Source organism: Flavobacterium sp. 1, from assembly GCF_002797935.1.
Classification (GTDB): Bacteria; Bacteroidota; Bacteroidia; order Flavobacteriales; family Flavobacteriaceae; genus Flavobacterium.
Map to the genome: position 1 here is coordinate 3,171,923 of NZ_PGER01000001.1, position 115,343 is coordinate 3,287,265.

Sequence of the window (115,343 nt, forward strand, 5' to 3'; positions counted from 1 at the left end):
GATGCCATTTTGCTCCTTTCACACCAACCAACTCACCTTTGTCGCTTGATCTGCCACAGCTAATCAACACTGTTAAAATTGCCGTAAATGCAATGAAATTCTTCATAAAAATTGGGGTTATCTATTCATTATTATCAGACTGTAAACCTATTTATTTTTTTTTAAAAAAACAATTCTTTTTAGAGCCTTAAATTATTTGGTCAAATGTATGTTAAAAATTCTTAAAAAAAAATATTTTATCGCCGAAGAGCTAAATAAGAACGACAAAAAACATACTTTTGAAAAAAATGTAAGTATTGCTCATTTAATTAAAATATTCACATAAAATTAACGCTTTTGCTAAAAAACTATTAATTATAAACTATCAAAAAAATCACACAACGTTTTTTCTTTGTGCCTTCCACCATCTTTCCGGCATTTCTTGATTACAGGCAGCCAAATACTCTTCATATGAACACGGTAATAACGTGTTTTTTTTCAATTTATTGTTTGAGCTCAAAACATACGGAATCTCAATCCACCACCTGTCTGTTTTATCGCTTTTATAAAAAACTAAATCCTCTTCTTCAAGTGGCACAATATATTTCAAATAATTCTCTCTGCTTCCAAAAGGATATTCATTTGACCTATAATGATAGCCCTCGATAAAATACCAGCATATCTGAGCAATAATAACTGCCTCTTGCTTGGAACTATTATGATTAAAAACACCAAATGATGTCACTTTATCGCTTATCCCTGCATATCTTGACAAAGAACATATTTCCTTACCATTAAAACCATTCGGATTAAAATTCACAAAATTCCCCGAAGAGGAAGATTTTACTGCATTCAAATCGATACTTACTAAATCAGCATCTCTAAAAACTGGTTCCGAAATTGAAATATTGTTTGAAACTTCCCCTAATCGATAAGCATCAAAAAACAGTTTCTCAACCAAGTCAATCTCTTCTTGAGAATTATAATAAGTTTGATATCCAATATTACAAAAATTAAACAGATTATTAGGCTCATCAACAATAATTTTTGTTAAAAAAGAATCACAGCTTATTGCTTCATTTTCTTTCCCAAAATCAAACTTACTATCTATAGTCACCAAGTTCACCATTTGCTCCAAATCATCATAAGCTCTATAAAGTGAATAGGTTATATCTTGTGATCCGCCTATAACTATTGGAATGATTTTTCTTTTTATTAATCCTGATGTAATTTTTTTTACCGCAAAGTAAGTATCCTCTTTTGAATTCCCAGCAAGGACGTCTCCTAAATCGGCTATGCTTGCCTTCCAATTACCGGGAAACATACTATATAATTCTTTTCGGATTGCATTTAAATCAACATCAACTTTAGCATTTCTATCGCCTCTGTTATCAAGAACACCGATTATCGCAATATTAATTTTATCTAAATCAGGAACCGAATCATTAGTATGCAATACAATCTTGCTGCCCAAATGCTGAGCAGACAATTCTTGTATATGCTTTAGAATTTCACTGTCTAATGGTACTAAAAAATCAAACTCCATTTTTTTATTTCTTTATCGTCTTAATTCCTGTACTTCTTGAAATAAAATCAAGATTTACTGAATCAAATTCTCTATTTCTTCTTGGTCACAGCTTTTTTGGCAACAGGTTTCTTTACTGCTGTTGTTTTTTTAGCTGCTACTTTTTTGGCCGGCGTCTTTTTGGCAATCATTTCCTGAACCTCTGCTAATGTCAATTTTGCCGCATCAACATCTTTGCTCAGCTCAATTTTTATTTTACCTTTTGTTATAACCGAACGTCCCCAGCGTGCTTTTTCTACCAATATTCCTTCGTCCTCCCAATTATGAAGCACTTTATCAATATTCTTTTGTAATTTATCTTCAATCAAAGCTTCTACATCTGATTGAGAAAGATTATCAAAATTGTATTTCTTGCTTACATTTATAAAGATTCCATTCCATTTGATAAATGGCCCAAAACGGCCAGTTCCTTTTTGAACACCTTCGCCTTTATAGACAGCGATTGGTGCATCAGCAATAGCTTTTTCATCAATCAATTCCTGAGCTCTAACCATCGATACATCCAATGGATCTTCACCCCTTGGCAAAGAAATAAAAACACTTCCGTGCCGCACATAAGGACCATAACGGCCATTACTTACTTCCACTTCTTCTCCTTTATATAGACCTAAGTTTTTTGGAAGCAAAAACAAGTTCAACGCTTCTTCCAAAGTAATATTACCAATATTTTGTTCGTGTCTAAGACTAGCAAACTTTTTATCTTCGTCTTCGGCATCTCCAATTTGAGCCATTGGTCCAAATTTCCCTAAACGAACCGAAACTGGCTTACCCGATGCTGGATCGATACCTAATATTCTTTCTCCGCTTTCTCTATCTGCATTGGCCTCAACGTCTTTCACTGTTGGGTGAAATGTATTGTAAAACTCTTGCATCATAGCAGTCCATTCAATATTTCCTTCGGCTATTTCGTCAAAATCATGCTCTACTTTGGCAGTAAAATTATAATCCAAAATATTGCCAAAATTCTTAACTAGGAAATCAGTAACAATCGTACCTATATCTGTAGGAACAAGTTTCCCTTTATCAGAACCTGTATTTTCTTTGAGTAACTTCTCTCCTAATTTACCAGACTGCAAAGTCAGTTGCGTATAATTTCGCTCTAAACCTTCAAGATTTCCTTTTTCTACATAATTTCTGTTGATAATGGTAGAAATTGTTGGCGCATAAGTAGAAGGACGGCCAATTCCTAATTCTTCCAATTTTTTTACCAAAGAAGCTTCGGTATATCTTGCCGCTGCTCTGGAATATCTTTCGGTTGCAGTAATATAATTATTTTGCAGTTTCTCATTAACTTTCATTGCTGGCAACATACCTTCCTGCTCTTCTTCATCGTCATCATGACCTTCAAGATATACTTTCAAAAATCCTTCAAAAAGTAAAACCTCACCTGAAGCAGTAAAGATTTCATCATGATTATTCGCTTCAATTTTAACGTTCGTGCGTTCCAGCTTAGCATCACTCATTTGAGAAGCCAAAGTTCTCTTCCAAATCAAATCATACAAACGTGCTTGATCCCTATCAATATTAACGGTATGGCGAGACATATCAGTAGGGCGAATAGCTTCGTGAGCTTCTTGCGCTCCTTTGCTTTTATTTACGAAAGTACGCGGGTTCGAAAACTCTTTACCATAAGACTTGATAATTTCTGCCTGAGCGGCATCCATAGCTTCTTTAGATAAATTCACACTATCCGTTCTCATATATGTTATAAGTCCAGCTTCATACAAACGCTGTGCTAACTGCATAGTGATTCCAACAGGCAAATATAATTTTCTAGCTGCTTCCTGCTGTAAAGTTGAAGTTGTAAAAGGAGCTGTTGGTGATTTTTTGGTAGGTTTCGTCTCTAAATCTGCTACCTTATATATAGAACCGATATTTTGCTTTAAGAAATCTTCGGCCTCTTTTTTAGTATTGAAATTTTTTGGAAGTTTTGCTTTGAAAGATTTCCCTGCTTCATTAACAAATTCAGCTACAATTGAATAAGATGCTATAGCCGTAAAATTTTGAATTTCACGTTCCCTTTCAACAATCAATCGAACGGAAACAGACTGAACACGACCTGCAGACAAACCGCCTTTAACTTTTCTCCAAAGTACTGGTGACAACTCATATCCAACTAAACGGTCCAAAACTCTACGAGCTTGTTGTGCATTAACTAAATTATAATCAATTTCACGCGGTTTTTCAATAGCTTTAAGAATTGCCGATTTGGTAATCTCATGAAAAACAATACGTTTAGTTTTCTCTTTTTTAAGTTTTAACTCTTCCGCTAAATGCCAAGAAATAGCTTCTCCCTCGCGGTCCTCATCGCTTGCTAGCCATACCATATCGGCATTTTTAGCTAAAGCTTTTAATTTGGACACCAATGCTTTTTTATCCGAGGAAACTTCATATTTGGGTTTAAATCCGTTTTCGACATCAACCCCAATTTCTTTAGAGGGCAAATCAGCTATGTGTCCATAACTTGACTCTACCTGAAAATCACTTCCTAGAAATTTTTCGATTGTTTTTGCCTTTGCAGGGGACTCAACTATCACTAAATTCTTTGCCATTTTGCTTTTATTTGAATCGCAAAAGTAATTTTTTTTTTTAAATATCAACCTTTCAATGATTTTAAAAACACATTAAATCGGCAAATGAGCTAATCAGACCATACAAAGCACCTCAATTTTCATTCGTTTATAATAATTCCATTCTAGTTCCAGCCTTAAAATAATAAAACCATTAAACACAAGAAATACCTTTAAAACAACAAAATATACAATTACATTTCGCCTTTATATAATATATAGGTATAAAAAAATAAAACCGAATTTAAATTTTCAAAAAGGAAATATTTTTAATTAATTAGTTAGATTTACTACAAAAGACCAAATCTAAACCACAGAACTACCTAATGAACCGATTCGAACAGCTAGAAAAACTCAAACAAGTCCAAAATTGGGATATCATCATTATCGGCGGTGGTGCCAATGGCCTTGGCGTTGCAGTTGATGCGGCAAGCAGGGGATTTAAAACGATACTATTAGAAGCGGTGGATTTTGCAAAAGGCACTTCAAGCCGAAGTACCAAATTGGTTCACGGCGGAGTTCGTTATTTGGAACAAGGTAATATTTCCCTGGTTATTGAAGCTCTAAAAGAAAGAGGCTTAATGGAAAAAAACGCAGGGCATTTGGTAAAAAATGAATCTTTCATTATACCAAATTACAATTGGTGGGCTGGCTATTTTTATACCTTTGGCTTAAAATTATACGATTTATTAGCCGGTAAATTAAGCCTTGGAAGTTCTAAATATTTATCCAGAGAAAAGACACTAGAATTAATCCCATCCATTGAACCAAATGGATTACAAAGTGGCGTATTGTATCATGATGGGCAATTTGATGACTCACGATTAGCCATTAATCTAGCTCAAACCGCAACAGAGAAAGGAGCTTGCGTACTCAATCATTTTAAAGTCATTCAATTAATAAAGGATAACAAAAACCAAATTACAGGCATTGTAGCTGTTGACCAAGAATCTGGAGAGGAATACACGATACAAGGCAAAGCAGTAATTAATGCAACGGGAGTATTTACCAATGCCATTATGAAAATGAACGATACGGTTTATAAAAAATATATCGTTCCAAGTCAGGGGATTCATTTGGTATTTGATAAATCGTTTTTACTAGGCAACCATGCACTAATGATTCCGAAGACGAGTGACGGAAGAGTACTTTTTGCAGTTCCTTGGCACGATAAAATTGTGGTGGGCACAACCGATACATTAGTCAAAAAATCAGATATTGAACCAATAGCCTTGGAAGAAGAAATAAAATTTGTACTGGAAACAGCGCAAAGATATTTGACAAAAAAACCAACACGAGCCGATGTTCTTTCGGTTTTTGCAGGACTAAGACCTTTGGCTGCACCGGAAAAAAAAGGACAAAGCACTAAAGAAGTTTCCAGAAGCCATAAAATAATTGTTTCCGAAACTGGGTTAATCACCATTACTGGCGGAAAATGGACGACCTACCGAAAAATTGCTGAAGACATTGTAGATAAAGCCATCGCAACACATCAGTTGCCAAACAAAAAATGCGTGACCGAGTATTTGGCTATTCACGGAAATAAGAAAAATAGTGATATCGATTTTGAAAATCACTTATTTATTTACGGAACAGACAGCACCGCTATATTGCAACTACAGGAAAACGAACCCGAATTAAAAGAAAAACTACACCCAAATTACAATTACACTTTGGCTGAAGTTGTCTGGGCTATTCGACATGAAATGGCTACGACTGTTGAAGATGTTTTAGCAAGACGTGTCCGGTTGTTGTTTTTGGACGCACGAGTTGCAATTTCTTGTGCTGACAAAGTAGCTCGTTTACTGGCAAAAGAATTAGGACATGACGAAAACTGGATTCAAAATCAATTGGCAGAATTTAAAACTGTTGCCAATGGTTTTCTTTTGAAAGAATTTCGGGTTTTATAAAAACAGATTAAACTTATTCTTTAAGATAAAAACGATTCTGAAAACCGAACCCCTAGCCCCGAGTGGAGTGAAAAGCCAAGAGTCTCGTTGACTTAAATTTTTTGTGTTTCCAAAGCGACTGAAAGAAGCTCTTGCAGACACTTAAAAATTTTGTCAACGAGACGAGGACTTGTAACGGAAAGCGGGAATTAGCTCCTTATAAACCACACTGAATTGTCAAAATTTGAGAAGACATAAAAAGTTGTTAATTCTTCGGCTGACATCTTGTCATAATCACTGTATTTGCCTTATCTTTGCGCTTTGAAAATGCCCTATGGAAAAGATAATTGAAGAAAGCAAACAAGGAAACAGCCTTGTTCTAGAACATAAACCAGAGAATACCAAGAAACTTTTTATAGAAAGCTATGGCTGTGCGATGAATTTTTCGGACAGTGAGATTGTAGCGTCTATATTGTCCGGAAACGGATACAATACGACCCAAGTGCTGGAAGAAGCCGATTTGGTTTTGGTAAATACCTGTTCGATTCGGGACAAAGCGGAACAAACAATACGCAAGCGTCTGGAAAAATACAATGCGGTGAAACGCATTAATCCGAAGATGAAAGTGGGAGTTCTAGGCTGTATGGCCGAACGTTTGAAAAGTCAGTTCCTCGAAGAAGAAAAAATTGTTGACCTTGTAGTGGGACCTGATGCCTATAAAGATTTACCGAATTTATTAAGCGAAGTTGAAGAAGGTCGCGATGCAATAAACGTGATTTTGTCCAAAGAGGAAACTTATGGCGATATTTCGCCAGTTCGATTGATGAGCAACGGAATTACAGCATTTGTCTCGATAACAAGAGGTTGCGACAATATGTGTACGTTTTGCGTGGTGCCTTTTACTCGCGGGCGTGAGCGCAGCCGTGAACCGCAAAGCATTATGAACGAAATTCAGGATTTATGGGGCAGAGGATTTAAGGAAATCACGCTCTTAGGTCAGAATGTGGACAGTTATTTATGGTACGGCGGTGGATTGAAAAAGGATTTTGTCAGTGCGACCGAAATGCAAAAAGCGACAGCGGTGGATTTTGACCAATTATTGGAAATGACTGCGGTTGCTTTCCCAAAAATGCGTATTCGTTTTTCAACTTCAAATCCACAGGATATGCACGAAAGCATTTTGCACGTTATTGCCAAATATCCTAACATCTGCAAACACATTCACTTGCCGGTTCAATCGGGAAGCAACCGCATTTTGAAAGAAATGAATCGTCTGCACACGAGAGAGGAATATATGGCATTGATTGATAAAATTCGTTCTATTATTCCTGACGGAGCCATCACTCAGGATATGATTTCGGGTTTCCCGACAGAAACGGAACAAGACCATCAAGATACTTTAAGTTTAATGGAGTATGTGAAATATAATTTTGGCTATATGTACAGCTACTCTGAACGCCCTGGAACTTTGGCTGGAAGAAAAATGGAAGATGATGTTCCTGAAGAAACCAAACTTCGCAGGCTACAGGAAATTGTCGATTTACAGCAAAAACACGCCTTGATTCGTTCACAGGAATTCATCGGAAAAACGGTTGAAGTATTGGTTGAGAAAGTTTCGAAAAAATCGACTGAGGAGTTTTCAGGAAGAAATTCACAAAGCATTACGGTGGTTTTCCCTAAAGAGAATTATAAAATAGGTGATTTTGTAAATGTAAAAATTAATTCTTGCACCTCCGGAACTTTAAAAGGTGAAGCGATTGGATTGAGTGATATGAATTAAGATTTTTGGCCACAGATTAAAAAGATTTTCACAGATTTTTTTGAAATCTTTTTAATCTGTGGCTAAAAAACAAAATAATATGAACGGTTACAGAGAAGAAGAAACTTATAAAATCATTGGGATATGCATGGAGGTCCATAGAACACTGGGGCCTGGTTTACTAGAAATCATTTACAAAGATGCTTTAGAAATAGAATTCAAAGAAAATAACATTCCTTTTGAAAGGGAGAAAGAATTTGCGATTAAATATAAAGGCAAAATTTTACCTCACAAATTTTATGCTGACTTTATTGTAAATAAAGACATAATTTTAGAAGTAAAAGCTGTGAAAGAATTCTCTAATGAACATATTGCGCAAATTTTAAATTATTTAAAATTAGCTAATTCAGAAATAGGATTAATGGTAAATTTTCAAACCAAATCATTAGAATACAAAAGATATGCCTTATAAGATCATAAAGAATCTATGAAAATCTTTTTAATCTGTGGCAAATAAAAAAACTAAAATCATTTATATGACCAAAAAACATATACTTATCGCTTTAATAACTTTCATTATTGGATTTGGAACAACATTCTATGTTATTAGAAACTATTTTCCAAAGCACAAAGTTGAAAAAACGGCTATCCAAAAAGATACGCTAACAAAACCCCAATAGTAAAAAATACGAGTTGAACAGTTATTCAAACAAATACTAATTTGTGTAATTAGAGACAATAAACACTAAATGGATACAGTACAATCAATAAAACAGCGCTTTGAGATTATTGGGAATGACCCAAAGCTTAATCGCGCTATAGAAAAAGCCATTCAGGTTGCCCCTACCGATATTTCGGTTTTGGTGGCTGGAGAAAGCGGAGTAGGAAAAGAAAGCATACCAAAGATTATCCATTCCCTATCACACCGAAAACACGGAAAATATATTGCAGTAAACTGTGGTGCAATCCCGGAAGGAACGATTGACAGTGAACTTTTTGGACATGAAAAAGGGGCTTTTACTGGCGCAACCAGCACTCGTGAAGGCTATTTTGAAGTAGCTAACGGAGGGACTATTTTCCTTGACGAAGTTGGAGAATTGCCATTGACCACTCAAGTACGTTTATTACGTGTTCTAGAAAATGGAGAATTCATAAAAGTAGGTTCGTCCCAAGTTCAAAAAACGAATGTGCGAATCGTAGCAGCAACCAACGTCAATTTATTCAAGGCTATTGAAAAAGGAAAATTCCGTGAAGATTTATATTACCGTTTAAGCACGGTTGACATACACTTGCCTCCACTTCGAGAACGTAAAGAAGACATTCATTTATTGTTTAGAAAATTTGTTGCTGATTTTGCAAACAAATACAAGATGCCTCCTTTAAAACTGGATGATGGCGCTATTTTATTGCTACAAAAATTTCGCTGGAGCGGTAATATTCGACAATTGCGAAATGTTGCTGAACAGATTTCGGTATTAGAAACCAACAGAGACATTACGGCAGCGACTTTACAAACTTATCTGCCAAGCGAAGACAGTAATTTACCATCGGTAATTAAAGACAAAAAAAACGACAGCGATTTTAATACCGAAAGAGAAATTTTATACAAAGTCCTTTTTGACATGAAAAGTGATTTGCATGATCTAAAAAAACTGACATTGGAATTGATGCAAAACGGAAGTTCTAAAGTACAGGAGACTAACAAATCGCTTATCAAAAAAATATATGGTACCGAAGAAGAAGACAGCGAAATAGATTTTGAAGAGCAACCAAGAACTTCGTATCTGTCCAATCAAAGCATACAACAGGATTACGAAGAACAGGAATCTAACAATTATCTTTTGGCCGAAACTATTGAAGAAGAAGAAATATTAAGGCTGGAACAAAAAGAAATCGAAATGATTAAAAAATCATTAGAAAAAAACAAAGGAAAACGAAAAGCCGCAGCAGATGAATTAGGCATTTCGGAACGTACTTTATATCGAAAAATCAAACAATTTGATTTATAACACAAGTAAAGAATCAAAAAAAAACAAATTTCAAATCACAAATTCGATTTTTGTACATTTGGAATTTGAACCAAAATAGAATTTGGACTCGAGCGATAGCGAACAGGCGTAGCAATTTACATATTTATGAAAAAAACACATTATCTCTTATTAATAATCAGTTCATTCATCCTAAACAGCTGTTCGGTTTATAACTTTACCGGAACTGGCAAAATTGATGCTAAAACCTACCAGGTAAACTTTTTTCCAAACACTTCAGATTTGATTGAGCCTGGTATAGACAGAACTTTTACCTTAACTTTGCAGGATCTTATTCAAAATCAGACGAATCTGCACTTAGTGAAAAACAATGGTGATTTAACGTATGAAGGTGAAATTACAGATTACCGCATTAGTCCAATGACTGCAACTGCCGATCAAAAAGCCGCACAAAACCGATTAAAAATTAGAGTACAAGTTAGGTTTACCAATAAAAATAAAGAAGCAGACGACTTCGATAAATCTTTTGAGTTTTACTACGATTATCCAGCAGCACAACAATTAACAGGAGCAACAAAAGATGCTGCGATCAAAGAAATTTTCGAAAGAATTACGCAGGACATTTTTAATGAATCATTAGCTAAATGGTAAATTTAAAAGAGTAATCAGTCAGCAATTTTCAGTCAGCAGAAAACAATTGACTGTATAAAATTAAATCATTAACATTGAAAACTAAATTCTAAAATATAGAATACTCAAACAAATGAACGTTAGCAGCTATAATTATTTATTAAACCAACCTGAGGAAATCGACGAAACTCAAACTGTGGCTTTAGAAAAAGTATTGGATGAATTTCCTTTTTTTCAAAGTGCGAGAGCGTTGCGTCTGAAGGGGCTTTACAATCAAAATAGCTACAAATACAATTTTGCTTTGAAAATAGTTGCCGCTCATACTACGGATCGAAGTGTTTTATTTGATTTTATAACTTCGGAATCATTTACAGCTATCCAGAAAAAAACCTACGAGAAAAAAATAGAAGAATTACTCAATATAAATGTAGTAGACAGTCAGATTATCCAAAAAGAAGAACACCAGATAATCAAGACAACTCCTTTAGAACACTCGATTCTCACTTCTATAAAAGAAGCAAATTCTAATACTCCTCCAAACAATTCTCTTTTTATTGATAAAATAGACATCGATAAAAATATAGAACAGTCAATTCTTGACTCTATTGAGGGGGCTGGAGTAACAAAAATTGAGGAAGAAACAACAGAAACAGAAAAAAATTAGACATTGGGAAACCAATAGATTTTTCAAAATCAGAAACACACTCGTTTCATCAATGGCTTCAAATTTCGAGAATACAGCCTATAATTCGGGAAATTCCAAAAGAAATTACCCGCAAGCCAATAGAACCGGAACCTATCATTGATGAAAGTAAAAAGAAAAAAGCAGAATTAATAGATAAGTTCATAGAAACCAGCCCAAAGATTCCGCCAATAAAATCTGGAGTCGTATTTACTCCAAACCTGGATCTCAACAAAGAAGATAATTCTTATTTAATGACTGAGACTTTAGCTAAAGTTTATTTGGAACAAAAAAAATATCAAAAAGCGATACAAGCTTATGAGATATTAATTTTGAAATATCCAGAAAAAAGTAGTTTCTTTGCAGACCGTATAAAAGATATTAGGATAATACAACAAAATAACAATTAACAATAAATAGTATGTTTTCAATTTTTTTAGTTTTAATTACAATAGTATGTTTTCTATTGATCGTAGTAATCATGGTTCAAAACCCTAAAGGCGGCGGACTTTCTTCTACAATAAGCGGTTCTCAAATGTTAGGTGGTGTACAGAAAACTACTGATTTTTTAGACAAAAGCACTTGGACATTGGCAACTATATTAATTGCATTAATCTTACTTTCCGGCTTGAGTTTCACAGGAACTTTAAGCGATTCAGATTCAAAAATTATTGACAACACTGAAACTGCAGCTCCAAAAACTAATGCTCCAGTTCAGAATGCACCTGCAGGAAACACACCTGCACCTGCAAGTCCAGCAAAATAATTTGTTTAAATAAATACACAAAATGCCAGCCTGTCAAAGCTGGCATTTTTTTATAAGAAAAAATGTCAGTTTACCTGCAATGGCATAATTTCTGAAAAGAAAAAAACAGTAAATTTTAATATAAACATAAAAAATCATGACATTAAACATTAAACCACTTTCAGACAGAGTTCTTATCGAGCCAGTAGCAGCTGAAACGAAAACGGCGTCAGGAATTTTTATTCCAGATACAGCCAAAGAGAAACCGCAAAAAGGAACAGTAGTAGCAGTAGGAAACGGGACTAAGGATCATACTATGACTGTAAAAATCGGAGACACTGTCCTTTATGGAAAATATGCAGGAACTGAATTAAAATTAGAAGGAAAAGATTATCTGATTATGCGTGAGGACGATATCCTTGCAATAATCTAAAATCCACTCCGACCTCCCCAAAGGGGGAGATTGGAATAACTAAAACATTCATTAACAATACCCATCTCTGCTCCCTCTCTTTGGTGAGGGGTGGGGTGAGGAAAAAACAAAACAAAATGGCAAAAGATATAAAATTTGATATTGAAGCACGTGACGGTTTAAAACGCGGTGTTGACGCATTAGCAAATGCAGTAAAAGTAACTCTAGGACCAAAAGGCCGTAACGTAATTATCGGAAAATCTTTCGGTGGACCAAACGTCACCAAAGATGGTGTTACAGTTGCAAAAGAAATCGAATTGAAAGATCCATTGGAAAATATGGGTGCTCAAATGGTAAAGGAAGTAGCTTCAAAAACCAATGATTTAGCAGGAGATGGAACTACAACTGCAACAGTATTAGCACAAGCCATCGTAAAAGAAGGATTGAAAAACGTTGCTGCAGGAGCAAATCCTATGGATTTAAAACGCGGTATCGACAAAGCTGTTGAAGCTATCGTTGCCGATCTTGCTAAACAAGCAAAAGTAGTAGGAAGCGATTCTGAAAAAATCAAACAAATTGCTTCTATTTCAGCTAACAATGACGAAGTAATTGGTGAATTAATCGCTAATGCTTTCGCAAAAGTTGGAAAAGAAGGTGTAATCACTGTTGAAGAAGCTAAAGGAACTGATACTTATGTAGATGTTGTAGAGGGAATGCAGTTTGACAGAGGATACCTTTCTCCTTATTTTGTGACCAATCCAGAAAAAATGGAAGCGGAACTAGAAAGCCCATACATCCTTTTGTATGACAAAAAAGTTTCTTCTTTAAAAGAATTATTGCCAGTTCTTGAGCCAGTTGCTCAATCAGGAAAACCATTATTAATTATTGCCGAAGATGTTGACGGAGAAGCGTTATCTACATTGGTAGTAAACAAATTACGCGGTGCATTAAAAATTGCAGCTGTAAAAGCTCCAGGTTTTGGTGACAGAAGAAAAGCAATGTTGGAAGATATCGCTATCTTAACTGGTGGAACTGTAATCTCTGAAGAAAGAGGATATACTCTAGAGAACACAACTATCGAAATGTTGGGAACTGCAAAAAGAGTAACTATCGACAAAGACAACACAACTATTGTTAGCGGTGCTGGAGAAGCTGATATGATTAAAAATCGTGTCAACCAAATCAAAGGCCAAATGGAAACTACGACTTCTGATTATGACAAAGAGAAACTGCAAGAGCGTTTGGCTAAATTAGCTGGAGGTGTTGCTGTTCTTTATGTTGGTGCTGCTTCTGAAGTAGAAATGAAAGAGAAAAAAGACAGAGTTGACGATGCGCTTCATGCTACTCGTGCAGCTGTCGAAGAAGGAATTGTTGCTGGCGGCGGCGTTGCTTTATTAAGAGCAAAACAATCCCTTGATGCCTTGAAAGCAGACAATGCTGATGAAGCTACAGGAATTAAAATTATTTCTCGTGCTATAGAAGCTCCTTTAAGAACAATTGTTGAAAACGCTGGACTTGAAGGTTCTGTTGTTGTAGCAAAAGTATCTGAAGGAACAGGTGATTATGGATACAATGCCAAAACTGACGAATATGTAGATATGTTAAAAGCAGGTATTATCGATCCTAAAAAAGTAACTCGTGTAGCTTTAGAAAATGCTGCTTCAGTTTCTGGTATGATATTGACTACTGAATGTGCATTGATCGATATTAAAGAAGAAAATGCAGGCGGAGGCCACATGGGCGGCGGTATGCCAGGCATGATGTAATCTTAAAATTGCAAATTCGGTTTGAAATAAAATCCGTCTTGAATTCGTTCTTGACGGATTTTTTTATGCCTTTTTGCAATCATCTAAAAACATTTACACCTTTTTACATAAAAAAAACCGCCTTGTTTTTTACAGCAAGACGGTTCGTTTTATTTCCTAAAACTTTATTGATGAATAACTTTTTTCTTAATCAGCTTTAAAAAAACTGGCAGTGTTGATACTAAAATGATTCCTATCACTATTTTTTCGATATGTTCTTTTAAGTCAATTCCCCACTGATCTATACAAAAACCATACAAATAATGACCTGAAAATATCAATATAAAAGACCATAAAACCGAACTCACTATATTAAAAAACATAAATTTTTTCTTGTCCATACTTCCAATACCAGCTACTATAGGAGCAAATGTTCTTACGATTGGCAAAAATCTTGCATAAATAATAGCTTTCCCTCCGTGTTTTTCAAAAAACTCTTTGGACTGGAGCAAATATTTTTTCTTGAACAAAAACGTATCTTCCCTGTTGTATAAATAATACCCGCTTTTGGCACCAAACCAATAGCCTACCATGTTTCCGAAAACGCCCGAAAGAGCGACCAATGAAGAAAGTATCACAAGATTTATAAAGTCGCTTTCTATAAAAAGAATATTCTGAATTAAATCACGGCTATAAATTCCGGCAAGGAAAAGAAGACTATCGCCTGGAAGAAAAAAACCGGCAAAAAGACCAGTTTCGGCAAAAACAATAAATAAAACAATATACAAACCCAGTTGAATGCCACCAATTGTAAAAGTTATATAAAATTCGGGATTTACTAATTGGGTCCATTCAAAATTACTCATAAATTCTTGTATTTTATTTAGGCAGTGAAAGTAATAATAATTTAGGTGAACCACAATACAATACCTTATTTTAAAGTTTTATTAACGAATAAAAAACAATAAAAAACACCAAATTGGATTCCCTTTTTGATGCCTTTTTTATAATCTGCCAAAGTTTTAAAAATTAATTTAAAAAAAACTTTTAGTAAAAAAATGAATTACAGCCTTTCATACTGACAGCATGAATGAAGCTTACCATAATCCTCTTTGGATGATTTTACAGAATCCGTATCATGTCCAACTTTGGCGACAGCCTTTTTTACATCTATCAGGGAACATTTCTCTTCGTTGATAATCACACTCAACTGATGTGTTTCAACACTCCATGAAGCTGATTTTACCCCAGAAACCGAATAAGCCGCTTTTTGAATTCTCTTTTGGCATTGCTCACAGTTACCGTTTATTTCGGTAGTATATTTGGCATTTTTATTTTTATTTTTACTTTCTTGGCCTTGAGCTGAAAATGCAAAGACAGTCATTAATAAAACTAAAAAAATGTTCTTAATGCCATCATTTCTAAATTCTTGAATATTTGTTTTCATTATTTATTTTATATTAAAATTTGTTATTGATATTGATATTGATTTTTGATATTGTCATTGCCACTATCTAATTTTAAACCTCAAGCCTGCATAATACATTTGCCCAAATACTGGCGCATATAAAATAGTCGCATCAAAATTGGAACCAAAAGGGTTTTGCGAATCCACTATAGCTTGACTTTGAGTATAATTTCCAATATTTTCCCCTCCCACATACACTTCAAAAGTATCAGAAAAAGTTCTAGTAATTTGGGCATTCATCAAAGAATAAGCAGGAGACTGATTTGAGAGTTGATAAGCAACAGGATTTGAAGCCGTATATGGCAATTGCTGTTCTCCAATCCAATTGTAGGTAAAATCAAATTTCCATTGTTGCCCTTTGTCAAGAAGATCAGTTTTATAACCTAAATTTTCAAAAAAACGATGCGCTGCCTGCAATGGTCTTTGAAACTTACCCGACAAATAATCCGTTTTGATATCATAGTATTTGTACGCTGAACGCAGTTCCAAATGCTTGGCTAATTCGTAATTAAACTCCAATTGAAAACTATTTGCATACGAATCCCCATCCAGATTATGAAAAACAACCTGCTGCGGACTTTGCATAATATCCACTACTATTTGATTTTGAAAATTGGTTCTATAAAAATCAGCTGTCACATCTCCATTTCTGTTAAACAATTTGAATCCCTGCATAAAGCTTAAGCCGTAATTCCAAGCAATCTCCGGATCCAAACCATACAATTTACCTCCAGCGTTTACAACATCAAAAGTTCTGGAGCTGGCAAATAGATTTTGATTTTCAGCAAATATATTAGCGGGACGTTTTCCCCTGCCGACCGAAGCTCTCAGGACACCCTTCTCCCAAGGATTATATTTCATGTGCAGTCTTGGCGTGGCAAAAACTCCCAAACGATTTCCATAATCAACCCTCCCGCCAAGAATCAGACTAAAATTGTCTTGGTTATCAAAAGTATATTCGAAGAAAGCGCCAACAGTATTATCAATTCTGCTATAATCTGTTGCATTCACAAACTCAGAATAATTATCATAAGTGAAATTCAAGCCCGTAGCAAACTTGTTTTTTTCATTGTTAATAATTGAATTAAAAATCAGGTTCGAATAAAAACTGTTTTGCCTGATATTGTAACCATTCAGCCCAAAATAAGAATTCTGATTATAGCTTGAAAAAGCATTTTGAAAACCAATACTTTGAAATGGCATATCCTTAAAGACATAGCCTGTTTTTGTGGAAATATCGATCTTTTTAGTATCGATTTCAGACCTCCAATGATTAGTTGTTCCTTTATCAGTATCAGGATTAAAATCCAGCTGCCCCATTAGCTTAGCATCATCCATAAATTGGAAATTAATAAAACTAACCCAGCCCGTTTCTGCATTATAATATTGATAGCGATTAAGCAGATTGATTTGTTTCTGCAACGGATTATCCAAGAAACCATCCTCGTTTTTATCCATTTTAGAATCTCGAATATTGCCATGCAGCAATAAGCTAGTTGCCCATTTATCAGATAATTTCGCATTAAGATTGGCATTTAGCTCAAACCGGGAATCTGTAGAACCGTAAACGTTTAACAAAACAGGAACTTCGGTTAATGGTTTTACCAATTCAGTATTAATTTGCCCCGAAATACTTTCGAAGCCGTTCACCACGCTTCCAGCCCCTTTGGTAATTTGGATACTCTCGATCCAAGGTCCAGGCGTAAAAGAAAGCCCGTACGCTTGTGAAGCTCCTCTAACGGAAGGAACATTTTCTTGAGTCATCAACAAATAAGGGCTTGTCAAACCTAACATTTTGATTTGCTTTGTACCAGTTAAAGCATCCGAAAAATTAACATCTATCGAAGGGTTTGTCTCAAAACTTTCGGCCAGATTACAACAGGCAGCTTTGAGCAGTTCATTTTTGGTAATCAGTGTTGTATTACCGGTAAGAGTATATGATTTTTGAAGGCTCTTGCGTTTAGATTGTACTTTAATTTCCCTCAAAGTATCTTGCGAGTAGGAACTAAAGGCCGTAAACAAGAGCAACAAAACTATTGCTATATTTATTTTCATGATTAAAATTATAATGATTAAACTGTCAAACCCAAAATAGGATTCAACTCCAATTAAACATTATAACTTATCGTAAAGGAGGTATTGGCTGTACAGCTTATAAAGCGGCGGTGCATTGGCATCACAGTAATAAGCAGAAGAAAGATTATTTTTAAAACTTGGAACAGCATTAAAAACAGCAGGATGATATACTGGAACTAAGAAAACATAATCAAATTGAAAAGAAAAAGACTTTACAATTTTATCATCTGCTTTTCCCTTTAAAACAATTTTCCTGTCTTTACAGCAGCTATCCTTTTTAACTGCTTTTTTCGAACAGCAGTCTTTATCATTTTGCAAGGACGATACCTTAGGCAGACTCAAATAAACAGAAGCAATCTTACTGCCGCAATAATGCACATTAAAAGCTAATCCAACATTGGAACCCAATATTAAAAATGCTAAAAGTACACTTATATGTTTCTTAATTCTCACGAGGCAAAATTAGCAATATTATTTTGGTAAAAAAAATCAAACTCTCGTTAAACTTTTTTTAAAAACACAGATTGGCTATAATTCAAAGACCTGCCCCATCAATGGAACCATACATTCAAAATCATATTTTTCTTGTATTTTCACTCTAAGTTCATCGGCAGGTTCATTTTCTCCGTGTACCAAAAAGATTTTTTTGGGTTTTTCTTCTAAATCTGAAAGCCAATTAATCAAATCTTTTTGATCTCCATGAGCCGATAACCCTTCTATTCCCACAATTTTGGCCTTTACTTCAAAATATCTTCCGCGTATTTTTATATCCGTTGCTCCTTCTAACATCTTTCTTCCCCGAGTTCCTTCGCCTTGGTAACCAATAATAATTACTGTCGTTTCGGGCAATTGAATGTAATGCTCCAAATAACTCAAAACCCTACCGCCAGTAACCATACCACTCGCTGCAATTACTACTTTTGGCTGTTTATTATAAATCGTATCAACTGTTTCTTGATAATCTGAAATTATGGTAAACATTTTACACATCTCAGTAAATTCTTTTTCATTTAACCGATGCCATTTTCTATGATTCACAAAAAGTTCCAACATGCTAATTCCCATTGGAGTATCAATAATATAAGGAATATCAGGAATCCTGTCTTCTTCTTTCAATTGCCAGAGCAAATACATTACGCTTTGGGCACGTTCTACTGCAAAACTCGGAATTATGATAGTCCCTCCATTATGTACGGCAGTATTAATATACATTTCCAACTCCTCTTTGGGATTAATATCTGGATGAAGCCGGTTACCGTAGGTGCATTCAAGAAAAATATAATCTGCCTTTTTGGGCTTTGTTGGCGGAAACATCAATACATCATTGTCCCGACCAATATCTCCCGAAAAAACGACCACTTTTTTTTCTAGCTGAAGTTCAATTGTACACGCTCCTAGAATGTGTCCTGCGGTAGTAAAAACAGCCTCAATTTCGGCATCCAAAGCAATACTCACGTTGGGCTGAATTATTCTAAAATGAGGAAAAACTTTTTCGGCTTGAACCACTGTGTATAATGGTTCGGCTATTTCATGCTTAGAAAACTTTCCTTCATTTGCCATCTTAGCATCTTCTTCTTGAATTTTGGCACTATCCAAAAGAATCAATTTAGCAACTGCGGCAGTGGGGCTGGTACAATATATTTTACCAGTAAATCCTTGATTTACCAATCGAGGCAACCAGCCGCAATGATCTAAATGTCCGTGGGTTAACAAAACAAAATCTATAGTAGAGGGTAAAATAGGCAACGGTTCCCAATTAAGCTCCCGCAAAGATTTTAATCCTTGAAATTGTCCGCAGTCTATCAAAATTCTAACACCATTACTCTCTACCAACGTTTTGGATCCTGTTACCGTGCCTACACCGCCAATACATGTGATTTTCATTTTAATACCATTTTAAATTAATTTCGATTCTTGAAATTACATAAGCCTACACAACTCTAAAGCTTCTTTCATTACATTTTTAATACGATTTGGACTCAAACCTATTCTTTCCAAATCGTTGCTATTATTGACAATCTCGCGAACTAAAATAATATCCAAGATCAATAATTTTTCTTTTTCCGAAAGAGTTAATGTCGTTAAACAAGTTATGGGATACAACTGACGATTGCTGATTTTAGTTTTTAAATTATCGGTTTTCGGATAGTCCCAGCTCAGCAAATTGAGACCTGAACATTTGGCAAAATCAACAGCATCTGAGGTAAAACGGTTATTGGTAACAATCCAACATTTAGAAATAGTATCACTTCTGGAAAATATCTCATGCTTTGCCTCTTTTAAATCATTAAAACGAGACAAAATATACATAGGCACTTTCACATCGGTAGCAACATCCTTTCCTACATGAAATTTACACTCGACCATGGCAATACCATTATTATTCTTAACCAAAACATCTATTTCATGCGAAACACATTTGCCCCGCAAAATCAAATTAACTTTAGTTTCATAATGTTCCGAAGTAAAGAGTCTGGCAATGAATTTTTCGAAAAAAAAACCTGAAGGACCCAATAATCGAATAGCTTCTCTTAAATTATATCGAGCTGCATTCGAATTGGAAGTTTTTTTAAGAAGTCTAAAAGCCGTTTTAAAAATATGCTTTGTAGAAATTCCATCATGAATATCTTTTTCAATAAGCTGCAAAATATCGTCAACTACTGCAGATGCCGCTCCAGATTTTAGCAGAGACTGTTTTAATTTTGCACGATTAAAATCAACAATAGCACCAGAATGTTTTACAATTTTCATTTCTAAATAATTCTTTTCATAAGTCTTTTAAAGATAAGAAAAAAAGAATTATTTTTTCAGTTTCTGAAAATAAAATGCTGGAATAAAAACAATTACAAACAAAGGCTGAATCAAAAAGCGCCTCACGTAAAAAAGGATTAAATTTTGATCACTTTTAAAAAAGTAAATAATAGAAAAGAAAGCAACTATTAGAATCACAAAAAGCAAAACATACAAAACAGCAGCAAATGAAATCATTTCTCTATCCTTAAATAGCAAATAAAGTATCCCTAACGAAAAAACAGTATTTATAGAAAACCGAAACAATAATCCTAAAAACAGCAATCCTGAATTAAACTCAGGCAAAGGCAATTTCAAATAATCTCCATTAAAATAGACCAAAAAGGGGTCATAAAATAATTCACTTTCAAAAGCTCTTACAAGCATCAGCAAAGACACTAATACAAGTGTAAAAAAAATACTGGTTTTATTTTGAAGCACTTTATTTAGCATATTTCGAAAATTTATTAACCCAAATTACCCATAAAATAAAGACCGTTCCATAAATTATCGCTGGAAATAAAACACCATGAAGTAAATGCTTTATTTCAGGAAAATAATACATCAAAACTATCAAGAGGGCAATACGCAATACATTTAGAATATAAATCAATACTGTTCCGCCCAAAATAAAAAGCAAAGTATTCTTTAAACTTCCTGAGAAAGCAGCAATAAAAGAAATAAATAAAATAATAACACTTATTCCATTACAGCCTTCCACTATACGAACAATATATTCATTTTGAAAATACATCCTAACAAAAGGTTCGTTAACAACACTTTCAGCTTGAATACGCATAAAAAACCATGAAATCACTTTTTCAGAATTTTGAGCAACTACTTGTGTTATTGTATCTACCGTATTATCTCCGAAACCATTCAAAAAAAACTGATAGAGGAACGTTAGCAAAATATAGCAACCAAAAAAACTAGCTAAAAAAACTAAAAAAGGTTTATATTCAATGAAGTACTTTTTCAAAATTATTTTTTTGCCAAATTTATGCAATTAAAGAATTAGCTTTAAATACTTTTGCATAAAAAATAACAAAAGATGACTTTTCAAGAATTACAGCCGAAAGTAACTGAAATAACAGCAAACACAACACTTAGCAGAGACGAAAAGCTTTTGTCCATCTGTCAGCTCTTGAGTGATTCCATTTCTTACTACAACTGGGTAGGCTTTTATTTTGCCAATCACGAGACCAAAACACTGCATCTTGGTCCTTATGTAGGTGCCGAAACCGATCATACCGTTATTCCATTCGGAAAAGGAATCTGCGGACAAGTAGCTGTTTCCAACAATAATTTTGTCGTTCCGGATGTAAGTGCACAAGATAACTATATTGCCTGCAGTTTTACAGTAAAATCCGAAATTGTAGTGCCGCTTTTTGTAAATGGAGAAAATATTGGTCAAATTGACATTGACAGCCACGTTATCGATCCTTTTACAGAAGAAGATGAACGTTTCTTGGAATTTGTAAACGAAGAGATTGCAAAGCTGTTTTAAGAATATAAAATTTTAAAGAGTCAAAGATTTAAAAAAAAACATTTATAAGACCTCAAAATCATTTAATCATTAAATTTTTGAATATTTCAATATTTTGCATTACTTTTGCACCCGTCTTACAATAGCTGTACGACATACATAAAAATCATTAAATAATATTCGAATGTATTTAACTAAAGAGATTAAAGAAGAAATCTTCGCTAAACACGGAGGAAAAGCAGAAAACACTGGATCTGCAGAAGGTCAAATCGCGTTATTCACTTACAGAATCAGCCACCTTACTGAACACTTGAAAAAAAATCGTCATGATTTCAACACTGAGCGTTCATTAGTACTGTTAGTAGGTAAAAGAAGAGCTTTGTTGGATTACTTGAAGAAAACAGAGATCAACAGATATCGTGAGATTATCAAAGTATTGGGTATTAGAAAATAATCAATATACAAAAGAGGTGCGAAAGTGCCTCTTTTTTTTATTTCTTTTTAGATTTAAAAAAATATTTTAAATCTAAAAATTGCTGTCAATTATCTTTCAAAATTGACGTTTCATTAAAAAAAGTTTGGTTTTTCATTGGGTTTTAGGCATTAACTACGCAACAACTACAACTAACAACACAACTAAAACCCATTGTATAACCAATTAAGGAAAAATTTATGATTCCACAATTATTTGTAGAAAAAATCGATTTAGGTGATGGCAGAAGCATCACAATCGAGACAGGACGTCTAGCCAAACAAGCTGATGGTTCTGTAGTAGTAAGAATTGGTAAAACTGTTATTTTAGGAACAGTAGTATCGTCAAGAAAAGCAAGTCCAGGTATTGATTTTCTACCATTAACGGTAGATTATCGTGAAAAATTTGCAGCAGCAGGCCGTTTCCCAGGAGGTTTCTTCAAAAGAGAAGCACGACCTAGCGACAGCGAAGTATTAACAATGAGATTAGTTGACCGTGTTTTGCGTCCGCTTTTTCCAAGTGATTATCATGCAGAAGTTCAGGTTATGATTCAGTTAATGTCTCATGATGAAGAAGTTATGCCGGATGCATTAGCAGGATTAGCAGCTTCGGCAGCTCTTGCATTGTCTGATATTCCTTTTGAAACTTTAATTTCAGAAGCAAGAGTAGGAAGAATTGACGGTAAATTCATTATCAATCCATCTCGTGCACAATTAGAATTGTCTGATATCGACATGATGATTGGAGCTTCAACTGATTCTATCGCAATGGTAGAAGGAGAAATGAAAGAAATCTCAGAAGCTGAAATGTTAGAAGCAATTAAATTTGCTCACGAACATATTAAAGTACAAATTGCTGCACAGGAAAGATTGGCAGATGCTTTTGGAAAAAAAGAAGTTCGTACTTATGAAACTGAAAAGACTGACGATGCTATTTACGCTAAAGTAAAAGCAGCAGCTTATGATAAAATTTACGCTATTGCAAGTAAAGGTTCAGCTAAACACGAACGTTCTGCTGCATTTGATGCTGTAAAAGAAGAAGTAAAAGCATTATTTACTGAAGAAGAATTGGCAGAAAACGGAGATTTAGTTTCTAAATATTTCTACAAAACCAATAAAGAAGCAGTTCGTAATGTAACTTTAGATTTAGGAACCCGTCTTGACGGAAGAAAAACTACTGAAATCAGACCAATCTGGTGCGAAGTAGATTATTTACCATCTGTTCACGGTTCTGCATTGTTTACACGTGGAGAAACTCAAGCTTTGGCAACAGCAACTTTAGGAACTTCCAGAGAAGCAAACCAAATTGATTCACCATCTGAACAAGGAGAAGAAAAATTCTATTTACACTATAATTTCCCACCATTTTCTACAGGAGAGGCTCGTCCGTTAAGAGGAACTTCAAGAAGAGAAGTTGGTCACGGAAACTTAGCACAAAGAGCATTAAAAAACATGATTCCTGCTGAAAACCCATATACTATAAGAGTTGTTTCTGAAGTATTGGAATCAAATGGTTCGTCTTCTATGGCTACCGTTTGTGCTGGAACATTGGCTTTAATGGATGCCGGTATTCAAATGATTCGTCCAGTTTCTGGAATTGCAATGGGATTGATTACTGATGGTGATCGTTTTGCGGTTTTATCTGATATCTTGGGTGATGAAGATCATTTAGGAGATATGGATTTCAAGGTAACAGGAACTTCAGAAGGTATTACAGCTTGTCAAATGGACATCAAAATTGATGGATTGAAATATGAAATCATGGAGCAGGCTTTAGCTCAAGCTCGTGATGGACGTTTGCATATTTTAGGAAAATTACTTGAAACTCTTGCAAAACCAAACGCAGATGTTAAAGCACATTCCCCAAAAATCATTACTAGAACTATTCCTGGAAACTTTATTGGAGCATTAATCGGACCTGGTGGAAAAGTGATTCAAGAATTGCAAAAAGCTACAGGAACTACAATCGTTATCAACGAAGTGGATGAGCAAGGCGTAATCGAGATATTAGGTACAGATCCTGCAGGAATTGAAGCTGTATTAGCTAAAATCCAATCTATTACTTTCAAACCTCAAATGGGCGAAGCTTATGAAGTGAAAGTAATCAAAATGCTTGATTTTGGTGCCGTTGTAGAATACACATCTGCTCCAGGAAATGAAGTATTGCTTCACGTATCTGAACTAGCTTGGGAACGCACAGAAAACGTTGCTGATGTAGTTAATATGGGTGATGTTTTCCAAGTGAAATACTTAGGAGTTGATCCAAAAACAAGAAAAGAGAAAGTGTCCAGAAAAGCACTTTTACAAAGACCTCCGCGTGAGGAGAAAAAAGAGTAATCCAATCTTAGTTTACTAAAGGTTTATTTTATAGGAAACCCCGTTTTACAATTGTGAAACGGGGTTTTTCGGTTTTTAAACCTCAAATTATAAATTAATGTCTGCTGAAAAACTCTTTTGTCTGTTTAGAGAAGGAGTTTTTTATTTTCTCTAGATTGTGACAAGTCTTAAAACTTACAGACAACATTTGAAGTCAAAAGCAATTAAAATACTGCTCTTAACTAATAAATAATACATCTCCTTGAGTCATTAAAAGCATTTACTACATTTTTAACAGAATAAATCAACAGTATCTTAAAAAATAATAAATTATTTACACAATATTCAAAGAAAAAAAATATCTTTAAGCCAAAATTTATTAAACAATTAACCTAAAACAAAAAAACTATGTGCAATTCTACAAAAGAACTATCCTTTACACCTTACCCAACCATCCAAACTACCAAAATCAACACTGAAGTATTCACTTTCCTACAGCCAGACCAAGTTGAATATCCTGTTGCACCATTAGTATCTGCAAAATTCTACACTCCTGAAGGCGGACCATTAACACTAAAAGTAAGAGCTACATTATACATGAACTCCGAGATTCCTGATGCGCCTTTTGTAGAACCACCTACTGAAAAGGATGGCGTTTTGACCATCAATTACGATTATGATTTCTCTATGGATACCCCAGAAACGTGTGATGTATGGTACGTTGAACTAGATTACACTTCAGAAACTGTTGGAAATATAAAAACAGTTATGTCCTATATGGTAAACTTAGATCCTGAGACTTCTAGAGGGACTGAGACAGGTGTAAATGGCTAGTAAAATAATTTTCATTAGAAACATCGTTTAATCAACACTCTTTATGATAAAATTAAACGATGTTTCCTAATAAGAACAATGAGAATTTCACAAAAATGCAAACACTTAAACTACTAATATCGCTATTATTTTTTTATAATTCTTTATTTCTTTTTTCTCAAATAAAAAGTACTGACAACATGGGCGAGGTATTTAATAAAAAAACAAAAGAATTTAATACAGAAGTAAACTTTAAAAAGGCGCAATATTTTTTTATAAAAAAAAATTGGGACTCTACTTTAGTATATTCTATGAAACAATTGAGTTTAAGTAAAAACAAAGAATTAGCTGATTATTGTCACTATTTTAGAGGGTATAGTTTTCGAGAATTAAAACTATTAAAAGAAGCAAAGTACGAATTAAATTTAATTTCAAAAAAGTTCATATTATATCAATTAGTAAACTATAAATTAGGCGCAATTTCTTTAGAACTGAAAGAATTCGAAAAAGCTATCCTTTTTTTTCAAAAAACAGAGTCCGTTTACATAAATGAAGATAAAGAATGTAAACTAAGTTCAATTTATGCAAATTTAGGGACTTGTTATTTACATTTAAATAAATTTAAAATAGCTGAATTTTATCTATTCAAAAGTATTAAAATACAAAAAACAGAAAGTGATACATTACCATTAATAAATTCTTATTTTAATATTGCAAATTTATATTATGTGCAATATAAAGACCAAAAAGCCATGCCTTATTTTGAAAAAGCGTATTCATTATCAAAAAAAATAAAAGATTTTGATAAAAAAAGACAAGCTTCCAAAAACATGTCCGTTGTCGAAGAAAACAGAGGTAACTTCAAACAAGCTTTAGTCTATAGAAAAGAATCAGAGCAATGGAAAGATTCACTCAACAACCAAAACAAAGTCTGGGCACTCGCAGACTACGAAAAAAAATATGCGGTAGCGCAAAAACAAAAACAAATCTTGGTACTCAAAGTTGAGAACAAACTAAAAGAGACGCAGCGTAAAACTATGTTTTTTTCAACACTAGGCTTATTATTGCTTTTATCAGGAGGTATCTATGCTTATGCTCAGAAAGTAAAAAATGCCAAAATCATTTTTACCCAAAAAGTAAAACTAGACCAGCTCAACGCTACCAAGGATCAATTGTTCTCCATTGTTAGCCATGATTTGCGTTCCTCGGTAAATGCACTAAAAACCAGCAACACCAAATTAACTACTTCACTGGAGACCAAAAACTACGATCAGCTCGACCAGCTCCTCCATCAAAACAGCGCGATTGCAAACGGTGCCTATAACTTACTGGACAACCTGCTGCATTGGGCCTTGCTGCAAACCAAGCAATTGTATTTTCATAAAGATTCTGTTCATTTATTTTCTATTGTACAACAAATAGAATACAACTACAAACCTTTATTGCTTGATAAATCCATCACTTTTGAGAACACCATTTCAAAAAATAGTTTTATCTTCGTAGATCTCGATTCGCTAAAAATTGTACTGCGTAACTTACTCGATAATGCCATAAAATTCTCCCCGGAGAACAGCAAAATCAGTTTTTATACTATAGAAACAAATACCAATTTTTGCCAGCTCGTGATTCAGGACTGCGGTTTAGGAATGACACAAAACACGATTAATGAGTTACTCCAAGACAGTGAATTATTAGCGAAGAAAAAAAACTCGGAAATTATTGGAACTGGACTCGGAATGCAATTGTGCAAGCAGATGATCAAGAAAAATAGCGGTTCATTAACCATAGAAAGTGAATTGAACAAAGGTACCAAGATGATACTTTCGTTCCCAAAAACTGAACAAAATGGATAGCATCAATGTACTTATTATTGAAGACACACCAGAGCAAAGCGATGCCCTGAGCTTAGTTTTACAAAACAACAATTATAATATTGTGGGCGTAGCCAGAAATTATACCGATGCCCTTACTTTATTTTATAAAAATACTGTTGATATCATTGTCATCGATGTTTTCTTGGACGGAAAACCAGATGGAATTACTTTTGCCGAAACGATAAACATTGTTCCGAATGCCTGTAAACCCTTTGTTTTTTTGACCAGCTCACAAGACCGTCAAATTTTTGAAAGAGCCAAACTCACCAAGCCCTTTAGCTTTTTAATGAAACCTTTTAATGAATTAGAAATTATATATGCCCTTGAAATGGCTGTTGAAAAATTCTACTCGCAAGCGAATGTTTTTTTGAGTGAAGACCAAGACACTGTAATCGGCAATGATTATATGTTCATCAAAAAGAAAAATACGCTTAAAAAAGTGTCGTTAAAGGACATTATTTACATCGAAGTCGAGGATCGCTACTGCAACATCATTACCGAAAAAGAAAAATTTGTTATCCTCATTTCATTAACCAAAATCAGCGAGCTGCTCGACAAAAACAAATTCATTCGAACACATAGAAACTACATCGTAAACTCCGATACTATAGAAGAAATAATCCTTGCAGACAATCTTGTCATTCTGAAAGGAAACCGCAAAATTAATCTTAGCGACAATTATAAAGATTTTATCAAAAAAATAAAAATACTGTCATAACAATTTGTTTTTCAGACCAAAATAACAAATCTTCTCTATAACAAAGAAGATTTTTTTATATCTATAAAGCAGCCAACAAGAAAAGTAAAACTGATGCATGCTTAAGAACATTTCATGACAACAAAATCCAACCTCATAACATCAGTACAAAAAAAAGGGACTTTTCGTTATATATTTACTCATATAAATAATACAACAAAATCATGAGCCTAGAACTTAATAACCACATAAATATGCAAGTAAAAAATTTTTTAAGCAAAATAAATCCTTGGATAGGACTTTTAGTATCATTATGCGTTTTGATACCTAGTTTGTATAATATTCTTGACACCCCTTTAGCAATTACAAAAGATCACTTTATCTTTGCTGGTGGCTTATTCTTTTTTGTTATATTTTTAAAAGAAATATTCGACAGAATTGTCAATTTAGAAGGTATGGATTAAATCCTATCATTTGTTTTAGAAGCAAAAATATTTGACATTTTTACGACACCATTTTTTACCAATCAATAAATGAATTAATTAGAATTCCCTGTTTCAGCATTTTGAGACAGGGAATTTATTTTATAAAAAACTTATTTTTTATGCAAATTATATTTTTAACATGAATAAATCCTTATATTTCAAAAATCAAAACCTAACCTATGGCCTTTTTTATTTTTGTTTTATTCATTTGCATCGTTGTTCTATTCAACAATTTTTTTAATCTGAAAAAAAGCAACGATTATCTAGAATCTTTACTCCAATCCTATCAGGAAGACAACGGCAGGCTTCGAAAAGAAATATCAGAAATCAAAAAAGCTATTGAAGGCAAAACAATTACTGTCGAAAATGGTCCATCAATAATTGAAGAAACAAAACCTCAAGAAATTGAATCTATTGAAGACAACATTATAGAAAGCATTAAAGAAAATACAAACTTTCCTCCTATTATTGAAACTATTGTCTCAAAAGAAGAAAACATTGATAGTAATGAAGCCATTTCAACGAACAAAATTGAAGAAGAAATATTCACTTATGAAAGCAAAACTTCCCCAAGATTAGAAAATAAAACTCCAATAGAAGAAAAGATATATGAAGAAAGTGCTTTTTCTAAATTTCTAAAAAATGCCGAAAAACAATTTGCCGACAATTGGACTGGAATTTTGGGAACCGCAATTATGGTACTTGGAATTGGTTATTTAAGCATTTATACTGCCTTAACAGTAGCACCATTATTCCGTATTTTAATTATCTGGCTGTATGCTTCTTTATTAGCAGGTTCTTTCTACATTTTAAAGAAAAAGGAAAAATGGGTTAAAACAGGATTGTGGCTTCGGAGTGCAGCCGCCAGTTTATTTTTATTTGGAACATTTGGCGCTTCACAAATACCTCCGCTTACCTTTATTACCAATACCGCTGCTGGATATTCCTTGATTGCTATAGGAATTGCAGTTAATTTATACATTGGCTACATCATAAAAAAACAGACATTCTTATCGCTCCACGTAATTTTGAGCATACTGATATTATGTGTTATCCCCGAAAAACTGTTAATTACATTTATCTTAGCCTCTATAACATGTACTATAGGAATTATACTTTCGTACAAAGAAAAGTGGGAATATCACTTACTGATCGTCATTACAGCCTTTATCATTTTCGACATTTGGTTTAATGCTCAAGGCACAAAATTGACCGCTTCAGAAAACATTATTGCTATCCTCGGAATCATTACAGTTGCTGGAAGCTGTATGTTCATGCAATACCGCGGCGTTTATGAAAACACCCATTTTGACAAGCCTGCTTTTATAACTCATTTAACCAACTGGGTCTTATTTGCAACTGGATTACTGCTGCATTCTATGGGAAGTAAATTCAAAACTTTTGTATTATTCTTTGGCGCAATAATCTGTTTGGTAATTGCATTGCGTGCCCGCAAAAAGAAAGTGTATTGGCTATATCATTTAGACGGAATGGTGTCTTTTATTCTTTTGGCTCTTAGCATTATTATGTTGAACGATTTGAAAGTTGGTATTGATATCATTGCTTGTATTTTATATGTTTTAATACTTGTCTGCCTATTTGTTGTGTATAAAGAAAAGGAGACTCTGCTTCACAAAATTTTTCTAACTATCAATCATTTATTTGGAGCGAGTTTAATCATTTTTTGCGTACTGCTTATTAACAACACTTTGGATGCAGCAAAAATCACAAACGCTTTTACGGCAATAATTCTACTGTCAATAATTGCGCTTTCAATTCCTATAATATCTTCGATAAAAAAAGAATTCACAGAAGTTGACACTTTTTATGGTGAAAAAAACTTGAGCCTGAACGGTATTCTTGCAATAGTATTTTCGGTATTTGTAATTTTAAAATCCAATGCTGTTTTAGCGGACAATTCATTCTATTATATTGTAATTGGGATTGCTGTAATTTGGACTTTCCTGAAGAAAAAATTTAAAATTGTAACCTTTGATATTGGACGATTTGTGTTTTATGCTTTGGCATTATTTATCGGTTTATTTATTATACACTCTCAAGAAAAATCATACTCAGATTGGATTTTTACATTGTGTTTCTTATCAATAGTTTCATTCAATTGGTTTGTGAAATATTTTTACAAAAATGAGTTCATCATTAGATTTATCGGAATTGTTAGTGTGAATGCACTTTTATTGATTTTGAGCTGCAAATATTTGCAAAGCCATCCAGTTGCCCAAATCTTTAGCTTGTTTGGAATTGCTGTACTCAACCACGAGTTCTTATGGTTAAATTTCAAAAAAAACAATTTAACACCAGACAATCAAAGAGTATTATACTTATTCTATTATTTGTTTACAATTGTTGGAAGTTTACTGCTTCTATACCGCTCAGGCAATTTAACAAACACTGAAAATGGATTAACCTGTCTGGGAATTTCCATTATCGAAATCTACGTTTTATTTGCAAAAAAAATCAGAAACAAGTCAGAAGAAACCATCAATGAATGGACTAATTACAATTTATTAAATTCAGAATTACTGCTCTTTACTATTACACTATTTGGGTTTTCCTGCATTCAAATGGAATATGTATCTATCTATTTTATCGGTTTTGCAATTCTGTTATTCCTTGCATTCCAAAAATTTGAAGAGTTCAAACGATATTCCAATTATTCTTTTCTTTTATTAACAGGAAGCATCATTCTGACTCTTTTCGTTGCTGTTGACAACATTGACTTAAAAGAAAAAACGATCATTTATTCTGTACAAACAGCAAGTGTTTTATTATCAATTGGGTATTCCTATTTACAATTCAAAAGCAAAAATGATGATGAAAAGCGTTTTATTACTATTTTGCCATACATTCAAAATTTATGGATTATCACATTACTGCTCATACAGGTAGAAATAAATTATTTACCGCTGCTGTTCATGATTTTATCATTAATTAACTTCTATTTGATTTACAGCAAAAAAATCCAAATCAAATTTCATTTTGTTTTATTAATTGCAATGCTGGCCATTTTGGTTTCAGCTTCCTACAGTATTAACAAACTGAATAATTTCAACCTGATAGACTGGATTTTACAGCTTTCAAGTATCGCTTTAGGATTAGCTCTTACACTGCTTTTAAACAAAAAGGAAGCCATTACCACAATGAAAACCAATTATCAGATTACACTAAATATTTGGCTTTCAATCATCATGTTTACTCAATTAGAGCATAAATGGCTGCCGGTTTATTGGGTCGTCGCCGCTATTTTGAATCTCTATTTTTATCACAAAAAAATAAGCCAGGAAAAAAACATCAGTATCGTTTATTATCTGCTGGCAAATTTACATTTAGGCTTTTTGAGCTTTAATTTTTATCAATCTAAATTTTTAGCCGTTTACCTATTGATATTTGTGCTTTTAGGAGTTTATATTTATTTAGCATCCAAATGGATGGAAACTTTCAAACTCAAAAACAGTCTGTTGATTTACCCAGCAACATTAAGCATTGGATGCTTTTTATATTTATCTTTTGACAAAGGAATCCTAACTTTTTTCTGGATTTTGGAAGCGCTTGGTTTATTAATTTTAGGAATTATGCTGAAAGAAAAATACTTTCGATACGTTTCCCTGTCACTAGTTGGAATTTGCGTTATCCGATTGATGTTCTTTGACTTATCAAATTCCAATTTCTTAATTCGGGCATTGGTTCTGCTTGGCGTTGGGATTGTATTATTGGTAATGAACAGCTTGTTTAAAAAATATAAAGACCGTTTTGATTAAAAAAATAAACTTTTTGTAACTTTTTACAAACTCCATACGTATAACCACTTGTACACTTAAAAAATTGAGGAGACAAAAACATGAGACAACTTAAAATCACCAAGCAGGTTACTAATCGTGAAACCGCTTCATTAGACAAATATTTACAAGAAATTGGAAAAGTTGACCTTATTACCGCTGACGAAGAAGTAGAATTAGCTCAAAGAATTAAAGCCGGGGATCAAAGAGCCCTAGAGAAATTAACAAAAGCCAATTTACGTTTCGTAGTTTCGGTAGCCAAACAATACCAAAACCAAGGATTAACACTTCCTGATTTAATTAATGAAGGAAATTTAGGATTGATAAAAGCAGCACAGCGTTTTGACGAAACTCGTGGTTTCAAGTTCATTTCTTATGCTGTATGGTGGATTCGCCAATCGATTCTTCAAGCTTTGGCAGAACAATCCCGTATCGTTCGTTTACCATTAAATAAAATTGGTTCTATCAATAAAATCAACAAGATGTATGCGTTATTAGAGCAGTCTAACGAGCGTCCGCCATCTGCTGAGGAAATTGCAAAAGAACTGGACATGACTGTAAATGACGTTAAAGAGTCCATGAAAAACTCTGGCCGTCACTTATCTATGGATGCGCCTCTTGTAGAAGGAGAAGATTCTAATCTATATGATGTATTGCGTTCTGGAGAATCTCCAAATCCTGACAGAGAATTAATCCACGAATCATTGCGTACCGAAATTGAGCGTTCACTAGAAACATTAACTCCAAGAGAGGCCGATGTAGTGCGTTTGTACTTTGGTCTTGGTGATCAACACCCAATGACATTAGAAGAAATAGGTGAAACTTTTGATCTAACCCGCGAGCGTGTTCGCCAAATTAAAGAAAAAGCAATCCGCAGATTAAAACACACTTCTAGAAGTAAAATTTTAAAAACGTATTTAGGTTAATATAAAATATCCCCAAATTAAAATTTTGAAAATACATTAATTTTTAAATATTTTAATACAACGTGAACAACAGTCTGATTAACTGTTCGTTTTTTGATTGATGATTGAAACTCCGGCTGATTACCGGAGTTTTATTTTTTATATTACCTTTGCAAAAAAACAAATATTAAAGATGCGCTGCAGTGCATCTCAACGTAAAAGTAAAGATGCACTGCAGTGTATCTCAACACCATGAAGAATACAATTATTGCTCCATCAGTTTTGGCTGCTGATTTCGCCAATTTACAGCGTGATATCGAAATGATCAACAATAGTCAGGCAGACTGGTTTCACATTGACATCATGGATGGCGTTTTTGTTCCAAACATTTCTTTTGGAATGCCCGTTCTTGAAGCCATTACAAGACATACAAAAAAAACAGTTGACGTACATTTGATGATTGTCAACCCAGACCAATACATTAAAACATTTAAAGATTTAGGTGCTGATATTTTAACTGTACATTACGAAGCCTGCACTCATTTACACAGAACACTTCAAGCTATCAAAGCGCAAGGAATGAAAGCAGGAGTTGCTCTTAACCCTCATACCAATATTGATTTACTGGAAGATGTAATCAATGATATTGACATGGTTTGTATAATGAGCGTGAATCCGGGCTTTGGAGGACAGTCTTTTATAGAGAACACTTATGTGAAAGTAAAAAAACTAAAAGATCTGATTACTAGAAAAAGAGCGTCAACACTTATAGAAATTGACGGTGGCGTTACCAATAAAAATGCCGTACAATTAGTAGAGGCTGGTGCCGATGTGCTTGTTGCAGGAAGTTTTGTCTTTAGAGCAGAAGACCCTATTCAGACCGTAGCAGATTTAAAGCATTTACTATCCGTTTAAAAAACCAAAAGTCCCAATAAGCCAAACAAGCTTCATTGGGACTTTCTTCTTTAGTAAACACTTAATTTTTAATTATACTGATTAATTAAATACTTTATCAAATCAGTTGTCGTTATTATCCCAACCAATACATGATCTTCACATACGGGTAAAGCATGAAATTCTTTTTTTGCTAATATCTCAGCCGCTTCTTTAATAGTGGTCTCTGGCGTAATAGTCACTAGCTTTTTGGCCATTACCTGCTCTACCGTAAACATATTGTAAACGGTGGTATCTACAATCTCTTCATCGTCATCAATTGCATCTGCAAAAGAGATTCGCAACAAATCTGTGTAACTCAGCATTCCAATTATAGTAGCTCCGTTTACTACAGGAATATGCCTGATTTTGTAATGCTTAAAAAGAGATTCAGCCTTCGTTAAATCATCCTTGATCGTTAGTTTAACCAAATCTTTGGTCATAATAGTTGATACTGGAACATGCTGTCTCATAACATTTTCTCTTTAAAATTATATTCAAATTTATAAATGAAAATTTGCAGAAAATATGATGATTATCAGGTGTTAATCAAAACTTTTTCGATAGATTACTATTCGATAATTCATAACTCTTAAGAATAAAATTAAAAACAGTTAACTGTAAACTGGAAAGAATAACTTAAAGAGCAAAAATCTTTCCCTTTAGCCCCGATTACAGTGAAAATCCTTGCGAGCCGGGGTTCGGCTCACAAGATTGTAACGGAAAGCGGGACGATACTTGCTGAAAATGCCTGATCTTTCTGCTTCAAAAATTAATAATTGAGTTCTGGTTAAAAAAGCATGAACTGATCATTTATTCAGATATCACAAAATATAATTGTAATTTATACACTTATGTTTTAAATTTGGAAACAAGTCTAATCTGAAACATACTATAATGCAAAAATATTTTATTACAAGCCGTCTGTTAGCAACTGTCTTTTTGATGGTAAGTTCAATAATTTATGCACAATTTGATATCACCAGATTACAGACAGACTATCAGGTAACACCGCTGGGTATGGATGTTCAAAAACCTGTTTTCAGCTGGCAGATGAAAGCAAATTCAAACTTGCGTGCATTGTCACAAAAGGCCTATCAAATAAAAGTCACAAACGAAACTGGTGCAATTGTTTGGGATTCGAAAAGAATTGAAAGTAATATTTCGGTAGGTATTGTATATAATGGTGAAGATCTAAAATCCACTACACGTTACAATTGGAAAGTATCAGTTTGGAATCAAGACGGCAAAGAATCTAGCGCTGCATCATGGTTTGAAACCGGACTTATGAATCCTGATCCGAAATTATCCGGATGGAATGGAGCAAACTGGATTGGCGGTACTGATAAGGATATGGTACTTTACTCTCACTATCTTACCGTTTTCCGACTTAGTTATACTATTCAGCTCGATCAAAAATCAAAATCAGATAAGGCTGGCTTTATTTTTGGAGCAAATGACGAACGTCTTATGGACAGAAACATGAACATTCTGGATGTTGAAAACAAAAAAGATTCTTCTTACGTAAAAGTAGAATTGAATATTACAGATATCAACAGCAAACAAAACGGTAGAGCAAAATTAAATATTTACCGTGTGGGTTATACTAAAAATGACAATCCCGCAATACTTTTTAAAACATTTGAAATACCGCTGAGCATTATCAATCAAAACAATAAATACAGTAAACATGAAATTTTTGCAACTTCAGTTTTTGGTGTATTAAATTTTTATGTAGATGGAAATGATAGTTCACACAACATAACTGCCGACAATTCGGGTCATACTGGTGTAAACATAAACCCATTGGGACGAGGTGCAGATTATATTGCATATCCAATCGTGGGTGATATTGGCTTTGCTTTAAATAAAGGACAAAAAGCCTATTTCTCGAACGTTAAGATTATGAATTTCAGAGCGCCCTCAAATACTCTGTTCAGCGAAGATCTTTCGGCTGTTTCCTATAACGGAATTTTTTCATCAGTAAATAAAAAAACATTCTCTGCTGCAAATGGGCAATACACCATAGATGCTACATCAGAAGAAGCTCTTATCATTGCAAACCCAACTCAAAATGCATCACCAATATTGCGAACAGAATTTAAAACAGAAGGCAAAACAATTAAAAAAGCCCGACTGTACGCCACAGCCCGAGGTATATATGAACTATACTTAAACGGAGATCGAATTGGCAACGAATATTTTAGCCCGGGATTAACACAATACAATAAAACACAGCTTTACCAGACTTATGATGTAACACCAATGGTTTTAGAAAATGGAGCCAATGCCTTTGGAGCCATTTTAAGTGAAGGATGGTGGAGTGGCAACATCACTTATACGGGTGAAAACTGGAACTTTTTTGGCGACCGCCAATCTCTTTTGGCCAAACTGGTTATTACCTATACTGATGGAAGCGAACAAATTGTAACCACAAATCCAGAGACATGGAAATACTGCAACGATGGTCCTATACGATATGGCAGTTTTTTTCAGGGTGAGATTTATGATGCCAGCAAAGAATCAACAATTACAGATTGGTCAAAGGCTAACTTTAATGATTCTAAGTGGACAAAAACACAAGTCATAGAATTAAAAGACAAAAACAACAATAAGGCTACTGTCAATTCAAATCTTGATTTTTCGGCAATGGAATTGAGAGGAATACCCGGAGTTACTGCCACTATTACAAAAACATTAAAACCTGTCAGCGCAGAAGAAGTGCGTCCAGGAGTATTTGTATATGATATGGGGCAAAATATGGTAGGATTCCCTAAAATTGAATTAGAGAATACTGCTAAAGGCGATACTATAATGATACGCTATGCCGAAGTAAAATATCCTGACATTGCCGAATACGGCACTAATAAAGGGATGATTATGCTTGAAAACTTTAGAGCTGCAATGGTTCGTGATATTTATTACTGCAAAGGCACTAATGACATAATACAGCCACGGTTTACTTTCCATGGTTTTCGTTTTATAGAAATTACTGGCATAAAAAAGGCGCTACCGTTAGATAAAATTACCGGAATGGTGTTAAGTTCCATTGATTCAATTACTGCTGATTATCAAACATCAAATCCATTGGTTAATAAACTTTGGAAAAACATAGAATGGTCTACCCGCTCTAATTTTTTATACATTCCCACAGATACTCCTGCACGCAATGAACGCATGGGATGGAGTGGCGATATAAGTGTATTTTCTAAAACCGCAACTTACCTTGCCAATGCCGGCCCATTTTTAAGACGACACATGCTTGCCATGAGGGATCTACAGGAAAAAGACGGAAGATTTACCGACACTGCACCAGTTACAGATGCTTTTGGCGGTATCCTCTGGGGAAGTGCCGGAATTATTGTAGCATGGGAGTCATACCTGCAATATGGTGATGTCTCACTGCTTGCAGAACATTATGATGCCATGAAGCGCTATATTCATTTTCTTAAAAAACATCTCAACCCAATAACTGGTGTACAATCTGAATCTCTCCTTGGCGACTGGCTGAGTCCTGAGGGCTATAAAAATGACGATACAATTTTGTGGGATGCTTACTATGCCTACGACCTTGAAATTATGCAAAAAACCGCAGCTCTTCTTGGAAAAACTGATGATGCAATGCATTTTGAGCAGGAATACACAGCCCGTAAAGATCATTTTAATAAAACCCACATAGATGCCATAACAGGTAAAACAGTACATTCTGGGCATCGATTTCCTTGGGGGTACAGGGTATCTGAAGATCAGCTTCCAAAAAAAGGAAGTTTTAGTGATACACAAGCCTCATACGCTATTCCGCTGTCTTTTAATTTATTTGACAAAAACACCCAAGATAAAGCTGCAAATAATCTTGTAGCAACGCTGGAGCGTAAAAACAAAGACGAGTTAGGAATAATGCGTCCTGAATATTCTCTAATGACAGGTTTTATTGGAACAGCTGCAATTAGTGATGCGCTTTCAAAAAACGGCAGGGATAAAGAAGCGTACCAATTATTACAGCAAACCTCCTACCCTTCTTGGCTATACTCAGTAGAAAATGGCGCAACCACTATTTGGGAAAGGCTGAATTCATATACAAAAGAAAATGGTTTTGGCGGTAATAACAACATGAACTCCTTTAACCATTATTCCTTTGGTTCGGTTGGTGCATGGATGATAAACAATTCTATAGGTATTGCCCGTGATGAGCCAGGTTTTAAAAAATTCATACTGCAGCCTACACCAGACCCTACCGGTAAAATAACTTTTGCAAAAGGTCATTATGATTCTATGTATGGGAAAATTACAAGTGAATGGGAAATCATTGAAGGACAGACAATTTATACGATGGAGATTCCAGCAAATACAACTGCCTCTCTATTTATAAAAGCATCCAGCATAAACAAAGTGACCGAAAGCGGTAAAAAAATCAAACAGGTAAAAGGCATAACATTCATCGGTCAAAAGGGAGACAAATTGGCGTTCACATTACAGTCTGGCACCTATAAAATTACAGTAGAAAAATAATAGCCAAAAAAAATCAGCTATATAGCAGCTAACAGTTCCATTACTGTTTTTTCTTTTTCAGATATTGTTTTTAAAATATCTGATGCCTGCTCTATGTATTTAAAGTCTTTCGTTTGACTTACTTTTTCAAATAGTTCGGAAACTGCAACCCATAGTGATGCAATTGCTGCAAACGCTTCATATCCTGTTTTTAGTTTCTCCAGTTTCAAAACTTCATAGCTTTCCAACAAAAAATCTCTATACAAATTTCTAAATAATGCACCGCCTGTTCCTGCTTTTTCCATAAGCATTGCACACGTTTTGAATTCATTTTCAATGTCTTTACTTGTCTTAAACCACTTAACTATTTCAGTACTTGATTTTAAAATTCCTTTATAGCCAATATTGGTAATTGGCGGATTTATGTATTCCGCAGCGTTGTTTCTAATTGCAGTTACAATGGCCGTTTTTATGTCCGTCATTTTGTTTGGCTTACGCAAAGTGTAATACAGATTCTTAGATGACATTGGTCCTTTTTCAGCTCTTGCCAATGCTAAACTCTCCAGACTTGTTTTGACTAATCCTCCCTGCTGTCTTGTGTCTGCCAAAAAAACATTTTCATCATCATAGCCATAAAGCGCAACATAATGTCCTCAAAATGAAATGGTTTTGAGAAATACTGCAAATGAAAACAATCCAGTTTTAAGCCGACTGCCTGTCCGTTATCGATAAGTTCTTTAACATCTTTCCAAGCCTTTTGCACCGATGCCGTTTCTTTTACAGTTAATTCAAGATTTAAATTTCTTGCAATATTTTTAGTTAATTCATCTGGTTTTACCCGCCCTCCAATAAAAGGGAAATCCATTGATTTCATATTCCAAAAAATAAAACCCAGCCCCTCGCCCAAACCAAAAAGCATTGGCTCTGAAAGTTCAATGCCAAGCTGGCGCAGCAATGTTCCTGTTGCTGTTGTTTCGCAATGCTGTCCGTCAAATGGTTTTAAATTCTCTAATTTCATTTGTTATTCTACTATTGTTTTAGCTGACCGCAAATATTCTGTACCCACAAATATTTTTGAAGCAAGTTAACATTTATCTTTGGCGTAAGTATTATTGCAAATGTTAATTAGTATAAATACTCGAATATTGGTTATAATGCCAATGCTTATACTAATTTGACTTTAATTATTATAAACTATTAATTAGTACATTTATATTCCAATTACCATCCTTTTTAACCCTCATTGAAGACAGAAAAACATTATCTTATAAAATGACAGAACTCCTTAAACAAAATTTAGCGGCACATATTTCACTTTCAGCTATTGAAATGGAGGAATTCTGCAGTTTGTTTCAACAAAAATCAATCCCAAAAAAAAGTTTTTTGCTGCGTGAAGGCGAAGTTTGCAGGTTTGAAGGTTTTGTCACCAAAGGGCTTTTTCGGGTTTATCATATTGATAAAAACGGTTTTGAACAAGTACTCTATTTTGCAATTGAAAATTGGTGGATTACCGATATTGACAGTTTTACTACCGAAACGCCATCACAGCTTTTTATAGAAGCCATTGAAGATAGTGAAGTACTTTTAATTTCTAAAAAAGATAAGGAATATGCTTATGCCAATTTGCCTAAAATTGAAAAGCTGTTTCGGGTAATGACTCAAAAAACTCATGTTGCACTTCAGCGCAGAATGATTGATAATCTGAGTAAAACTGCAGAATCCCGTTATATCGAATTTGCAGAAAAATATCCTCAGCTTATTCAGCGTCTTTCCAACATTCAGGTGGCTGCCTATTTGGGTATTACGAATGTTTTTTTGAGTAATATTCGAAAGAAAATTGCTGTCAAAAAATAAGAATTCCCTTTTAATTTTTTAAACTAGTTTAATGTTTTGAGATAGCATACCGTCTCATCTTTGCAGTGTTAATTTAAAACAGCGCAAAAATGAAGAACAGTATCTCAACAGTATTTTTAACAATTTTAATTTTATTTAATATGGAAACACAAGCACAAAGTTTCAAAACTATCGAAACTAAAGATTTAAAACTTCAAGTTTACAATGCATCAGAAAACAGTTTTGGTGTAGCATCGGTAATCGTATCGGGGAAAACAGATGCGGTTTTGATTGACGCACAATTTACTTTGGCGGATGCCGAAAAAGTAGCACAGGAAATTAAAGCAAGCGGCAAAAAACTAACTGCTATTTTTGTTTCTCACGGTGATCCAGATTTTTACTTCGGACTGGAAGTATTCAAAAAATATTTCCCTGAAGTTACTGCTTATGCTTCACCTGCAACAGTAGAACATATTAAGGCTACTGCTCAAAAGAAATTAGAAGTTTGGGGCGAAAGATTGGGTAAAAACATTACGTCAAACGTTATTTTACCTCAGGTTTTAAAAGGAAACAGTATTGAATTGGAAGGTCAGAAATTAGAAATAATTGGTTTGGAAGAGTTCCCGAATAAAACTTTTGTATGGATTCCTTCTATAAAAGCAGCTGTTGGCGGAATCAATGTTTTTGGAACTACTTTTCATCTTTGGATGGCAGATGCACAAACTGCTGATGCCCGCAAAAGCTGGATTTCAGTTTTAGATAAAATTACAGCTTTGAAACCTGAAATTGTAATTCCTGCCCACGCCAATTCAAATTCTCCATTTGATATAACTTCAATAAATCAGACCAAAAGTTACATTCAATTCTATGAAGAAGCTTTGAAAACCAATAAAACTTCGGAAACTTTAATTTCAGCTTTGAAAACAAAATACCCAACGCTTACTTTTGAAACTGCCTTAATGATAGGCGCAAAAGTAAATACTGGAGAAATGAAATGGTAAAATTAATAATTTACAGCCTGACGATACTTTTGGTATTATCAGGCTGTTCTTTAAATAAAAAGAGAATGACAAATCTTGAAATTATAAAAAGTACTTACGAAGGAAAAACTTCGGAAGAAAACGGTAAAAATTTAGCTAAATATGTAGCTGATAACATTTCCTGGACAGAAGCAAAAGGTTTTCCGTATGCAGGAACTTATATAGGTTTGGATAACGTAACCAAAAATGTTTTTAGCCGATTAGGAAGCGAATGGATTGATTATAAATTTACCCCCGAAGATTATGTTGCCAGCGATGATAAAGTCGTTGCTTACGGAACATATACCGGCACTTATAAAATCACTGGCAAATCATTTACAGCCAGAGTAGCTCACGTTTGGAAATTAAAAGACAGCAAAATTATTAGTTTCGAGCAGTTTGTAGACAGTCAGCCTGTAAATGATGCCACAAAATAAAAGATTGAAAATAAATCAATTACAATCTATAATATAAAAAAACAGAACCAACAAAAAAAATATTTTTGTTGGTTCTGTTTTAAAAATTAAATTAGTAAAATAAAAAACGGTGTCTGCTTTTTAATAAATACTGGTAGCCGCTTCCTTCCCTTTTTCTTTTTGATCTGCCAAAATTGATTTCAAAATTTCAGGATTCTTTATAGCTTCAGGATTAAATGAGGCACTGTTCATATAATTTAGTATCGAAATCAGCATCTGTTTGGCAACAGAACGTTTATCCAAATCGTTGCATAAATCGAAAGACGCTATAACCAATTTTCCCGACCCTACGCTTCCTTCAAAAAGCGAAGCTAATTTACGGTTATTGGCAAAGTTGTCAACCATTTCAACAATAGGATTTCCTCCTACTATACCGTCCGTAATAATCGTTGTTGAGTTTACGTTTAAATCCCACCACTGCCAATCTGTATTCATATCTGTTGGAAAATCGGCCAAAGCCTTATGCGATGGATTACACAACACTCCCATCGTTCCTGCCTGTTTAGGGAAATGAACAGGACTCCAGAATACAGGAACAAATTTTCCTTCGATACCCTTGATTTTCTTCCAATCGGGATTTAACAATACTTTTTTACCGGCACTAAGCAATTTGTAGGCTTCATCCAGACTACGGGTGTAAACTACTTTTCCGTAATCAATAGTTTGCTTTTGCGGATAAACCCAAATATTCCATTGGTTTCTATAACTTGTTCCTTTCAGATTTACTTTGATTGTTAGTTTCGATGCTTTTGTTATTTTCTGAAGGCTTTCATTCAAATCTAATATTTTATGATTGTATCCAATTGCAATTGTTGCTTTAGTGCTGCCTGAAGCTATCACTGAATTATCATCAGAAATACTCCATTCTATTTCCTGATTATTTAAACTGATATCGGAATAATTACTTACATCTAAAGAAGCCGTAAAAGATTCATTGTTTGTATATGTTGCTTTAGAAAAACGCATAAGCGGAACAACCGGAGCTGAAAACTGCCTGAATTCTTCTGCTGAAATCAACCCTTTACTATCCCAAAAAGCATCCAGTAAACCTACTAAAGCTGTTCCCTGACCTGGAAAATCATGCAGATCCAATAATTGAAAACCACTGATTCCTGCTGTTTTCAAAGCTCGTTCTATTTCTTCTTTATAAAGTATTACAGCCAATTTTCCTGAAGCCTTAGTATAATCGGCTGCTTTGCTGATTAATCCTTTTCGTTCTAAATCTTCTTTAACCGATTTAAAATTGATGGGATCTAAAACTCCTGTGTACTTAGAAATCTCATCTATTTTCGGGTAAACAGCATACTGCCCTATTTCATGCGTAATCAAAGGCACAGTCATTCCTTCTACAGAAGCGACATAATCTTTATTGAATGTTGGTGATTCGCTGTTAAAAACGCCTTGACCGCGAACCCAGCCTTTTTTAGTCCATTGCGTAATAAAGAAATCATCTTCGGTCTCGGGCCAAACGCCATGTTCTTTTTCGAAAGTAAAAGAAGTTGTAGTGTACAAATGTCTGCTATCTTTAGCTTTTAGACTATTCATCAATTTGGTCAAAACCGTCATATCTCCTTGTAACTCATTCCCCATAGACCACATACAAAAGGAAGGATGATTGCCATATTCATCTATCATACGCTGGGCTTCTGCATATAAGAAGTCAGTTGTTTTTTGATCTTCTCCTATTTTTAGCGTCCAAACCGGCAATTCCACTTGAAGATAAAATCCCATTTCATCTGCTACTTCGAATGCAGCTTCCGGAGGACACCACGAGTGAAAACGCAGGTGGTTTAATCCCCAGTTTTTAGCAGTTCCAAATACTTTTCTCCAGCCTTCTTTGTCCATTGGCGCATGCCCAGTAAGCGGGAAAATATCACATTCCAGCGTTCCTCTTAAAAACACAGGCTGATCATTAATCGTCAAAACTGATCCTTTTTTAGAAAAACTGCGCATTCCAAAATCGGCAGAAATCTGAGATTGATTTTTTTCCGCCTTTAGTTCCGCTTTTAATTCATATAACTCAGGAGAAAACTCACTCCAAAGTTTTACATCTTTGCCCATATCATAATCAACAGCAACAACAGATTCTCCTGCTTTGATTTGAATCTCTTTTTGAAACGCTTCAACTGCAATTTTGCTTTTTTTATTTACAGCAGTAATCGTTAAAACTCCTTTTGCTGATTTTGTTGTATTGTTATTAAGCCTAAATTCCAATTTTGCTTTTCCTGCACTGACATCCGGTTTTACCTGTAGATTGGCAATACGAATAGCATCAAAAGCTTCGATTTCCATCTTGCCAATAATTCCGTTCCAAATAATCTGCGTTTCATTGGTATAAGCATGCGCCATATTATCTACGCTGATATCAAATTGTTTCCGATTGTCCAAACGAATCGTTATGCGGTGCGTTTTTCCGGCTGTTAGATATTTCGAAAGATCAAAATAATGAGGAGCGATAAGGCTGTTTTGTTCTGTTTCGACTTCTTTTCCATCAATCCAAACCTTTGTTTGCCAAATTACACGCTCCAGCTTCAATATAAATTCTTTTCCTTTCCAATTATCAGGCACCGTTATCTCACGAGTGTACCAAGCAGCACCCAGATAACTGTTTTTTCGGGTCAAATGACTCATTTGAAGTTTCTCTAAACTTGGCTTTAACTTATTAGCCACTCCAAGACCTGCATCATCTGTAGTCCCAGGTAATTTCATTAGCTGTTTAAAAGCCATATTCTGCCAACCATTTTTAAGTCCAATATCAGTGCTGTCTAACTGAACGGTCCAGTCGCCGGCTATATTCATTACCAGTTTATCTCCAGAATTCCATGAAGAGAGGAGAACTAATAACAAAACAGCTGTTATGATATGTTTGATTTTCATTTGATTAAATTTTATAATTAAACATTTTGTTTGATTATCAAGATGATATTATAGTAAAAACTGTTAATTGTATATAGATAATCTTATTTAAACACATAGAAACATAGTTTTTGTAAGCTCAAAAATAGGCGTTTCACTTATATCTAAAAGACACATAGTTCTAGCTATGTGGAAGAAATGTATTTCTTTTTTATATACTTTTTCAATAAATAAAAATCTATGTTTCTATGTGTTTAATCATTACAACTAACCAGTTGAGGGAACTTTCTATTTACGAAAGGTCTGTTTATTACTATCTAATTGTTTTACTTTTTGATAATATATCTCAGATTCAAATTCATTTCCTAGTCCGCTGTGTCCTAAAGCCATCACATAATAGCAATGCACCTGATTACGAATATTTAAATCATCATCCCAAATGGCCAAATCCGGAAGTGAAACTGCAAAATAATCGATTCTGGACTTTTCGAACAAATATTTTTCACCATGTGCCAGCAATTTATTGAAACGGCTTCGGGCTTTATCATCATCTCCCAATTCGCGCCAAGCCAATCCCTGATAAAAAATCTTATCCGGCTGCTGATCGTTATAGAAAAATGCCTGAACAGGTTCGGAAGAGCCAAGCGTTGCCTGAATAAAATTGGCATTAGCATTTTCTAAATCACCAAGACCTTTATAGGCCAATCCTTTATAATAAAACACTTCGTTTTCTTCGGCATTTTTCAATTTGCCTTCACCTAAATTATGCGGATAAAATTCGGTTTCTTTCAGCAATTGCACTGCCTCTGCAAAACGGTTTTCTGAAATTGCAATTTTTGCCAGTTCTACTCTGCACAACGTATATTGCCCAGTTACTTTTCCTTCTCCGCCTTCCCACGGATGGAATTTTCGTTTCGAAATTAACTCTTTTGCAATAGAATATTTCCCTGTTTGATTGTAAAGCGTGATACGTTCGATACATAAATCATCGCGTTCTTCGACTAAATTTGGATATTGATTTAAAACTTCTAATCTGAATTCCGGAGATTTACCAATTTTCTTGTAAAGCTGGTCCAGCTCCATAAAGATCCTTGAATCTGTTGTGTCTAAAGCAAATGCTTTTTCCAACATTTCCTGAGCCTTAATTTTATCATTTGTCTTATTGAAATAAGCAAGTGCTAGATTTCTCAACAATGTTGGAAATTTATCATCTATGCTATGTGACAATTCCCAGCATTTTACAGCATCCTCATATTGACGGAATGCATACCAGAAATTCCCTAAATAATAAGGTGCTTTGGCGTCTTTTGGATTTAATTTAATGGCATCTTGCAAAATAGTTACTTCTTCAATTCGATTTGGAAAACACTTTTCTGGCGATTGTAAAGATGCTTTTTTATACCACTCAATTGCCTCATTTGTGTTTCCTTCCATCGAAGCAAAATAACCTAAAGCATAATATACCATCGGGTAAACCTCATCACTATCTTGTATAGATTCCTGCAATAACTGACTTGCTTCCTCAAACAATCCTGCACCTGCAAAATCCAGTGCATATTCTATATATCCATGTGGCCATTGGCGCATTATGGTATTCATTTCATCTAATACCGACTGCTCATTTGTAATCAAATATTTTTCAAAACGGCATCCCATATTGAAACGGTCGATTTTGATCGAATCCTCAATCCACGATAAAGCTTCCTGATTTCTGTTTAATTTTCTTAAAATAGAAGCTTTCAATTGGCGGGCTTTATGATTGTGCCAATTGCGGATAAGTGACGATTCTACTCGCTCTAAAGCTTCGGTCCATTCTCCTTTTATACTGTCAATTTGTGCCAAAGCATAAAAACCAGCATCCTGCCACGCTGCATTCCAAGTCGATTTAAAAAGAGAATTATAAGCATCATCGAATTTCCCTTGTAATTTCAAGCAATAACCCAGATTGTATAAAGGTTCACCGTCAATCGGATTTGGATTTCTCTCTGTCAAGACCTCAACTGCGGTTTTAAAATAGGCTTCGGCTTTTTCAAACTGTCCTCTTCTCAACATCAAAAGACCAACAGCATTATTACATCTTACATCTCTAGAATCTCTGCTCAAGGCTTCCAAATAATAATCAAGCGGATTGTAAGTTGCGTGTCTGTATTGCTCTAAATGTAATCCAGTTAAATACAATTGCTCCATAGACGCAATATCTTTTGGATCCAGCGCTGCTTTTGCAGGATCTGGAACAGGCTTTATTTCGGCTTTTTCTTCCTGATATTGAACCAAAATTTTTCCGTTAGAAGTATAAACTGTAAAAACTAAATTTTCTGATTTGATATCTCCAATTAAAACTCTCTTTTTATACGGATTTACAGGAGATATGGTGATTTCATCCTGAAACAAAACAGTATTTTCTTTGTTTTTTAGTTCTATTTTTAAGTTCTCATAAAGACTTGTTGTGTACAAAACCAGATCAGCATCGTTCCCTTCTACTTCAATGTTTATGATCGCATCTTTTGTGGCATTTTTTACATAACCCACTTCGGCATACGGCATAAAATACTGCACCCAAGACTTCTCTTCATAGGCTTGAAGCCAAGAAAAATCAGGCTGGTTGTCTGTAAAAACTCCCGTCATTAATTCGATATACGGACCGTCTTTGTCTGTTAGATTTCTATCCCAAGCAAGACCAAAATCGCCGTTACCCCAAGTCCATTGTTTTTTACCCGGAGAAACATGATGATTGGCAACATGCAGTAATCCTGCCTGTACATTATCTTCATAACCTCCCACAAAATTATATTTGGACTGCACTGCCATATAAGATGTTGGCACCGGAATATTTTTATATTTCGAAATATCGACACCAGCGGAATAATCTTGTTTATAATATTCGCCAGTTGCTATCGGAAATTTAGATACATCTCTTTTTCCGTGGTCAAAAACGGCGTTTACATCCGGCGGAAATACTGATTTGTAACCATCGTTTACTACAACCGCAGGATTTGCCCACCAAAGGAATGTTTGTGGAAACGCTGTACGATTGTATATTTTTACTTTAATCTCAATATAAGCCTTATCAGGATGAAGCGTAAATCCCTGCATTCCTTTGGTTCTAAACATTCTTTCCACTTCATTGCACCAAATGGTTTTGCTTCCGTCTTCGTTTTCTTCGATGCTGTAATCTGTTGGCAAAAAGGTGCTTGGGCGGTGATGCTGAGGCCAGTTGAACTCTATTCCGCCAGAAATCCAAGGCCCTGTAAGCCCTACAAGAGCAGGTTTAATTACTTGATTGTAATACACAAAATGACGCTGTTTTACTTTATCATACGCCATGTGAACACGACCTCCTAATTCCGGCAGAATCATTATTTTTATGTATTTGTTTTCTAAAAATAAAGCGTGATAGGACTTATCAAACTTTTCATCAGATAATTTTTCAACCACAGGATAGGGATATACTGCTCCAGAACTTCCCTGATACACTCGTTTTTCAAGAAATATTGGATTCTTTTCTTCCTCGCCAATTTGGTACGTAGGCAGTAAAACATCTTCTTCCCAAACGCGTACCACGCCGTCTTCGTTGACGGTTGATTGTATCAAATAAGCCGTGATTTTTTCGTCCTGCACGTTTTCATTTATTGATTGTCCCGAAAGTAAATCTTCATTAATTATATTGGATTGATTTACATCTAAAATTATATTCTTCATCTTGTTTTACTATATTATTTTGTCAATTCATTTTCAATTTCCTCTAGTGATTTTCCTTTCGTTTCAGGCAGATAGGCACGAAGGAAAAGATACCCAAGTAAGCATACAAATCCGTAAAGCCAGAATGTACCATAAGATCCCAGACTGCTGTTTAATAATGGAAAAGTATAAGTTAGAATAAAGCAAGCTGTCCAAAGTGAGAAAGTGGATACCGCCATTGCCATTGCACGTATTTTTGTCGGGAATATTTCAGAAAGAACCACCCAGGTAATAGGTGCCAATGTCATTGCATAACATGAAATTGCGGCTATTACAAGGCTTAAAACTGCAATACCTGTTACTTCAAAATAATAACAAGCGCCTAATAAAGCATATATAGAAGCCAACCCAATTGATCCGAAAAGCATTAATGTTCTTCTTCCTAATCTATCTACAAAATACATCCCTACGAATGTGAAGATTACATTCGTCAAACCCGTAATAACGATATTGAATAAAATATCCGAAACGCCATAACCTGCAGCTGAAAATATTTCTTGGGCATAATTAAAAATCACGTTAATACCGCACCATTGCTGAAAGGCAGCGATAACAATTCCCAATAAAAGAATTTTAGGCATTTTACCATCGAAAAGCATTTTATAATTCACTTTTTCTTTGACAACACCAACTCTTGATTTTAGCTGTTCTATTTGTTCTAATGCAAAGGCACTTCCCCCAATTTTTGAAAAGATAGATGCTGCTTTATCATATTTATATTGACTGGCAAGCCATCTCGGGCTTTCGGGTATAACTAATATCAAGGCAAAAAATGCAACAGACGGCACAGCACCAGCCCAAAACATGTATCTCCAGCCCCATTGTCCGTTCCAAGAATTTAAAATATCCTGACCTCCTACAATTGGGTCTGCAATTAACCAATTTACGATCTGAGCCGCCAGTATCCCTATAACAACTGTTAATTGATTGATAGAAACAAATTTCCCTCTGGATTCAGCAGGCGCAATCTCGGCTATATACATGGGTGAAAGATTGGATGCAATACCAATACCAACACCGCCAACAACTCTCCACACAATAAACCACTCAATAGTATCGACCATTCCTGTGCCTGTTGCAGCCAGCGTAAAAAAGAGGGAAGCAACAATCATTAAAGGTTTTCTTCCGTATTTATCAGACAAACTTCCCGAAATCATTACTCCCAACAAACATCCCAAAATGGCGCTACCCATTACCCATCCCTGCATCGAAGGAGAATTGGTAATATTAAAAAAAACTTCATAAAAAGGTTTTGCACCCCCAATTACGACCCAGTCATATCCAAACAGCAATCCGCCCATCGCTGAAACTAATGCAATAAAAAGCAGATAGGAAGAATTATACTTACTCATATTTTTAATTTTTAAATTAATTTAACATTACAAATATCGTTACTCCATTTGGGTGCAAAAATGTAATATTTATGCAAAACATGTATAAAATAACTATTTAGAAGAAATCAATGTTATACTAAAAATAATAAAACATCTTTTTTATGATAAATGTATTTTTTTTGGATTATAATAAACATAAACTGCCTCAAGAATAAAGACAATATCTGACTAAAGCAATCAATTCTGGTCAACATTAAACTATACAATTACAGAATATGTAAATTCTCACGGTTGAGATAAATTTATAGTTAATCGTATTATTTCTTAAATTTGATTTTTAATACTTCTAAAATGATTTCATTTTTGACTAATTTATAATTTGACATGGATCATATAGCTGATGGTTTTAAAGGTGAAAGAGCAATCGTCGTACCTTATAGCATACGTAATTTTCAATCGGGGAATGAATTGACAAAAAATGCATTCATTACTCATATTGGTTATTATCCTAATGCAAAATATCATTTTAGAAAAAGGTCAAAAGGCGCACTTGAAAATATCCTTATTTACTGTGAAAACGGAAAAGGATTTATAACTCTTGAAAATGAGCAGTTTTCGCTTACTAAAGATCAGGCTTTTATCATTCCTGCACACAAAGCGCATAGTTACGAAGCAGAAATATCAAAGCCTTGGAGCATCTATTGGTTACATTTTAAAGGAACTTCAAACTCTTTACACGCTTCTGTTTCCGGAAAAATTTTAAATCTAAACGACAGCAGATCAGCCGACAGATTAAACCTGTTCGAGGAAATTTATCAAAATCTGGAAATGGGTTTTAATCCTGACAATCTGGAGTATTCGAGTATTTGTTTACAGCATTTTTTAGCAAGCCTAAAATATACTGATCAATTTTTAAAAATAAAAACGGCAGACGCAGAGGTTTTAGATGTTATACCACTGAGTATTATTTATATGAAAAATAATTTGACAGCAAAAATCACACTTCATGATATTGCACAGTATGTTGGTTATTCGAGTTCCTATTTTGGGGCTTTGTTTTTAGAGAAAACATCTTTTACTCCCATGGATTATTATAACCAATTAAAAATCCAGAAATCCTGTTCGCTTTTGCAGTTCAGCACCATGAAAATAAAAGAAATTGCTTATCATTTAGGGTATTATGATCCATTCCACTTCTCAAAATCTTTTAGACTGGTAATGGAAATATCACCTAGAGAATACCGACTTAGATACAAAAATCAAGTGTAATCAGCTTTATCGTGCATTAATCAACTATCAACCATACAAATCACAAAAGTGGTTTTTTCGTCATCGTTCCTGTATGCCAAATAACCGCCATGAGCTTCCGCAATGTTTTTGGATAAGGTCAGCCCAATTCCGGCACCTTCTTTTCGGGTGGTAAAAAATGGCAGGAATATTTTGCTTTCAATTTCTTTTTCTATGCCTTTTCCATTATCAGTAATCATGACAAAAACTCTCTTTTCTTTGACTTCTGCCGAAATAATAATCTGTTTATTCAGCATTTCTTTCAAAGTATAAATACAATTCGTTAAAAGATTAATCAATACCTGCTCCATTTGCTGCGGATCAATATTTAGCCTGCGGTCGAAAGCAATCTTGTTTATAACTTCTATTTGCTCTTTTTTAAACAAAGGAGCCATAATCTGCAGACTGTTTTCAATCCATTTTGACAGTTCTACAATTTCTTTTTTTGGCGAAGGCAGCATGGCTAGTTTGCGGTAACTTTCTACAAACTGCTGTAAATGATCGCTTCGCCTAAGCATCGTGGCAACACTGCTTTTCATATCGTCCAAATCTTCTGCCGAAATGGTTTCCTGCTGTACTAAGTCCTGCAGATTCTGAGAAAGTGACCGAATCGGAGTTATTGAATTCAACAGTTCGTGCGAAATCACTTTCATCAGATTGACCCAAGCTTCTTTCTCTTTTTTCTCAATTACATTTTGAATTGAGTCAAGTAAAACAATAAAATAATCCCGATTATAAATTTCGCTTCTCGAAGTCTGCATCACAAATGTTTGAGTGTCTTGCTGATTGACACGTATCTCTAATGACGTTTTAATTTCCTGAAAATTCTGCTCCTCAATAATTTCGCATAGCGAAGGCAAATGATTTTTTAAATACTGCCATTTGGAAACTTTTGGCACATCAAAATGTTTGGAAAAATAATCATTCATTAAAAAAATACTCCAATCCGTTTCTTCCTTTTGCAGAATAATAATTCCTGTTTCGATGTTATTTAAAATAGAACGGTAGACAATTTCTTTTGAAACCTGTTCGTTTTCTTTGCTTTTCAAAGTTTCATACAGCTTGAATAAACTGGAATAATTTTGATACGATTTATGTTTGGAAAAATCGGAGGTAAAATCATTTTGCAAAATCGAAGTAATCGTTCTGTCATAAAGCAGAAAAGCATTTTGGACGTAAAAATACATTTCAATAATGAGCAGAAAAATTATAATCAGGCAAAATACAGCAGTAAAAACCAATCCTTTTTGGAAAAAAAAGATCGAAATTCCTGTACCCGAAAGAATAATAATCAATCGAAGAAAAAGAAGCTGGTATATTTTTAACGATTTATGCATACTAATCGGTGCTGATGTTATATTTCTCTAAACGGCGGTACAATGAAGCTCTTGACAATCCTAATTCTTCGGCAGTTTTGCTGATGTTATTATTGTTCTTAAAAAGGATTTTTTCGATAGCGGTTTTTTCGACAGCCGACAGCTGCATATCGTCTTGATTATCCTCGTAAGCAGTTATTTGTTCCAAATCCAAATCGGAAACAGTAATAAGATTGTTCTCGCAAAGAATCACGGCACGCTCTATTCGGTTTTCCATTTCCCGGATGTTCCCGTTCCAAGCGTGTTTTGCTATTTGTTCCAATGCTTTTTCGTAGAAAGTGATTTCGTCACGTGAATATTTATCAATCATTTTTTGCAGAAGATACTCCGCCAAAGGAATTTTGTCTTCATTTCGTTCCCGCAATGGAGGCAGCACAATTTCCATAGTGTTGATGCGATAATACAAATCTTCTCTAAAATTTTTATCGGTAACTTCCTGTTTCAAATTCAAGTTGGTGGCAGTAATAATACGGACATTTAGTGGTCTCACTTTTGATTCGCCCAATCGAGTTACTGTTTTGGTTTGAATAACCTGCAGGAGTTTTGATTGTAAATGCAACGGAACATTTCCTATTTCATCCAAAAAAATGGTCCCGTTTTGAGCCATTTCAAAACGTCCGGGAGTATCCGTTTTTGCATCGGTAAAAGCGCCTTGGACATAACCAAATAATTCGCTTTCAAATATATTCGAATTCAGTGAACCCAAATCAACATGAATGAAGGGACTATTTTTTCGCTCTGATTGAAGATGAATATGATGTGACAAAACAAATTTACCAGTTCCGTTTTCGCCAAGTATTAAAACATTGGCATCAGTTTTGGCCACTTTATCAGCAAGTGAATAGGCTTTTTTTATAACCTCTGAATTGCCAACGAAAAAATCATCAGAACTTTCAATAACATTAGGTTTCTTTTGCTCTTTCCGGCTTTTATCAACAGCCTGTTTTACAACGCTGAGCAATTTTTCGTTTTCCCAAGGTTTTAAAATATAATCAAAAGCGCCCGATTTTAAGCCTTCAACAGCTGTTTCAACTTTACCAAAAGCTGTCATCAAAATAACGACAGTTTTTGGCGAAAGTGTTTTTATTTCTTTTAACAAATACAAACCTTCCCTCCCATCTTCAAATCCTATTCTATAATTCATATCGAGCAAAACCACATCAATAGTGTTTTTTGCTAATAATTCAACCACATTTTTCGGGTTATTGAGTGTAAAAATGTTTTCAAAATGCTTTTTAAGGAGCATTTTGGAAGCAAAAAGAATATCTTCCTGATCGTCTATAACTAAAATTGAGGCGTTGGTCTTTTTCATTCGTGGCTAATATTTGTTTTTTTTCTGTAAATGGTATCGTTTTTCATCATTTTGAATTTCAATTTGGAATTAAAACGATTTCATCACTGTTCGGTTTCGGACAAAAGGTGTTCGATAATGAACACTTTAAAAATTCGATTAAAAATAAAGTCTTAAAAATAAAAGAATTACAATGTTTTAATTTTTGGCACGATTATCACTTTAGGTTAATCAAATCATCAGAAATGGACACTATAATTACACGTAAAACTAACAAAAATAAGTATCTTTTAATCGGTTTGCCAATTATCTTACTCTTCGGATATTTTGTCTTTACTTCCGCAACCAAGAAAAGAAGTCTTACAATAAAGAAAGACGAAATCACTATCAAGACAGTTGAGAATGATTTTTTTGAAGATTTCATGTCTTTTCAGGCAAAAGCGGTTCCTTTAAATTCAATGTTGGTTAACATCATTGAAGGCGGAGCGGTTCAGGAAATATTTGTCGAAAATGGAGACATTGTTATCAAAGGACAACCGTTGGCAAGACTTTACAATCCCAACGCAGAACTGGCGTACATGCAACAGGAAACAGCGATTATCGAACAAATCAATAATCTGAACAAAGCCAAACTCGATTTGAGAAATCAGGAGCTGAATTTAGAAAAAGACTTAATTGCTATAGAACACGATTATTTGGATGCCAAAAATTTATACGATTTGAACAAGAAACTTTTTGAACAGGAAATACTTTCTAAAAACGAATGGGAGAAAACCAATGAGAATTATCGCTTTCAAAAAGAACGAATGAATATTATCAAGCAAAGTGTCAGCAAGGAAAAACTAGCGAATCAAATTCAGATTGGGCAACTTAACCAATCGATTGGTATCATGAACAAAAGTCTGGACATATTGAGAACGAACAAAAAGAATTTCTTAATCACCGCACCTATATCAGGAAGGCTTTCATCATTTGAACCGATATTGGGAAAAACCTATTCACAAAACACGAGCATCGGTTTTATAGATGATATGAAAGGCTATAAATTAATGGCCGATGTGGATGAATTTTATTTGGACAAAATTTCGGAAAAACAAAAAGGAACGGTAAATTTTGACAACAAAACTGTTGCAGTTCAAATAACCAAAGTAATTCCTGAAATTAAAAACGGAAGGTTTCAAGTGGAATTGGATTTTGTTTCTTCCGAAAAACTGGATTTGAAACAAGGATTGAGTTTTGGTGTAAAATTAAATCTATCAGAAAAAACAAAAATCAAAGTACTTTCAAAGGGAAGTTTTTATGAAGAAACAAATGGAAAATGGATTTTTGTAGTCAGCGGAAACAAAGCAGAAAGAAGAGAAATCAAACTAGGGAGAGAAAACCCATTATATTATGAAGTACTTGGTGGATTGAAGGCTGATGAACGAGTAATTACTTCATCCTATAAAGATTATAAACAGGTAGAGGTTTTGAATTTCGAATAAAGAGTAAAATAAAACCTGTTGGGTGTAATATATAAAAGCTTAATTAAACACATAGAAGCATAGATTTTTTTATGTGTCAAGGAACACAAAAAGAAATACATTTCTTTCGCATAGCTGGCTATGTGTGTCTAAAATAAGTGAAACGCCTACTTTTTAGATCATAAAATCTATGCTTCTATGTGTTTAAAATAATTGCACCCAACAGGTTAAAAATAAATAATTATATAAAGTATCATCAATCAAAAAACGAATAATATTATGATTCAAATTAAAAACCTTTCAAAAGTATTTAGAACCGAAGAAGTAGAAACAATGGCATTGAGTGAAGTTTCACTAACCATTAATCAGGGCGATTTTGTATCCATCATGGGACCTTCGGGAAGCGGAAAATCAACTTTATTGAATATTGTAGGATTGCTGGACAGTGCCTCCAATGGAAGTTATCAATTACTGCATCAAGAAATGATTGGGCTGAAAGAGAAAGAAAAATCGAAAGCGAGAAAAGAAAATATTGGCTTTATTTTTCAAAATTTCAATCTGATTGACGAATTATCAGTTTATGACAATATCGAACTGCCATTGATTTACAATAAAGTTCCTTCTTCGGATAGAAAGAAAAAAGTAGAAGCAATTGCCTATAAATTAGGAATTTCACACCGATTAAAACATTATCCACAACAGCTTTCTGGAGGACAGCAACAACGTGTTGCCGTTGCCAGAGCTTTGATCAATGACCCTAAAATCATTCTTGCCGATGAACCTACAGGAAATCTGGACAGTAAAAATGGAAACGAAGTGATGGAATTACTTACCGATTTACATACTAATGGGGCGACAATTTTGATGGTTACACACTCAGATTATGATGCTTCTTTTTCCCAAAAAACGATTCATATGAAAGATGGAATAATCCTTTCTGAAAAAATGAATAGTCGTAATGTTGATGTTTTAATTAGCCAATAAATCCAGAAAATCATGATAAAAAATTGGATAAATATATTTTTGTACCACACAAAGAACAATAAGTTTTTTACAGCTTTAAACATTTTGGGTTTGAGTATTGGAATCGCGGGATTAATTTTTGCGTTGCTGTATTGGAATGACGAACAGAGTTACAACGAATGGAATCCAGAGAAAGACAAAGTCTATCAGGTTTTGGTCGATATTGGAGATAACGAAGCAGGAACAAATACTCCAGTTACCATTGAACCATTCTTAAAAAATGAGCCTAATATTGAAAAGATGATGTACTGCGAAAATTGGTACGAATCCCCACTTTATAAATATAAAGACAAAAAAATAATTATTCAAAAATTGTTTAACGCTCAAAATAATTTCTTTGATTTTTTTCCTTTCGATTTTCTTCAGGGAAATCCAAAAACCGTATTACAAAATGAAAACAGTATTGCTATGAAAAAAGAAACGGCAATACAATTTTTTGGAACTGAAAATCCAATCGGAAAACAAATTCAATATGAAGATCAAATTCTAACCGTAACCGCTGTATATAAAATTGCTGGTAATTCATCGATTGCTCCTGATGCAGTAGTGAACAATATGAAAAGAAGGATTAATCTAGATAAAGACAATTGGGGAAATTTTAATAATGGTTGGTTTATCAAGTTAAAAGACCCTTCAAAAGCGAATGAAATTTCGAAAAAAATCACTTCAATTTACTATCAAAATAAAATAGTTAAAGAAGCAAAAGGAGAAGGAATCAGTCCAAAAGAATTTGAATCAAAATATGGACATTTTAATTTCATATTAGAACCTCTTTCAGTTTCCAGATTACACTCTAAAGGTCAAGGAATGCCTGAAGGGAATGGGAATTACCAATTTCTACTGATAATGGTTGGATTGTCTATTTTAATTTTGATATTATCTATAGTCAACTATATCAATCTGGCAACAGCAAATGCTATTCGCCGAGCCAAAGAAGTAGGTGTACGAAAAATTGTTGGTGCTTCAAAAGCTGAAATAATCAAACAGTTTTTGTTTGAAACTATAATTACTGTTTCGATTTCTATTTTGCTGGCATTAGTTATTGTTGAACTGTCATTACCATATTATAATGAGTTTTTAGATAAAAAATTAATCATTTATGGAAATCAATTTTATCTCCAAACTATATTCATTTTTATAATTACTGTAATTTGTGCGGGCGTTTTTCCAGCAATATATGTATCTAATTTTGAAACTTTAAAAGTATTGAAAGGGAATTTTGGTAGAAATAAAAGTGGTGTCTGGCTTCGGAACGGAATGTTAATTCTACAATTTAGCATTGCTTCCTTCTTTATTATCGGTTCATATATTGTGTACGAGCAAGTACGTTATCTAGCCAATAAAAACTTAGGTTTTTCAGGGGAACAGGTTTTAGAAATTTTTTATTACAAACCAGAAGCCATCCGCAATGCAAAAAATTCAGAACAACAGATATTTGATCGATACACAACTATCAAAAATGAAATTTCAAAAATAAAAGGAGTAGAGCAAGTAGCAACAGGAGCATTCAAATTTGGCGGAGGAAATGATTCTTCTTCGAGTTTTAGTTATAAAGGCAATAATATTCAAGGTCAAAATTTGGCAGTTGATTTTGGTATGCTTGAAATGATGAAAATTGAAATGGCACAAGGCCGTTATATGAATCCAAAAATTGCTTCAGATACTATAAATTCGATGATGGTCAATGAAACAGCTTTGAAGATAATGAACGAGAAAAATCCAATTGGTAAAATTGTCGATTGGAATGGTAATAAACTCAAAATTATTGGTGTCGTAAAAGATTTCAGCCTTTATAATCCACAAGGAAAGGTACCTCCAATGGTCTTTTTTCACTTCAAAACAATTGGCTGGATGATTGGAAATATTCAACATATCTACGTAAAAGTGAAAGCTGAAAATACAGAGCAGACTATTGCAGATATTGAAAAATTCTGGACTAAAAATGTCGATTCAGATTATCCATTTCAGTATGATTTTATTGACAAAAGTTATATGCGAACCTACAAAACATACGTAAAGCAAAAAAATCTTTTCTCTTTATTAAATGTCATTGTAATTATCATTGCCCTTTTCGGGTTATTCGCTTTGGCTTCCTATTCCATAGAAAGACGTATGAAAGAAATTGCTATTCGAAAAACACTTGGCGCTGAAACTAATGCTCTACTTACAGAACTCTCAAAGCAATATATCATTTTTAGTCTAATTGGATTTCTGATTGCTCTATTTCCAGTGTATTATTTACTTAATAAATGGTTAGAGAATTTTGCGAATAGAATTGATATTTCTATTTATCCGTTTATAATTGGTTTCATTGCCTTACTGTCACTAACATTATTGGTAGTGCTTTCAAAAGCGTATCAGGCAACAAGAGTTGATGTTTTGAAATATTTGAAATATGAATAGGAAAATAGTTTTAACAGGCACCTTTATACTATTTTGTGCTTTGGCAAGTGGCCAGGAAAATTTCTGGTCACTTACAAAGTGTATGGAAATGGCTTTGCAGAATAATATCGAAATTAAAATCAGACAGCTCGAAATTATCAAAACGCTGAAATCTCAAAACTCCGTTTTAAACAAAATGCTGCCTGCTGTTAATTTATACGGAGATCAAGGATACAATTTTGGATCTACTATTGATCCGTCGACTAACGGAAGGGTAAGCTCTAACATTCAGAATAATAATTTTTATCTCAATGCCAAAACGAATCTGATTGATTTTAATGCTTTTGCAAATGCCAAAAAAGACAAAATCAATATTAAACTTGCCAAAGCAGAGAAAGAAGTTATAGAAAATGAATACAAACTGCAGATTTTGGAAAGCTATTATCAGGCGCTTTACACGCAGGAATTATTAAAAATCCAAAAAGAGCAACTCAAGCAAGCTTCCTTCAACTTGGACAGAGTGACCAAAGAAGTCGCCATTGGGAGTAAACCCCAAAGCGATTTGTATGATATGCAATTAAGTTTTTCGGAAGAGGAAAACCGAAATTTGGAAACCGAGCAATTATATGAAATTAAAAAAACACAATTGTTCCAGCTGATGAATGTTACTGATATTGCTACAGACAAAATACTATTGGAACCTTATTTGAAAGAAAGAACAGCAGCTGTCGAAAATGTGTCTTACAATCCCAAAATAAAGTTTGCCGAACTGAATTATCAAGGCAGTTTGAAATCGACAGGTGTAGAAAGAGCCAACAATTTGCCGGTATTATCAGCTTATTATGGGTATTCCACTTTTTATTATAGAACGCTGAATCAGACAAACGGAAATACAGACAGCTTCAAGAATCAATTAGAAAACAATCAAAATCAGCAGATTGGTCTGCAGCTGAACGTTCCTGTTTTTAACGGTTTTAGAAATAACAAAAAAATAGACGCATCTAAAATAGAAAGTGAAAAATCAAAACTGGTTATTGAGCAGGAAAAACAGCAATTGGCCAAACAGATTGTATTGGAGGAACAAAACAAAAAGAATTATTTGCAGCTTCAGAATAAATGGCTGGAGAAATTAAAATATGCCAAAGCCTCACTTGCCACAACGCAGGCCAAATTTACTAGCGGAAAAGTAGAAGCCATTTTATATTCTTCAGTGAAAAACCAATTACTGTCGGCTGAATATGAGGTGCTTAAAAATAATCTTCAGCTGCAATATATTGATCTGAAAATAAATCTGCTGAAGAGCGATAGTTTGTAATGTTAACAGATTATAGACGGTCACTCAGATTCACGCTCTGGCATTCTGATTAAAATACTGCAGAATTTGTTTTGGTGCTGTGATAACTTCTCTGCGAATGTGATCAAACCATTCTACTTCTTTAATAACTTCTGCACAGCATTCGTTTTTTGAATTAAAAAAGCAGCTTTTAATTTTGATTTTGTCATCTATACAGCAATTTTCTATTTTGACAAAAAACGGTTCGGTAAACATCAGATTTTTATAACAAACCAATTCATGGTTTCCCTCTTGAAAGCCGAGATGCAAAGCGTTGAGTTTTTCTTTTGAAAATCCGTTATCAAACAAAAAACGATACAATAATCGGAGCGTGTATGAAATGTAAGCATCGCTTTCCATTATCATAACATCATTTACATCCTCTCCCGCAACAACATAATTTTTGCAGATCATTTAAATTTAGTTAGGGTTATTTAAAAAAAAGAGGTCAGCCTAATTCAAAACTGACCTCAAAAAGAAAATAATGTTTAATGATTTTCTAAATTCTACAAGGCTGAAATCTGTGGGGAATTGTCATTTTGCTAATATAAAATTGTAGGCAATTTTTACTTTGTCTGCGATTTTTTTACTCACCACGCTCGGAATATCAATATCAAAATCTTCGGGTTTTACTTCAAATGAACCAACAGCATTAACTCCGTTGGCCGTTTTCGAAATTTTTACAATTACTGATACCAGTTTTGTTTTTCCGTGAACGGTAAGATCTCCTTTTAAAGTAAAATTTTTAGATCCATTTGTAATTTCAGAAATATCAAAATCTTCTATTTTACCTTTGAAAGTGGCTTTCGAAAACTTTTCAGATTCCATGTAATTTTCGTTGAAATGTTCCTCCATTAAAGCAACCTTAAACCGGAAGCCTTTTATAAGAACCAAAGCGGCGAAATCTCCGGTAGACTGCTCTAAAACTGCAGACACGCTTTTATTTTCAGCACCAACTTCTTCATACGAAGGCATAGAAGCCTGAAATTTTATACTGCCTGTTTTTGTTATCAGCTTTTGCGCAAATCCATCAGTATTTACAGCCATAATCAGCAGTAATACAAAGAAATTGATAAATGATTTTTTCATAATAATTAATTCTCTTTAAGTCCGTCAGTATTCCATTTTACAATTAAATCGATATTTACCTGAGACATTCTTCCTCCTTGTGGCATCAGTCCCTGCTGACCGCTTTGCAGCTGAATTCGGCCTAACAAACCAGCACTTTCAACCGCTGTTTTAACCTCAGCATAGGTCGTTAAAGGTCTGAAAGATGCAGATCTTCCGCTTGAATGGCAGCTCACACAATTACCATCAATAATTGATTTTACATTTTTAGTATAGCTAATTGTGGTGGTGGTGGTTCCTGTTCCTGGAGTAGTAGTTGTCGGCGTGGAGACATCTTGATATGTATCAGAATTACTGCAGCTTGCAAGTGAAGCTAGTAAAATTGTAAGTGCAATTGTTTTTTTCATAAAATTTGTTATTTATAGTTATTAAAATACTCTGTATAAGTTAAATCCAAAAAAGAAATCTCCTTTACCCCACTCACCAGATGCATTTGTAAGATAACCGCTCTCACTCATGGATTGTGAATTGGTAAATATTAGCTGAAAAACATGTCCTCCAGTTTCTATATCAAGACCTACTGACAATGGGTTTTCATAAAAGTTCGGTTTATCAAAATTGTGCATATATTCTAAATTGACAGATAATCTTTTGGTGATTTTATAACGTCCGCCTCCTCCAAAAGAAAACTGATTATCATTTTCTAAATCAGGATTATAAAGATTTTTATGTATAAATGACGGCACCAGTTCCAAGGATAGTTTTTGAGTAATTTTCCTTGAAATCAACAGCTGCTGTACGTATGTCATGCGATGCTTAGATTCTAAGCCGGGATATTGATCCTTTTCTAAAAATGTATTAATATCCGCAACACTGTACCCAACAATGTCTAGCGGAAAACTATCGCCTTGTCTCATCATTCGGTATTTCAGTCCGGTCTCATACATTTTGTTTAATGTATGTCTGGAAAGGCTGACTGATAACCAATCTGTAACTCCATAAATACCGCCAAGTTTTGTAGTAGCGTTATCAAGACCAAAAAAACTGTCTAAACCATCTTTAACAGTGCCAAAACGATGCGAGACCACAAAATAGAACTCTTTTTTCGCAGGCATTTTTGTTGTCTGTAAGGTTACCAGCTGTAAAGCCTTAAAAGTTGCTGTAGAATAGTTTTTTTCTAACTGAGCAGAATCAAGATCCTTAAGCAAGTCATCTTGCGAATATGCCATCGTAGCCAAAAAAAGGCAGACTGGGACTAAAAATTTCTTCATAAATTAATTAATTGTTTAGTTTATTAATAGTGCATTGGTCCAATTTAACCTCTTGAAATAGTTCATCATAACCAATACATTTACCTTTAACAGTTACTTTATTATTTATAAGGCTGTCTTTTATTTTTTGAGTGAACAGACAAAAAACAGCATTATCAAGAATGACTACATAGTCTGTTTCTTTTGTTACTTTACCTGTTATTTCAATAGTTTTATTGAGATATAATGAATCTGCTTTTTTTTGATTTGAATTATAATCGTAGAGTAATTTTGTTGTTGCTATACTAAAATCTGGCATTTCAGATTCTATATTACGCGCTTCCTTAAAGACAACTCCGTAGTAAAAATAAATACCAGCAGATGCCACTAATAATAAGCCTACAATTACGAATGCTATTCTTTTTGTTTTCATTTTTTTATTCTTTTGATAGGGTTCAATTCTAAAACAGCTTTGGTACAGATTACCCTACCAAAGAATTATTTATTTTGTAAAAAAATAAAGAAGAAATTAGGAGAAAGATTGATCAATGAAAAATTTTGAAGTAGTATAACAGAATCTTTCCTTTTATTATTTCAAATTAGTTCAACAGAACATTGAACTAATTTGAAATACATCATGGTATTTTATGAAATTATCAGCAGTTTATATCGCAAGCGGCATATCTTTTACCGGTACCGGCCAAACTCCTGGGCTAGGAAAACTAATTCCTTTATTTGCACCTCTAACACTTGCATCTTGTCCAAAATAATAAAGTGGCCAACCATTGTAAGTCAGTTGAGATTTACCAAATACTGTAATAACACTAAATTTAGATTTGTCAAGAGTAGAAGGAACAACAATTTTATCGGTTTCATATATTGGCCAAACAGCATTGTTTGAAAAATCTGCTTTTGTGAAATTATTCTTGTTGAAATTATCATTTTTGAAAGCATAAAGCGTTAGCCCTTTAGCATCTGTAAAGTAAGTAGTCAAACCATCTCCAACAGTGTAATCAGATTTGTAATTTTTTCCGTCATGTCCTAAAAGCTGACTTTTTACAATCATAATAGAATAATCTGGTTTTGCAACAAACCAAACACCACCAACTCCGTCTCCTGTCGTTTTGCCGGCAGCTTCTGCTGTATTGGTTCCGTTTACACTTGGCGCATAATAGTACAATGGCCATCCTTTATAGGTTACTTGTTTTTTACCAGATGTTGTGGTTATGGTAGCAAAGTCTGAAAATGTTAATCCTGTACCTAATTTATCAGCGGTTAGATTATCTAAATAAAATGGAGGCCAAACCAGTTCACATCCTCCCGTACAGGTTACTTGGTTTTTAGCATCTGTTGAAAAAAAGTATAAAGATCTTCCATCCTTATCTGAAAGATAAGAGCCTAATGTAGTACTTGTAGAAAGTGAAATTTCTTTTTTTGCTTCTGGAGTTGGAGTTTCATTATCCTTGTCACTACTACAGCTTAATAAAAATGTTGTTGCTGCAAAAGCAACTAAAGCGAGTTTAATTTGTTTTAATTTCATGGTTTTTTTAATTTAGTTTGTATCGAAATGGAAAAAATATACATTACCAGTATTGGTAAATTCATTTATTGTAATAATTGTATCGGGGGGAATTTGTGCTAACTTTTTATGAGCATTTTCTTCAATAATCAGATCTTTATTTTTACGAACTGTTATAAAAAAAGTTGACCTCATGGCCAAGTATCAAGTTTTTTAAGGAAGTCATTTTTTGTCTTTTAATAGGATTCAACAGTAAAACAGCTTTAATGCAGATTACCCTACCAAAGAATTGTTATTTTATAAAAAAAATAAAAAGGAGGACAAGATTTTTTTCAAACCTCGTATAAGCAGTGTTAGAATGAAACTCTAAAACTCATGTTTGGAGTTCTTTGCAGTGAGAATGTTTCTACATCCTCTATAGAATTTGTTAAAGAACTTATTCTATAATATTCGTTGATTTCATTTTTCCTGTTTAGGATATTTAAGATAGAAATACCTAATTTGCATTGAATTCCATTTGCAGTTTCCCATTTGTAAGTAGAGGAAAGATTAAGTTGTGCAAAAATATTTAAATTGGTATTGTTCGGTTTATTGTAAACCAGCACTGGATTAGAAAGGTCGATTTGGTTACTGGCTGGAGAGGTTTTTGGTCTGCCTGAAGTCCATTTTGTTCCCAAAGCAATTTTGAAATTGTTTTTCTCATAAATTCCTGCCCATGATAAAGTATGAATTAATTCAAAGTTGTTTGGGAAAATTGGGTATTCATAATTGGAGAAATCATAACTGTTGTCATTATAGGTATAACTTAACCAAGTCAGAAAGTGATTCATTTTTTTTTGAATCAGAATTTCTGTTCCCAAAATTTCATAATCGCCAGTTGTTCGGATAAACTCTAATTGATTCTGAAAACCTTGGCTGGAAGTTGTAATTCCGTTTACTTTTTTATAAAAATTTTCTATATCCAAGAGCCAATCATTCTTTTTATAGAATAAATTTAAAGATATCTGTTTACTTTTTTGAATTGGAATTGTGGTGTTATCTGATAAAACCCAACGCCTTTTTTCAATTCCAAAATAATCTTTCTGCAAATAAATGATTTGCTGCGAATTTTGGCTTTTTAACTCGCCCAGCAGTTCTACATTCAGACTTTTACTGATGCCATAGCTAAACTGCATTCGCGGTTCTACACTATATTTATTAAATTTTTCAATATAATTGATCCGCGTTCCTGCCTTAAAATATATTCTGGAAATGGTGTCATTGTATTTCCCTTCCAAAATTAAGGCATGTGTTCTCAGCACGTCTTTAACTTTACGATAGAAATCAGGATTCCTTACCTGCTCTAAATTAGTAATACCTATTTCATTAAACTGATAACCATCATTAAAACTGAATTTTGAACTAATACTATGATTATTTTCTAAATTAATTCCATTATTGTCAACTGTATTTTCCTGAATAACAATTTGATTCCCGAAAGTAGTTTTCTGGTTCGCCAAAAGCTCATAGGAAGAATTATAAACATTAATTTTGGTAGTATTGAAGCTGTTCCAGTTTCGTTTCCATGATAAATTTCCCCCATAATTTTGTTGACGTAAAACATTGTTTTCTGATTTGACCATGCTATAGTAAGTAGCACTTTGAAAGACTTTTAGGTTGTCTTTTATGGTTATTAAATCCAATATTAGTTGATCTTTGAGTCCTATTTTTTGAATATATTTAATGGTGACATCATAGAAATCAAATTTTTTATCGCTTTGATAATCAATATGGTTATTTTGAGAAAAATCAGTAATCGTGGTGTTTTGAAATACTTTATTAAAATATTCTTTATACGTGGGAGTTTCTAGAAAATCAGTAATGGATTTTCGACCTGAAATTTCGATATAACTCTTTTTTGAGAGATTGTATTTCGCATAAATATCAACATTAATCATATTGATTCCTGCACTAAGAGTGTTTTTTTCTGCTGTTTCCGGAGTAGAAGAAATAGCCACTACGCTGGAAACGCTTTCTCCGTAAAAAGCAGAACTCCCGTTTTTATAAATAGAAATGGTATGTGCCAAATTGGGATTAAAAACCGATATTAAACCAAAAAAATGTCCCGTTTGAAACATTCGTATTCCATTCCATAAAAACAAATTTTGGTCGTGTGTACCTCCGCGTACATTGATGCTCGACACGCTTTCGTCAATGCTGTTTACGCCGGGAATCTGCTGCATTGTCTGCAAAGCATCAGGCTCAATAAGTCCTGGCAGAATACCAAACTTCTTGGGTTTAATTTCAAATGATCCGTCTTTGTTTTTTGAAATTCCCGAAGCCAAAATAGCACTGGCTTTAATCTCTTCAAGTTCTGTAATTTCAGGCTCTAATATTATTTCGAGACAATTTTTAGAGTCTTGATTACCCGCAACAATTCTTTGTGTTATAAATCCGACGTGACTAATCAGAAAAATAGCCGCATCCCTTTTTTTAAATTCAAAATAACCATTTGAATCAGTTGTTATCTGCATTTTGTTAACTAAACTAATGTTTGCGTTTTCAATAGGTTTTTTATCCGCAGAAAAAACGTAACCGCAAATTAGTTGGGATTCATTATCTTTTTTATAAATATTAATAAATTGGTTTCCTATATTTTCAAAAGATAAATTGGTTTTTTTTTCAAGATATTGCAGTTTTTGATCTAAAGAAAGTGACCTCTTTGGAGGGTTTAACAACAGTCCGGCAATATTATCTTCGGTGTAATTAAAACTAACCTGATGCTGTTGCTCAATATCAATTATGATTTTTTTAAAAGGCATAACTTTTTCTTTGTCCTGAGCAAAAAGATTCAGGACAAGAAAAAATGTAAAAAACAAAAAATGAAATTGTTTGGGGCGCAACATTTATTTTTCGTCAAAAATTATTTTATTCTTTGAAACTTTTTTGGCCTCCAAATGGTAGGTTGTACTAATAATCTGCAGGGCAACATCAAGATCTTTGGCAGGCAGTTTACCCGTAAATAAGGAAATTGTATCTTTTGCATTCAACTCAATCGTAACGTTATACTGTCTTTGAACTTCGTCTAGCAGGGATTTAATATTTTCTTTATAAAAACATATTTGATTGTCCATCCATTCTGGCTTCAATGAATTTACCCTCATGTTCACTTGTTTTCCGTTTTCAAAAGTAACGCTTTGTCCATGAGTCAACAAAATTTGAGTGTTGGCATAATTTACTTTTACACGGCCTTCATAACACACTACATCAAACCTGTTTTTTCGGGCTTTCACGTTAAATTGAGTTCCCAAAACCGATACCTTTCCAAGGCTTGTCTGCACTTCAAAACGTCTGCCTTTGGATACCCTGAAATAAGCTTCCCCTTTTAGTTCAAGACGTCTGTTGCTGTTCCAATTCCATTTTTTATAGTTTATTTCAGAATCGGAATTTAGCACCACTTCAGAATTATCAGGTAGTAAAAAAGTGGTTTTTTCTCCAAAATCTGCCGTTTGGGTTTGTGGTACAAAATTTTTGACCGCAAAAGTAATTCCAAGAGCTAAAACAAAGATGGCGGCTACTCGAAACATCCATTTTTTGTATAAGGGAACCACCTTTGGAGTCGTTTTTTTCTGTTTAAGAATGTTCGCCAGCATGGAGTTTTCATCCAAATCATCCACTTCTAAATGATCAGTATAATTTTTTATTTTTTGGTATTTTTCAAAATCGGGACTTGCTTCAAATGCAGCTAATTCATCCTCCGACAAATCATTGTTGAGCCATTTAGCTAATAAGCGATTTTCTTTCATTGTACTGTTATTATATCATTAAAACAATTGGAACTCAATTTACCCTACTTTTATAAATCAATTTCTTTACGTAAACTTAACAAAGCCAAATGAATGCGTTTCTCCACTGCCTTTACGCTAAGGTTTAAATCCAAAGCAATTTCGCTGTACTTTTTTCCGTCAATCCGATGCATCAAAAAGGCAACACGCTGTTTTTCGCTTAAATTCTCAATAGCTTTCAAAAGTTTGGCTTGAAATTGTTTTTCTTCCAAAAGATATTCTGGATTTTCATTTGTTTTATCTAAACCCGTAAAGTTTTTTTCATATCTCAAAACAACTTTTTGATGTGCAATTTCATTAAGACTGCTATTATTTGCAATAGTATAAATATATGATTTTGCTTTTTCCAGCGGCACTGAACCGCAGTTTTGCCAAAGTTTCACAAATGCTTCCTGTGCTAAATCATCTGCTTGGTCTTTATTGCCAAATTTGTAAAAAAGAAAATTTCGAAGTGCTTTTATCTGACTTTTAAAAAAAGATGAAAAGATTATTTCGTCACAAGTGTTTGATTGGGTTGTATTTGGCATTTATATTTTCAATTTATCCAATGCAAAAGTATTTGTTTTTAATTTAAGTAGGGTAAAAACAAGACTGATTGTTTTATATAAGTCTGAAATGTTTTTTATTTTCTTGTGATAATTAGGTATAAAAAAACAAAACCGAAAACCTTGATGCTGAATTTAAACGAAAAACAGTTTCTTTAAATTTTATTACCTTTGTAAAAATATAAATATGTTCCCTATAAAAAAATATTTATCAATAGCATTTTTCCTGTTCTTATTGTCTTGCCAAAGTGAAATGGAAGAGCAAGACGATCATACACAGGAAACGGTTACAAATGTCTCTCCTCTTACTACCTATCTGCAAAGAGTTGCAATGGTCAAAACAGTGCAGGATAATGTAATCGACAAGTCCAATTATTGTACCATAAAACTCCCTTATACCGTCACTGTCAATAATGTAAACATTGCCGTAAATACTGTTGCCGATTATCAAAAAGTAGAAGATAATATCAACGCAAATGCTTGGGATAACGATATTGTAAAAATAGATTTTCCCGTAACGATGGTTTACTATAATTACTACGAAAAACTTATTCCGGATGAAGCTGATTTTAATTCCTTAATCGATTATTGGAATCTTTACCCTGATCTTTTGTCTAAAATAAATGGGTTAAACATCAATTATCCAATAACAATTAATGTCTATAACAGTGCGAATCAAATAGCAAGTTCGGTATCCATTATAAGCGATCAGGCCTTTTTTTATTTTATAAAAAACTTAAACGACAGTCAGTATATTTCTTTGAAATATCCAATTTCCATAACGGATTACAATTATCAGACAAAATCAATTACAAATAATTCCGATTTTGAAAATGCCATCAAATATGCTATTGATTACTGCCCGGAAAACAACATTGCATCTCTGGATTTTACAGAAACAATAACAAAAGGGTCTTGGATCATCCCTTATTTTTTTGATGATTCAGAAAAAACTTCATCGTACAGCGGTTATTCATTTGTCTTCAAAAGTGATAAATCGATAGTTGCTTCCAAAGGAGCAATTACTGAAATGGGACAATGGGAAAGTGAAATATGGAATGGCGTAGGAAAACTAAAAATAAATTTCAGTTCAGAATTACTGAGTAAACTGAATACAAATTGGGAATTATTTGAGTTTAATAATTCCCAAATACGATTACGCGATGTAAGTAACAGCACAAATTATCTTTATTTTGAAAAAAAATAAATTCTGACATAAGCAAGTAATTTAAAATGATAATTCTATGCTTGGATGCAATAGAATCTTTTGTCAGAGGATTTAAAGATTTCAAGTAAATTTAAATCCTCTTAATTTTTATAATTTCATTGACTAAAACGATCCACCCCTAAATAATCTTCTTAACTTCTGGGATTAAAAATACAAAAAAACTGAAGGCTTTGAGATTTTTGTTTGATGGCTATTTAGGAAAATTAGGGATTTGATATGCATAAAAAAGGCAAAATACTTTAAAGTATTTTGCCTTTTTTTGACCCACTTGGCACAGAATTCGAACCTTTTACTAGAAGACTTAAAGATTTTAGATTGCTTTAAAGGATGATACAATAAGTTTAATTACTGCATAAATATTATATGTTAAAGATCTGCTCCAAGTGAACAGGATAATTTTCTAAATCCTTGGCAATATCTCCATCCTTGTATATATCAAAACAATTATAGTCTGGTAAAATTTCAACTCCACAAAAACGATAATTGCTTGTAATATGTATAAAAAAATCAGCCGTACTTCGTCCTTGAAATAAAATCTGATTTGGGTTGTCAAAAGCTGCTGCCGGAGCATTCCAAGTGGCGCTAATCATAAACTTTTTACCCTGTAAGTTTCCTCCAGTTCCATATTGTCTCGATGGATCTTCTCTTGTCCGCCCATCGTCAGCAAGAAATTTTTGACTTCTTCCTCCGCTATTGAAAACGTCATCAATATATTTTTTGTAAATCCACGGCGCACTGAACCAGTTTACTGGAGTTTGCAGGATTATAATGTCCGCTTGCAAGTGTTTTTCTACCTCTTCATCAGCGTCATATCCATCTTCAACTTTTGTTTCTAAAATTTCATAATTGTTTTCTTCAAAATATGTTTTTGCTATTTGATGAAAAGAAGCATTTAGAGTTCCCTCACTCCAATTTGGATAACTTAGATGCGTATTAATAAGCAATACTTTTTTCTGTTGATTCATTGTAATTTATTTTATTATTTTAATAGATAAAAATTATAGTTTAAATACCTTTTTTAAATAGGCAGGATAATTTTCTAAATCTTCCTTAATGTGTTTGTTATGAAAAACGTCGTAACAATAATGTCCTGGAACTACTGTAAATCCAACAAATAAATAATTTGCAGCTACGTTAAACAAAGCATCATCTGCACTTTTTCCTTTCCAAAGTGGTTGTTTTTGGTTATTAAAACTTTCTTCTGGTGCATTCCAAGTAGCGGAAAGTAAAAACTTTTTACCCTGCATTTTCCCGCCAGTCCCGTATTGCTTGGCTGGGTCTTTTTCAGAACGTCCATCACCGGAAAGGAATTTTTGGCTTCGCATTGCACTGGTAAAAACTTCGTCAACATACTTTTTGTAAATCCAAGGTGTATTTTCCCAGTTTACTGGTGTTTGCAATACTATAATATCGGCTTGCATGTGCTTCTCTACTTCTTCGTCAACATTATAACCAGCCTCAATTTTAGTTTCTAAAACTTTAAAGTTTTGTGAAAGAAAGAATTCTCTAGCTTTATCATAAAAAGCTTTATTGAGTTTTCCTTCAGATAAACCCGGATAAGTGAGGTGTGCATTGATAAGTAATACTGTTTTGGGTTTTATCACTTCTTTTGTTGTTGTTTGCGCAATTGTTTTTGTTCCGATTGATAATAAGGTTATCAGGGTCAGAAAAATTATTTTTATTTTCATCGATAATTAAATTAGGAGACAAAGGTATAGGCTAAGAAAAAAATTGACAGATACATTCTACCAGTAAAAAAGAAACAAATCATTTATAAAAAAAAAACGCTTTTACAAATGTGTCTTTATATTAAAAATTGAGATACTATTTTTTTTGCTTGTAAATGGTATTTTTTTGGTGTAATGCCCATCTGTTTTTTGAAAAATTTTGAAAAATAGTTCGGATATTCAAAACCAAGAGCATAGGCTATTTCGGTTGTGTTTAAATCACTTCTTTTCTCAAGCATTTCCTTGGCTTTAGCTATCACAAACTCATGTATGTTTTCAATTGCAGATTTATAAGTGAAGTGCTTAATAATGTCTCCCAAATAGTTTGGCGTTAAACCTAGTTTATCTGCAAAATATTGAACTGTAGGCATCTGATTAATCGGCTGATTATAATAATTCATAAGCAGTTGCTGAAATTCGGATATAATGGGACTATACTGCACAGGATTTGAGGAAAATTGTCTTTTATAAAATGATTCAACCAATGACACCAAAACGTGAACATAAGAAATTAGCACTACGAAATTCTCTTTCTCACTGTTGTAGTATTTTAGCATTAAATCAAAAATTGTCCTGATTTCCTCCTCTTCTTTTTTAATTAATAACAAAGGCTCGTGTTTTCCATAGTTGTAATAATTTTTGAATAGAAACCGATTCTCTTCGATTAATTTCTTCGAAAATTGCAGATATATTCCGTTAAATGTTGGCTCTATGTCCCAACCGTTTGACAGGTCGGGACTATTGAAGAAAAGAGCCGTTACAGGTTTTACGTTATTAGGATTAAAACCCGAAACACTTTTATCAATGAAATTGCTTTTGATGGAGATTCGGTAAAAGTCAATAGATACAGGTTCTGATTTTAAACGCATTTTAGGAACATCGTAATACCCAATGTCAATATTATCGTCTAATGGTTTTGGTAAACCTATGTATTTATTGAATGCTTCAATGCTTTTAAACAATGTCATTTAGATTAATTTATTTTGTTATTCGTCAAATCCCAAAGATGAAGATAGATCACGGTAAGCATCAGCTTGTTCTTGTAATTCTTTTATTTTTCTTTCTGTTTCCGCAATACAGTCTGCACCAGCCATCCAACGTTTTGGAGGCACGTTTTCACTGGCAATTTTAAGCAATGCTGCAGCCAATTTAGCAGGGTCTCCGCCTTGTGTACCACTCACACTTTCCCAACCCGGGCGAAGCATAGATGTACGTTCTGCATAATCCGCTATTACATTTTCAGACCATGTTGTTGAAGATGGTTCCAATAAATTAGTTCTAAAAAAACCCGGGTTTACAATAGTCGTATTGATCCCAAATGGAGCCACTTCCAACTGTAAAGATTCCATCCAGCCTTCTAATGCAAATTTAGAAGTAGCATAGGCAGTACAAAGTTCATAGCCAACCAATCCCGCAGTAGATGAAATTGTTATAATGTGCCCTGATTTATTTTTTCTGAAAATTGGCAAAACTGCCCTTGTTACATTCATTGGACCAAATAAATTAGTCGAGATTTGACGTTCTATCTGCTCCTGGCTAAACTGCTCAAAAAAACCGGCATAGAAACTACCAGCATTGTTAACCAACACATCGATTGTTCCAAACTTCTCAATTGCAGCATTTATACCAACACTAATTTCTTGTGGATTTGTAACGTCCAGCTGAACCACCAATAAATTTTCGGAAGTGTCAGCAAATGCTTTTGTTACTTTACTTAAATTTCTGCCTGTTGCAATAACTTTGTTACCAGCAGCAAGTGCGGCTTTAGCAATTTCCAACCCTATTCCGCTGCTTGCACCGGTTATTAACCAAACTTTATTTTCTTTCATTGTGTTATGTTTTAAATTCATGACAAAGATAGAAGTTGGCTATTGTGGCAACGGAAACAGATTACCAATAAAAAAGAAACAAATTACTGATAAAAGAAAAACGGCTGTTTTTGTCAACCGTTTTTTTAATTACTTTTTATTTTATAAATTCAAATTTACCCTCTCTGGCTATTGAACCTCTTTTTCCTCTTGCTTTTTCATCAGCATAAGTTACAAAGGCATTTACTTTTTTGTCTTTTGTGTTTATGACTACGCTTATTACGTAACCATTTTCTTCAACCCAATTCAAAAAATGCAAGTGATCTGTCAATTTTTCATAGCTGAATTTTTCATCTCCCTCGGTAATTTCTCCTTTGCTGTTAGTTGTTTTCCAATGCATTGTACTGTCTGAAGCATAGCTTATTTCGGCTTTCATATCTGGAAATGTTGAGATTCCTTTTTTGCCAATTAAAGCATAGTCTTTAGCATCCGCAGTTTCAGTTGTTGTGCATTTTTCTTGTTGTTGATTATTACCACAAGAGGCAAACAATCCACTTAAAATTAGTAGTGTTCCAATTTTTTTCATTCTTTTCATTTTTTTTAATTATTAAATTTACTCACAGAAAGTCATCTGCATTGCATTCATCCTACCGCCATGTACCTGGAGTTTCAAGAATTCAGTTTCTAATTCCTGAAATTCGGATGCTGATAATTGAACATCGTAAGCACCTAAATTTTCATTTAAATGTGGAATATTTCTTGTACCGGGAATTGGAACAATGAATGTTTTTTTTGCCATTAACCAAGCAAGTGCAATTTGGGATGATGTTGCATTTTTATTTGATGCAAATCGGTTTAGAAGATTCACAATTGGCATATTAGCTGCCAGGCTTTCAGGAGTGAAACGGTCAAATGCCGAACGTAAATCCAGTTTAGTGTCAAAAGGAGTCTGTGCATTTAGCTTTCCTGTCAGATAACCCATTCCAAGCGGTCCCCACGGAACAAAACCAATTCCTAATTCTTCGCAAATATCTAAAACTCCATTTTTCTCAACACTGCGCTCCATAAAGGAATACTCGGACTGAATGGCAGAAACAGGCTGTACCGAATGTGCTTTCCGAATGGTTGTGGTATTGGCTTCAGACAAACCAAAGTGCAAAACTTTCCCTTCGTTTATTAAATCTTTTACTGCACCTGCCACATCTTCGATAGGTACATTCGGGTCAACTCTGTGTTGGTATAAAAGATCAATACGATCGGTTCTAAGACGCTTCAATGATTCTTCAACTACTTTCCTGATATGCTCTGGCCTGCTATTTAAGGTAATTTGAGAAGCACCAATTTGAAAACCGAATTTTGTGGCAACAGCTACTTTATCGCGGAAAGGCGCCAGAGCTTCTCCAACTAACGCTTCATTTGTATATGGCCCGTAAACTTCAGCAGTATCAAAAAATGTAACTCCTTTTTCATAGGCTTTACGAATGGTTTTAATACCTTCTTCCGGTTTTGCAGGCGAACCATAATTGGCACTGATGCTCATACATCCGGCACCCAATGCTGATACTTTCAATTTTCCGAGATTTCTCGTAGTCATTTTTTCTTTTTTATCGATATCAACTTTATTTATTTCTAAATCGTTTGTCGAAGAAGACATCAGACTTGATGCAAACACTAATCCAATTCCGGCAACTGCATTTTGTTGAATAAATTTTCGTCTTGAATTTCCACTGTCGTTATTCATTTCCTTATTTTCCATTTTGCAATGTTTTAGATTAAACAACAAAAGTAAATACATGAAAAATAAGTGAGGGAAACAGATTACCAATAAAAAAGAAACAAATTACTGATAAAAGAAAAAACGCTTCATTTGAAAGCGTTTACTATTAACCTGAGTTCGATTATTATTTAAAGTTTTTTATTAAGCTGCAGGCGATATTCTTTAGGGCTGAACCCTACCATCTTTTTGAAAAATTTCGAGAAGTAGTTGGGATATTCAAAACCTAACTCGTAAGCAACTTCGGTGTTATTCATTCCTGAATTTTCTAATAATTCTTTAGCTTTTTTGGCAACAAATTCATGGATGCTTTCAATTGCAGATTTTTGAGTAAAGTGTTTAATGATATCACCTAAATAATTAGCTGTCAAACCTAAATTATCTGCAAAGTATTGCACGTTTGGAAGTTGTTTAACAGGTTGATTATAATACTCAATCAAACTTTGTTGAAAATCTGCAACAATCCTGCTGTACTGTTTTGGGTCGGTTGAAAACTGTCTTTTATAAAATGCTTCTACTAAACATATCAATACATTTGCATAAGAAAGCAGAACTCCAAAATCTTTTTTTCCGCCTTCATAATATTTAACCATCAATTCAAAAACAGCACTGATTTCGTGAACTTCGTCTTCTGTTAAATATAAGGCTTCGTGCTGGCCATAATCCAGATAAGTTTTGAATAAGAATCTATTTTCTTCAATAACTTTTTTGGATAATTGTAAATACATCCCGGTATAAGTTGGTTCCGCATCCCATCCCGGTTCGATTACTAAGTTTGGCGTGTTGAAAAACACAGCGGAAAGCAGCTCCGCATTAGGAGTAGATTTACTTCTATACTTAATTTTAATAGATATCCGATAAAAATCGACCGTCATAGGTTCGGACACCAATACGATATTTGGCGGATCATAATATCCCACATCAATGTCATTGTCCAAAGGTTCTGCTAAGCCAATGTATTTATTGAATGATGTAAAATCTTTAAAGTAAATCATTTAGCAAAATTATAAATTCTTAGCTCAATTTAGATTTTTATTTGTTCTTTATCATAAAGATAAATAGATATTTCAAATTAGAGATGCTAACAAAAATTAAGCAGTAAGTTAAGAAAATAACACCTTCATGTTTAACTTCTTTATATAAATCATTGATATAATGAATTTTCGTACTTATATTAACCATAAAGTAAAAAATAGTAAAGGATTAGAATCAGTAAATCCAATAAATATAAAGATTTAACATCGATCAAAAAAAGTGATTAATTGTTCAAACCAAAAAAAGCCTTCAAAATCAACAACTTTAAAGGCTTTTTCAAATTAATGGTGCCCTTGACGGTACAGAATTCGAACCACTTGTTAGAAGATTTAAAGATTTTAAATGAAGCTTAAAGAGATATACATGGTTTTCATTTTGTCCTATGATTCAAAACTCTTATGGACTACGATAATTACTAGTAAAAGGAGATCCATACGGGACTGTTTACGAACCATTTCATGCATGATTTAAAGAAACTTGCTTCAAAGTAGTTATTGTTGTCAGTAATCCAAATTGAAAAAATCATGTATTATGATTTTTTTAAAACTCAAATAACAGCCGCTAAATAATGCCTTCTTTGTGAACTAATTCAATTATAACATTATACAACTCTTCTGACTCGAAAGGTTTGGATAAATACCTGTCTATTCCTTCAGAAGAACAAGCTTCGATAATAGAACCTGTCACAACTGCTGTTAATGCTACAATTGGAATGTTTTTTTTAGTCTTATCTTCCAAGTTACGAATAATCGCAGTAGCTTCATATCCATTCATTATTGGCATCATAATATCCATCAAAATAATATCAAAATCTTCCCGAATAACTGCCTCAACTGCTAAACTACCATTATCTACAGTAACACAATCGAAATTAAATTTTGAAAGCACTTTTTGCGCCAAAATTTGATTAATCCGATTATCTTCTACTAAAAGAACTTTAATTTTTCCGCCTCTATTAATAGAAATGGCTGATTTCTCTTTATTTGATATTGATTTTAAAGGAACTGATTTAGAATTTTCTTTAGCAAAAAGTAAGTTTACAGTGAATTTTGTACCAATACCGAGTTTACTTTTCACATGGATTTCGCCATTCATAATATTGATGATTTTCTTGATGATGGTCAATCCTAAACCTGTACCACCATACTTTCTTGCCGTATCATTGCTTACCTGAGTAAATGGATCAAAAATAGTATCTATCTTATCCTGAGGAATTCCTATTCCAGAATCTTTTACTGTCACTTTTATATGATAGAACCCTGCTTCTTCTTTATCAAACTTAATTTTTAATCTAATTTTCCCTTTTTTAGGGGTAAATTTAACGGAATTACTAATTAAATTAAATAATATTTGAGAAACCCGAATAGAATCACCATTAAGTATTGCAGGAACTTTTTTATCGATTAAAATTTTAAAATCTATCTCTTTTGCCTGTGTCTTACTAGAAAAGGTATCATAAATAAGCTGGGTAAGGTTTGATAAATCGAAGGGTTTTTCATAGAGTGCAATTTGTCCTGATTCAATTTTTGCCAAATCCAAAATATCATTAATAATCACGAGAAGAATGTCTCCAGAAATCTTTATATAGTCTAATTGCTTTTTGCTCTCAGCATCTAAAGATAGATTTTTTAACAATAAATCCGTAAAACCCAAAATGCCATTGAGTGGCGTGCGAATTTCATGACTCATACTTGACAAGAATTCATCTCTTGCCATGGCTAATTGTTCAGAACGTTCCTTTTCCTCTACTAATTTTTTATTACTAGTTTCTAACAATTTTTTAGAAACCATAACTGCTTTTAATTCTTCAATATAGGTGTTAAATCCCATACAGAAAACATCTAATTCATCTTGGGCATCTGAAATTGGCAAATAATTAAAAAAATCTCCCGCACAACTATTTGAAATATGTCCAATGATAGCATCAGTCCTTTTCTTTTTAGACTCAATTTTTTCAGCCAAAGAAAGCAATTCTTTATGAACATCCTCTAAACTATTTCCATTTGTATATTGTTCCTGAAACTCGTCTGCATTGATTGAACGAACCAAAACTAATATTTCTTCTAGCTTAGTCATTTAATTTTTCCTTTTTATTGTTTCATTTAATCTAACTAATTTACATCTTTTTTAGGAAAAATCTGTAAACATAGAAACATTTTTAATAACTTACCTTTGTTCGTTTTTTGCTTTTATTTCCATTAGCCATTCAATCGCTTTCTTTTTTTAGTGAAAAAGAAAAAAAACCTATCTAGGTTTTCTTTTTCATGGTGATTAATTCCGATTAATTAAATCTGTTCGTTTTTTTCCTTTAATTCGTTTAGCCAATTAATCGCATCATTTTTTTTTGTAAAACCTTTTAATGGAACTGCGGTTTTTTTCAATATCATAAATGCATTGAGAATAAATCTTGCAATATGCGAATTTAATACTGCCGCACATGCATATAAATGTTCTTGCCCATTTTTTTCGGCATAATCGCGTGCATCTTTACCATACGATTTAATTCCATTAAAATCATAACACCAATATTGCTTTTTGTCATCTGATATCTCATTACGTAAATCAATTATTGCTTTTATGTTTTCAATAGTGCCATCTGTTGGTTTTTTAAATTGAGAATATAGAATATTATCTTCTATCCAAAATTTAATAAAATCATTTTCCACTTCTTTCATATTCAATATTTATTTTTTGATATCTTACTATTATTCAATTATATATTCGAATAGGATTCAATTAATTCTAGGTTATATGTTTCATCTACTTTCAGATAAGCCCATGTAGGAACTGTCAAAGCTAAATATTTTTGCTTTTCAAAATCAGCTGTCAACCCCAAATAAGTAATTTTTTTATTTAGATCGTTTCCTCTTTTTACCATTTGAAACATGGCTTGCTTATATATATGATGAGTATTAATATAATCATAATCTAATCCAACAATCAAAGGACAATAATGATCATCACCAATATGACCAAAAATAACAGCAACTACCTGATTGTTTTCTTTTAGACTAATTTCAATAAATTCCCATTCTTCATATTTAGAAAGAACTTTAGCCATTTTTTTAGGATATTGAAAAAAGTTAAATGAGTAATTAACATTTTTGACGTTTGCAAATAAATCAAAATATTGAACTGCCTTCTCATCTGTTATTTGATTTTTGATTTTGATATCAAATTTATCAAGATGTCTAATAGCATATTGTTTAATGTTATCCCGTTTTTTACTAGATTTTATTAATGCCATTAAATCATTGGTGGTTTCCCATTTAGGATTCTTAATGACATTAGTGTTTGGCATTCGCATTTTAGCATAGCCTTCATCTTCTATAATTTGGCTTAAAAAATTCCCTTCTTCAAAATCTCTAAAAACAACTACAGTCGCATCAATGTCTTTTTTAACTTTTGAAACAAAATCAAATAAATGGCTCACTGATTTTCTCCACTCAGGGTGTTCAATATCTAGATAAATAAAATCCCCTTCAGAAAATAGAGAGCCCATGGCTAATGTTTTTGAGCATAGATAATAAGGATCACTCTTACGCATCTCTTCTATTTGTCTTGATACATTTTCTTGTGCAACTATATCATCTTTATAAATAGCTCCTGTGAAAAATGTGGCCAATACCAATTTACCTTCCAGATCTTTTACTATAATATAATGAAAGCTCCAATTCTCTTCTGGTTTCTCATTATTGGAAAAAATTTCTTCCATAGCCTGCATTGCTGAATGACCAATATTCCCTCTGTCCTTAAACATCAAATCCCAATTCTCAGCATTTATGTCATGTATCGTTATATATTCTTCGACAACTAAGCTCGAATTATTTATTGGATCAATTAGTAAATCATTTTCATTTTTCTGCAAACGGTATCCAAACTCTCTATATACTCTTTCAACACTATCCCCTTCTTCTTCAATAGCCTTGGGCAAATGATACGCCATTGCATCTGTAAGCAAGTCAATATCAGCTTTTGTGTTGTGACGAGTCAATGTAAATCTTAAACCTGATTTATCGTTAGGAACCACCGGAAACATGGCCGTGTTTACATAGATCCCTTCTTGTAAAATACGATGAACAAAATTACGTGTTACTTTATTTAAACCACTTCCAATAAAATAAATAGGGGAATCAGGAGAAGAAATATTCGTGAGATTTTTTTCTTTCAATCTCATATTCATGTAATTCATCAATTCTTTTAATTCTGATTGATAAGTATAAATATCATTGGATAGATGAATTTTTGCAGAAGCTATTGCTGCTCCTGCATTTGCAGGAGATAATGGGTGAGAATAACTTAATGGTCCCCCAAAAACATCTGTTCTTCGATACATTTCAGGATCCGCAAAAATGGCCGTTCCTCCAACACAGCCAAAACCTTTGGCAAGTGTTGATATTAAAACAATACGTTCATTAATTCCCAGTCGATCATAAATATATCCTGCTCCATTTTTTCCATCCCATCCCATTCCATGTGCATCATCAAAATACAAATGTAGTTTCGGGTATTTATCGAGCAATTTTTTTAAAATAGTGGTATCCGGTAAATCGCCATGCATCGAATAAACACCATCTGCCATATACCAAATACGGCTGTATTTATTGTAGTTTTCACGAATCATTTCCTCTAACATTTCATAATTAGAATGTCTGACCATTTTTACTTCTGTGCCTTGTAATTTTGTGTTTTTACAAGGGAATTGCACGCTAAAGTGCACTTGTTGATCGAGTATTATTAAATCATCCGATTTGATAATTGTAGCGATTACAGAAATATGAGCATTTGAAGTTGAAGTATAGCATATAACTTTATTACCATCAAATATTTGAGACATTAATTCCTCTAACTCCTGAATGTATGTGGGACGGATGTACGCTCTGGACATGGATAATTGCGTACCAAATTTCTTTGTCAATTCCATTGAATTGGCTATTAAGTCAGGATGCATTTCTAAGCCCAAATAACCACATGTCCCAAAATTTATTAAATCTCTTCCATTGATAGTAAATTTTTCACCATTAAAACTTTGTTCCTCGGAATTAATATGCATGATTCCTTTTTCCTTCGCAGAGGTCCAAACATTATCAACAACATCTAAGTAATTATTATGGTTTATCTTTGCCAAAATTCGAGATCTATTAAGTTATTAATAGGCTGGAGGAAACCTTTACTTTAATTGTTTCAAATATAAACAATAAAAATACAATTTAAAAATCTGATATTCAGATAAAAACAAATAAAATTGATCAAAAGGCAAATTGACAATACTTTTAAAATAAAAAACTCACTAAAGAATAATCTTATAAATAAAAGACAATTTTATTCCCTTTTTTTACTATCTATAATATTGGTAAACGACCCATCATTTAAGAGACCGACTTTCATATCAGCACCAAAAATTCCAGTTTGAACTTTCTTTCCCAATTCCTTTCCCAACTGTTTTACGAAATTCTCATAAAGCGGAATGGCAATTTCATGTTTTGAAACTTTGATGCAAATTCCAGTGATATTGACCACCCAATTCCAATTTAAAGTGACCCCCTGATTCCGGAGCAAAATGACCACCTCTATTTTTTATTTTTTCATCTGTTAATTAGTATTCAAATATACTTAAAATATTACCCTGATAATTTTCAAATATTCCAGTTTAGGGCAAAAAAAAACTTCTCAATTTCTTGAGAAATTTTGTGACCACGGCAGGGTTCGAACCTGCAACCCTCAGAGTCGAAATCTGATATTCTATCCAGTTGAACTACGCAGTCAAAATAAATTTTAGATTTCTGATTTTACCTTTTAAAATCAGAAATCTATTTTATTTAAGTCAATAATTTTTTTACGATGGTAGAAATAGTTTTTCCTTCGGCAGTTCCGCCTAATTGAGCTGATGCCAATCCCATTACTTTCCCCATAGAAGCTATTCCTGAAGCTCCAGTCTCTGCAATAATTTTTGCAATTACCGCTTCCACTTCAGCTTCGCTTAATTGAGCCGGCAGGAATTTTTCGATTACTGCGATTTGTGCCAATTCTGGTTCTGCTAAATCCAAACGGTTTTGTTCAGTAAAAATTCTAGCGCTTTCTTTGCGGGTTTTAACCAATCTCTGAAGCAGTTTAATTTCATCATCAGCAGATATTTCTTCTTTTGATCCTGAGGCAGTCTGCGCTAATAAAAGTTCGGATTTTATAGCTCTCAATGCTTCTAATGCAACTGTATCTTTGGCTCTCATGGCGGTTTTGATTTCGTCCATGATTTGAATTGATAAACTCATATTATATTTTAGATTTTAGATTCTTGAATTTAGATTTTAGATTTTAACTTTAATCGCTTTCAAATTCTCTTAAAATTAGAAATCAAAAATTCTTTATTTTTTTGAAATGAAAAAGGATATTCAATCACAAATCTAAAATCTGCAATCTTAAATCTACAATCTCAAATCACATGCCCCAGATGGAAATGAAAAGCCTTTTTGGGAGAAACTCTATTTTTTTTCTTGAACTGGAAAAGCGACCGGAGGAAGCTCTTTCCTGTTTTTAGAAAAAAAGAGTTACGACAAAAAGCTTGTAATGTACAGCTGGATAAGGCACGACAAATTTAGAAAATTTTACTGGCATTAACAACAACTTGTTTGATCCTTTATATTCAAAAAAACAGCCCGAAAACTGAAATGAATTTTCGGGCTGTTTTAAAAAAAATGGCATTGTTAATCTACATTGTCATGCAGATATGAATTATTGGAACGCAATTGCAGATCATTATTACTGTCTGTTCCTACTGATATTCTTGATGTCGAATTATTAGTTTGTGAATTATTTAGGTCAATACCAAATCTTTTATAGGCTGGTTCTCTTTCTAATTCATCAACTCTCGACACGCTATCATGAAATTTATAATTAAAATCTTTTAATTTTCTTCTTCTTTCTTCAGCTCTGAATCGTAACGTTTCTTCGATAGTCATATCAATCGGAGAATTGTTTTCCAAAGTTGGCATTACGTCAGCAACTGGCTCTGCCACATGCTTCATTGTGATATTCATTTCAGCTGGAATCACTTCCTCCTCAATTTTGGCAACAGGTTTAGACTCCACTAAGTCATTCTCTGCTTCCATATATTCTTCCAACGAATATTTGATAACACCGTTATCTGACAATTCGGTTACAGGTACAAACTGAACAGGCTCTACAACTTTAATATTACGGGTCTCATTTGTCAATTCAAATAAGAAACTATTAGTTTCTTCCTGAACTTGAACAGCTTGTGCCTTGCTTATTGGCAGATCAAATGAAAAGGCAGTCTGTTCTTGTTTTTCTTCGAAACGAACTGGCTCTGGCTTAACTTCTCTAACTGATTCAATAACTGGATTTGTAATAACAAAATCAATCTCTTTCATAGGAGAAACGATTTCAAAAGTCACATCCAGATTTCTGATAAATTCGGTCATGCCAATTAATTCGTCTTCATTGATAGAAGAAATAACAGGTTCTGGAATAGCAACATCTTCAACCAAATCAAAAACAACTCTGTCTTCGACAGGAGTGGCTACTGTTTCATTATTTAAGCTAAAACCAGCAACTGGCTTAGCTGATAAATCAAAAACACCTCTCTGTTCTTCTCCCAGAGTATGAATTATTTTTTTAGGCTCAACATTTACGATCTCGTTTTGCTGTTCTACATTAAATCCTGTAGCTATAATGGTTACTGCAATAGCATCTCCAAGTGAATCGTCTTCACCAACCCCCATGATAATGTTGGCATTTGACCCCGCTTCATATTGAATATGCTCATTAATTTCGGCAATTTCATCGATAGTAATTTCATTGGTTCCAGAAACGATAAGCAACAATACATTTTTGGCACCAGTAATTTTATTATCATTTAAAAGCGGAGAGTCTAAAGCGGCGATAATACCTTCTTTAGCTCTGTTTTCACCAGATGAAACAGAAGATCCCATAATAGCAGTACCACTGTTATACAATACCGTTTTGGCATCACGTAAATCGATATTTTGAGTATAGTGATGTGTAATTACTTCGGCAATTCCTCTTGAGGCTGTTGCCAAAACTTCATCCGCTTTTGAAAATCCGGCTTTGAAACCAAGATTCCCATATACTTCTCTTAATTTATTATTATTGATAACGATTAATGAATCGACCTGCTTACGCAATTTTTCGATACCGATAAGTGCTTGTTCCTGACGCACTTTTCCTTCAAATAAGAAAGGCAAAGTCACGATTCCAACTGTCAATATATCTCTTTCTTTGGCTAATTGAGCAATAACCGGGGCAGCACCTGTCCCTGTTCCTCCACCCATACCCGCAGTAATAAATACCATTTTGGTATTTATATCCAATACTTTTTCAATATCAGCGATACTTTCTATAGCTGATTGGTGTCCTACATCTGGATTTGCACCTGCTCCCAGACCTTCTGTTAAATTTGCTCCTAACTGAATTTTATTAGGCACTCCACTATTCTCAAGTGCTTGAGAATCTGTATTACAAACGATGAAATCAACGCCCTTAATACCTTGTTTAAACATATGGTTTATGGCGTTGCTACCGCCTCCACCTACTCCAATTACTTTGATTACATTTGATTGATTTTTTGGCAAATCAAATGAAATACTTCCAAATTCTGTGTTGCTTGGCATCATGTGGGGTTTTAATTTTTTATTAACTTTATCACTAACTACTCTAGGCTTGGGGCAAAAAGGAATTCGGATAATTTATTTTATTCTGTTTTATTATATTACTACTCTGCGTTATCTAAAAATTCTTTAATCTTATCCACATATTTATCAAAAAACGATCTTCTAATTTTATTTTCTGTTGATTCTTCTTTTACAGGTTCTGTTTGGAGTACTTTTTCAGGCTGTACATATACCTCTTCTTTTTCTTTTATTTCAACTACGGGTTCTCTATAATAACTTACTTTTTCAGGAACTACTGCTGCCTGCATCTTTACAGCACTCTGCGTTTTATTCTCAATACTGTTCATTACCAAACCTACTGCTGTAGCGTATAACGGACTTGAAATCTCCTCATCTGAATTACCGGCTAAATGTTCGTTTGGATAACCAATTCGAGTATCCATTCCTGTGATATATTCTACGAGTTGTTTGATATGCTTCAATTGTGCACCACCACCTGTAAGAACGATTCCTGCAATCAGTTTTTTACGGGGATCTTCATGACCGTAAGCTCTTACTTCGGTAAAAACCTGCTCGATGATTTCAACAACTCTGGCATTTATTATTTTTGAAAGATTTTTTAACGAAATCTCTTTAGGTTCCCTGCCTCTTAAACCTGGAATAGAAACAATCTCATTGTCTTTATTTTCTCCTGGCCAAGCTGAACCAAATTTAACTTTCAATAATTCGGCTTGTTTTTCAATAATTGAACAGCCTTCTTTAATATCATCTGTAATTACATTTCCTCCAAAAGGAATTACAGCAGTATGACGAATAATGCCATCTTTAAAAATAGCCAAATCAGTCGTTCCCCCTCCAATATCGATAAGGGCAACTCCAGCTTCTTTTTCTTCCTGACTTAATACTGCGTCTGATGAAGCCAATGGTTCCAATGTCAAACCTGACAATTCAATACCTGAACTTTGAATGCATCTTCCCACATTTCTGATTGACGACGCTTGTCCAACAACCACATGGAAACTGCTTTCCAGCCTTCCGCCATACATTCCTATTGGCTCTTTAATATCAGACTGCCCGTCTATTTTAAATTCTTGAGGCAACACATGAATAATCTCTTCTCCTGGCAGCATAGCTAATTTATGAACCTGATTGATCAATAAATCAATATCACTTCCTCCGATCACTTCCTCCGGATTGTTCCTGCTGATGTAATCACTATGCTGAATACTTCTTATATGCTGTCCTGCAATACCTACTACAACATCTTTTATTTTATAACCTGAATTATTTTCAGCTTCAAGAATCGCTTGCTGAATCGATTGAATGGTTTGCGTAATATTATTTACAACGCCTCTTGCCACACCTAAACTTTTAGATTTGCCAACACCTAAAATTTCAAGTTTTCCATACTCGTTCTTTTTGCCTATCATGGCAACAATTTTCGTCGTCCCAATATCTAGACCTACTGCAATGTTCTCTTTTTCCATTTTCTATTATTTTGTGCAAACTACTTGTTCCGTAAATCTGAGATCTATTTTTTTATATTTATACAAAGAACTATCCAAACTTACTTTTTGAAAAAAAGCTTTATAGTTTTGAAATTTACGTTCTGCATTCATCAAACTTCCAAAATCAATTTGATAATTATAATTTCTATTGAGCATTAATAAGCTACCATTAGGCATAATTTGTATGCCAATGATGTTTTTTCTCAAAAACGCATCATCATAAATTATCTTAAATAATTTAAATAAATCTTTGTTGTTTTTCTTGTTTATCTCCCCAGAAACAAGTGGAACCCGAGCTGTAAAATTCGCTGACAAGGGCATGGTATCACCCTCACTATCAATATAGAAAGAACCCTCATCATTAAAGACTCTTGCAATAGGCGTCTTTTGTTTTACAACTGCTTTTAGAACACCATCGATACTCACATAAACATTTGCGTTCTCGATCATTTCTTGAGCATTTAATACTTGCTCCAATTTATTCAAATCTAGCCTATCTTTTCTTATACTTTTAGCATTCGAATTATTTTCTATCAACAATTTATTAACCGTTTCACTTTTTAAAAAAAGAGAGTTATCGCCTACAAAAACAACTTCAGCTTTAGTCAATTTTCTCTTAGAATTTCTTTTGGACGTAAACGAAAAAAGAAAAACAACCAAAGAAAACATTAGTAATAATCTTATATTATTCCAATTAAAGACTTTCATATAACGCTTTTTTAATTGAAGGAACCATTTCACCTAAATCACCCGCTCCAATCGTTACAATTACAGTGGCTTCATTAGCTACAATTTCAGAAATTAAATCTTCTTTACTCACTATTTTTTTATGTTCATTTGTAATTTTATCCATAAGCCATTGTGAAGTAATTCCTTCCATTGGCAATTCGCGCGCTGGATAAATTTCCATCAGAAAAACTTCATCAAAAGCCGATAAGCTTTTAGCAAAATTATCAGCAAAATCTCTTGTTCTGCTGAATAAATGCGGCTGAAAAACAGCTAATACTTTTTGACCAGGATACAATTCCCTAACTGCTTGATGAACAGCATTTATTTCAGTAGGATGATGTGCATAATCATCTATATATACTAAATTTTCTTCTTTAATCTGATACGAAAAACGTCTTCTTATTCCTTTGAAGGAATCTAAAGCCTTGGCAATACTATCAATAGGCGTACCGTATGTTACTGCCATCGCTAATGCCATTAAAGCATTCATCAGATTATGTTTGCCTGGCAGTCCGAAACGCAAATCCTTAATAAGTCCTTTTGGTGTTTTTACATCAAAAACATAACTGCTGTTTTCTATTCTTACATTGAAAGCTTGAAAAACAGCCTCTTCATTTACCGCACAAACAACACCTTCAATAGGTAATTCATTGGTTATAAAAAGATTATTTTTATCTTCAACTTTATTAGCAAATTCAACAAACGACGCTTCAATAGCATCACTTGTACCATAAATATCCAAATGATCGGCATCCATCGATGTAACACATGCAATATTTGGGTGCAAATGCAGGAACGAACGGTCAAATTCATCAGCTTCAACAACTGTAACTGTTTTACCGTTTCCTATTAAATTAGAATTGTAATTCTCAACTATTCCTCCTATAAAAGCAGTAACATCGGCACCGCTTTCATATAAAATGTGCCCCAAAATACTGGAAGTTGTTGTTTTTCCATGTGTTCCTGCTACGGCAAAACAAAAAGTGTCCTTGGTAATAATCCCCAAAACTTCGGCTCTCTTTTTTAATTCATACCCGCGTTCCATGAAATAATTCCACTCTGAATGCGTAAACGGCACAGCTGGCGTTATAATAACTAATGTGTTTTCTGCATAATAATTAGTTGGAATCTGACTGATATCATCTTCAAAATGAATATCAATACCGCTTTCAATCAGTTCACTAGTAAGGATGGAAGGTGTTTTGTCATAACCTGAAACCTGCTTTCCAATGGCTTTAAAATAACGAGCCAAAGCACTCATCCCGATTCCTCCGATTCCTATGAAATAGACGTTATGTATTTGATTTAAATTCATTTTGCTTTATTTTTTAGTATCATTCTTCCTTTATTCAAAAGAATTAGTCAAATGACAGATTTCTTTATTTAATCAGCTTGACAATTTCGTCAACGATTTGAACTGTTGCATTGGGCTTAGCCAATAGCTTTATATTTTGACTTAATTGTTCCTGCTTTCCCATATCTTTTATCAAAGATTCAAAAACCAAACTGAAATCTTCCTCCAATTGTGATTCTTTGAGCAAAATTGCTCCTTTCTTATCCACTATGGACTGAGCATTTTTAGTCTGATGATCTTCGGCAACATTAGGAGATGGAATAAAAATCACTGGTTTTCCCACTATAGACAGTTCCGAGACCGATGAAGCTCCAGCTCTGGAAATTACAACATCTGCAGCTGCATAAACCAAATCCATTCTTTCGATAAAAGCCATTACCTGAACATTATATTGATTGTATTTTTTATAATCTTCAAAATAAAATTTTCCGCACTGCCAGATAACCTGAACATTTAATGAAAGTAATTTATCTAATTCCTTTTCGATTAACTGATTGATTCTTCTAGCTCCAAGACTGCCGCCCAGAACCAATAATGTTTTTTTATTTTTATCTAATTTAAAATGAGTGATAGCTTCATCTCTTTTAGACTGAATATCTAATAAATCCTGACGGACAGGATTCCCCGTTACGGTTATTTTTTCTTTAGGAAAAAATCTTTCCAAATTATCGTATGCTACACAAATACTATTTGCTTTTTTACTCAATAATTTATTAGTAATCCCGGGATATGAATTTTGTTCCTGAATAACTGTTGGAATATTCATGCTGTTAGCCATTTTCAACAATGGTCCGCTAGCAAAACCGCCTGTTCCAATAACAACATCTGGCTTGAATTGTTTAATGATTTTTCTTGATTTCCATAAACTGTCAATAAGCTTAAAAGGAAACATTGCATTTTGAAATGTCAATTTCCTTTGTAAACCAGCTATCCAAAGCCCTTTAATTTCATAACCTGCTTGAGGCACTTTTTGCATCTCCATTTTGTCTTTGGCACCCACAAACAAAATTTCGGCACCTGGAAAACGGGATTTCAATTCGTTTGCAATTGCAATGGCTGGGTAAATATGACCTCCAGTACCGCCTCCGCTTAAGATAAATTTATGCTTTGCCATTTTGAAAATTTCTAAGTTGCTTCTTTTAATACTAAATTGTAACGAACTGTACTATATTATAAATTCTAATAAACCCAATTATTTCAACACCGCTTTCATTGGGTTGCTTGAATTATCCGTAATTGAATAATCGCTTGTGTCAAAATTGTCATTTACATTTTTAAAATCTGCCTCTTCGAGATCTGCTTCCATTTCTCTATCTATAAGTTTTTGAAGAATTTCTTCTCTCTTTTCTTTTTCTAATTTTTCTTGGGCAATTTCTTCTTCTTTTTTGGTCACGCTTAAAATAATTCCGAGTCCAAAACAAGTCATCCAAATAGAACTTCCTCCGCTGCTTATTAAAGGCAGTGTCTGTCCTGTTACCGGCAATAATTCCACCGCAACAGCCATATTAATCATAGCCTGAAAAATCATTGGAAATCCTAAACCTATTACCACTAATTTCCCGAAAAGGGTATTGGCTTTATGAGAAGCGACCACAAATCGAAATAACAAAAGCAAGTATAAAACCAAAACTCCTAGCCCTCCTACTAGTCCATATTCTTCAACAATAATGGCATAAATAAAATCGGATGAGGATTGTGGCAAGAAATTTTTCTGAACGCTTTTGCCTGGTCCCAAACCATATAGCTGCCCGGAAGCAATTGCGATTTTAGCCTTTTCAATTTGATAATTATCTTCGTCTGGTTTATTGGTGGTAAAATCTTCATACCTACTTTGCCAAGTGCTGACTCTGTTAAAAAATTTGGCCTCAGGAAAATTTTTACCGATTAGAACAAAGAGTGTCAAAAACACTACTCCTAAACCTATGATATAAAATATATATTTCATTGGGTATTTTCCAATAAATACGAGCATAACAACCATAGAAAAAATCAGAGCCGTAGTAGAAAAATTTCCTGGTAGAATAAACATTAATGTTATAAAAACAGGGATCCAAAGCTGTACAAATGAAGTTTTGAATGTAATTGGTTCTTCTCTGCTTTTAGACAAGTAACGAGCTACAAAAACAAACAAAATAATAGCAGCCAAAGTAGATGTTTGAAAAGAAAGTCCTACGAATGGTATCTGAATCCACCTGCTAGCATTTGCACCTGCAATTACTGTTCCTTTAATTAAAGTATAAGCTAATAAAACCCAAACTATAGGCAGTCCAACTTTCGAGATTCCTCTAAAATAATGATATGGTACATTGTGTACCCAAAAAATGATTGCAAAACCAAAGCAAATATGTAAAAAATGTTTTACCAGATAACCCAAAGTATTTCCCGTACCATGACCTAAATACGCCAAATTACTACTGGCACTAAAAACAGGCATAAAAGAAAACAGAGCTAATAAGGCCACAAATGACCAAATGCCTTTATCTCCTTTTAACTTGTTAATTAGTTCTTTCATCATATATTAATTTAGTAGGTTTATAAGGATTATGAGATTATTGAAATGAATTTAGAATTACAATAATCTAAACATTCTAAACTCTTGCCCTTTTAAACTTATTTTATAAATTTTTAACAGCTTGTTTAAATTGTCTTCCTCTGTCTTCATAACTTTCGAACAAATCAAAACTCGCACATGCTGGCGACAATAAGACAGTATCCCCTTTTTCAGATAAACGCTGCGCCATTTTAACCGCTTCGTTCATACTGTTTACTTCAACCATAATATCAACTACATTTCCAAAAGCATCAATAATTTTTTTGTTATCAATTCCTAAACAGATAATAGCTTTTACTTTCTCACGAACAAGCGACATTAATTCATGATAGTCATTCCCTTTATCAACACCTCCCACAATCCAGACAGTAGGCGTATTCATACTCTCTAAAGCGAAAAAAACGGAATTAACATTAGTAGCTTTGGAATCATTGATGTACTGTACATTTTGAATTTTAAGAACTTTTTCCAAGCGATGCTCAACACCTTGAAAATTAGACATGCTTTCACGAATAGTAGTCTTTCTAATTTTCAAGATATTAGCCACCGAACTTGCTGCCATAGCATTTTTCAAATTATGTTTTCCTTCTAATGAAATGTGCTCTGTATCCATTGCAAACTCTTCTTGATTGATCTTAACTTCCATTGTGTTATTTTTTATATATGCTCCTTCGCTATATTCATCGGTCAATGAAAAAGGAATTAATTTAGCTTTTACTGTATTATTTTTTAACCATTCTAAAATTGCCTCGTCATTTGCATCATAAATAAGGAAATCTTCCTCGGTTTGATTCATTGTAATTCTAAACTTTGAATCAATATAATTTTGATATTTATAATCGTAACGATCCAAATGATCTGGACTTATATTTGTTATTATGGCAATATGCGGTTTAAACTCCAAAATTCCATCGAGCTGAAAACTGCTTAACTCGATAACATAGAAATCATAATTGTTATCTGCTACCTGCCAAGCAAAACTCTTACCTACATTCCCAGCCAGCCCAACATTTAATCCTGCCGCTTTCAACACATGATAGGTTAGCATAGTAGTGGTCGTTTTACCGTTACTACCTGTTATACCGATGCAGACTGCATTTGTAAAAGCTGCAGCAAATTCGATTTCAGAGATTACAGAAACACCTTTGCCCTTTAATTGCTTTACGATGGGTGATTTGTCAGGAATACCGGGACTCTTCATCACTACGTCGGCATTCAAAACCAATTCCTCAGTATGCTTTTCTTCTTCCCAAGGGATTTCATTAATAATCAACACCTCCTTGTAGCTATCTTTTATCTTTCCAAAATCGGAAACAAAAACATCATAGCCTTGTTTTTTTCCGAGGATTGCAGTACCCACACCGCTTTCTCCTCCTCCTAATATCACTAGCCTCATATATTATCTCAATTTCAGTGTGACAATAGACAAAATGGCTAACATAATTGCAACAACCCAAAATCGTGTGACTATCTTACTTTCATGATATCCTTTCTTTTGATAATGATGATGAAGCGGCGCCATTAAAAAGATTCTGCGTCCTTCACCATAACGTTTTTTCGTATATTTAAAATAACTTACCTGTAAAACAACTGAGAAGTTTTCAACCAAAAAGATACCGCAAAACAAAGGAATAAGCATTTCTTTACGTACTGCAATAGCCAGAACCGCAATAATTCCTCCGATGGTTAAACTCCCTGTATCTCCCATAAAAACAGAAGCCGGATAGGAGTTGTACCAAAGAAAACCAATTAATGCTCCAAGAAAAGAAGCTATAAATACGGTCATTTCTCCAGAATTGGGTATATACATTATATTAAGATAGTTGGAAAAAATAATATTCCCTGACACAAACGTAAAAATCATAAGAGCAAAAACGGACACTGCAGAAGTTCCCGCTGCCAAGCCATCAATACCATCGGTTAGATTAGCTCCATTAGAAACTGCGGTAATAATGAAAATCACAACTGGTATAAAAATTAGCCACGCCCATTTTTCATAACCTTCACCTGTCCATGCTAATACTTCGGCATAATCAAACTCGTTATTTTTGAAAAAAGGAATAGTTGTAGCCGTAGATTTCTCTTCAACAGGAGCTTGTTTAATTACATTTTCAGTTGCAGTTGTTTTAAAAATATCACTTTTGCCTGTATCCGTTCTAACAGTAACTGCCGGGCTAAAATAAAGCACAGAACCAACGATTACTCCTAAACCTACCTGACCAAAAACCTTAAAAATACCTTTAAGACCTTGTTTGTCTTTCTTGAATATTTTAATATAATCATCAATAAAACCAATAATTCCCATCCACAAGGTAGTAACTATTAATAAAACAATATAGATGTTATGCAGTTTTGCAAAAAGTACAACCGGAACAAGAGTAGCAAAAATGATAATGATACCTCCCATTGTAGGCGTACCCGCTTTTTCATTTTGTCCTGCCAATCCAAGTTCGCGTACTGTTTCACCAACTTGCTGTCTGCTTAAAAAACTGATTATACGTTTTCCATAAATAGTAGACAGTAACAACGATAACAATAATGCCAAAGAGGATCTAAAAGTGATATATTGAAAAACCCCAGTACCAGGAACATCCATTACTTTGTCTAAATATTGAAATAAGTAGTATAGCATATTGTTTTTATTTTAATAGTTGATCTAAAATTTCTTTTACATTCTTCATGTCATCAAAATCATGACGTACCCCTTTGATTTCCTGATAAGTTTCATGCCCTTTACCAGCAATCAATATAATATCGTTTGGCTGTGCCAATTGACAAGCTGTTTTAATTGCTTGAAATCTATCGGTAATTGACAAAACTTTCTTGAAATTTTGAGCCTGAACCCCTTTTTCCATTTCTTTAATAATCGTTTCTGGCTCTTCATTTCTAGGATTATCAGAAGTCAAGATTACTTTATCACTCAATTCAGTTGCGATATTAGCCATAACTGGGCGTTTTGCAGTATCTCTATTACCTCCGCAACCTACTACAGTAATTAATTGTTCATTTTTAGTACGAACATCATTAATCGTATTCAAAACATTTTCTAGTGCATCTGGCGTATGGGCATAATCCACTATAGCCGTTATATTAGTGTTGGAAACAATATATTGGAATCGTCCAGAAACACTTTCTAATTCAGACATCAGTCTAAGAACTTCAAAACTGTCTAAACCAAGCTCAACAGCTGTTCCGTATATTGCCAAAAGATTATAAGCATTGAAAGTTCCTATCAATTTCACCCAAACTTCATTGCCATTTACTTTTAACAATAAACCAGACAATTGATTTTCTAGAATCTGAGCTTTATAATCAGCGTATGTTTTTAAGGCGTATGTCAATTTTCGGGCGGAAGTGTTTTGAAGCATTACCGGACCATTTTTGTCGTCACTGTTGGTCAAAGCAAAAGCAGTATTGGGCAAATGATCAAAAAAAGATTTCTTAACATCTCTGTATTCGGCAAACGTTGGATGATAATCTAAATGATCATGAGAAAGATTCGTAAATATTCCGCCTCTAAAATGCAATGCTTCAGTACGTTTTTGATGAATACCATGGGAGCTCACTTCCATAAAACAATATTCAACTCCTGCCTCTATCATTTCATTAAGAAAATAATTGATCGTAATAGAATCTGGTGTTGTATGAGTAGCTTTGTGTTCTGCATCATCTACTAAAATTTTCACAGTAGACAGCAATCCTACTTTAAAACCCGCTTTTTTGAACAGCTGATACAACAGCGAAGCAATAGTAGTTTTACCATTTGTCCCTGTAATACCAATTAATTCAAGCTTTCGCGAAGGATTATCATAAAAATTGGCTGCCATAAAAGCCAATGCTGCATTTGTATCTTTTACACAAACATAGGTTACCCCATTCATCAGATTTTCTGGGAGCGTGTCACAGATAACTGCTGTTGCTCCGAGTCCAATCGCTTTTTCAATAAAATCATGACCATCCGAAATAGTACCGCGAATCGCTACAAATACATCATTTTCTTCAATTTTTCTTGAATCAAAATGCAGCTGATTTACAGTAATTTCAGTAGAACCCGTTACAGATTCTATTGCCACTTTATATAATATGTCTTTTAATATACTCATGATAATTCCAATAGAATTGATGAATTTTTTACAATATTCTGACCCGCCTGAAGAGATTGTTTTTTAACTTTTCCAACTCCGACAACTTTAACTTTCAAACCTAGATTCCCTAATAAAGCAACTGCATCCATTCCAGCCATACCTCTTACATTTGGAATCACATTTTGCTTTTTTTGAGCCTTTGCATAGTAAGCATTATAATTACTTTCTTGTTTTGGATTCGGACTGTCCAATTTCTTAATCACATTAGTTGAAGGCGTATCTGTAAATATTTTTTGAGCAATCCTTTTAAAGACTGGCCCGGCAACATCAGCTCCATAATAGTTATTCCCAGAAGTATTAGGCTTATGAACCACTACAATACAAGAATACTTAGGATTATCAGCTGGAAAATAGCCAACAAATGAAGATGCGTAATACTTATCCATTCCTCCATTTTGAGCATAATTCACTGCCGCAGTACCCGTTTTTCCAGCCATAGAAAAATCCTTAGAATACAATTTAGATCCCGTACCTTTTTTTACCACATTTGCAAGAACAGCCCGAACTTTATTTAATGTTTCATCTGAACAAATCTTTGGATTCATTACCTCAGTATTGTATTTTTTTATGGTTTTGTCCCATGCCTTAATCTCTGTTACCAACATTGGTTTTACCATAACACCATTATTTGCAACCGCATTATAAAATGTCAATGTTTGCAATGGCGTAACCGAAACTCCATATCCAAATGCCATCCACGGAAGCGAAATATTAGACCAATTTTTATCACTTGGCTGTGGTATAAAAGGCACTCCTTCACCTCTAAAAGCCAATCCTAATTTTTTATTTAATCCAAATGAATTCACATGATTTACAAATCTTGTCGGATCATTTTTATAATTATTATATACCGCCTGTACCATTACAGTATTTGAAGAAAGTTCAAAACCGCGAGCTAAAGATACTTTACCATAACCTCCTTCATGAGAATCTCTCACCTTGCGGCCAGAATAGGTAATTATGCCTCCATGACTATCGTAAACCGTACTCGTATCCGCTACTTTATCTTCTAATATTGCAATTAAATCGACCAATTTAAAAGTCGAACCCGGTTCATGTGACTCAGCATAAGCATAATTTGTAGTCTCGTAATAAATACCGTCATTACCTCTTCCTAAATTGGAAATTGCTTTAACTTGACCTGTTTTAGTTTCCATAACTACAACACAACCATGATCTGCCTCATATTCTTCCAGTTGTTTTAATAAAGCATGGTGTGCAATATCTTGTATATAAACATCTATGGTTGAAATTACATCATAACCGTCTTGAGGCTCCACTTCGTTTACATCACGAATGGGCTTCCATTGCCCTTTTGCTATTTTTTGCTTTAATATTTTTCCGTCTTTTCCGTTAAGATATTTGCTATACGCCCACTCAATTCCTTTTCCATCTGAATATCCTTCGGGCATTTTTCTTTCATAACCAATACTGCGTTTTGCTATCTGCCCAATTGGATATTCTCTAATCGTTTTTTGTTCAACAATAATACCGCCTTTGTATGCTCCCAAATTAAATAATGGAAACCCTTTTATTTTCATATATTGGGTAAAACTCAATCCTTTGGCTATCAAATAATACCTGTTTTTATGTACTCTGGCTTTTCTTAATTCATTTTGAATGGTACTGCTGGATTTTTTAAGTAGCATCCCTAATGAATCCGACAGCAGTTTTACATTTTTTTCAAATGCTTCATTTTTTGGCGCAACTGCATCAAAACGGATAGCGTAGCTGGGAATTGAAGTCGCCAAAAGACTCCCGTCTGCTGAATAGATGTTTCCTTTATTAGCAGGAATAACAAAATTCTTCACCGTTCTTTCTTTAGCTAACTCTCTGTAATGATCGCCATCAACCCATTGAATATTAGTTAACTTTACAGCAATAGCAATTGCCATCAAAAAGATGAAAAAGGCAACCAGATAGGTTCTATAGGATATATATTTATCTTCTACTGCCATAACTTTTCTAAGAAATTTTTCTCTTCAGGTTCTTTAACTTCAATTTTTACAGGAGGAACTGTTGATGGAAAAATTTGTCTTTCTTCCATTTTTGCCGAAACCGTAGATTCCATTTTAAGCTTCATCAGCTCCGAACGTCTGTCTACAAATTCAGAGCGCAGTTCTTTTACCTTATTGGTCAATTCAACAATCTTAAATACTTTTTGTTCGTAACGCTGTGTATTGGCAATCATTATTATAGCAAGTAAAATCACAAAGACAATAAAGCGCCAATTTTTGACTGCATTATCATCTATAAGAAACTGTGCTTTTAATATGTTATAGATTCCACCTTTCATTATATATTACTTTTTTTCTGCAATTCTCAACTTGGCACTTCTAGCTCTATTGTTCAACTTGATTTCTTCATTATCCGGAACTATCAATTTTCCTATTGTATTAAAAGGAACAGAGAAATTACCATAAAAATCACGTTCTGGTTCTCCTTCAAACATTCCGTTTTTTATGAATCTTTTTACCAATCGGTCTTCCAATGAATGATAAGAAATCACGCTTAATCTTCCGCCAGGTTTCAAAATCTCCAGAGACTGTTCCAAAAACTCTTTTAAAACATCCATTTCCTGATTCACTTCAATTCGAATCGCTTGATAGATTTGTGCTAATATTTTATTTCGGACTCTTTCTGGCAGATATTTCGCCAAGACTTCTTTCAATTCATCGGTGGTTTTTATAATTCTATGCTCTCTAGCCTCAACAATTGTTCTTGCCAAAGCTGGCGCATTTTTCAACTCGCCATAATCCAAGAACACTCTTCGCAAATTAGCATCATCATATTCATTGACCACTCGATAGGCGTTCAAATCATTTTTCTGACTCATTCTCATATCAAGTTCTGCATCAAAACGGGTTGAAAAACCTCTTTCGGCCACATCAAATTGATGGGAAGAAACTCCCAAATCACCTAAAATTCCATCCGCTTCTTTCACGCCATGAAAACGCAAAAACCTTTTTATAAATCTGAAATTCTCATTAATCAATGTAAATCTTTCGTCTGGCAATGCATTTGCCAAAGCATCCTCATCTTGGTCAAAAGCAAATAATTTTCCGTTTGGCCCCAGCCTTCTCAATATTTCTTTGGAATGACCGCCTCCGCCAAAGGTTACATCCACATATATTCCGTCTGGCTTTATATTCAAACCATCTACAGTCGGATGAAGCAATACTGGATTATGATATTCCATTGTCGTCGTCATTTAAATTACCCATTACTTCTTCGGCTAAATCTGCAAAATCAACATCTGCACCGTCAATTGATTTCTCATACAAATCCTTATCCCAAATTTCTACAATATTAACTGCGGAAGAAAAAACTACATCTTTATCAATACTGGCAAAAACCACTAAATCTTTAGGAACCAGCAATCTGCCCAAAGCATCTATTTCTACCACTTTTACACCAGCGGTAAAACGGCGGATAAAGTCATTGTTTTTCTTTACAAATCGGTTAAGTTTGTTGATTTTTTTCATCATCAAATTCCACTCTTCCATAGGATACAATTCCAGACAGGGCTGAAATACAGAACGCTTCAAAACAAAACCGTTTTGAAGCGAGGAAGCCAATTGCTTTTTTAAGGGAGCAGGTAATAAAACCCGTCCTTTTGCATCGACTTTACACTCATATGTTCCTATAATTGTGTCCAAGTGAATTGTATTAATTGCATTAAGCAAAAATATATAAAATATTACCACAATTTACCACTATCTACCACTTTGTTAATAAGTTTAACCACTTTTGACCAAAAACGCTTAGTTTATACACTATCAGGCCATTAGCTGTAAAATCGATATTTTGTAAGAAAGCTTATGATTTAAGTAAAAGTCTATTTTTTTGATTGCTAAAACATATTCTTAAAAGCTTTAAAAAATATTTCTTAATCATTAAAAAAGCAATAAAAAGAAGCTCAAAAAGCATCCTTTATACATGTAAGAATAAAAGGTTAAAAAATAGCCGCCAAAATTCTTTTTAATTTTTTAAACCCTATATTTGTAAAAAATTGAAATTGTTATCTTAAAACATGGAAAAATATTACAAAAAAGAAGGCAAATACGGATATTACGAAGCAGGCGAAGGAATTCCGATTGTCATCTTACATGGTTTAATGGGAGGACTTAGTAATTTTGATGCTGTAGCCAGTTATTTTTCCAATAAAGGATACAGAATCATCATCCCCGATTTACCTATTTATACTCAAAACATATTAAAAACTAACGTGAAAAGTTTTGCTGTCTATGTAAAAAACTTCATTACTTTCAAAAAATTAGACCGAGTAATTCTTTTAGGAAATTCACTTGGAGGACATATCGCATTATACCATACCAAAATGTTTCCAGAGAAAGTTTCAGGGCTTGTAATTACTGGAAGTTCTGGTCTTTACGAAAGCGCCATGGGAGACAGTTATCCAAAAAGAGGCGACTATGAATACATCAAGAAAAAAGCCGAAGATGTATTTTATGATCCAAAAATAGCCACTCCAGAACTTATTGACGAAGTATACGCCACAGTAAATGACCGTATAAAATTAATCAAAACCCTGACAATTGCCAAAAGTGCCATTCGTCATAATATGGCCAAAGATTTACCAAAAATGCATGTGCAGACTTGTATTATTTGGGGGAAAAATGACAAAGTTACACCACCAGATGTAGCAGATGAATTTCATAAATTATTACCTAATTCGACTTTATACTGGATTGACAAATGCGGACACGCAGCCATGATGGAACAGCCAGAAGAGTTTAATGCACATCTTGAAGACTGGCTTACTCATACACATTTGGCTGAACATTAATTGATCGGAGAATTTTACACTCAAAAACATGAAAATTAATACTGCCGAATTCGTAATAAGCAACTCAGATGTAAGCAAATGTCCTAAGGATTTTTTACCCGAATATGCTTTCATTGGCCGTTCCAATGTTGGGAAGTCATCATTAATCAACATGCTGACTAACCAAAAGAAACTAGCAAAGACATCCGGAAGACCTGGAAAAACTCAGCTTATCAATCACTTTTTAATCAATAATAATTGGTTCCTTGTCGATTTGCCAGGTTATGGCTATGCCAAAGTTTCCAAAAAAACAAAATCAATTTTTCAGGAATTCATCACCGATTATTTCGAAAGAAGAGAACAGCTGGTTTGTGCTTTTGTCTTAATTGACATTCGTCACGAAGCACAGACAATCGACATTGAATTCATGTCGTATATGGGTGAAAGTGAAATTCCATTTTGTATTATTTTTACTAAAGCAGATAAAATCAGTAAAGTAAAAATCGATTCTCATATTGCAGCTTACAAAAAACAAATGTTTGCCAACAACTGGGCCGAAATGCCACAGTACTTTGTTACTTCGGCAACAGAATCTACAGGAAAAGAAGAGCTTCTAAGTTATATAGACGAAGTAAATCAAGAGGTTTTTAAAAACAATTCTGAGTTTTAAAAAGACTTAATTAAATATAAAAAAATCCCAAAACTATCAAAAAATGTAGTTTTGGGATTTTTTATTTTAATATCCTTGTTTTAGAAAATTACTTTTTTAGCTCTAATTTTTCTGCAAAATAATCGCAGAAATCAAGCATCGTATCCGACATTTTTTCATCATTAGTCGCTCTTTTAAAAGTTTCGGCCATGGATACCAATGTTTGGTGAAAGAAAATTTTCATTTCATCAACAGGCATATCTTTTGTCCATAAATCGATACGCATACTTTCTTTGGCTTTGCTGTCCCAAACATTCAGCATAATCGCTTTGGATTCTGAAAGTTCTATTCCGCCGTCTTGAGCAGTCCAAAAAAGTTTTTCCGGAACACGGTTTTCGTCTAATTCGACTAAAAATTTAATTTCTGAGGTATTTTTATCTGACATTATTTCTTGGGTTTGTATTTTGATTTTTCGAAAATTTCTTTGGCATCCATTTTTAACATCTGATCCAATTTAGTATCATTATTTTCCATAAATGATCTAACAATCTGCCATCCTATCCAAGAACCTACTTGTCCTGGAGAATCATTGTCAATTTCCAAATAAAATTTTGAAAACGGCGATGGATCGATAAAACGGGAAGCTAACTTTTGTTCATCGCTAAAAAGCATTTCTCTTTCAATGAAATAGCGCCAAATATAAGATTCATTATCTTGGCACCAAACAATCTGTTCAGGAGTGTAGCCCATTTTTTCGGCATCACTGTATTCCGGCAGTAAAATATCTTTTAAATAGAGTTCTTTTCCAAAATAGATCATTTGGGACAACAAATTTTTATCTGTTGGCGGAGCAATCTTTCCTGATGAAAAACTCTTTACAACATCAGGCATCATTTGCCTTTCTTCAAAATTTTGTTTCAGATATTTCGGAAAAGTATAAAACTTATGATCTTTTCCTAAGTACAGTTCTAACGAAATTATAATTAACGAATCGGCATAAATTGCTTTATTGTTATAATCCATATCCGAAATCAGCGTAATAACTTTTGGCGTTTTGGTCTTTGGAAAATAATATTTCATGTGCTGTACCAAAGTCTCAACACTATTTTGAATTTCGTCAGAGGAAGGGTATTTTTTTTCAACTTCAGCATATACTTCCCTCCAGACAGGAGCAGTCATTTTATTTGTCCAAACGGTATCATTAATGTTTGGCGAGAAGAAATAAGGATATTGTTTTTTTAATTTCTGTAAATCCTTTGGAGATGTTTCAAAAAACTGCTTATCAAAACGCTCGACCTTAACAGCATCTGCCGGTGTTTCTTCAATAGCTTTTTCGACTTTACTTTTTTGGTCACAAGACACAAACAGCAGACAAAAAACAACAGGCAATAGAAAAAATTTCATATATAATTATTTATTTATCAATTTTTAGAAAGGATTTAAACACTATTCGTAAATCTTCACAAGGATTTTCATCCTATATAAAACATATGCTATTATTTTATTTAAATTTGTTATCTATGGAATTCTAAAAACTTTGTATTCATTTTTTTTTGCAAATATACATTCCTGCTTTTTAAAACTTAAACTATTATGACTAAAAAAAGAACCCTTCAAATCGAAAAAGTAAACACACATATTGTCAAATGGCTAAAAAGCTATGCTGAAAATTCAAAAGTCAACGGATTTGTAATTGGAATTTCAGGGGGAGTAGATTCGGCAGTAACCTCAACACTCTGTGCCCAAACAGGTTTAAAAGTACTATGCGTCGAAATGCCAATTCACCAAGCACATAGTCATGTTACCCGCGGACGTGAACACATTGAACAATTAAAAGAACAATTTCCAAACGTCAGTAGTGTTGAAGCAGATTTAACTTCGGTTTTTCAAGATTTCATAAAACAGGTTCCGGAAACAAGTGATGAACACAAACTTCATTTATCTCTTGCCAACACCCGTTCCCGACTAAGAATGACCACTTTATATTATTTTGCAGGCATTCACGGCTTATTAGTTGCTGGAACAGGAAATAAAGTAGAAGATTTTGGAGTAGGTTTCTATACTAAATACGGAGACGGCGGCGTTGATTTGAGTCCAATAGCCGATTTAATGAAATCTGAAGTATACCAATTAGGAGCCTATTTAAAAATTCCAGATTCTATATTAACAGCCTCACCTACAGACGGATTATTTGGTGACGAACGAACAGATGAAGACCAATTGGGCGCAAGTTATGACGAATTAGAATGGGCAATGAATGTAAATGAGTCAAAAACTGACGCAAATACGTTTACAGAACGTCAAAAAAATGTTTACGAGATTTACAAGAAACTCAATAAAAACAACCAGCATAAAATGAATCCAATACCAGTTTGCATAATAAATTGTTAAAAAAAAATAATTTGTCCGAAAAATTAGACTTATATAAAAATATTTTTTAATTTTATATCTTCAAAAACAATCCTAAAACTAAATACCATGATTAAAGTTTGTTTAGCAGATAACTATCCTGTAGTACATTTTGGAATAAAATCGTACTTCAAAGACCATTCGGACATTTCTATTGTTGCCAATGTTGGTAACTTCGCAATGGTAAAAGACATCCTTCTTACAAAAGAAATAGATGTTCTTGTATTGGACTTGGAGCTTGAAGGGCTTTCAAGCATTTTCGAAATCAAATCGGTTTTGAAAAATTTTCCAAAAACAAAAATTGTTTTTTACAGCGGACTGTCAGAACAGATCTACGCTCCAAACGCTATTAAAGCTGGAGTTTCTGGATTTGTTCACAAAACTGAAAAGCTGGAAACTTTGGGTCAGTCGATCATCAAAGTAAACCAAGGCAAAATCATCATGAATGAAGCTGTTATGAAAAACATTGCTTTGATTGCAAAACAAAGCAAAAGCGAACGTTTGTACAGAAAACTTTCCAATCGTGAAGTTGAAGTACTGCGTTATTTAAGCGACGGTAAGAAAAACCACGAAATCGCTGAAATCTTATCACTTAACGAGAAAACAATCAGTACTTACAAACTACGATTGTTGACTAAATTAAACGTTACGAATCTAGTAGATTTAGTAAATAAAGCTAAAACTTTAGAAATCGTTTAACTGTAGCGAGACATTACTCTTCCTAATTTTTTTGAAAAAGAATTGATTAGTTTATAGTAATCCATCGCCAAAGACATTGACTCTGTATTATCTGAACCTGGTTCATTTGATACAGAGTTTTTATTATTAAATATGTTTCATTTATAAATCCAACGAATGAAATTAATTATAATTTTGAACGACCACACCTAAAAATACACATATATCTTTATTAAGATTATTATAGTCATTTATATCGGATAGGATTTCTGAATTATCAATTTTAGAATCAGTAGAAATTGATTTCAAAAATTGCTGAACAATTTGACGAATTAAAAAAGAACGTAAACGAAAAATGTTATCTGTAACATATTGACTAATAGATTCTTCTTTTTGTTTTACAAGAATATTTTGTCCTTCCCAATTGTCCAATGAGTATTGCTCATCATCCATTATAATATTAGTAACTTCTTGAGAAAGATGTTGAGGCAATTGAGTTAAATATTGTTCTAAATTAAATTCATCGTTTTGATGATAATAATTTATAATACTTTGATATAATTCCAAAAATAATGGATTAGACAATAAAGTTTCATCCTCCTGCAAACTTAAATAAACTTGATCATAGACTTTCAATTCTTTTTTAATTGATTTCTTCTCAATATCTCCTTCATTTGTTCCTATTAATAAATAATCAAAAACTTCAATTTTATTCCCGTACAACAATAATATTTCAATTATTTTACGCTCCAAACGATACAACACATCAACTTTTTCAGCTTCAACTGGATTTTCATTTTTCACAACTTCAAAAGCTTTTTGCTCTTGTTTTGCTTTTTTTCCTACTTCGGCAACATCTTTTTGCACCAACTGCGCCAAAGTACTAGTTAAAACCTGCTCGGAAATATCCATTATTCTGGAACATTCCTGTATGTAGATTTCCCTCTGGATTCTGTCCGGAATCTTCGAAATACTCTGTACCATATCCCGAATCAGATCAGCTTTCTTAACTGGATCGTTTTTAGCATCATTCATTAATAGAGATGCTTTAAACTGAATAAAATCCTTGGCATTGTTATCTAAATAGGCAACTAATTCTTCATAAGGCGTTTTCTTGGCAAAACTGTCTGGATCTTCTCCATCTGGAAATGCACAAACTTTTACATTCATTCCTTCTTCAAGAATCAAATCAATCCCGCGGACAGAAGCGCGAAGTCCTGCCGCATCCCCGTCAAATAGAACGGTAATGTTTTTGGTCAGCCTATTGATTAACCGAATTTGATCCGGTGTAAGAGCCGTTCCCGAAGAGGCAACCACATTCTCAATACCCGCTTGATTAAACTGAATAACATCAGTATATCCTTCGACCAAAAAACAATTATTTAGTTTGGCTATGGACTGTTTCGCTTGAAAAATACCATACAACACTTTACTTTTATGGTAAATTTCACTCTCGGGCGAGTTTAAATATTTAGCAGCTTTTTTGTCATTGGTCAAAATTCGGCCACCAAAACCAAGTACCCTTCCAGACATACTTTGAATAGGAAACATCACCCTGCTTTTGAATCGGTCAAAAGGACGGTCTTCTCTGGCAATGGTAAGTCCAGTGCTTTCAAGAAATTCCATTTTATATCCTTTACCTAACGCTTCTTTTGTAAAAGCATCCCAAGTTTCCGGTGAATATCCTAAAGAAAATTTCTTGATGGTTTCGTTAGTAAAACCACGCTCTTTAAAATAAGAAAGCCCAATGGCTTTCCCTTCTTCAGTGTTTAAAAGTGTCGTATGAAAATAGGTTTTTGCAAATTCAGAAACCAAATACATACTTTCGCGAACATCTGTATTTAATTTTTCTTCTTCTGATCGTTCCGTTTCCTCAATCTCGATATTGTATTTTTTGGCCAAATAACGAATGGCTTCGGGATACGTAAAATGCGAATGTTCCATCAAAAAAGCAACCGAGTTACCTCCTTTTCCCGAACTAAAATCTTTCCAAATCCCTTTGGCTGGCGAAACCATAAAAGACGGAGAACGTTCATCCGAAAACGGACTCAGCCCCTTAAAATTACTTCCTGCTCTTTTTAATTGTACAAAATCTCCAATAACCTCCTCTACTCGAGCGGTTTCAAAAACTGTATCTATGGTTGCTTGTGCTATCAAAATTTATGAGAATATTTAATGGTAATCCTTTCGAGAATTCGAATGGTTACAAAAATACACAAATCAAACTTTAAACCCAGATTCCATATTAGAAATCTGCTTCATTTGAATTCTACCTAACTTTTTTATTTACCGCAAGGGCGCAATGACTTTAATTTATCTGTATTCCGCAAAGACCGCAAAGCTTTGCGTTCCTTGCGCTTTCAAAAAAACAAAAAACTTTGCGCTCCTTTCGGTTAAAATGATTAGAGTTATGTTCGCATTAGAAAAAGCACTAGTATAAATAAAAAAAGTGCTTCATCTCTGAAACACTTTTTTACAATAAAAAACTTAACTAATTAAAATCGAAACGAAGTCCTAATGAAATATTATTTTGATCAACAATATTATTTTCGAATAAAGGCTGCAAATCGTATTTCAAATACAAGCTTGTTGACTTATATCCAACATAAGTACTCACCCCATAATTAAAGTCATTAACATTATAATTTCCCTTGGTTTTTTGTTCCACATCATTGCCGCTGGCATCTTCAAAGCTAAAAATCTGCTTTGATTTTACTCTAAATCCGGCATATCCGCCTATACCAATTCTCGCACTTTTATGAGTTTTAAAATAATTAACATCATCACGAATTTCTTTCTTTGTAAAATCAAATTCTAAATGCAGAGGCACCATGATATACACATTTCTAAATCTGGATTCTTCTAAATGCACTGTACTGTTTACTAAATCAGTTTGTGTACCGTTCTTAACAAAATAACGATCATCTGTAGCCCGAAGATTATTATACATTAACGACATTCCGTATTTAAAATGCAGCAGATTGTCGTCTTTCAGAATCCTAGTGTTGCCAGTCAATCCCCATTCATAAAAGTGAGATTTCCAATATTTAAAATCGGAGTTGGCAACCTGCTTATCGGTTACTAAATTGTTTGCTCCAAAAGCAAATACAAATTGAGTTGTAGTTCTCTTAGACTGCCTATTTTCCACGTCCTTTTGTCCATGATATACTTTCATAGATGTAAGATTAACTATTGTTTTATCCTCATCAGTACAATCATTAAAATCTCCAATTGTAAATCTTGCACCTTCCCTTTTGTTTACATTTTCTACTTCAACTTTTCCATCAACTCTATCTTGAACTAATCGATTTAATTTACCTTCTTCAACAGCGACCTTTTTTTCAATATTAGCAGCACGTACTTCAGCTTTTTTTAATTTAAGCGCTTCAGCTTTTTCCTTAGGAATCATTCCATTTGCAACTTCTTTATCCAATGAATCTATTTCAGTTTTTAAAGTATTTTTTTCATGATCTGTTATTGCTTTAATTTGATCGCCAATTGCTTTTGCTTTTGTTTCAAATGAAATTACTTTGTGTTCCCGTCCTTTATTCGAACCAGTTTCGGGAACAGTATCATCAACCACTTCAAGCTTTACATCTTTAAACCAAACCTGGCCTGTTCCATCCAATAAAACTCCATAAGAAATAGATGTTGCTTCCGCCGGAACAAACAAAACAACTTCATATTTAGTCCAATCAGTTGATCCTTTAATAGGCCTTCTTTCCATGTTATCGAAAGCGAGTACACGAGCATGATAATAATCAACCCGCATCCAAAGCCCAGCCCAAGACTTAACCTTCTCACTTTTTACAAACCCAGTCATTTTAACTGTTTTACCTAGATACAAATCAGTTTTGGTGGTTTTCATAAGAGTCCCAAAACCGTTAATTTTACTTTGAACTGATTTAATTGTAAAGATATTTTGGTCACTGGATTCAGGATTTTTTTGAAGATTCATTTCATATTTTTCTGGTTCAGCTTGCCAATAAGTCCAGTCTAAAATATGTTTATAACTGTCTTTGTTCTGGGCATTTAATTTAGTTGCCATAGCAACCAACATTATTATTGTAAACAACATAATTTTTTGCATGATTTTCGTTTTTTGATTGATGATTGATGATTGATGATGATTTTTATTTATTCTTCGTAATTTCTATTAACTAAAACAGTTTTTACAGCATTAAATTTTTTATTAAATCTGTCCAATGCAGATTCTCTAAAAGATTGATTTAATTCGGTTTCAGCATTTAACAATAAATCGTTTGGATTTACTGAAATAGCTTTTCTCTTTTTTTCAATTGTTTCGTCAGTAGCTTTTGTTTCAAATTTAGCATCACTGACTTCAGCTAATAATTTTTCTGCTGAAATGTATTTATTTGCAGTAGTCGATTGGTAATTCTTGTTTTCGGATGAATTAACTATTACACTATCCTCTTTTAAATGATTGATGATTGAAAGCTCCTCTTTGTTTTTGAGTTGATTTAGCTGCTTATTTTGGTCGTTACTATAAGCAACAACGGTTTGCGTCTTCGTTACTTTTTTTTGAATTTGTCCATTCAAAACACCTTTGTTGACTATTTTTGATCCGTCTAAATTATTTACATTCCCTTTTTCTTCTAAAACTGTTGGTTTATCATTATTTATCTCTACAGTTTCAAAACGATTAAAATAAACCGTCCCAACCAATAAAAAACCAAAAATACTTGCGGCAACATAAAACCACCTAAAATTGCGTTTTGGTTTCTCAGCAGCAGTAAGCATTGCGTCTAATTTGTCCCATGCCTTTTCCGAAGGTTTTATCTCCCGAAAATTTAATTGCTCTTTGAATTGTTTTTCAATTTTATTCGGTTCCATAACAATAATTTTTTAACTTATTAATCTGTTCTTGCAGCATCTTTCTCGCATGTGATAACTGTGACTTTGACGTCCCTTCATTTATCCCTAACAAACTTGCAATTTCCTGATGTTTGTATCCTTCAATAGCAAATAAATTGAAAACCATTTTATAACCATCGGGTAAACTGTCAATCAAAAATTGGATATCTTCTACAGAAAAATGACTTTCGATATTATTAAAACTTTCTTCAAAAAAAAATTCATCCTCAACAAAGCTTATTTTTTTTTCAACTCGAATAAATGAAATACATTCATTGACCATTATACGCCTTATCCAGCCTTCAAAACTTCCTTTATTTTCAAATCGTCCTAAGTTGACAAACACTTTCATAAAAGCGGTGATCATAACATCTTCGGCCAATTGCAAATCTTTTATATACTGTCGGCAGACACTTAACATCTTTGGCGAATATTTGGAATAAATACATTGTTGCGCCTGTCGGTTGTTTTTGACAGCCAATGCAATTATTTCATTTTCTTCCTGATGTAAATTAATTACTTTCAAAATCTTTAAAAAGTGTTTCTATTAGTATAGACGAGAATCAAACCAAAAAGGTTGCATGGATTTAAAAAAAAGTTAAAAATAAAAGTACGATTTATTCAGACAAATACTTTAAGTAGCTATTTATCAAATATTTAAAATTACAAAAAAGTGATTTTTTTTTAAACTTAAAATTTACTTCTTCCTTTCGATAACGTAGTTCACCATTAAAATAAGTGCTGCTTTATAGTCGGATTCTGGGTAATCATTTAGCAGCTGTAGTGCTTCTTGTTGAAACTCTATCATTTTATTTTCAGCATAAAGTAAGCCGTTATTGTCTTTTACGAAAGTAATTACTTCCTTGACTCTTTTTTTATCCTTATTGTGGTTTTTTATCGAGTTGATAAGCCAGCTTTTTTCTTTTGGAGTACAATTATTAAGAACATGAATAAGAGGCAGAGTCATTTTTTGTTCTTTGATGTCAATTCCTGTTGGCTTACCAATCGCTTCTTCAGAGTAATCGAATAAATCGTCTTTTATCTGAAATGCCATTCCAATAAGTTCACCAAATTTTCTCATGTTCTCTACCTGCACCTCATCTTCCACAACAGATCTTGCACCAAGGGCACAGCAGGCTGCAATAAGTGTAGCCGTTTTTTTTCGGATGATTTCGTAATAAATGGCTTCGGTTATATCAAGTCTTCTGGCTTTTTCAATTTGAAGCAATTCCCCTTCGCTCATTTCTCGGACAGCGACTGAAATAATTTTCAACAAATCAAAATCACCATGATCAATGGAAAGCAATAATCCTTTGGACAACAAATAATCACCAACTAACACAGCAATTTTGTTTTTCCAAAGTGCATTAATGGAGAAAAAACCTCTTCGGCGATTACTGTCATCAACCACGTCGTCGTGAACTAATGTTGCAGTGTGAATCAGCTCAATTACGCAAGCTCCTCTATATGTTCTCTCGTTGACGGAACCTTTGGATACCATTTTTGCCATCAAGAAAACGAACATAGGTCTCATTTGTTTTCCTTTTCTATTGACAATATAGTAAGTTATGCGGTTTAAAAGTGCCACTTTGGAAGTCATCGATTCGTAGAACTTTTTCTCAAAAAGTTCCATTTCGTTAACTATTGGCTGTTTTATTTGTGTAGTGATATTCATTTGAATGCCAAATATACTATTTTAAATAAAAAAACGTCAATCATTTATTCTAAGTGTAATTAAATTATTGTTATTTCCGTTCAGATGCTTTATTATCACTTGCCAGTTGAACATCTAAGCTTCTTTATTAGCTAATTGTCCGCAGGCTGCATCAATATCTTTCCCACGGCTTCTTCTTACTTTCACAACAATACCTGTCGCTTCTAACGCTTTTATATAGGCATTTATAGATTCTTCTGGAGCTTGCTGAAATTCTCCGTCGTCAATTGGATTATATTCAATCAAATTAACTTTGCAGGGAACGTATTTGCAGAATTTTACTAAGGCATCAATCGAAGCTTTATCATCATTGATTCCTTTCCAAACTACATATTCATAGGATATCTTGGACTTTGTTTTTCGGTACCAATATTCCAACGCTTCACGCAAATCTGTCAAAGGAAAATTTTCGCTGAACGGCATGATTCTGGAACGAATGCTGTCTATGGCGGAGTGCAGCGAAACTGCCAATTTGAATTTTACTTCATCATCAGCCAATTTTTTTATCATTTTAGGAATCCCCGAGGTAGAAACCATAATGCGTTTTGGAGACATTCCTAATCCTTCTGGAGAAGTAATCATTTCTATCGCCTTCAAAACATTATTGTAGTTCATAAGCGGTTCGCCCATTCCCATAAAAACAATATTTGACAAAGGATGATTATGATAGAGTCTGCTTTCTTTATCAATGGCAATAACTTGGTCGTAAATTTCGGCGGGTTCCAAGTTGCGCATACGCTTTAACCTTGCGGTAGCACAAAAATTACAGTCCAGACTGCAGCCTACCTGACTCGACACACAAGCTGTAGTTCTGGTTTGGGTTGGAATCAAAACGCTTTCCACCACCAATCCATCATGTAACCGAACGGCATTTTTAACCGTTCCGTCTTCACTTCGCTGCATCGTATCCACTTTGATATGATTAATGACAAAATGATTTTCCAGCATGGCACGGGTACTTTTGGCCACATTGGTCATATCCTCAAAACTGTGCGCCCCTTTACTCCATAACCACTCATAAACTTGATTGCCCCGAAATGCTTTATCACCATTAGTTACAAAAAAATCTCTCAGCTGATCTTTGGATAATGCCCGTATGTCTTTTTTCTCAATTTGCATGGCGCAAATTTAGTGACTATTTGTTGAATTGTTGATTTGAAGACCTAATTTTAAACAATAACAGTAGAATAATATCCGTTTCTATAGTTTTATTTTACAAAATGTATTCCCGACTCTTTTCACTTTTTTCTTTTAACAAGTCTATATTCTGTAATATCAAAAAAACAATATTTAAACAAATTGATTGTGGTACTAAAAAATATTTTATCTTTACATTACAAATTTATTTGAAAGAAATACATCACAATTTTACAACGTGATAAAAAATAAATTAAAATAATATAAAAGAGTCTTTTTTCCTACATTATTTACATGAAGCCTTATTTATAAAGGGATAAAGTTGAGTTTTTTATTTTAAATGAATCTAAAGAAAAACAATAAAAAACGTTATCGTAGGTGTTTTAGAGCAATCATTGAATAAAATACATTTTTTATATTTTTCTTAACATGATTTATATCATATTCTTATTTTGACATCCCCCCTACATTTGTACAAGTAAAAGCAAATATTGTGATTTAAATGAAAATTAATAATAAAATCCTAATATCCTTACTAACGCTTAATTACAAATAATTTTAAATAAAAGTCATGAAATCAACAATTAAAACAATTATTACCTCGATGGTTTTGTTTGCAATGACCTTAACTGCAAACGCTCAAAAAACCTACACTTTAGACACAAAAACAAATTTTTCAGTACTTGGAACTTCAACACTTCATGATTGGGAAATGCAATCAGCCTCAAAAACAGGAACAGCAAATCTTACCGTGGCCGATTCAAAATTAACAGATATTAACAGTATCGATATTACTCTACCGGCTGAAACCATTAAAAGCGAAAAAAAGAGTATGGATAAAGTCGCTTATGAAACTTTAAAAACTGACAAATTCAAAAACATCAAATATGTTTTAAAATCTGCTGAAAAAGTAAATGAAACTACTTGGAATCTTACCGGCACCTACACGATTGCAGGAGTTTCCAAAATATTAAAAACACAAGTAAAAACTACCGTTACAAATGGAGTAGTAAACTTGCAGGGATCAAACAAAATAAAATTCGCCGAGTTTGGCATGAAATCTCCAACGGCCATGTTTGGTGCAATAAAAACAGGAGAAGACTTAACAATAAAATTCAACTTAAATTTTAACTAAATACCACAACCATGAGAAAAATTTATTTCTTAGCTGCAGGTTTATTAACTATGGCCACAGCAAACGCTCAAGTATCATTTGGGAACATGCAAAATCAAATTTCAAGAAGCAAAGATGGAATCAACGTTTTTGACGTTAAAAAAGACGATAAGGAATTCACTGGAATCAGCGTTGATTTAGGAGGTGCATTCAATATGGATTTCCAGGCAATAAATTCGTTCAATGACCAACCAGAAACTTTTACTGCGCCTTCAAAAATTACTGGATATCGATTAATGAATACTGAAAACAATTTCGTTCTTCCCGCAGCTGATATGACTATTGGTGCTCAATTGTATGATGGTGTAAGAGTAAATCTAGATATTTATTTAGCTTCAAGACACCACAATGATACTTATGCAAGAGGAGGATATTTACAAATTGACAAGCTGGACTTCATCAAAAAATACTTCCTTGCAGATATCATGAAATACGCTACAATTAAAATCGGACAAATGGAGAACAACTTCGGTGATGCACACTTTAGAAGTTCTGACAACGGTAGCACGCTTAGAAATGCATTTGTTGGAAACAACATCATGAATGCATTCAGTACAGAGATGGGTATTGAAGTATATTACAACAGAAACGGATTGGTAAGCATGTTGGGTGCTACAAATGGAAATTTAAATCAAGGTACTCAAGAAGTTTTTTATACTGCAGGACCTGATGCAAATACAGCAGTTAGCCCTACAATCTTGGCCAAACTTGGTTATGACAAACAAATTGACAAAGATTTGAGAGTTAGACTTACAGGTTCTTACTACCATAATGCGAACTTAGGTAACTCAAATATATATTCTTCTTCTAGATCAGGATTTGGTTTTTGGGGGGTATTGAACAATAATGCTTATACTAATCCTAATAATCCTAATACTGTTGCTAATCCAATTGCCGTTCCTACTAGTTATAATGCAACTTCTACACCAGAAGCAACCTTCAACCCTAACTTTAAAAACTGGGCTACTTCAATCATGATCAACCCTTTTGTAAAATATAAAGGTCTTGAGTTCTTTGGAACTGTCGAATTAGCTTCGGGAGGAGATAAAGCGGGTGTTGACGACAAACGTACTGCTAACCAATATGCTGGAGAGGTTATTTACAGATTTGGAAAAACAGAACAATTCTATATCGCTGGAAAATACAATACTGTATCAGGAAAACTAGCTAATGCAGATGCAAAAAAAGTTACTGTAGACAAATTTGAATCAAGCATTGGTTGGTTCATGACTAAAAACATTGTTGCAAAATTAGATTATGTTAATCAAAACTATAGAGATTACACACAATTTGTTGGAAACGTACCTACTGGAAACGCCAATAATTTTTATGGAGGTAAATTCAACGGTCTAGTGTTTGAAGCTGCGATTTCATTCTAATAAGGCATTTCATTCTAACAAATGAGACAATTAGTAATTACAATAATGGGTTTGGCACTTTTCCTTTCATTAGGAAGTGCTAAACCCATTTCTTCATTAATTGAGCCGAACATCATCATCATTGACAGACTCGAAATAGAAATCCTAGGAAATTCTACAATAGGCAAGTACAGCTGTTCCAATTCTTTTACATACCAAGATACCATCAATTTAAATTCAAATACTAAAAACAGTTTAAAGTCTGAAATTTCAATGAGCAATTTTGATTGTGGCAACAGAATCATGAACAAAGACCTTAAAACTACCGTTAAAGCAACAAAGTTTCCAAAAAGCACCGTCACCATTACCAACATAAAACCATTTGGAACCAATTATAAATGCGTTTTGAATTTTCGCATAACCGACAAAACTCTTTCCTATCAGAATATGATTTTAAAAACTGCTAAACAATCTTTGGAAGGTACTGTAGCAGTAAATTTTTCGGATATTGCTCTTGAGCCTCCAACAAAAATGGGCGGTATTATAAAAGTAAAGGATGAATTTGTCATTCATTTCGTTCTGTATAAATTATAAATAATCCCTATTTGCAATTACGAATCCTAAAAACAAATGCACTATTGTTCTTTTGTTTTCATAATGGCTTTGATTAAAAATTATCATCAAATGGCTCTGTTTGTAATTAACCAAATCCGTTTTCTTCTTCAAAATCAAATACAACTCCTTTTTTATAAATGTTAAATGAATAACTTTACGGCAAATTTCAACAACGCAAAAAATGCATTTCATTTCACAAGATTTAGAAGATTATATCGAACAGCATTCTGAAAAAGAACCCGAATTATTAGCTGCGCTTAATAAAGAAACTTACCAAAAAATATTATTACCGCGAATGTTAAGCGGACATTTTCAAGGCAGAGTTTTAAGCATGCTCTCCAAATTGATTCGGCCCGTGAATATTCTGGAGATTGGAACTTACACAGGTTATTCGGCTTTGTGTTTATGCGAAGGCATGCAAGAGAATGGTCAGTTGCACACAATCGACATCAAGGAAGAATTGGTTGATTTTCAGCGCAAGCATTTTGACAAATCACCTTGGGGAAAGCAGATTGTACAACATCTTGGCGAAGCCATTGCCATTATTCCCAATCTGGATTTGAAATTTGATTTAGTCTTTATCGATGCCGACAAAGAAAATTACCTCAACTATTTTGAAATGATTTTGCCAAAAATGAACAAAGGGGGCATTATTTTATCGGATAATGTATTATGGAGCGGTAAAGTTTTAGAGCCAATACATCCCAACGACATCAGTACCAAAATACTGGTAGAATACAATCAATTGCTTAAAGAAGACCCAAGAGTAGAAACGGTTTTATTGCCAATTCGCGACGGATTAACTGTAAGCAGGGTGCTTTAATGCAGATTGCAGATTCATAAAAAAATCCCATTCACTGGCGAATGGGATTTTTTTATGAATTAAATTTGTCTTCTTTTATCTTATCTTTCGACAGTCTCTACTGCATGCTATCTGATTTCTGCTATCTTAAATCTTTCCTGTTTTGAGCACCCATTGGTATCCTTTATACATAAAAAAACCCGTGATTAATCCGCACAGATATCCTGAAAAAATGTCTAACGGATAATGCAGTCCTAAATAAATACGGCTGTAAGCAAAGATTAATGGCCAAAGAAACAACAGTCCAAAATACTTGAATTGATTTTTAAAAATAAGAAATAAAAATGTGGCAACCGCCATGGTATTGGCCGCATGTCCTGAGAAAAAACTAAAAGAGGAGCGCGTTTGAACAACTCTTATAACGGTGTTTATTTCGGGGTTA

General features: G+C 33.7%; 100 protein-coding genes, 1 tRNA gene and 1 pseudogene (2 of these 102 running past the window's edge). 38 read left to right on the forward strand and 64 right to left on the reverse strand.

Annotation, left to right across the window (positions count from 1 at the left end):
* The 3 genes from gldK to topA all read right to left on the reverse strand — a co-directional run.
* Nucleotides 1-106 carry the start of a gliding motility lipoprotein GldK gene (gene gldK / locus CLU83_RS12645; protein ID WP_100431946.1) on the reverse strand. 1,298 nt of this gene lie to the left of the window's left edge, so only the first 106 of its 1,404 coding nucleotides appear in the window; its start codon is at nucleotides 104-106; the stop codon falls past the left edge of the window.
* 267 nt (nucleotides 107-373) lie between these two features.
* A complete protein-coding gene (locus CLU83_RS12650; protein WP_100431947.1) occupies nucleotides 374-1,525 on the reverse strand; it encodes a formimidoylglutamase in 1,152 nt (383 codons plus the stop codon).
* A gap of 71 nt (nucleotides 1,526-1,596) precedes the next feature.
* Entirely contained in the window at nucleotides 1,597-4,116 is a 2,520-nt protein-coding gene (gene topA / locus CLU83_RS12655) for a type I DNA topoisomerase (protein WP_100431948.1), read from the reverse strand.
* Between the two features lie 344 nt (nucleotides 4,117-4,460).
* Here topA and CLU83_RS12660 point away from each other — a divergent pair, with 344 nt between their 5' ends.
* The 6 genes from CLU83_RS12660 to CLU83_RS22865 all read left to right on the forward strand — a co-directional run bounded on the left by CLU83_RS12660 (nucleotide 4,461) and on the right by CLU83_RS22865 (nucleotide 11,064).
* Entirely contained in the window at nucleotides 4,461-6,044 is a 1,584-nt protein-coding gene (locus CLU83_RS12660; RefSeq protein WP_100431949.1) for a glycerol-3-phosphate dehydrogenase/oxidase, read from the forward strand.
* Between the two features lie 313 nt (nucleotides 6,045-6,357).
* A complete protein-coding gene (gene miaB / locus CLU83_RS12665) occupies nucleotides 6,358-7,803 on the forward strand; it encodes a tRNA (N6-isopentenyl adenosine(37)-C2)-methylthiotransferase MiaB (RefSeq protein ID WP_100431950.1) in 1,446 nt (481 codons plus the stop codon).
* Nucleotides 7,804-7,882: 79 nt separating this feature from the next.
* Entirely contained in the window at nucleotides 7,883-8,254 is a 372-nt protein-coding gene (locus CLU83_RS12670; protein WP_100431951.1) for a GxxExxY protein, read from the forward strand.
* Nucleotides 8,255-8,531: 277 nt separating this feature from the next.
* Nucleotides 8,532-9,791 (forward strand): sigma-54-dependent Fis family transcriptional regulator, encoded by a 1,260-nt coding sequence (locus CLU83_RS12675; protein WP_100431952.1) that lies wholly within the window; start codon nucleotides 8,532-8,534, stop codon nucleotides 9,789-9,791.
* A 126-nt stretch (nucleotides 9,792-9,917) separates the two neighbouring features.
* Nucleotides 9,918-10,421 (forward strand): LptE family protein, encoded by a 504-nt coding sequence (locus CLU83_RS12680; protein ID WP_100431953.1) that lies wholly within the window; start codon nucleotides 9,918-9,920, stop codon nucleotides 10,419-10,421.
* Between the two features lie 112 nt (nucleotides 10,422-10,533).
* Complete coding sequence (locus tag CLU83_RS22865; protein WP_369828765.1) at nucleotides 10,534-11,064, forward strand: hypothetical protein; 531 nt, start codon at nucleotides 10,534-10,536, stop codon at nucleotides 11,062-11,064.
* 58 nt (nucleotides 11,065-11,122) lie between these two features.
* Here CLU83_RS22865 and CLU83_RS22870 read toward each other — a convergent pair whose 3' ends face one another.
* Nucleotides 11,123-11,317: a hypothetical protein gene (locus CLU83_RS22870; RefSeq protein WP_369828766.1), complete on the reverse strand. Its 195-nt coding sequence runs from the start codon at nucleotides 11,315-11,317 to the stop codon at nucleotides 11,123-11,125.
* Nucleotides 11,318-11,336: 19 nt separating this feature from the next.
* On the opposite strand from CLU83_RS22870, the gene CLU83_RS22875 reads away from it, so the two are divergent.
* The 4 genes from CLU83_RS22875 to groL all read left to right on the forward strand — a co-directional run bounded on the left by CLU83_RS22875 (nucleotide 11,337) and on the right by groL (nucleotide 14,005).
* Nucleotides 11,337-11,492 carry a tetratricopeptide repeat protein gene (locus CLU83_RS22875; protein WP_369828767.1) on the forward strand — a complete coding sequence of 52 codons (156 nt, stop codon included), beginning with the start codon at nucleotides 11,337-11,339 and terminating at the stop codon, nucleotides 11,490-11,492.
* Between the two features lie 11 nt (nucleotides 11,493-11,503).
* A complete protein-coding gene (gene secG, locus CLU83_RS12690; protein ID WP_100431954.1) occupies nucleotides 11,504-11,848 on the forward strand; it encodes a preprotein translocase subunit SecG in 345 nt (114 codons plus the stop codon).
* A 136-nt stretch (nucleotides 11,849-11,984) separates the two neighbouring features.
* Complete coding sequence (groES, locus tag CLU83_RS12695) at nucleotides 11,985-12,260, forward strand: co-chaperone GroES (RefSeq protein ID WP_100431955.1); 276 nt, start codon at nucleotides 11,985-11,987, stop codon at nucleotides 12,258-12,260.
* A gap of 116 nt (nucleotides 12,261-12,376) precedes the next feature.
* Nucleotides 12,377-14,005: a chaperonin GroEL gene (gene groL / locus CLU83_RS12700; RefSeq protein WP_100431956.1), complete on the forward strand. Its 1,629-nt coding sequence runs from the start codon at nucleotides 12,377-12,379 to the stop codon at nucleotides 14,003-14,005.
* Between the two features lie 164 nt (nucleotides 14,006-14,169).
* On the opposite strand, the gene CLU83_RS12705 is transcribed toward groL, so the two are convergent.
* The 8 genes from CLU83_RS12705 to xrtF all read right to left on the reverse strand — a co-directional run bounded on the left by CLU83_RS12705 (nucleotide 14,170) and on the right by xrtF (nucleotide 21,228).
* Nucleotides 14,170-14,850 carry a DedA family protein gene (locus tag CLU83_RS12705; protein WP_100431957.1) on the reverse strand — a complete coding sequence of 227 codons (681 nt, stop codon included), beginning with the start codon at nucleotides 14,848-14,850 and terminating at the stop codon, nucleotides 14,170-14,172.
* Between the two features lie 197 nt (nucleotides 14,851-15,047).
* On the reverse strand, nucleotides 15,048-15,431 hold the full coding sequence (locus tag CLU83_RS12710) for a heavy-metal-associated domain-containing protein (RefSeq protein WP_232727095.1): 384 nt from the start codon (nucleotides 15,429-15,431) through the stop codon (nucleotides 15,048-15,050).
* Between the two features lie 63 nt (nucleotides 15,432-15,494).
* A complete protein-coding gene (locus CLU83_RS12715) occupies nucleotides 15,495-17,507 on the reverse strand; it encodes a TonB-dependent siderophore receptor (protein ID WP_100431958.1) in 2,013 nt (670 codons plus the stop codon).
* 60 nt (nucleotides 17,508-17,567) lie between these two features.
* Nucleotides 17,568-17,936 carry a hypothetical protein gene (locus CLU83_RS12720; protein WP_232727097.1) on the reverse strand — a complete coding sequence of 123 codons (369 nt, stop codon included), beginning with the start codon at nucleotides 17,934-17,936 and terminating at the stop codon, nucleotides 17,568-17,570.
* Between the two features lie 120 nt (nucleotides 17,937-18,056).
* Nucleotides 18,057-19,412: an MBL fold metallo-hydrolase RNA specificity domain-containing protein gene (locus CLU83_RS12725; RefSeq protein ID WP_100431960.1), complete on the reverse strand. Its 1,356-nt coding sequence runs from the start codon at nucleotides 19,410-19,412 to the stop codon at nucleotides 18,057-18,059.
* A gap of 36 nt (nucleotides 19,413-19,448) precedes the next feature.
* Complete coding sequence (locus CLU83_RS12730) at nucleotides 19,449-20,279, reverse strand: restriction endonuclease (protein WP_100431961.1); 831 nt, start codon at nucleotides 20,277-20,279, stop codon at nucleotides 19,449-19,451.
* A gap of 48 nt (nucleotides 20,280-20,327) precedes the next feature.
* Complete coding sequence (locus CLU83_RS12735) at nucleotides 20,328-20,771, reverse strand: exosortase F system-associated protein (protein WP_100431962.1); 444 nt, start codon at nucleotides 20,769-20,771, stop codon at nucleotides 20,328-20,330.
* A complete protein-coding gene (xrtF, locus tag CLU83_RS12740) occupies nucleotides 20,761-21,228 on the reverse strand; it encodes an exosortase family protein XrtF (RefSeq protein WP_369828768.1) in 468 nt (155 codons plus the stop codon). Before xrtF ends, CLU83_RS12735 begins: the two co-directional genes overlap by 11 nt.
* A gap of 141 nt (nucleotides 21,229-21,369) precedes the next feature.
* Between xrtF and CLU83_RS12745 the strand changes: the two genes are divergently transcribed.
* From CLU83_RS12745 to rpe, 10 genes are all read left to right on the forward strand, one after another.
* Nucleotides 21,370-21,825, forward strand: a complete 456-nt coding sequence (locus CLU83_RS12745) for a GAF domain-containing protein (RefSeq protein WP_100431963.1) — start codon at nucleotides 21,370-21,372, stop codon at nucleotides 21,823-21,825.
* Between the two features lie 163 nt (nucleotides 21,826-21,988).
* Complete coding sequence (gene rpsO / locus CLU83_RS12750) at nucleotides 21,989-22,258, forward strand: 30S ribosomal protein S15 (protein ID WP_077374687.1); 270 nt, start codon at nucleotides 21,989-21,991, stop codon at nucleotides 22,256-22,258.
* Between the two features lie 218 nt (nucleotides 22,259-22,476).
* Complete coding sequence (locus tag CLU83_RS12755; protein WP_100431964.1) at nucleotides 22,477-24,612, forward strand: polyribonucleotide nucleotidyltransferase; 2,136 nt, start codon at nucleotides 22,477-22,479, stop codon at nucleotides 24,610-24,612.
* A gap of 387 nt (nucleotides 24,613-24,999) precedes the next feature.
* Entirely contained in the window at nucleotides 25,000-25,425 is a 426-nt protein-coding gene (locus CLU83_RS12760) for a hypothetical protein (protein ID WP_100431965.1), read from the forward strand.
* A gap of 179 nt (nucleotides 25,426-25,604) precedes the next feature.
* The gene (locus CLU83_RS12765) at nucleotides 25,605-27,257 is read left to right on the forward strand and encodes an ATP-binding protein (protein ID WP_232727098.1); all 1,653 of its coding nucleotides are present in this window, start codon (nucleotides 25,605-25,607) and stop codon (nucleotides 27,255-27,257) included.
* Nucleotides 27,250-27,996 carry a LytTR family DNA-binding domain-containing protein gene (locus CLU83_RS12770; RefSeq protein ID WP_100431966.1) on the forward strand — a complete coding sequence of 249 codons (747 nt, stop codon included), beginning with the start codon at nucleotides 27,250-27,252 and terminating at the stop codon, nucleotides 27,994-27,996. Before CLU83_RS12765 ends, CLU83_RS12770 begins: the two co-directional genes overlap by 8 nt.
* A 203-nt stretch (nucleotides 27,997-28,199) precedes the next feature.
* Nucleotides 28,200-28,439: a hypothetical protein gene (locus tag CLU83_RS12775; protein ID WP_100431967.1), complete on the forward strand. Its 240-nt coding sequence runs from the start codon at nucleotides 28,200-28,202 to the stop codon at nucleotides 28,437-28,439.
* A gap of 200 nt (nucleotides 28,440-28,639) precedes the next feature.
* Complete coding sequence (locus CLU83_RS12780; protein WP_100431968.1) at nucleotides 28,640-32,236, forward strand: DUF2339 domain-containing protein; 3,597 nt, start codon at nucleotides 28,640-28,642, stop codon at nucleotides 32,234-32,236.
* Nucleotides 32,237-32,316: 80 nt separating this feature from the next.
* The gene (locus tag CLU83_RS12785) at nucleotides 32,317-33,180 is read left to right on the forward strand and encodes an RNA polymerase sigma factor RpoD/SigA (RefSeq protein WP_007804760.1); all 864 of its coding nucleotides are present in this window, start codon (nucleotides 32,317-32,319) and stop codon (nucleotides 33,178-33,180) included.
* 231 nt (nucleotides 33,181-33,411) lie between these two features.
* A complete protein-coding gene (rpe, locus tag CLU83_RS12790; protein WP_100431969.1) occupies nucleotides 33,412-34,074 on the forward strand; it encodes a ribulose-phosphate 3-epimerase in 663 nt (220 codons plus the stop codon).
* A gap of 68 nt (nucleotides 34,075-34,142) precedes the next feature.
* Here the strand turns inward: rpe and CLU83_RS12795 are convergent, their stop codons facing one another.
* Nucleotides 34,143-34,565, reverse strand: a complete 423-nt coding sequence (locus CLU83_RS12795; RefSeq protein WP_100431970.1) for a CBS domain-containing protein — start codon at nucleotides 34,563-34,565, stop codon at nucleotides 34,143-34,145.
* A gap of 424 nt (nucleotides 34,566-34,989) precedes the next feature.
* Between CLU83_RS12795 and CLU83_RS12800 the strand changes: the two genes are divergently transcribed.
* Entirely contained in the window at nucleotides 34,990-38,601 is a 3,612-nt protein-coding gene (locus CLU83_RS12800; protein ID WP_100431971.1) for an alpha-L-rhamnosidase, read from the forward strand.
* A gap of 17 nt (nucleotides 38,602-38,618) precedes the next feature.
* Here CLU83_RS12800 and CLU83_RS22510 read toward each other — a convergent pair whose 3' ends face one another.
* Entirely contained in the window at nucleotides 38,619-39,188 is a 570-nt protein-coding gene (locus CLU83_RS22510) for a DUF4872 domain-containing protein (protein ID WP_232727100.1), read from the reverse strand.
* The gene (locus CLU83_RS22515; protein WP_232727102.1) at nucleotides 39,158-39,598 is read right to left on the reverse strand and encodes a BtrH N-terminal domain-containing protein; all 441 of its coding nucleotides are present in this window, start codon (nucleotides 39,596-39,598) and stop codon (nucleotides 39,158-39,160) included. Before CLU83_RS22515 ends, CLU83_RS22510 begins: the two co-directional genes overlap by 31 nt.
* Before the next feature lie 254 nt (nucleotides 39,599-39,852).
* Here CLU83_RS22515 and CLU83_RS12810 point away from each other — a divergent pair, with 254 nt between their 5' ends.
* The 3 genes from CLU83_RS12810 (at nucleotide 39,853) to CLU83_RS12820 (ending at nucleotide 41,869) form a co-directional block, all read left to right on the forward strand.
* Entirely contained in the window at nucleotides 39,853-40,434 is a 582-nt protein-coding gene (locus CLU83_RS12810) for a Crp/Fnr family transcriptional regulator (protein ID WP_100431972.1), read from the forward strand.
* A gap of 89 nt (nucleotides 40,435-40,523) precedes the next feature.
* Nucleotides 40,524-41,414, forward strand: a complete 891-nt coding sequence (locus tag CLU83_RS12815; RefSeq protein ID WP_100431973.1) for an MBL fold metallo-hydrolase — start codon at nucleotides 40,524-40,526, stop codon at nucleotides 41,412-41,414.
* Nucleotides 41,408-41,869, forward strand: a complete 462-nt coding sequence (locus tag CLU83_RS12820) for a nuclear transport factor 2 family protein (protein ID WP_232727104.1) — start codon at nucleotides 41,408-41,410, stop codon at nucleotides 41,867-41,869. The genes CLU83_RS12815 and CLU83_RS12820 overlap by 7 nt, the downstream gene beginning before the upstream one ends.
* A gap of 120 nt (nucleotides 41,870-41,989) precedes the next feature.
* Here CLU83_RS12820 and CLU83_RS12825 read toward each other — a convergent pair whose 3' ends face one another.
* From CLU83_RS12825 to CLU83_RS12835, 3 genes are all read right to left on the reverse strand, one after another.
* Complete coding sequence (locus tag CLU83_RS12825; protein WP_232727106.1) at nucleotides 41,990-44,785, reverse strand: glycoside hydrolase family 2 protein; 2,796 nt, start codon at nucleotides 44,783-44,785, stop codon at nucleotides 41,990-41,992.
* Nucleotides 44,786-45,052: 267 nt separating this feature from the next.
* Entirely contained in the window at nucleotides 45,053-48,463 is a 3,411-nt protein-coding gene (locus CLU83_RS12830; protein WP_100431975.1) for a DUF5107 domain-containing protein, read from the reverse strand.
* Between the two features lie 14 nt (nucleotides 48,464-48,477).
* Nucleotides 48,478-49,854 carry a sugar porter family MFS transporter gene (locus tag CLU83_RS12835; RefSeq protein ID WP_100431976.1) on the reverse strand — a complete coding sequence of 459 codons (1,377 nt, stop codon included), beginning with the start codon at nucleotides 49,852-49,854 and terminating at the stop codon, nucleotides 48,478-48,480.
* A gap of 366 nt (nucleotides 49,855-50,220) precedes the next feature.
* Here CLU83_RS12835 and CLU83_RS12840 point away from each other — a divergent pair, with 366 nt between their 5' ends.
* On the forward strand, nucleotides 50,221-51,105 hold the full coding sequence (locus CLU83_RS12840; protein WP_100431977.1) for an AraC family transcriptional regulator: 885 nt from the start codon (nucleotides 50,221-50,223) through the stop codon (nucleotides 51,103-51,105).
* A 20-nt stretch (nucleotides 51,106-51,125) separates the two neighbouring features.
* Here the strand turns inward: CLU83_RS12840 and CLU83_RS12845 are convergent, their stop codons facing one another.
* Together CLU83_RS12845 and CLU83_RS12850 are read right to left on the reverse strand one after the other, a co-directional pair.
* Nucleotides 51,126-52,460 carry a PAS domain-containing sensor histidine kinase gene (locus tag CLU83_RS12845; RefSeq protein ID WP_100431978.1) on the reverse strand — a complete coding sequence of 445 codons (1,335 nt, stop codon included), beginning with the start codon at nucleotides 52,458-52,460 and terminating at the stop codon, nucleotides 51,126-51,128.
* A 1-nt stretch (nucleotide 52,461) separates the two neighbouring features.
* On the reverse strand, nucleotides 52,462-53,811 hold the full coding sequence (locus tag CLU83_RS12850; protein WP_100431979.1) for a sigma-54 dependent transcriptional regulator: 1,350 nt from the start codon (nucleotides 53,809-53,811) through the stop codon (nucleotides 52,462-52,464).
* Between the two features lie 224 nt (nucleotides 53,812-54,035).
* Between CLU83_RS12850 and CLU83_RS12855 the strand changes: the two genes are divergently transcribed.
* From CLU83_RS12855 to CLU83_RS12870, 4 genes are all read left to right on the forward strand, one after another.
* Nucleotides 54,036-55,274, forward strand: coding sequence for an efflux RND transporter periplasmic adaptor subunit (locus tag CLU83_RS12855; protein WP_100433726.1), 1,239 nt, complete (start codon nucleotides 54,036-54,038; stop codon nucleotides 55,272-55,274).
* Nucleotides 55,275-55,532: 258 nt separating this feature from the next.
* Nucleotides 55,533-56,237, forward strand: a complete 705-nt coding sequence (locus CLU83_RS12860; protein WP_100431980.1) for an ABC transporter ATP-binding protein — start codon at nucleotides 55,533-55,535, stop codon at nucleotides 56,235-56,237.
* A gap of 12 nt (nucleotides 56,238-56,249) precedes the next feature.
* On the forward strand, nucleotides 56,250-58,679 hold the full coding sequence (locus CLU83_RS12865; RefSeq protein WP_100431981.1) for an ABC transporter permease: 2,430 nt from the start codon (nucleotides 56,250-56,252) through the stop codon (nucleotides 58,677-58,679).
* Nucleotides 58,672-59,973, forward strand: coding sequence for a TolC family protein (locus tag CLU83_RS12870; protein ID WP_100431982.1), 1,302 nt, complete (start codon nucleotides 58,672-58,674; stop codon nucleotides 59,971-59,973). Before CLU83_RS12865 ends, CLU83_RS12870 begins: the two co-directional genes overlap by 8 nt.
* Nucleotides 59,974-60,003: 30 nt before the next feature.
* On the opposite strand, the gene CLU83_RS12875 is transcribed toward CLU83_RS12870, so the two are convergent.
* The 9 genes from CLU83_RS12875 to CLU83_RS12915 all read right to left on the reverse strand — a co-directional run bounded on the left by CLU83_RS12875 (nucleotide 60,004) and on the right by CLU83_RS12915 (nucleotide 68,179).
* A complete protein-coding gene (locus CLU83_RS12875; protein ID WP_100431983.1) occupies nucleotides 60,004-60,405 on the reverse strand; it encodes a hypothetical protein in 402 nt (133 codons plus the stop codon).
* Nucleotides 60,406-60,525: 120 nt separating this feature from the next.
* On the reverse strand, nucleotides 60,526-61,080 hold the full coding sequence (locus CLU83_RS12880) for a YceI family protein (RefSeq protein ID WP_100431984.1): 555 nt from the start codon (nucleotides 61,078-61,080) through the stop codon (nucleotides 60,526-60,528).
* Between the two features lie 5 nt (nucleotides 61,081-61,085).
* Nucleotides 61,086-61,466, reverse strand: coding sequence for a hypothetical protein (locus CLU83_RS12885; protein WP_100431985.1), 381 nt, complete (start codon nucleotides 61,464-61,466; stop codon nucleotides 61,086-61,088).
* A 21-nt stretch (nucleotides 61,467-61,487) separates the two neighbouring features.
* Entirely contained in the window at nucleotides 61,488-62,330 is an 843-nt protein-coding gene (locus tag CLU83_RS12890) for a DUF5777 family beta-barrel protein (protein ID WP_100431986.1), read from the reverse strand.
* 7 nt (nucleotides 62,331-62,337) lie between these two features.
* Nucleotides 62,338-62,742: a hypothetical protein gene (locus CLU83_RS12895; protein ID WP_100431987.1), complete on the reverse strand. Its 405-nt coding sequence runs from the start codon at nucleotides 62,740-62,742 to the stop codon at nucleotides 62,338-62,340.
* A gap of 231 nt (nucleotides 62,743-62,973) precedes the next feature.
* Entirely contained in the window at nucleotides 62,974-63,849 is an 876-nt protein-coding gene (locus CLU83_RS12900) for a hypothetical protein (protein WP_100431988.1), read from the reverse strand.
* A gap of 332 nt (nucleotides 63,850-64,181) precedes the next feature.
* Nucleotides 64,182-66,686 carry a TonB-dependent receptor gene (locus CLU83_RS12905; protein ID WP_232727107.1) on the reverse strand — a complete coding sequence of 835 codons (2,505 nt, stop codon included), beginning with the start codon at nucleotides 66,684-66,686 and terminating at the stop codon, nucleotides 64,182-64,184.
* A gap of 27 nt (nucleotides 66,687-66,713) precedes the next feature.
* Entirely contained in the window at nucleotides 66,714-67,613 is a 900-nt protein-coding gene (locus tag CLU83_RS12910; protein ID WP_100431990.1) for a FecR family protein, read from the reverse strand.
* A gap of 50 nt (nucleotides 67,614-67,663) precedes the next feature.
* On the reverse strand, nucleotides 67,664-68,179 hold the full coding sequence (locus CLU83_RS12915; RefSeq protein WP_100431991.1) for an RNA polymerase sigma factor: 516 nt from the start codon (nucleotides 68,177-68,179) through the stop codon (nucleotides 67,664-67,666).
* Between the two features lie 205 nt (nucleotides 68,180-68,384).
* On the opposite strand from CLU83_RS12915, the gene CLU83_RS12920 reads away from it, so the two are divergent.
* Nucleotides 68,385-69,404, forward strand: coding sequence for a hypothetical protein (locus CLU83_RS12920; protein WP_100431992.1), 1,020 nt, complete (start codon nucleotides 68,385-68,387; stop codon nucleotides 69,402-69,404).
* 380 nt (nucleotides 69,405-69,784) lie between these two features.
* Here CLU83_RS12920 and CLU83_RS12925 read toward each other — a convergent pair whose 3' ends face one another.
* From CLU83_RS12925 to mraZ, 26 genes and pseudogenes are all read right to left on the reverse strand, one after another.
* Nucleotides 69,785-70,390, reverse strand: a complete 606-nt coding sequence (locus CLU83_RS12925; RefSeq protein ID WP_100431993.1) for an NAD(P)H-dependent oxidoreductase — start codon at nucleotides 70,388-70,390, stop codon at nucleotides 69,785-69,787.
* A 33-nt stretch (nucleotides 70,391-70,423) separates the two neighbouring features.
* Complete coding sequence (locus CLU83_RS12930; RefSeq protein ID WP_100431994.1) at nucleotides 70,424-71,113, reverse strand: NAD(P)H-dependent oxidoreductase; 690 nt, start codon at nucleotides 71,111-71,113, stop codon at nucleotides 70,424-70,426.
* Between the two features lie 116 nt (nucleotides 71,114-71,229).
* On the reverse strand, nucleotides 71,230-72,120 hold the full coding sequence (locus CLU83_RS12935) for an AraC family transcriptional regulator (protein ID WP_100431995.1): 891 nt from the start codon (nucleotides 72,118-72,120) through the stop codon (nucleotides 71,230-71,232).
* Between the two features lie 18 nt (nucleotides 72,121-72,138).
* Nucleotides 72,139-72,981, reverse strand: a complete 843-nt coding sequence (locus tag CLU83_RS12940; RefSeq protein ID WP_100431996.1) for an SDR family oxidoreductase — start codon at nucleotides 72,979-72,981, stop codon at nucleotides 72,139-72,141.
* 136 nt (nucleotides 72,982-73,117) lie between these two features.
* Nucleotides 73,118-73,546 (reverse strand): hypothetical protein, encoded by a 429-nt coding sequence (locus tag CLU83_RS12945; protein WP_157802092.1) that lies wholly within the window; start codon nucleotides 73,544-73,546, stop codon nucleotides 73,118-73,120.
* 27 nt (nucleotides 73,547-73,573) lie between these two features.
* Nucleotides 73,574-74,716 carry an aldo/keto reductase gene (locus CLU83_RS12950; RefSeq protein WP_198512289.1) on the reverse strand — a complete coding sequence of 381 codons (1,143 nt, stop codon included), beginning with the start codon at nucleotides 74,714-74,716 and terminating at the stop codon, nucleotides 73,574-73,576.
* A 149-nt stretch (nucleotides 74,717-74,865) separates the two neighbouring features.
* Nucleotides 74,866-75,729, reverse strand: coding sequence for an AraC family transcriptional regulator (locus CLU83_RS12955; RefSeq protein WP_100431998.1), 864 nt, complete (start codon nucleotides 75,727-75,729; stop codon nucleotides 74,866-74,868).
* A gap of 601 nt (nucleotides 75,730-76,330) precedes the next feature.
* Nucleotides 76,331-77,845 (reverse strand): ATP-binding protein, encoded by a 1,515-nt coding sequence (locus tag CLU83_RS12960; protein ID WP_100431999.1) that lies wholly within the window; start codon nucleotides 77,843-77,845, stop codon nucleotides 76,331-76,333.
* Nucleotides 77,846-78,054: 209 nt separating this feature from the next.
* The gene (locus CLU83_RS12965) at nucleotides 78,055-78,444 is read right to left on the reverse strand and encodes a hypothetical protein (RefSeq protein ID WP_100432000.1); all 390 of its coding nucleotides are present in this window, start codon (nucleotides 78,442-78,444) and stop codon (nucleotides 78,055-78,057) included.
* A gap of 38 nt (nucleotides 78,445-78,482) precedes the next feature.
* Entirely contained in the window at nucleotides 78,483-80,897 is a 2,415-nt protein-coding gene (locus CLU83_RS12970) for an aminotransferase class I/II-fold pyridoxal phosphate-dependent enzyme (RefSeq protein WP_157802093.1), read from the reverse strand.
* Nucleotides 80,898-81,091: 194 nt separating this feature from the next.
* Nucleotides 81,092-81,265 (reverse strand): annotated as a pseudogene (locus CLU83_RS12975) (D-aminoacyl-tRNA deacylase); the annotation flags it as partial.
* Between the two features lie 195 nt (nucleotides 81,266-81,460).
* A tRNA-Arg gene (locus CLU83_RS12980) sits at nucleotides 81,461-81,534 on the reverse strand.
* 54 nt (nucleotides 81,535-81,588) lie between these two features.
* On the reverse strand, nucleotides 81,589-82,038 hold the full coding sequence (locus tag CLU83_RS12985; RefSeq protein ID WP_100432003.1) for a GatB/YqeY domain-containing protein: 450 nt from the start codon (nucleotides 82,036-82,038) through the stop codon (nucleotides 81,589-81,591).
* A 432-nt stretch (nucleotides 82,039-82,470) separates the two neighbouring features.
* Nucleotides 82,471-84,417 (reverse strand): cell division protein FtsZ, encoded by a 1,947-nt coding sequence (gene ftsZ / locus CLU83_RS12990; protein WP_100433728.1) that lies wholly within the window; start codon nucleotides 84,415-84,417, stop codon nucleotides 82,471-82,473.
* A gap of 101 nt (nucleotides 84,418-84,518) precedes the next feature.
* Entirely contained in the window at nucleotides 84,519-85,904 is a 1,386-nt protein-coding gene (gene ftsA / locus CLU83_RS12995) for a cell division protein FtsA (RefSeq protein ID WP_100432004.1), read from the reverse strand.
* A 6-nt stretch (nucleotides 85,905-85,910) separates the two neighbouring features.
* Complete coding sequence (locus CLU83_RS13000) at nucleotides 85,911-86,633, reverse strand: cell division protein FtsQ/DivIB (RefSeq protein WP_100432005.1); 723 nt, start codon at nucleotides 86,631-86,633, stop codon at nucleotides 85,911-85,913.
* The gene (gene murC, locus CLU83_RS13005) at nucleotides 86,620-87,969 is read right to left on the reverse strand and encodes a UDP-N-acetylmuramate--L-alanine ligase (protein ID WP_100432006.1); all 1,350 of its coding nucleotides are present in this window, start codon (nucleotides 87,967-87,969) and stop codon (nucleotides 86,620-86,622) included. Before murC ends, CLU83_RS13000 begins: the two co-directional genes overlap by 14 nt.
* A 64-nt stretch (nucleotides 87,970-88,033) precedes the next feature.
* Nucleotides 88,034-89,122: an undecaprenyldiphospho-muramoylpentapeptide beta-N-acetylglucosaminyltransferase gene (gene murG / locus CLU83_RS13010; protein ID WP_100432007.1), complete on the reverse strand. Its 1,089-nt coding sequence runs from the start codon at nucleotides 89,120-89,122 to the stop codon at nucleotides 88,034-88,036.
* A 78-nt stretch (nucleotides 89,123-89,200) separates the two neighbouring features.
* Complete coding sequence (locus tag CLU83_RS13015; RefSeq protein WP_100432008.1) at nucleotides 89,201-90,520, reverse strand: FtsW/RodA/SpoVE family cell cycle protein; 1,320 nt, start codon at nucleotides 90,518-90,520, stop codon at nucleotides 89,201-89,203.
* 103 nt (nucleotides 90,521-90,623) lie between these two features.
* Entirely contained in the window at nucleotides 90,624-91,955 is a 1,332-nt protein-coding gene (gene murD / locus CLU83_RS13020; RefSeq protein ID WP_100432009.1) for a UDP-N-acetylmuramoyl-L-alanine--D-glutamate ligase, read from the reverse strand.
* Nucleotides 91,956-91,958: 3 nt separating this feature from the next.
* Nucleotides 91,959-93,191, reverse strand: coding sequence for a phospho-N-acetylmuramoyl-pentapeptide-transferase (gene mraY, locus CLU83_RS13025; RefSeq protein ID WP_100432010.1), 1,233 nt, complete (start codon nucleotides 93,189-93,191; stop codon nucleotides 91,959-91,961).
* Nucleotides 93,192-93,198: 7 nt separating this feature from the next.
* Nucleotides 93,199-94,662 carry a UDP-N-acetylmuramoyl-L-alanyl-D-glutamate--2,6-diaminopimelate ligase gene (locus CLU83_RS13030; RefSeq protein WP_100432011.1) on the reverse strand — a complete coding sequence of 488 codons (1,464 nt, stop codon included), beginning with the start codon at nucleotides 94,660-94,662 and terminating at the stop codon, nucleotides 93,199-93,201.
* Nucleotides 94,659-96,662: a penicillin-binding protein 2 gene (locus CLU83_RS13035; RefSeq protein WP_100432012.1), complete on the reverse strand. Its 2,004-nt coding sequence runs from the start codon at nucleotides 96,660-96,662 to the stop codon at nucleotides 94,659-94,661. Before CLU83_RS13035 ends, CLU83_RS13030 begins: the two co-directional genes overlap by 4 nt.
* Complete coding sequence (locus CLU83_RS13040) at nucleotides 96,653-97,000, reverse strand: FtsL-like putative cell division protein (protein ID WP_100432013.1); 348 nt, start codon at nucleotides 96,998-97,000, stop codon at nucleotides 96,653-96,655. Before CLU83_RS13040 ends, CLU83_RS13035 begins: the two co-directional genes overlap by 10 nt.
* Before the next feature lie 6 nt (nucleotides 97,001-97,006).
* On the reverse strand, nucleotides 97,007-97,915 hold the full coding sequence (gene rsmH / locus CLU83_RS13045) for a 16S rRNA (cytosine(1402)-N(4))-methyltransferase RsmH (RefSeq protein WP_198512290.1): 909 nt from the start codon (nucleotides 97,913-97,915) through the stop codon (nucleotides 97,007-97,009).
* A complete protein-coding gene (gene mraZ, locus CLU83_RS13050) occupies nucleotides 97,890-98,363 on the reverse strand; it encodes a division/cell wall cluster transcriptional repressor MraZ (protein ID WP_100432015.1) in 474 nt (157 codons plus the stop codon). The genes rsmH and mraZ overlap by 26 nt, the downstream gene beginning before the upstream one ends.
* A 374-nt stretch (nucleotides 98,364-98,737) precedes the next feature.
* Here mraZ and CLU83_RS13055 point away from each other — a divergent pair, with 374 nt between their 5' ends.
* Nucleotides 98,738-99,511 (forward strand): alpha/beta fold hydrolase, encoded by a 774-nt coding sequence (locus CLU83_RS13055; protein WP_100432016.1) that lies wholly within the window; start codon nucleotides 98,738-98,740, stop codon nucleotides 99,509-99,511.
* A 28-nt stretch (nucleotides 99,512-99,539) separates the two neighbouring features.
* The gene (gene yihA, locus CLU83_RS13060) at nucleotides 99,540-100,160 is read left to right on the forward strand and encodes a ribosome biogenesis GTP-binding protein YihA/YsxC (protein ID WP_100432017.1); all 621 of its coding nucleotides are present in this window, start codon (nucleotides 99,540-99,542) and stop codon (nucleotides 100,158-100,160) included.
* A gap of 88 nt (nucleotides 100,161-100,248) precedes the next feature.
* Here the strand turns inward: yihA and gldC are convergent, their stop codons facing one another.
* Complete coding sequence (gene gldC, locus CLU83_RS13065) at nucleotides 100,249-100,584, reverse strand: gliding motility protein GldC (RefSeq protein ID WP_100432018.1); 336 nt, start codon at nucleotides 100,582-100,584, stop codon at nucleotides 100,249-100,251.
* Entirely contained in the window at nucleotides 100,584-101,543 is a 960-nt protein-coding gene (gene gldB, locus CLU83_RS13070; RefSeq protein WP_100432019.1) for a gliding motility lipoprotein GldB, read from the reverse strand. The genes gldC and gldB overlap by 1 nt, the downstream gene beginning before the upstream one ends.
* A gap of 189 nt (nucleotides 101,544-101,732) precedes the next feature.
* Between gldB and nadE the strand changes: the two genes are divergently transcribed.
* Together nadE and CLU83_RS13080 are read left to right on the forward strand one after the other, a co-directional pair.
* Nucleotides 101,733-102,530: an NAD(+) synthase gene (gene nadE / locus CLU83_RS13075; RefSeq protein ID WP_100432020.1), complete on the forward strand. Its 798-nt coding sequence runs from the start codon at nucleotides 101,733-101,735 to the stop codon at nucleotides 102,528-102,530.
* A gap of 87 nt (nucleotides 102,531-102,617) precedes the next feature.
* The gene (locus CLU83_RS13080) at nucleotides 102,618-103,247 is read left to right on the forward strand and encodes a response regulator transcription factor (protein ID WP_100432021.1); all 630 of its coding nucleotides are present in this window, start codon (nucleotides 102,618-102,620) and stop codon (nucleotides 103,245-103,247) included.
* Nucleotides 103,248-103,409: 162 nt separating this feature from the next.
* Here CLU83_RS13080 and dnaG read toward each other — a convergent pair whose 3' ends face one another.
* From dnaG to rlmN, 6 genes are all read right to left on the reverse strand, one after another.
* Nucleotides 103,410-105,383, reverse strand: coding sequence for a DNA primase (gene dnaG, locus CLU83_RS13085; protein ID WP_100432022.1), 1,974 nt, complete (start codon nucleotides 105,381-105,383; stop codon nucleotides 103,410-103,412).
* Nucleotides 105,384-105,717: 334 nt separating this feature from the next.
* The gene (locus tag CLU83_RS13090) at nucleotides 105,718-107,316 is read right to left on the reverse strand and encodes a hypothetical protein (RefSeq protein ID WP_157802094.1); all 1,599 of its coding nucleotides are present in this window, start codon (nucleotides 107,314-107,316) and stop codon (nucleotides 105,718-105,720) included.
* Nucleotides 107,317-107,363: 47 nt separating this feature from the next.
* Entirely contained in the window at nucleotides 107,364-108,080 is a 717-nt protein-coding gene (locus tag CLU83_RS13095; RefSeq protein WP_100432024.1) for a hypothetical protein, read from the reverse strand.
* Nucleotides 108,067-108,627: an RNA polymerase sigma factor gene (locus CLU83_RS13100; RefSeq protein ID WP_100432025.1), complete on the reverse strand. Its 561-nt coding sequence runs from the start codon at nucleotides 108,625-108,627 to the stop codon at nucleotides 108,067-108,069. The genes CLU83_RS13095 and CLU83_RS13100 overlap by 14 nt, the downstream gene beginning before the upstream one ends.
* Nucleotides 108,628-108,798: 171 nt before the next feature.
* Nucleotides 108,799-109,776 (reverse strand): polyprenyl synthetase family protein, encoded by a 978-nt coding sequence (locus CLU83_RS13105; protein WP_100432026.1) that lies wholly within the window; start codon nucleotides 109,774-109,776, stop codon nucleotides 108,799-108,801.
* A 114-nt stretch (nucleotides 109,777-109,890) separates the two neighbouring features.
* Nucleotides 109,891-110,934 carry a 23S rRNA (adenine(2503)-C(2))-methyltransferase RlmN gene (gene rlmN, locus CLU83_RS13110; protein WP_100432027.1) on the reverse strand — a complete coding sequence of 348 codons (1,044 nt, stop codon included), beginning with the start codon at nucleotides 110,932-110,934 and terminating at the stop codon, nucleotides 109,891-109,893.
* Nucleotides 110,935-111,523: 589 nt separating this feature from the next.
* Here rlmN and CLU83_RS13115 point away from each other — a divergent pair.
* The 4 genes from CLU83_RS13115 to CLU83_RS13130 all read left to right on the forward strand — a co-directional run bounded on the left by CLU83_RS13115 (nucleotide 111,524) and on the right by CLU83_RS13130 (nucleotide 114,922).
* Entirely contained in the window at nucleotides 111,524-112,087 is a 564-nt protein-coding gene (locus CLU83_RS13115) for a YceI family protein (RefSeq protein ID WP_100432028.1), read from the forward strand.
* A gap of 11 nt (nucleotides 112,088-112,098) precedes the next feature.
* Nucleotides 112,099-113,505, forward strand: a complete 1,407-nt coding sequence (locus tag CLU83_RS13120) for a hypothetical protein (protein WP_100432029.1) — start codon at nucleotides 112,099-112,101, stop codon at nucleotides 113,503-113,505.
* A gap of 21 nt (nucleotides 113,506-113,526) precedes the next feature.
* Nucleotides 113,527-114,078: a YceI family protein gene (locus tag CLU83_RS13125; protein WP_100432030.1), complete on the forward strand. Its 552-nt coding sequence runs from the start codon at nucleotides 113,527-113,529 to the stop codon at nucleotides 114,076-114,078.
* 202 nt (nucleotides 114,079-114,280) lie between these two features.
* A complete protein-coding gene (locus CLU83_RS13130) occupies nucleotides 114,281-114,922 on the forward strand; it encodes an O-methyltransferase (RefSeq protein WP_100432031.1) in 642 nt (213 codons plus the stop codon).
* A gap of 126 nt (nucleotides 114,923-115,048) precedes the next feature.
* Here CLU83_RS13130 and CLU83_RS13135 read toward each other — a convergent pair whose 3' ends face one another.
* Nucleotides 115,049-115,343 carry the 3' portion of a phosphatase PAP2 family protein gene (locus CLU83_RS13135; protein WP_100432032.1) on the reverse strand. 266 nt of this gene lie beyond the right edge of the window, so the window shows 295 of its 561 coding nt (coding positions 267-561); its start codon lies off the right edge, out of view; its stop codon occupies nucleotides 115,049-115,051.

Coding starts and splice junctions, on each gene's coding strand:
- CLU83_RS12800 (WP_100431971.1), top strand. CDS start 34,990: ATGCAAAAATATTTTATTACAAGCCGTCTGTTAGCAACTGTCTTTTTG.
- mraY (WP_100432010.1), bottom strand. CDS start 93,191: ATGCTATACTACTTATTTCAATATTTAGACAAAGTAATGGATGTTCCT.
- CLU83_RS12705 (WP_100431957.1), bottom strand. CDS start 14,850: ATGAGTAATTTTGAATGGACCCAATTAGTAAATCCCGAATTTTATATA.
- nadE (WP_100432020.1), top strand. CDS start 101,733: ATGACTAAAAAAAGAACCCTTCAAATCGAAAAAGTAAACACACATATT.
- CLU83_RS12760 (WP_100431965.1), top strand. CDS start 25,000: ATGTGCAATTCTACAAAAGAACTATCCTTTACACCTTACCCAACCATC.
- CLU83_RS12860 (WP_100431980.1), top strand. CDS start 55,533: ATGATTCAAATTAAAAACCTTTCAAAAGTATTTAGAACCGAAGAAGTA.
- CLU83_RS12755 (WP_100431964.1), top strand. CDS start 22,477: ATGATTCCACAATTATTTGTAGAAAAAATCGATTTAGGTGATGGCAGA.
- CLU83_RS12780 (WP_100431968.1), top strand. CDS start 28,640: ATGGCCTTTTTTATTTTTGTTTTATTCATTTGCATCGTTGTTCTATTC.
- CLU83_RS12840 (WP_100431977.1), top strand. CDS start 50,221: ATGGATCATATAGCTGATGGTTTTAAAGGTGAAAGAGCAATCGTCGTA.
- CLU83_RS12865 (WP_100431981.1), top strand. CDS start 56,250: ATGATAAAAAATTGGATAAATATATTTTTGTACCACACAAAGAACAAT.
- CLU83_RS12660 (WP_100431949.1), top strand. CDS start 4,461: ATGAACCGATTCGAACAGCTAGAAAAACTCAAACAAGTCCAAAATTGG.
- CLU83_RS12765 (WP_232727098.1), top strand. CDS start 25,605: ATGGGCGAGGTATTTAATAAAAAAACAAAAGAATTTAATACAGAAGTA.
- CLU83_RS12835 (WP_100431976.1), bottom strand. CDS start 49,854: ATGAGTAAGTATAATTCTTCCTATCTGCTTTTTATTGCATTAGTTTCA.
- CLU83_RS12825 (WP_232727106.1), bottom strand. CDS start 44,785: ATGAAAATCAAACATATCATAACAGCTGTTTTGTTATTAGTTCTCCTC.
- CLU83_RS12965 (WP_100432000.1), bottom strand. CDS start 78,444: ATGAAAGAAGTGGAAAATGATTTTATTAAATTTTGGATAGAAGATAAT.
- secG (WP_100431954.1), top strand. CDS start 11,504: ATGTTTTCAATTTTTTTAGTTTTAATTACAATAGTATGTTTTCTATTG.
- CLU83_RS12845 (WP_100431978.1), bottom strand. CDS start 52,460: ATGCATAAATCGTTAAAAATATACCAGCTTCTTTTTCTTCGATTGATT.
- gldC (WP_100432018.1), bottom strand. CDS start 100,584: ATGTCAGATAAAAATACCTCAGAAATTAAATTTTTAGTCGAATTAGAC.
- CLU83_RS12850 (WP_100431979.1), bottom strand. CDS start 53,811: ATGAAAAAGACCAACGCCTCAATTTTAGTTATAGACGATCAGGAAGAT.
- CLU83_RS12675 (WP_100431952.1), top strand. CDS start 8,532: ATGGATACAGTACAATCAATAAAACAGCGCTTTGAGATTATTGGGAAT.
- CLU83_RS12670 (WP_100431951.1), top strand. CDS start 7,883: ATGAACGGTTACAGAGAAGAAGAAACTTATAAAATCATTGGGATATGC.
- CLU83_RS13120 (WP_100432029.1), top strand. CDS start 112,099: ATGAGAAAAATTTATTTCTTAGCTGCAGGTTTATTAACTATGGCCACA.
- ftsZ (WP_100433728.1), bottom strand. CDS start 84,417: ATGCCAAGCAACACAGAATTTGGAAGTATTTCATTTGATTTGCCAAAA.
- CLU83_RS12900 (WP_100431988.1), bottom strand. CDS start 63,849: ATGAAATTAAAACAAATTAAACTCGCTTTAGTTGCTTTTGCAGCAACA.
- CLU83_RS12955 (WP_100431998.1), bottom strand. CDS start 75,729: ATGATTTACTTTAAAGATTTTACATCATTCAATAAATACATTGGCTTA.
- CLU83_RS12830 (WP_100431975.1), bottom strand. CDS start 48,463: ATGAAGAATATAATTTTAGATGTAAATCAATCCAATATAATTAATGAA.
- murG (WP_100432007.1), bottom strand. CDS start 89,122: ATGGCAAAGCATAAATTTATCTTAAGCGGAGGCGGTACTGGAGGTCAT.
- CLU83_RS12915 (WP_100431991.1), bottom strand. CDS start 68,179: ATGCCAAATACAACCCAATCAAACACTTGTGACGAAATAATCTTTTCA.
- rpsO (WP_077374687.1), top strand. CDS start 21,989: ATGTATTTAACTAAAGAGATTAAAGAAGAAATCTTCGCTAAACACGGA.
- rlmN (WP_100432027.1), bottom strand. CDS start 110,934: ATGCAAATTGAGAAAAAAGACATACGGGCATTATCCAAAGATCAGCTG.
- CLU83_RS22865 (WP_369828765.1), top strand. CDS start 10,534: ATGAACGTTAGCAGCTATAATTATTTATTAAACCAACCTGAGGAAATC.
- gldB (WP_100432019.1), bottom strand. CDS start 101,543: ATGAAATTTTTTCTATTGCCTGTTGTTTTTTGTCTGCTGTTTGTGTCT.
- CLU83_RS12855 (WP_100433726.1), top strand. CDS start 54,036: ATGGACACTATAATTACACGTAAAACTAACAAAAATAAGTATCTTTTA.
- CLU83_RS22875 (WP_369828767.1), top strand. CDS start 11,337: ATGACTGAGACTTTAGCTAAAGTTTATTTGGAACAAAAAAAATATCAA.
- CLU83_RS12890 (WP_100431986.1), bottom strand. CDS start 62,330: ATGAAGAAATTTTTAGTCCCAGTCTGCCTTTTTTTGGCTACGATGGCA.
- CLU83_RS12985 (WP_100432003.1), bottom strand. CDS start 82,038: ATGAGTTTATCAATTCAAATCATGGACGAAATCAAAACCGCCATGAGA.
- CLU83_RS13105 (WP_100432026.1), bottom strand. CDS start 109,776: ATGAATATCACTACACAAATAAAACAGCCAATAGTTAACGAAATGGAA.
- CLU83_RS22515 (WP_232727102.1), bottom strand. CDS start 39,598: ATGAAATTAGAGAATTTAAAACCATTTGACGGACAGCATTGCGAAACA.
- CLU83_RS12925 (WP_100431993.1), bottom strand. CDS start 70,390: ATGAATCAACAGAAAAAAGTATTGCTTATTAATACGCATCTAAGTTAT.
- CLU83_RS12885 (WP_100431985.1), bottom strand. CDS start 61,466: ATGAAAAAAACAATTGCACTTACAATTTTACTAGCTTCACTTGCAAGC.
- CLU83_RS12875 (WP_100431983.1), bottom strand. CDS start 60,405: ATGATCTGCAAAAATTATGTTGTTGCGGGAGAGGATGTAAATGATGTT.
- CLU83_RS13035 (WP_100432012.1), bottom strand. CDS start 96,662: ATGGCAGTAGAAGATAAATATATATCCTATAGAACCTATCTGGTTGCC.
- CLU83_RS12940 (WP_100431996.1), bottom strand. CDS start 72,981: ATGAAAGAAAATAAAGTTTGGTTAATAACCGGTGCAAGCAGCGGAATA.
- CLU83_RS12945 (WP_157802092.1), bottom strand. CDS start 73,546: ATGAAAAAAATTGGAACACTACTAATTTTAAGTGGATTGTTTGCCTCT.
- CLU83_RS12920 (WP_100431992.1), top strand. CDS start 68,385: ATGTTCCCTATAAAAAAATATTTATCAATAGCATTTTTCCTGTTCTTA.
- murD (WP_100432009.1), bottom strand. CDS start 91,955: ATGAGGCTAGTGATATTAGGAGGAGGAGAAAGCGGTGTGGGTACTGCA.
- CLU83_RS12735 (WP_100431962.1), bottom strand. CDS start 20,771: ATGCTAAATAAAGTGCTTCAAAATAAAACCAGTATTTTTTTTACACTT.
- CLU83_RS12950 (WP_198512289.1), bottom strand. CDS start 74,716: ATGGAAAATAAGGAAATGAATAACGACAGTGGAAATTCAAGACGAAAA.
- CLU83_RS13095 (WP_100432024.1), bottom strand. CDS start 108,080: ATGGAACCGAATAAAATTGAAAAACAATTCAAAGAGCAATTAAATTTT.
- CLU83_RS13115 (WP_100432028.1), top strand. CDS start 111,524: ATGAAATCAACAATTAAAACAATTATTACCTCGATGGTTTTGTTTGCA.
- CLU83_RS12785 (WP_007804760.1), top strand. CDS start 32,317: ATGAGACAACTTAAAATCACCAAGCAGGTTACTAATCGTGAAACCGCT.
- CLU83_RS12710 (WP_232727095.1), bottom strand. CDS start 15,431: ATGAAAACAAATATTCAAGAATTTAGAAATGATGGCATTAAGAACATT.
- CLU83_RS12795 (WP_100431970.1), bottom strand. CDS start 34,565: ATGAGACAGCATGTTCCAGTATCAACTATTATGACCAAAGATTTGGTT.
- CLU83_RS12820 (WP_232727104.1), top strand. CDS start 41,408: ATGGTAAAATTAATAATTTACAGCCTGACGATACTTTTGGTATTATCA.
- CLU83_RS12870 (WP_100431982.1), top strand. CDS start 58,672: ATGAATAGGAAAATAGTTTTAACAGGCACCTTTATACTATTTTGTGCT.
- CLU83_RS12815 (WP_100431973.1), top strand. CDS start 40,524: ATGAAGAACAGTATCTCAACAGTATTTTTAACAATTTTAATTTTATTT.
- rpe (WP_100431969.1), top strand. CDS start 33,412: ATGAAGAATACAATTATTGCTCCATCAGTTTTGGCTGCTGATTTCGCC.
- CLU83_RS12725 (WP_100431960.1), bottom strand. CDS start 19,412: ATGAAAATCACATGTATTGGCGGTGTAGGCACGGTAACAGGATCCAAA.
- CLU83_RS12930 (WP_100431994.1), bottom strand. CDS start 71,113: ATGAAAATAAAAATAATTTTTCTGACCCTGATAACCTTATTATCAATC.
- rsmH (WP_198512290.1), bottom strand. CDS start 97,915: ATGACGACGACAATGGAATATCATAATCCAGTATTGCTTCATCCGACT.
- miaB (WP_100431950.1), top strand. CDS start 6,358: ATGGAAAAGATAATTGAAGAAAGCAAACAAGGAAACAGCCTTGTTCTA.
- CLU83_RS13130 (WP_100432031.1), top strand. CDS start 114,281: ATGCATTTCATTTCACAAGATTTAGAAGATTATATCGAACAGCATTCT.
- CLU83_RS12810 (WP_100431972.1), top strand. CDS start 39,853: ATGACAGAACTCCTTAAACAAAATTTAGCGGCACATATTTCACTTTCA.
- CLU83_RS12745 (WP_100431963.1), top strand. CDS start 21,370: ATGACTTTTCAAGAATTACAGCCGAAAGTAACTGAAATAACAGCAAAC.
- murC (WP_100432006.1), bottom strand. CDS start 87,969: ATGAATTTAAATCAAATACATAACGTCTATTTCATAGGAATCGGAGGA.
- CLU83_RS12935 (WP_100431995.1), bottom strand. CDS start 72,120: ATGACATTGTTTAAAAGCATTGAAGCATTCAATAAATACATAGGTTTA.
- CLU83_RS12880 (WP_100431984.1), bottom strand. CDS start 61,080: ATGAAAAAATCATTTATCAATTTCTTTGTATTACTGCTGATTATGGCT.
- CLU83_RS12895 (WP_100431987.1), bottom strand. CDS start 62,742: ATGAAAACAAAAAGAATAGCATTCGTAATTGTAGGCTTATTATTAGTG.
- groES (WP_100431955.1), top strand. CDS start 11,985: ATGACATTAAACATTAAACCACTTTCAGACAGAGTTCTTATCGAGCCA.
- yihA (WP_100432017.1), top strand. CDS start 99,540: ATGAAAATTAATACTGCCGAATTCGTAATAAGCAACTCAGATGTAAGC.
- CLU83_RS12770 (WP_100431966.1), top strand. CDS start 27,250: ATGGATAGCATCAATGTACTTATTATTGAAGACACACCAGAGCAAAGC.
- CLU83_RS13090 (WP_157802094.1), bottom strand. CDS start 107,316: ATGCAAAAAATTATGTTGTTTACAATAATAATGTTGGTTGCTATGGCA.
- topA (WP_100431948.1), bottom strand. CDS start 4,116: ATGGCAAAGAATTTAGTGATAGTTGAGTCCCCTGCAAAGGCAAAAACA.
- ftsA (WP_100432004.1), bottom strand. CDS start 85,904: ATGGAAAAAGAGAACATTGCAGTAGGTCTAGATATTGGGACGACGAAA.
- CLU83_RS13030 (WP_100432011.1), bottom strand. CDS start 94,662: ATGAGTATATTAAAAGACATATTATATAAAGTGGCAATAGAATCTGTA.
- CLU83_RS12715 (WP_100431958.1), bottom strand. CDS start 17,507: ATGAAAATAAATATAGCAATAGTTTTGTTGCTCTTGTTTACGGCCTTT.
- CLU83_RS13040 (WP_100432013.1), bottom strand. CDS start 97,000: ATGAAAGGTGGAATCTATAACATATTAAAAGCACAGTTTCTTATAGAT.
- CLU83_RS12680 (WP_100431953.1), top strand. CDS start 9,918: ATGAAAAAAACACATTATCTCTTATTAATAATCAGTTCATTCATCCTA.
- CLU83_RS12960 (WP_100431999.1), bottom strand. CDS start 77,845: ATGACTAAGCTAGAAGAAATATTAGTTTTGGTTCGTTCAATCAATGCA.
- CLU83_RS12910 (WP_100431990.1), bottom strand. CDS start 67,613: ATGAAAGAAAATCGCTTATTAGCTAAATGGCTCAACAATGATTTGTCG.
- CLU83_RS13125 (WP_100432030.1), top strand. CDS start 113,527: ATGAGACAATTAGTAATTACAATAATGGGTTTGGCACTTTTCCTTTCA.
- CLU83_RS12650 (WP_100431947.1), bottom strand. CDS start 1,525: ATGGAGTTTGATTTTTTAGTACCATTAGACAGTGAAATTCTAAAGCAT.
- CLU83_RS13000 (WP_100432005.1), bottom strand. CDS start 86,633: ATGAAAGTCTTTAATTGGAATAATATAAGATTATTACTAATGTTTTCT.
- CLU83_RS13015 (WP_100432008.1), bottom strand. CDS start 90,520: ATGAAAGAACTAATTAACAAGTTAAAAGGAGATAAAGGCATTTGGTCA.
- CLU83_RS13080 (WP_100432021.1), top strand. CDS start 102,618: ATGATTAAAGTTTGTTTAGCAGATAACTATCCTGTAGTACATTTTGGA.
- CLU83_RS13055 (WP_100432016.1), top strand. CDS start 98,738: ATGGAAAAATATTACAAAAAAGAAGGCAAATACGGATATTACGAAGCA.
- CLU83_RS12730 (WP_100431961.1), bottom strand. CDS start 20,279: ATGAAAATTGTAAAACATTCTGGTGCTATTGTTGATTTTAATCGTGCA.
- groL (WP_100431956.1), top strand. CDS start 12,377: ATGGCAAAAGATATAAAATTTGATATTGAAGCACGTGACGGTTTAAAA.
- CLU83_RS12775 (WP_100431967.1), top strand. CDS start 28,200: ATGAGCCTAGAACTTAATAACCACATAAATATGCAAGTAAAAAATTTT.